Genomic DNA, 115,343 nt, shown 5'->3' on the forward strand with positions numbered 1-115,343 from the left:
ATTAATTGCTTTTTAAGGTTTGCTAAGCCTGCACCATACATTTTTTCATAATCGATATTTTTATCGAGAGGGACATATTTCCCCCAGTGTAATTTGCCTCGCAGTTCATTGATTAAAAAATTGACCATTGTTGTGCGAAATTCTTCAAAGCCAGATGCATTTGGACTGGAGGCAATATCAAAACCACAAACAAATTTTTTATCTCCGGTATGGCAACCCGCTGCGATTGATTTTTCTGCTGCTTCATTATCATTTAATAATAAACGACCATAAGTACCGAAGGTTACAGGCGCTTCACCGTTATCTTTAGCTTTTTGCATTTCTACAGCTGCTTTTTCAAAAGCTAGGGCCATTTCAAGGCAGTTCTCATCAGTAGCAAAGAGGACATCGACATCATTTAATCGTTTAGGATATTCCACTTGATAATGATATTCTTTGGGTGCTGGGCCAACAGAGATGATCTTTTCAAAACCAATAGAAAAGCGGGCAACAATGTGTTGCATATAAGCAGGTACTAATTGGGGAAAACGCGCTAGAATTTCAGAAACGGGTAACTCATCTTCTAATCTTATTTCTATTGCTTGTTCAATACCTCGTGCTTCATACTCAGTATTTAGATTCTTACTATTTAATGGTACAGGTCTTGCTTGAATAACTAAGACATTTTTCAAGTCTCTGTTTTCAAGATCATGGTTGTAAGTCGGGACATAGAACACGCTAAAAAGTGGAAAATCTTTATTGGGAAGTTTTCCTGCCCTTACTTCTTCGAGAAACTCCGGTAAACTCATAGGTATGCGGTGTGTTTCATATTTAGATGCAAGCTCACAATCAAGCTCCATTTCAACTACAGGTCCTAACAGACCCAAGTGCGCAGGATTAAATGCATGAAAAAGTTCTGGATTAGTCGTGGGTGCTATTCTCTTTTTGGTTCCATCTGCAGCAATAACGGTAAACGATTTCACGTTATCTGCATAAGCTTTTCCATCTAAATTAGAGCCATGGCATCCGGCAGCTACCAAACCAAAAGGAGTTGTTCTGTCAATAAGGCTGGGGCGATTTTTTGTTGCTAAGCCGTTTTTATAAAGATAATGATCTAATTCTTTAATTTGGCAACCGGGTTGTATTTTTACGCGGGTTTCCGTGCTTATCTTAAAAACATGTTCAATAGAAGGGATGCCAAATGGTTTAATCGTTTTAGAGAGATCCTTATAAAATTTCATAAGGTTAAAGTGTTTAGGTATCGCGCCTTCTGGAATGTTTATTATTCCCTCACTTAGCTCTGCCACCTTCTTCCCAAGGTAATGATTAATCGAAGCAATTACTACTCTGAAAAATTTCTCCTCATCTTTAATTGCAGCATGAGGTTTAAAATTTAAGCTAATCTTTTTGTGAATGATTTCTGCTGTCGTCTCATCAAGCGGCCCTGTATTTATATGCAAAATAATATCGCTTTCTACTAAAGGGGTAAGTGAAAAGGACTGGCTGTATTTGTGATTGGAGCCACCTGCTGCCACCCGTAAGGTAATACGCTCTTTGGGATTTTTTATCTTTTGGTTAAACTCATAGATCTTTGCAAGCGTTGTTTGAACTGCTTCTTCGTTATGGGCATTTAAAATTAAAACATTAGGAAGATTGACTGTATCGGCAAAGTTTGTGAACTGTGTGTTGGGAGAAATTTCTATATCACATTTTTCAAGGAGCTTTAAGAGTTCATCTTGTTGTGTATCGGTAAATGGCATAATTAATTCCTTTTAATAAAAAAATTAATTATATCCAGTGTTTTTAAAATGTTCAGTAGAAATGAAAAAGAAATTTAACAATAGCCTGAGACCCATCTGAAATCCCAGTAAAAAGGGTCATGTTCACCTTTTAATCCCTATTAATATCAAACTGTAATGGCATAGTCTGTCGTGATCGGGCCAAATCAAAAACGCCATAGCGATTAATATTCTCTCTGAAATATGCTTGGACATAATGAATATTCATTATGCCCAATTTTTGAGGAAAACGGAACAGTTGTGCTTAAGGACAAATACCTGATGCGGGCGTTAGCGCAAGGTACTTTTTCAAGTAATTAACCTTATTACAATCGATTGTAGTCCAATCATCTTTTAATATACCCCCAGTGTTGCCACTATTAGGATTCCAGTCCCAATAGAACCAGCTTGGATTGGGCGTTAATTTATTAAGATAATTTGCTACATTTATTAAGGTTGCAACATCTTGAGTATAATAAGGATCGCTGGTATCAAATTTTCCTCCAAACTCGCCTAAAGCAATAGGAAATACATGGCAAGTGCTGTTTAGGCAAAATCCACTTTGGCTCGTGTTATTAACATTTTGAAAGTTATTTAATAAATAGCCATTTAAACGAGACCATGCCGCAAAAGCTACTGTTGGATTGGAGTGATCAGGACCGCCATTATTCGTGCCATCTGGGCCATAAATATGAGGCGATATAACAATTTGATCGAGGAAGGGTTGCGACATTAAATGGGTAAAGAAATTTTTAGGATTACTAATTCCTTGAGAAACTGTTGCACTGTCAGTAGCAAAACCATCTCCCCAGTTTGAGCCTAAACTTGATTGCCCCGTTCCTTCAATAAATAGCAACTTATTAGGATCAATGTTATAGATTGCTTGTGCAGCACTTAGAATTCCTGTGCCCCAAGGAGTTCCATTAGCACTTCCTTCCCAGGTTAAACTATGAGAGTCAGGCTCATTGTAAATATCATAGCCAACCATAGCGTTGTCTTTAAACATAGTTGCAACCTTTTGCCAGCCACTAATCCACTGGGCTTGATTCGTAGTATAAGTGTTGTCTTCATAATGGTCATCTATTAGTACGTAGATCCCATTATCAGTAAATTTTTTGACTACCCATTGGAACGTGTTTAAAGCACTATCCTGTGGAACATCTGTATTGCAGGGGCTTCCTTTGCAATAATTGGCTATACCATTAGGTTTAATAGTAGTATCCAAGATAAAGTCAAAAGAGATGGGAAGGCGCACGGCATTAAAGCCTAAAGACTTAATTTGAGTTAGCATGGTGTTAAAATCTGATTGCCATAACCCGTTCACCACGTGATTCCCATTATTAAAACCAAACCAAGATACGCCTTTAAATGCCACTATCTTTCCATTGGGATCTATAATGTTTCCATTTTGAGTGGAATATTTACCCGAAGGATTGGTATTTTTTGTATATGTTACAGCAAGAGAAACGTTTCCATTAGCAGTAAGGGTTATTGGATTTGGCGCAATACTAACGCTGTAACCATTGGCGCTACCTGCTACGGTATAGGTATCAATTGGTAATGTTAACGATGTTCCTGATGCTACCGTTTTATTAAACGAATATTTAGTGCCTGAAAACGTTAAGGGCTCTTGGGTTGCTGGAGCTTGATTCAAAGTTACGTTTACAGTTCCACTAGGGACTGCGCTATAGGTAATTGGCACATTTGTAACTTTTTGATCTTGAACAGTAACAGTTATTGGATTCGCGGTGTAAAAATTAGTGCCATTATTTATAGCAGATGAATTAACCGTATATTGACCGGTGGTTAAATTAGGAATTTGCCATGATTTTCCCCAAGCAAGCACTTGTTGGTTTGAGTAGTTTGCTCCTGTGACATTCACAGTGGGCGAGTCAAGATTACTTGCTGGCGCAGCAGGCATAGTTATATTTAAAGAGCCTACTTGGGTAGGAGTAGAACCATCCGCAGTAAATACAAAAGGCCCTGTTGGTTCTGGTACAGTGGGCCCTGCGTTAAATTGGACCGTCATAGGATTAGTGCAATTAGGATCTGGTTGTAATGGAGGCGTATAAGGTGTTCCTCCTTTAAGAACTACCGCTGTGCCTGTTTGGCTTGCTAAAGTCCAGGCTGCCCACGGATTTCCCCAAATATTGGTTGGCATAGGCTGGCTATAATTAAAGTCTAATTCTAAATTTGTGAGGGGAATTGGTGAACTGGATATATTGCAAATAGATATCGTTTCAACCCAATTAGCATTAGAAACGGTAATTTTTACTTGCGCAGGAGCTAAAGAGCTTTTTGTCGGAACACTAGTAGTATAGGTGGAATTCTTAGACCAACCTTGCATACTGCTAAGCGCACATATAATTAAAATAGATTTTTTAAAGTTTCTTTTCATAAATCTCCCTTTATCAATTTAATGAATCTTTAATAATAGCTCCTTAATTTAGTTTTTCAATTCGGGTCTAATTAATTATCTTATCGCGTTCTCAAAGAAGATGCAGTTCTTGTGGAAACATTCCACCATCAAAAATTAATGCCTGTTTTAACAATTATCGCCCTTCATAGTGTTGGAGATAAGTTATCAAAAACATTTAGAAAATGAAGTAATCTCTCTAAAAAGCATTATTGTTGCCGCTTACTTAAGGTTTTTGATGGGTACGACATCCTGAGCATCGCGAAGGATGTCGTACTTGGCTACATAAATTTACTCTACTACAACAGGTGGAAATTTATCCGCATAATTAATAGGCTTTTTGGTCAGCTCGATTGCAGCATACATGGCTGTTTTTATAAATACATCAGTGAGATTATTACGCGGCTGGGTAGCTGTAGGACGACCTTCATCACAATGCTGGCGTATGGAACCATTCAAAGGAAGTTGTCCTAAGAAACTGCATTGATGAGTTGCGCATAAAGCCTCGGCACCACCAGCACCAAAAATGGCCTCTTGATGACCACATTCGCTGCAAATATGAGTGGACATATTTTCAACCACACCCAGTACATCGATTCCCGTTTTAGAAAACATGTTTATTGCTTTTTGTGCATCTAAAGTCGCCACATTTTGTGGTGTGGTAACTACAATTGCAGCAGTCAGTGGGATTTTTTGCACTAAGGTAAGTTGAATATCACCTGTTCCAGGGGGTAAATCGATAAACAGATAATCCAACTCATCCCAAAGAGTAATGTCCATCATTTGGATTAATGATTTAGCAAGCATCGGGCCTCGCCAAATTAACGCTTGTTCATCATTGGTTAAATAACCAATCGACATCGCCTGGACCCCATGAGCCTCAACCGGCAAATAAAAGTCGCCTTTAAGCTGTACAGGCTCGGTTTTTCCCAGCATAAGCGGCATACTTGGTCCGTAAATATCTGCATCAAGAATACCTACACGTGCCCCAGTGCGAGCTAAAGCAGTTGCCAAATTAACGGTTACGGTTGATTTACCAACACCTCCTTTACCGGAGGCGACGGCAATGGTGTTTTTCACGCCGCGTAGTCCTTTACCCACCAATTGAGTCCGGTGTGGCCTAATCCATTGCTCAATAGTAATGGTAATGTCCAGATTAGGAAATTGAGCTTGTACAGTAGAAAGTAATAGCGGTTTGTAATTCGCTTCCAGCAAGAGGGCTGGGAAGCCTGCTAGTAAATTGATAATTAATTTATCGGCTGTAGCCTCGACCTTGCACTGTAAATTCATCTCTTTGCCAGTACGGTCTAAAAAGGGGTCTTTTAATGTATTTAACAGACTTAATACAGTGCTTTCAACAGTCATGGCGAACCTTTTTTGCAAAAGACGAATAATAGCTCAGGGCCTTGTTCATAACAAGAGCACTATTCAAGTGGTGCTGTTGCAACAACTGTACTTACGCTATGTGCGTTAAGGCTACAGGGTATGAGCAGGTTCGTATTGCCATGTGACCCAATGATTTGTGTGCAGATAATAAATTCCACAATAAATGGGTAGAGGCGTGCGCTCGGAGAGATAAGTTCCATATTCATTTAATTGAGCTTGATGTTTTAATAAGGTATTTTTATCTTCCTTACCTGTTTTAAAATCAATAATCCACCGTTTGCCATCCTCCTCAAAGGTGCGGTCAATAATGCGCGTAATAGGTCGGTTTTGTGGAGCTACGAGCAGCTCATATTCGTTTTGTTCTTTGTGATGAGGAGCAATAATCCAGGAACCAATTGGATCTTGGACAAGACGAGTTATTTGTTCTTGAAGAACCTGAAAAGCCTGATTTTGTAGTGTTTCATCGAATCCCAGCTTTTTAAATTCATAGTGCGCTAGATTCCAGGGTACCTCCTCTAATGTATCGGGGTGATTATCACAGATCCATTGTAAGAGTTGATGAGTAACAATCCCAGTTAAACGAGGAATGTTGGATACTAGAGTGGAAGGGGCATTTCGTGAAAGAGACTCCTCGATTTCCAATTGTTGCTTTTGATAATGATGTAGGGGTAGTTGTGCTAATTTGGGTAAAGGACGTTCTAATTCTTCCATGCTGCCCGCAGATTCATCGTCAGCAAAATGTTGATTTTTTAATAAATTACGGAAGGAGCTTTTGGATGATTTTTCGCTATGATCCATTAAGTATAATCGTGATTTTGCTCGGGTGACGGCAACATAAAGTAAGCGCTGTGTTTCATAGCTTCCTTTGATTTCATCCAACTGCCCTAGATAATCGTATACTGGACAGCGCTCCCGATGTGCAGCTTGAATCGGAGACATAAGTAATAAGTTACCTTGTTCCTGAGTAGGTAAATTAAGCCAGCGTAACATTGGTGAATCGCCTCGGCTTGCTTGCGAGCCTAAACCAGGTAAAAAAACCGTGTCAAACTCTAAGCCTTTTGATTTATGGATAGTCATCACCTGCAATGACGATGGGGTTACCTGTTGAGAGTAGAGCTTATTAAATTCTTGCGTAAATTCTTTCATATTCGACAAGCGGCCATCGAGCTCGTATCGATCGAGCAATGCCCAGAATTGCTCTAAATCATTTAGTTGCGCTGGATTTAATATTTTATCCACATGTAAGGCATTAAGCGTATTTATCACCCAGGTAGATAATTTGCTTTCATAGCGATGAGACAATGCCTGATGCATGATGCGAATAAAAAATTGTGCTCTAATCAATCCGTCATCACTTAATCCAGAAATTTTATTGAGTTGTAATAAAGCAGCATAAATGGATTTCTTTTTATTAAATTGAGCAATAGTATGCACGTCTGCTAAAGACATCCCACAATAAGGGCTGCGCAGCAGGGATAGCCAAGAAAGGCGATTGGCCGGCGATAATAAAGCTTGGGTCAGTGACCACACGTCACGTAAATGAGGTAGATTTGCTAATAAGGTAATATCAGTACCTTGGTAGGGAATTTGATATTGCCGTAATAAGCGAATAATTTCCCCTAGTTGGCTACGTGAACGTACTAAAATAGCGATGCTTTGTTGCGGATTTACTTGCAACTCGGTTTGAATCAGTTGCATCATTTTTTCTGCTTCTTGTTCGCGACTTTGGAACTGCCATGCATAAATGGCACTATGTTCATCGTTCTGAATTACGTTAACGCTGGGATGAAAGGATACGGCACCGGATTCAATATCCACTTGCGAGGGGAATATTTGTGCAAACTGCTGATTGACCCAGTTAACAATAGTTTCTGTGGAACGAAAATTACAACTTAGCTCTAAGGATGTAAGTTGTACTGGGCCAATGCCTTGTTCTTTTGCACGAAAAAATAAGCCTACCTCAGCCTGTCGGAAACGATAAATCGATTGCATTGGATCGCCAACCAGAAATAACGTTTTACCATCCCCGGGCTGCCAACCATGAACTAGTTTATTGAGTAATTCAAATTGTGTAATGGAGGTATCTTGAAATTCATCAACCAGCAAATGATGGATGGCATTATCCAAATATAAGGCCAAGTCAGTCGGATTATCAGAGTCACCCAAAGCGATTAATGCCTGTTGTGAAATCGCCATAAAATCCACTTCATTATGCTCGCTAAAGAGGAGATATAAATGGCCAACAAGCAGGGGTAGTAACAGAAATAAGGCCTGCAATACTTCCCATTGTTCCAGATCGTACTCCGGCTTAGGTAAATTACTAACCTGGATTAACGCTTCAAGAAAGTCTGGATAGTCACCCAATTGTGTTAATAGTTCTTTACTGGCATTTTTAAGTTGTTTGTATTCAGCCGCAGGACAGGAGCTACTTAACAGTCCAACATGATGATCAAAGCTTTTACGTAAACTTAAATCGCCAGTTAATAACGCTTTACTTAAAGCTGTTGCAATTTGCTGATTTGTTTGGTGAAAATCATGCCAATCTTTTAATAAATAGCGAGGAGAATCTGGATTGTTTTCAATACGTGCAAGCTCTTGCACTCGCTGCACCAGTTCATATGCTAACGGAAAAGGAAGGCTTTTTTTGAAACGAGTTAGCTCATGCTCTTCGATTAGCGCAAGTGCTTGTTCAAAAGTAGATTTGTCTTGGGTTTTTGCTTGAAACAAGGGATAGAGCCACTGATCCCGCTGAGCCAACAGCTCCTTAAATAAATCCAGTAAACGGTCTTGGCGATTATCTACATGTAATAAGAGGGTTTTAATTGCATGTTGGTATTCCGGATTGGCTAGGGCAAATTGAATACAGGCTCTGCCGGCATTTAAATAATGACTTTCTGCCTTATCGGTAATTTGCGAATAGGCAATTTGTTTCTCCAATAAGGGAATAGCTTGATTAATGCTTTGGCATAATGAGTCAATGGTAACAATTCTTAAACGATTGGGCTGATTGAGTAAATCCCATTGATATTGACTATCGCGTTGCAGTGCGCCTTGAGCAAATTCCAGCGTCATTTGCTGATGAGCGCTTTTAGCTTCGATATTTTGTGCAGCTTGTTGTAAAGCTAAGATAATACGTTCACGCATTTCACTGGCTGCTTTACGAGTAAAGGTGAGCGCAATGATTTGTTCTGGAGCAGTGACCGTACCTAACAAACGCAAATAACGCTGCGTTAAAATTTCGGTTTTTCCAGAGCCCGCAGGAGCTTGTACAATGAACGATTGAGTCGGATCAGTCGCTTGACTTCTTTGATGGCTATCAACAAGCATGATGGGCGTAAAACTCCTTACAGTCAACTAGAACGAGCCGTAACCTGGATGAAGTGTAGCGCAATTCTAGGGATCAAGCTGGCTCAAGCTTTGACCCCGGATTGCTCTGCATTCATCCCGGCTACTTTTCGCGGTAATACTTATGCCAAGACGATTTCCTGGGCTGGTGGGCGTAAATTATAATGCGAACTCATACAACGTCCATAGGCTCCTGCATTGGCGATTAATAAAATATCGCCTTCTTGAGTTACCGGTAATAAACGGTCATAACCTAGGGTATCCCCTGATTCACAAATAGGGCCAACGATGTGAGAAAAACCTGCTTTTTCTTCGTACAAACGGCTTAAATTAACAATTTCATGGTAAGCACCGTATAAAGAAGGTCTGATCAACGAATTCATTCCGGTTTCAATACCGACAAAGCGAACCTTACCTTTTTCTTTACACTGGGTGACTTTAGCCAAAATAACACCACTTTCTGCTACAAAAAAACGTCCTGGTTCGAGCCATAACTCAAGATGCGGATAGCGTGATTTCACAGCCATAAGTAGCGCATCCAGGTTTGCGAAATCCAAGGGTTGTTGTCCTGGTTTTTCAACAATACCTAAGCCACCACCCAAATTAATCGACTTAACCTCTGGGAACTGCTGAGTTAACGAGGCTAACATCAAGGCAGTTTGCTGCCATAATTCTGGTGTAAGAATGCCACTACCTGAGTGTGCGTGTAGACCAATTACATGAATATTGTGCTTCTTGGTTAGTGCCACAACCTGAGCTATATCATTTTGGGTAATACCAAATTTGGATTCATTACCTGCTGTAGATACATGTTTGTGGTGGCCTGCCCCAGTACCTGGATCAATACGAATAATTACATCTTTATTTTTAAATAATGGCGCCCAATTTTCTAATGGATAAAGGCTGTCGATGGTTATATAGCAGCCGACCTTCAAGGCATACTCATATTCAGACTTAGGTGCAAAATTTGGTGTAAATAAAATGCGTTTGCGATCAATTCCAGGGAATAACTCTAAGACTCTATCCAGCTCCTGAATTGATACGCACTCAAAACCAACCCCTTCTTTCTCTAGTGTTTGTAAAATAGAAGGGTAGGGATTTGCTTTAATTGCATAGAATATGGTGTCTATCGAATTTAAGGCTAATAATTGCTTGGCTCGTTCTGCCTGTGTTGGGCTATGATAGACATAGCAAGGAGAATGCTGTATCGCGGTAGTAAGTAGGCGATCGCGTTCTTTTTCCCACCAAGGTGTAAAGCGTACCGAAGGTGCGCCAAATTCTTCGTGCCAGCTTTTGGAGTAGTAGAAAATTTGAGGATTATTTTCTATTAATAAGTGATGTAGCTTTTGGCACAATAAATTTGCTTGAGACTCATCAACCACAAACGTTAAGTTTAAGTCATTAGAGGCTAATGACATCAAGTAGACTTGCTTAGAATCAAAAACTTCTAAAGCAGGGCCTAATTGAGGTAATACAGTTCTAATATGATGCCCTACTAAACTAACCGCGCTACAGGGCTCGATAAGTTTGGCCCGGCCAAATTGGTTTAATTCATCTAACAGGGCATTGATTGCTGCGCGATCATGTATTTTTGAATTAATATCCAACGATAAAGTGACATTAAACTCTGATGAAGACAGTAAGTCTACAGAAAAACCGTGATGTTTAAATGCGGAAAATACATCCGACAAGAAACCCACTTGTTGCCACATATGTAAGGTATCTATAGAAATAAGCAGAATACTGTTTTTGATTTGAATTGATTTAATAAATGGGGCTGACTCATCAATATCTTTGGTGATTAACGTTCCTGAGTGCTCTGGTAATTGAGTGTATTTCACCGACATTGGAATATTAGCTCGGCGTACAGGTGGTATACAGTTAGGGTGCAATACCTTAGCCCCCATCGTTGCAATTTCCTGAGCTTCATCGTAATTTAATTTTTTTAATAAGCGTGCATGCGGTAATTGATGAGGATTAGCTGTGTAAATACCAGGAACATCGGTCCAAATTTCACAGGATGCAGCTTGTAATTTCCCAGCAAGCAGAGCTGCAGAAGTATCTGAACCTCCACGGCCTAATAATACAGTTTCCCCTTCAGGATTGGCAGCAAAGAAACCTTGAGTGATAATTGCCTGTGCACCACTGGATAGGAATTTTTCGACTAATTCTGAATCATATTCACTCTCACAACGAGCTGAAAGGTAATTTGCTGATTGGCCATCAGGGAAAGGGGTGCTCGTTAAAAGCTCCCGCGCATCATACCATTTACAATAAATTCCCTGGCTTTGTAAAAATTGATGTCCTAAACGAGTCATCATTAATTCCCCCATACTGAGTATTTGTGCATGGGTTTTTGCAGGGGCTTGTTTCAGTAAGGCAATACCTGTTAGCCATTGCTCTAATTGATGCAAGTCATCAATGATGATCTCAGGATTAACTTCTAAGGCTTCAGCAAGATTAAGATGGCTATTACGGATATCCAGTAAAATGCTTTGATGCTCATTAATGAGCGCTGCATCAATTGCCTTTTCAAGTTTATTTGAAATTTGAGTTAATGCAGAACAAACGATGACTGGCTGTGCTCCAGTGCTTAAATGTTTCTTAGTAATTAATGCAATATTATTCCAAGTACTACGCGTTGAAACACTAGTTCCACCAAATTTTGTTACGATCTGCTGCATGATCTATATTCCGCACTAAATTAGTACACCTTAGCATGGACTTAAGTAGGGATACAAGATTCTTGAAACAAATTATCATTAAGTTTCGGGGGCGATATATTTCGGTCAAAGGGAAGCAGAAAATTATGTGGTGGATACCCTAGAATTGCTTTTTTTTTAATGAAATTCCTTAATTGACTGCTTATTAATTGTTTACCATGGATTTAATTGATTCACTATGGGCTAATATTCCTTACTTATTGAATGCAAACAGAAAAAAATGTTTTTAAAGATTTGAAAACAGGGTACACTCTTTTTTATCGAACGGATTTTATTCAACTATGTGATGTACTGATTATTAAAGGAGTGTATAGGAGTGATGAATATGCATAAGCCCTTAAGAACGCTGGTTAGTGCAGCTGTTCTTGGTGTTTTAACGACTGGTGCAGCTCATGCATCTGGTTTTGCTTTATATGGTGAAAGCGCTGGTTACACAGCAGGTAACTATGCTGCTGGTGCCGCGGCGGAAGCTGCTGATGCGTCAACTGGTTGGTACAACCCTGCTGGTTTGGCGCTTCTTCATGAAAAAGAAGTAGTGTTCGGTGGCGTAGGGATATTTCCTACTCTCAAAATGAATGGCATGAGTACTTATAGTACAGAAGGATTACATCCGTATATCCAGGAATTCCATGGGGTATCTGGGGATTATAATGGTTTTGTTCCATCCTCTCATTTCGCTTTACCTGTGGGTGAGCGTACTACGCTTGGTTTAAGTGTTACCGCACCTTTTGGTTTGTCTACTGACTGGAAACCTTCTTCTCCTGTTCGTTATTCTGCTACCTATACTGAGCTAATCACTGCGAATATTTCTCCTGAAATTGGTTCTCAAATATCTGAGCATTTTGCCGTTGGTGCGGGTATGGATTTCCAATATTCACGTGTTAAATTCAACCAAATGATTGGTGCTCCCACTTTATTCCAAGCTCTTGATGCGGATCCAGCTATTGTTGACTCATCCAGCAAGAATAAAGGTGCTTCATGGGGCTTAGGGTTCCATGTGGGGGTTATGGGATTGTTTAATGATAACCATACTCGTATTGGATTGAATTACCAATCTAGAGTAAGACATGTATTCTATGGCCATAGCTATTTCAAAGGTCCTTTAGCGAATGATTTTGATTTAGTTGCACCTGAGCTGCCTGCAGATGGCGTTTGGAAAAACTATGATCTTTTCAGTAACTCAATTGTATTCCCAGATGTGGTAACACTTAGTGGTTATCAAGATGTTAATGACAGACTCGCGCTATTAGGTTCTGTTGTTTACACTGCATGGAGCACATTCAAAAATATTCAATTGTATAATGTTCCTGTTCCTAACATCAGTTCTACACCTCCATTTCCTGTAAGCCAGGCGAATATTATTAACTCTGTACCAGAAAACTTTTCTGATGCTTGGCGTGTAGCGATTGGTGCGAACTATCATGTTAATGATCGGTTAATGCTTCGTCTAGGTGGTGGTTATGACCAGACGCCAACCAATAACAGAGATAGAAACATTCGTTTACCAGACGTTGATCGTTGGGCTATCGCTGTAGGTGCTCATTATCAAATGAAGCCAACTCTTGGATTTGATCTTGGATACACTCACTTATTCTCTGGTAGTAATCCAAGTATTCACTCTGCTCAACAACTGTCTGCAACATCTTCTTACAATGTTGATTCTAACAGCGGTAGCTTCGCTGCTGATCTGGTAGGTGGACAAGTAGTTTGGGTTCTTGATAAAGTAGAAACTGCTCCAATGAAATAATTTTCAGATTATTTCAGCTAAAAAGCCACGCTTGCGTGGCTTTTTTATTGGTTTAATTTAATTGATTTCGCCACGAGAGCGCAGCACCACGTCTGCATTGGCACGAAAGTAGCTTAGAATTATTTTGAAGAAATAAATTTAGGCAGAAATTACGTGTCGAGTTTCCCGACACGTAATAGAATCACTTAGTTTTTGCTGATGCTTGCTTCACCGGGACCATTCACGGTGAGTATGTAACCATGTGGTGATACGATTTGTTTTGGATTAATATCACCAGTATTAATATCCATTTCTACCGTACCAACATCTATTGGGTTTGGAGTATTAGTAGCCATTTTAATTACGGCTAGGCATTTACCATTCGTAGTATGGCCATGACATGCCAACTTCACTAAATTCCAATAAACTTTGCGAGTTGACTGAGGAGCTGTCGGATAAATTGAAGGCTTACCCGCTACATATGCATTGGATTCTTCATTTGTATTATTATGTGTAATTAAATAAGCTGGGGCAGCAAAAGAGGTGATTGCGCTTAAACTCAACGCTACTGCTGAAAGACTTTTAGCAATTAAATTCATTATTTCTCCATTGTAATTTATAAGTAATTGGCCCTCTGCCAATTTATATTGTAATTTCATTACTCTATACAACGCGGGGCGATTATATCGTAAAAAGGTTGAGTATTATATATAATTCACCCTTGTCTGTCCAAAAAACGGGCAACATCTTTGGCGAAATAAGTAATAATAAAATCAGCACCAGCACGTCTAATTGCGATTAAGCTTTCAATCATTGCTTGTTCTTCATTAATCAATTGATGCTGGGCAGCAATTTTGATCATCGAATATTCACCACTTACTTGATAGGCGCAAAGAGGGACCTCTGGGAAATGCTGTTTCATTTTAGCAATTACATCAAGGTAATAACCTGCTGGTTTAACCATGATCATATCTGCGCCTTCATCAAGGTCTAGTGCTGTTTCACGGATTGCTTCATTACTATTTGCTGGGTCCATCTGATAGGATTTTCTATCACCAAATTTAGGAGCCCCTTGGGCTGCTTCTCTAAACGGGCCATAGAGGCAAGAGCAGTATTTTGCACTGTAACTTAAAATGGGTATGTTTTGATATCCTGCTGAATCTAGTGCTTCGCGGATAGCACTTACCATACCGTCGGTCATGCCACTAGGAGCTACCCAATCAGCACCTGCCTTGGCGTGGCTAACTGCTTGCTTAGCAAGAAGTTCTAACGTTTTGTCATTATCAATATGGTTTCCAGAAACCACCCCACAATGACCATGATCTGTATATTCACAAAAACATAAATCAGAAATAATTAAGATGTCTTTATTTATGGCGCGTATTTTTCTTATAGCTTGCTGGATAATACCTTCATCATTAAATGATTCACTTCCACATGCATCTTTATGTTTGGGAATACCAAAAAGCAATACGGCTTGAATGCCTAATGCGCTTAGGGCATCAATTTCCTTGGGAAGAGAATCAAGACTGAGCTGATACTGCCCTGGCATCGCGCTGATTTCTTTAGGAGCAGTTAGTTCCTCACTGATAAACAGGGGCATAATCAATTGTTGAGCATGCAGTCGCGTTTCTCTTACCAAGGCGCGCGTTACTGGGTTGCTTCTTAGACGTGTTAAGCGTAGAGGAATGTTGTAATCGGTCATGGGCATTGTCTCTTAATTAAGGGTTGTACGCGATCATTTGGTTCTGCTGTATTTTCTCTTGTGCGAAGTATATAAAAAGTCAATAGCACTACTTGTATCGCTGGTACTGACTTGGATGCTAAAAAACTTATTCAGCATGTATTTTAACGTTAACATATTGGTATCAGTTTGTGACAGGCCGATGTTATAGCTTAAATAAAGCCGTTTGGAAAGAGATTTTCCGACAACGAAGGCAGTTGAATCGCTTACTGTATTTGTTAATTGATTGTAATTTGTATTAGTTTGTACATTGAAATCTAAGCCTGAACTTTGTTTTAATTGCTCTAGTAACTGGGCGCTGTTTGTGCCGCCAACATTCATCGAAGATATAGCGGTTAAAAGCAGCTGAGCTCCTGCTTTATTTGCTTGGCTAGCTGGACGGCCCAGTACTAGCATAGATAAAATATCTGCTTGAGAAAAAATCGCAGGCTCCGAATAAAGTTGGATCTGAGGTTTCATTAATCTTCCGGTTACTTCCACACCCAAAGTAATTGTGTCACCAAAACTAACATTTTGCAGGTTTGAACTATTAAAATCAAAAAGCTGAGATGCATTAGTATAATTTGAGGTATTATTAATTTTTTTTGCCGCACGAAGACTTATACCGGGGTTATCAATAGGGCCACCGGTAAAAATTAGTTGACCTTGTTTAATGGTTAAGTCTTGGCCATAGGCTTTATAAGTGCCATCACGAACAGATAATTCACCATAAGCATTAATTGCACCTTGAGGCTGCTGTTTTAAAGTTAATGCACCATCTAAGTGGCCTTTTAACCCTTTAACATTTAATGCAACATTTTCTCCAAGCTTAATGGCTATATCCATACTGCTATTGGTGATGGGGGAGGTAGACTGTGATTTTTGCTGCTTATAAATCACCTCATCAGGTAAAGAAATACTATTGCTAAAGGATTGAAGATTTATTTGCGCTTTGGGAATAAGCACGGAACCTGAAATCGCACGCGCATTAGGTGTGGCGTGGAATTTAAGCTGAGGAGAAATGGTTATGTCGTATTCATTCGTGTTCATCAATGGAAAATCATTACCTTCAAGACTAAGCTCAGCAACATAAGCTGTATCGATGGAGCCCTTGCCTTTAAGCAGCAAAGTATGGCCTGAGGAGGCAATAGAGCCATTGGCATCCCAACCTTTTTCCTTACCACGCACATCCAGATCAACCGAATCTAAATTCAATTTTAGCTTTGGAATATACAGACTGGCCTTTGTCAAAAGTAACTGACTGTCTATTTTCGGTTTCCCAACGTTACCTGTTGCCTTAAGAGAGGCAACTAATTGTCCCTTTAACTTTTCTACTTCGGGGCTGATATTTTGTAAAAAATCCAGATTGTTAATTTCTAGGCGCAGTTCACTATTTAGTTTTTGCTGGGAAGAGATGCCTTTTTCCAGCGAGAATTTAGGTAATTGAAAGGCTACTTTTAAACTCTTATTGGGATCAATCATAAAACTGCCTAAGCCAGACAATTTTTGTGGCGACAGAATGGCGCGAAGCTTGCCTCCTTTAAATTCCAATGCTGGAATCGCAGAATTATCTGGAACTTGATAGGTGCCAGGAGAAATAGTGAATATTAAATTTCCTTGGTTTTTTGCGGTAGTTGTTCCGTTTAACGATAGTTTGGCGTGTAAGCCAGCATGCTTTGCAGACATTACGGGCATTGGTGCAAGGTTGGCGCTGAAAGTCCATTGCCAGGGCAGGGCTCCCAATAGCCTGGCATTCATCTGCCAATGCTCCTCAGCAGCATAATTTACTTGGGTATTTAATTCTAAGCTTAAATCAGGGAGAGTCGTGGTTGCTGTAAGTTTGCCTTGTGGACTACTGAATGGTAGTTCTGGATTTAGTGCTCCTCGTAGCGAATCCCATTGAACTGCCAATTGATGATTTCTCCATGAGGAACCAGGATGCCATTGCACATGAAGGCGATTTATTTTTATGATGGTGCCCTGATGCTCATATTCAAGCGCTGCCAATGTAAAATCATTGAGCAAACTGCCTGTGACTTTTTGGATCCTAAGGGTTCCCGGAATATAGGCACGGCTCAAATCAATTAACGTTTCTAGCCCTGGCGTGGTTGAAATTAATGAAACGATAATTCCGGTGATTAAAATAAAAAACAACATCAAAAAGTATAAGGTTTTTATCAGGAAGCGAATCATAAATCGGGTCCCATACTAATAACTAACCGCGGACTGTGGCTGGTGCGTCGCCAATGACTATTAATTTCTTGTGCAACACCTACTTTGATTGGACCAATTGGGGATACCCACATTAATCCTCCGCCTGCATCTGATTGGAAGGCAGCTGGACGTGGATTATAGACATCTCCCAGATCATAAAAGGCAATCAGGTACCAATTTTTTTTCGTTTCTTTTTGAATTTCAAAACCTGCATACGTTAAGAGCCTTCCTGGACCAATAGAATTAAAGCTATAGGCTTTTAAGTTATCCATGCCTCCTAATAATAGAGCAAGGGAGAGTGGTTGTCGCGTAATATTATCAATAGCAGTGAACCCCTGTATTGCATGGCCATACAACCGTAAACGCCAAGGCTCAATTCTTAATGCCGCTTTAGCATCTACCGAAAATTGAGCAAAATTAATGGTTGATAAGGTTGGCTTACTCGCGGCTAAGCCATTAATGGTAATATTATAACCTGAGGGAGAAAAGAGAATATTTTGTGTTTTAATAAAGGATAAGGTCGCTTTCGGATAGAGCAAAAATTGCGTGGTATTTTTTTGTGCGTGGTAATGAAATCCTTCATAAAGGCCATTTACTGAAAGTATTCGTTTATAACGTGTTACATGATGCTGCTGTGCTAAGGATAATAACCAGGCATTACTATAACCTGCGCTGTAATTTAAGTTAGAATAATTTCCTGTAATACTGTATTGGTCGGTAACCGGATTAAATCCTGGGATAATATATTGACCCTGCAAGGCGCTTTGTACAAAAGAACCTTGTGCCAAAGCGTTAAATTTATGCCCACTGCGGTTTACGGGAATAACATGCAGTGCTGCACGGCCTCGAACTCCTGTATCAGTCCCATAACCTGCACCAAGGGTATAGGAGTATTTAGGTACGGGTTCAACATGAACCAGCACGGGAACAATGGAGTCGTCAGTAATTTGTGGCTTTACTACTACCGAACTAAAATACCCGCTATTGGATAAATCATTATTCAGCTGCAAAATCTTATCCCCTGAATAAGTTTGCCCTGGACGAAAGGGGACAAATCGATGCAGTAATTTAGGATTAATATAGGTTGGATCAAAATGGGCTTGACCAAAATAATATAAGGGCCCGGTATCAAAAATTAGAGTAATTTCAGCAGTATAATGTTCTTGATCAATCAAAATTTCATTCGTTTTAAAATTAGCATGCATGTAACCTTGGCTTTCTGCTGCATTAATAAGGTTTTGTTTGGTTTGATTGTAGTCTTCCGTAAGTAAGGGAGCTGTTAATCTTAGGGGAGTATTTTTTAGGGCATCTTGTACCGCGGGGTTATGTGCTCCTTCGCCAATTATTTCAATGGTTAATCGGGAAATCAAAATTTGTGGTCCTGCATGTACAAACACAACCAGATTTTTTGCATTGAGCTGATCTATTGATACTTCAGCTTTAAAATAGCCAAAAGGTTGGATCGCTTTGAGAATTTGCTCCCGTAACTCATCTTGAGAAAAAGCAGTTAATGGTTTTAACTGCTGCAATTCTAGTAAGTGTTTCTCGACATTCGTTTGAACTTTACCGCTGATGCCGGTGATTGTAATCGACAGGGCATCATTGCTTTTAGCAAAAGGGGTTGAGCATACAATGAGAAGTATTAGGTAGAGTACAACCAAGCTACCTCGCATCCACCGCCTCCATTTGTTTTAACCGATAAATCAAATCAAGGGCTTCTCTAGCGGTTAATTGATCAGGATCAATACGTTCCAGTTCACGTAGTATTGGTGATGGCGCTGAAACTACAGGGTGAAATTGCTCTACCGCAGGTGCGTTATTTTGCATATGATTTAAATGAGAATGGGCTATTTTAAGTACAGCGACAGGAATGCCTGCCAGCTCTGCGACTTCCAGGCCATAACTGCGATTAGCAGAACCTGGTTCTACACGATACAAAAATATAATGCGTCCAGTATCTAACGAGGCTTGCAGGTGCACATTGCGGATGCAAGGAAATTGTTGCGGTAAGTTCGTTAACTCGAAATAATGAGTCGAAAATAAGGTATAGGCTTTAATGGTTGTGGCAAGATATACGCAACTGGCATAGGCTAAAGCCATACCATCATAAGTACTGGTTCCACGCCCAATTTCATCAATTAAAACCAAACTTTCTGCAGTAGCTTGCCTTAAAATTTGTGCAGTTTCCGTCATTTCAACCATAAAGGTAGAACGACCGGAAGCTAAGTCATCACTCGCACCAATTCGGGTAAAAATACGGTCAATCGGCCCTAGAGTTGCTGTTTTTGCCGGTACAAAACTGCCAATATGAGCTAAAAGTACAATCAGTGCAGTTTGTCGCATGTAAGTGGATTTTCCACCCATATTAGGGCCGGTAATTAATAAAATATTTTGTGAGGGATTTAACTGTAAGTCATTTGCAATAAATCGCTCTTGCAATAAATTTTCAATTACTGGATGGCGGCCTTCTTCAATAGATATTTGCGATTGGGCAACCAGGTTTGGACAGCTCCAATTTAAGCTTTGAGCGCGTTCAGCCAGGGTAACCAGGACATCTAATTGCGCTAATGCGCGGGCCAGTTGGGTGAGTTCATTAATACTACGCTGGATTTCATCCAATAGGTTATCGTACAACCATTTTTCCCGGGCCAAGGCTTTTACTTGAGCGGAAAGCACTTTCTCTTCAAATACTTTAAGTTCTGGAGTGATATAGCGCTCAACATTTTTTAATGTTTGCTTGCGATGATAATGGACCGGTGCTTTTTCAGATTGAGCTTTTGACAGTTCAATATAATAGCCTTGCACATTATTAAAGCCAAACTTCAAGCTAGATAGACCTGTACGTTGTCGCTCATCCTGCTCGAGTTTATCCAAAGTTTCATTGGCACGTGTACTTAACATTCTTAATTCATCAAGCTCTTCGTCAAAGCCTGGTGCGATTACACCACCATCACGAATTAATACTGGGGGATTATCAATAATTGCTGTGGCAAGTAGCTGCTGCAACTCAGGCAAGGGCTTGGTATGTTCTTTGAGCTCTTGAGCCAGTAGGCTTTGAAGCGGCAAAAGGGTTACATGAAGCTCGGGAAGCAGTGTTAAGGTAGTGCCTAAGGCTTGCAAATCCCGAGGACGTGCTGATTTAAGCGCAATACGTGACACAATTCGCTCCACATCACAAACCTGTCGCAGGAGTTGATGTAATTGTGCATCGGTGTGTCGCTGAATTATTTCGCTAATTGTTTGCTGCCGCGCTTTAATTAAATGGTGCTGTTTGAGTGGTCTGCTTAACCAGCGCTTTAATAGACGGCCGCCCATCGCACATGCTGTTCTATCTAATACAGAAATTAGACTGTTTTCCTGACTGCCTTGCACATTTTCAAATAATTCCAAGTGTTTTTGCGTGGAGGAATCCAGCTGTAAATAATCTTGGGAATTTTCCAGGGTAATGGCATTTAAATGAGGAAGGGCTTGCTTCTGAGTTATTTGCAAGTAAGCTAATAAAGCGCCTGCTGCAATTAGTGCCGTGGGGTAGTCGTTTTCGCCAAATGCGGCCAGGTCTGCTACTTTAAATTGTTCTCGTAAACGGTGTTGTGCGCTATCTAGATTAAATTCCCAACCTGGTCTTTGTTTCACGGGAAAGTTAAGGCAGTATTCTTCTAAAGGAGAAGCCTCTTGCAGGAGTAGCTCCGCAGGTTGTAATCGGGTTAATTCCGCACTGAGCTGGCTAATTTCCAGGAGTTCAAGTAAATGAAATCGGCCGCTGCTTAAATCAACCCAGGCCATACCAATTTTTTGCTTTTGCTGATGCAGAGCGAGTAGCAAATTATCTTTTTTAGCATCGAGCAATGCTTCATCAGTGACGGTACCTGGGGTAATAATACGGGTTACTTGCCGTTCTACTGGCCCTTTGCTTGTAGCGGGATCGCCTATCTGCTCGCATATAGCGACGGATTCCCCTTTTTTTATTAGTCTTGCCAGGTAGTTTTCTACCGCATGGTAAGGTACACCAGCCATAGGGATAGGTTTATCGGCCGATTGACCACGGTGGGTTAAAGTCAGATCAAGTAATTGAGCCGCACGTTTTGCATCATCAAAAAATAATTCATAAAAATCGCCCATACGATAAAGTAAAAGCATGTCAGGGTATTCGGATTTGATGCGCAAATATTGTTGCATCATGGGCGTGTGTGCAGCAGTCATAATAATTGGCTAACAATAAAATTGCTTCGATTCTAACAAAAGCACCTCGGGAAGTCAGTATCTCAGGAGGTTGCGTAGAAGGATGGGCCCTATTTTTCCTTTGAATTATCAGTACCTCATGGTTGAATTTAAATTTCTTTGCTAAACTCAAGATGGAATTATATAAAAACTAATAGGGAGAATTAATTATGAATCGTTTGGCTCTAATTGCTGTAACTGGATTTTTGGCTTTAGCTTTAACTGCTTGTGGTGAACACGGTAACAAACAACAACCAACAGCTACTGACAATACTCAACAGCAACAAGGTGCTGCCCCTGCTCCGCAACAACAAGGTGAAGGCCAAAACCACTAAGATTTTTAGCTTATATTTTACACCTCTCCGACGTTCTGCGGCTTATCCGCAGGAGGTCGGTGGAGAGGTTTTTAACGGCTTGAAATCAAGATCCGACAACTTTCTGGTGCTTCATGAATTCCTTAATCCTTGAAATAGCAACCCTTTTGCAAAAAAAGAATTGGCAATTAGTCACAGCTGAGTCTTGCACTGGCGGATTGGTTTCTGGATATCTTACCGAAATTCCTGGAAGTTCAATTTGGTTTGAGCGCGGTTTTGTCACATACAGCAATCAAGCCAAACAAGAAATGCTTGGAGTATCGAACAAATTGCTTCTTGAATATGGCGCAGTTAGTGAGCCCGTTGCCGCCGCGATGGCTATTGGAGCGATACAGAACAGCGCTGGACAAATCGCCCTCTCGGTTACAGGCATTGCAGGCCCTGATGGAGGAAGCATAGAAAAACCAGTGGGCACTGTATGCTTTGGTTGGTTTGCTCAAGGTATGAGTCATGCCCAAACTGTCAGAAGGCAATTTTCGGGTACACGCCAGGAGATTCGTTTGGCTGCCTGTCAAGAGGCTTTAACTGGCGTTTGTTCCCTCCTAAAAAATATTCCCATCGATCCTGCTTAATTCAGTTTGCTGGTTGTTCTTATCTGTGTGATAATTTTGTCCTTGCATTAACATCTACCTGGAAAAAATTATGGAAGAGAACAAACAAAAAGCTTTAGCAGCAGCTCTCTCGCAAATTGAACGCCAATTTGGTAAGGGCTCAGTAATGCGCATGGGAGACAGCAATGTATCTCGTGATATCGAAGCAATCTCAACCGGTTCATTAGGTTTGGATATTGCTTTGGGAATAGGGGGCTTACCTAAAGGTCGTATCGTTGAAATTTATGGTCCTGAATCTTCTGGTAAAACTACGCTTACGCTACAAGTTATTGCAGAGTGTCAAAAAATGGGTGGTACCGCCGCATTCGTTGACGCCGAGCATGCTTTAGATCCAAGCTATGCGCAAAAACTGGGAGTCAATGTAGACGAGTTATTAGTTTCTCAACCAGATACTGGTGAGCAAGCTTTAGAAATTACCGACATGCTTGTGCGTTCTGCTGCTGTTGATGTGATTATCGTTGACTCGGTTGCTGCACTAACTCCGAAAGCAGAAATTGAAGGGGAAATGGGTGACTCTCATGTAGGCTTGCAAGCACGTCTTATGTCTCAGGCATTACGTAAGCTGACGGCAAACATCAAGCGTTCAAATACCCTGGTAATTTTCATTAACCAAATCCGGATGAAAATTGGAGTGATGTTTGGTAGCCCTGAAACAACTACAGGCGGGAATGCGTTAAAATTCTATGCTTCTGTACGTTTAGATATTCGCCGTATTGGTTCGATCAAGAAAGGCGAAGAGATCTTAGGTAGTGAGACTCGTGTTAAAGTAGTTAAGAATAAAGTAGCGCCACCATTTAAGATGACTGAATTTGATATCCTTTATAACGAAGGGATTTCACGTGAAAGCGAAATTATTAATTTGGCAGTTCAATTGAATCTCATTGAAAAAGCAGGGGCTTGGTACAGCTACAAGCAAGAGAAAATTGGTCAAGGAAAAGACAATGTTCGCTTGTATTTGAAGGATAATCCTCAAATTGCTGCTGAACTTGAGAAGCAAATTCGCTCTGAACTATTAGAGAAGAAACAACCTCTGTTGGCATCTGCAACCGAAGATGAGTTTGAGGCTATTGATGACTAAAGCATTTGACTGTGCTGTGCGCCTATTATCTAGGCGTGAGCATAGTGCAATGGAGCTTTATGAGAAAGTAAGGCAAAAGGGATTTAGCTCCGGCGAAGCACAAGAAGCAGTGGATAGATGTCAACAAATGGATTTACAAAATGATCATCGTTTTGTTGAAGTATACACACGTTCTCGCATTCGACAGGGCTATGGCCCTTTAAAAATTCGCCAGGAATTAAATGGTAAAGGGATCGATAAAGGCATAATTCAGGATATTTTGCAGCAAGAAGAAGGCAATTGGTTGGCTTATGCTTTAGAAGTTTGGCAGAAAAAAATCAGAGGCCAGGAAGAAATGTCATTTAATGAGATGCAGAAACAACAGCGATTTTTACTTTATCGTGGATTTAGTATGGATATTATTGCTCAGGTAACAAAGGAGTTGGAACTGTAGCAAAAATTAACAATTTGGGGCTTGATGCGTATGGATTATTTACGTTTACTCTTCTGCTCATTCCCCTCTATTTGGTATTGATTTGAATATGAAAAGTTCTGAAATTAGACAAGCATTCACTGATTTTTTTGCACAACGAGGCCATCAGGCTGTAGAGTCTAGCTCATTGATTCCCGCTAATGATCCTACTTTATTGTTTACCAATGCCGGTATGGTGCAATTTAAGGATTTATTTTTAGGGCTTGAAACGCGTTCTTACCAACGAGCAGTTACTGCACAACGCTGTGTTCGTGCCGGGGGCAAACATAATGACTTAGAAAATGTAGGTTATACTGCACGCCATCATACCTTTTTTGAAATGCTGGGTAATTTCAGCTTTGGTGATTATTTTAAACGTGAAGCCATTAAGTTCGCTTGGGAATTTTTGACTGAAGTTTTGCGCCTGCCTGAAGAGCGTCTATGGGTTACGGTCTATAAAGATGACCAAGAAGCAGAAGATATCTGGCTTAAAGAAATGAACGTTTCTCCAGCGCGTTTTTCACGTTGTGGTGAAAAGGATAATTTCTGGTCTATGGGGGATACTGGTCCTTGCGGTCCATGTACGGAAATTTTCTATGATCATGGCCCTGATATTGCTGGAGGACCTCCAGGCAGCCCAGATGAAGATGGCGATCGCTACATTGAGATTTGGAACTTAGTATTCATGCAGTTTAACCGCGATAAAGACGGTAATTTGCATCCACTACCTAAACCTTCAGTTGATACGGGTATGGGACTAGAGCGTCTTGCTGCAGTGGTGCAAGGTGTGCATAGTAACTATGAAATTGATTCATTCCAATACCTTATTAAATCCATTGCTAAATTGGGTAATATTTCAGATCTAAATCATACCTCGTTAAAAGTTATTGCAGATCATATTCGTTCTTGCGCGTTTTTAATCGCTGACGGCATTATTCCGGGTAATGAGGGACGTGGTTATGTATTAAGAAGAATTATTCGCCGCGCAGTACGCCATGGGAATAAACTGGGTTTACCCACTCCATTCTTCTCAAAACTGGTTCAGCCTTTAATCGATGTTATGGGCGATGCTTATCCTGAGTTAGTCAGTGCCAAAGCGCATGTAGAAAAAATCTTAGCTCAAGAAGAAAATCAGTTTGCCCGTACTTTGGATCAAGGATTACGTTTGCTGCAAGAGCAAATGCATTCTCTAGGTGGCCAGGAAATTACAGGTCAAATCGCATTCAAGCTTTATGACACCTACGGTTTTCCCGTGGATTTAACGGCAGACATTGCTAGAGAGCAAGGTTTATATGTAGATATGGATGGTTTTAACCAGCTAATGCAACAGCAAAGAGAGCAGTCTCAGGCTGCCAGCCAGTTTACCACGGATTATCATGCCGCATCGCAGTTGGATCATCAGTCTGATTTTCATGGTTATGAAAAAGACAGAATGGAAGGGCAAATTATTGCCTTGTTGCAAGATGGGAAAGAGGTCCAATCTTTAAGTGCGGGTATGAAAGGAGCCGTTGTTCTCGATCATACACCTTTTTATGCGGAAAGTGGTGGCCAGGTAGGCGATCGCGGTGTTTTGCTTGCAGACCAATTGCGTTTTCGCGTGGATGATACGCAAAAGAATGGCCAGGCCATTGTGCATTATGGTGAAGTAGTTGAGGGCACAATTTTTGTAGACCAATTGGTTGATGCACAAATTGATGCGCAACGCCGAGAAGCAATTCGTTTAAATCATACCGCAACACACTTAGTACATGCTGCATTAAAAACTATCGTAGGCCCACAAGTACAACAAAAAGGTTCTTTAGTGGATGCAGAACGTGCGCGTTTTGACTTTTCTCATTTCGAGGCCTTAACGGCAACACAAATACAGCAGATTGAAATTCTGGTTAATGCGCAGATTCGGGCAAATAATGAAGTAGTAACTCGAGTTATGGATATTGAATCAGCTAAAAAGAGCGGTGCAGTTGCGCTATTTGGTGAGAAGTATGCTGACGATGTCCGTGTATTGTCTATGGGTGAGTTTTCCAAAGAGCTTTGTGGTGGAACGCACGCACGACGTACAGGTGATATTGGTTTATTTAAAATTGTTGCTGAATATGGTATTGCCAGTGGTGTACGCCGCATTGAGCTGGTTACGGGTAGCCATGCTTTAGCCTGGGTAAACCAGCAGCAAGATCTTTTAGCTGAACTTGCTTCTTTACTCAAAACTAATGTTGCTTCTTTAGCCGAGAAAGTTTCGCAATTAATCCATGATGGCAAAAATTTAGAGAAAGAAGTTGCTAAGTTACAAAGTGAGAAAGTACAGAAATCAGGTGCTGATCTGGCCAGTGAAGTCGAAGACATTAATGGAATACATTTATTGGTGAAGCAATTAGAAGGAGCGGATAGTCAGGCTCTGCGCGCTACTTTAGATCAATTAAAATCACGACTGGATTCAGCAGTTATCGTGCTCTTTGTTATTGATCAGGATAAAATGAATGTGATTGCTGGGGTAAGCAAGAATATTCTCGGAAAAGTACCTGCAGCCGCAGCTTTAGTACGTCATCTTTGTGGTAAAGGAGGCGGACGCGATGATATGGCTCAAGGCGGGGGAGTTGTGCCTGCCGATTTAGATGCGAAAATTAATGAAATTAAGGAAATGGTTCGTAATTCGCAATAAAATCCTATATAGCCCGTATCCGATTGGTCTAATACGGGCTACGCTTTTGTTCTAAATTCAAAAAGCTCACTATAAGGAGATAACATGAGTTTTATAAAGGAGTTTAAAGAATTTGCTGTCAAAGGTAATGTTGTTGATTTAGCAGTTGCAGTGGTAATTGGGGCTGCATTTGGCAAAATAGTTAGCTCCTTGGTAAGCGGCATCATCATGCCCTTGATTGGATTGCTTTTAGGTGGAATTAATATTGCCGGTAAATCAGTCACAGTAGGGGATGCTGTAGTGAAATGGGGTGAATTTACCCAGTCTATTATTGATTTTACGATTATTTCTTTTTCCATTTTTATTGCTGTAAAGGGTATTTCGCTTATACGAAAAGAGGAGAAAAAAGAAACTCCTCCAACCCGAGAAGAAGAATTATTAATGGAAATTCGTGACCTTTTGAAGGGCAAGACGAATATCCAATAAGCCGCTTCCTTTGCTTTTAGAGAAACACGTCATCCTAAACATCGTGAGGGGTTTCCTGAATGAGGATGACGTGCTCTTTTCCCTTTTTTTTAAACAAAAAGAACCTCCCTATTATGCTATAATCACAATACTAGCAAATTAAAAAGGACATTTATGAGCGAGCTACTAAACCTGATTGTGGTAATTATTGTTTTTGGGGTAGCCTTGTGGCTTATCAATGCGTTTATCCCAATGCCTGGTGCAATTAAAAGCCTTTTAAATATTTTAGTATTAATTGTTTTAATAATTTATATTTTGCAATTTTTTGGCTTAATTCATATTCTACCGATGGTTCATCTCTTGAGATGACGAACTAGTCATAAATACGTCTCTTGGTCCCATGATTCCTCATGGGACCAAAACCTTTCATTTACATCACTGGTTAAACGAAGGCTGAGGCGAACGTTTAATTAAATGAAACTCTATAAGTAATTCGATTAAAGTAGGCTCATTAATTGTTGTTATCATCCCCATGTCTGCATTATTCTGTATGAGTTGTGCAACGAATTGCATGCAATTTGCTTCCGTTAACGTTAGGGCAATGGGAAGCGGACAATAGAATTGGTTTTTTTCTTGAAGATGTTGTAAAAAGTTCGCTAAACGCCAACCAAAGTAACGATATTCAGGGGGAAGGTTTTGCGGGATTCGTGCGCAAGCTATATTACATAAGGTCTTTGAATTTCCTGTAAATACAGGTAATACATGAAGCTTTGCGAATGCATCGTTAATTTCCTCAATACTACATTTTAAGAATAATTTTCTTAACACATGGTCCAGCCTAAATATATTCCCCTTGCCCTGCAAATAGACGTTAAGAATATCAAGCCACTGGGGTTGCAGCTCTTTTAAAGCTATATTCATATTTGGAGTAAGCTTATAATCAGGATAGTTAATCATTAATTTTGCTAAGCGAAATAAACGAACAGGATCTTGTTTAAGGCTTTCAACAGGTGTTCCCAACACATCAGAAATCTTTTTATCTGCTCTATTTGCTAAGGCATTGGAAAAACTAAAAATAGAAAATTGGGATTGATCAGTAAACTCCATATAGAGCGCATTAAGATTGAAGTCGCGCGCGTAAAAATCGGCTTCTAATAACTCTTGCTCTGTTTGCGTTGATGCTAAAAACTTCGCAGAAAAATCAATGAAAATTTTGGGAGTTAAAGCACAATACAAGATGGGGTATTTAAAACTTCGCTGTTCTGAAGTAATTTTCTTCTTTGACAGATAATGTTGAATTTCATACAAGGGAATGTTTAAAACTAATAAGTCATAATCATTGGGTTCTTTACCATCCAGCATATTCCCTGGAGCTGCCCCAGTTAAATAAAATTTTCCTTTAGGAAATTCTTTGCGTAGCTCGTCAATGAGTTCCAACAACTCATTCGGTATTTGTGAGCGGTTTAGAAACACAGCCGAATTTTGGAGGGTGGAAGTAGAATGGGCCGTGGGTTGCTTTATTGGCTCTACAGCCTCTATGGGAGTAATTGTACTCTCATCACTAGATATAACCCCCAATTGGGATATATTGGGGGTGCTTGTATCGGTTGCCGGTGTTTGTATTACGGGTTTATGGTTTTTTTTAGGTAAAGCCGTTTCTTTTTTAGGTTTTGCTTGCACCGTTCCAGATTTTATTTTTGAAGGTGTCTGTTTTGCTGGGGTGCTTGTTTTTGCAGAAACATCTACCTTTTCTTGTTTATTTCTTTTCGTACTTGTAGCTGTTTTGGGCTGGGTTGTTTTCAGTGGCGTAGTGACTGCTTTACTACTTTTTGTCGAAATCGGTTTAGGGCTTGAGACAACAGGGGCGTCCTGCACTACATCAGGGACTTTTTCTTGGTCACTCAAGGCCATAACTTCGGAAAGCATAGATGGTTTTTCAAGTACAGTAGGAACAGCATTGGATGCAGGAGGTAAAATACTAATTAGTTCCTGTTGTACTGTGGATGGTTCCTGAATTATTCCAGTCAGTAGTGTTTGCTTATTCTTTTCTTGCTGCGCAGAAGATGGTAGTACCTCGGGTATCTTTTTAACTTTATTTAAAGAGGATTCGAAGAGTTTATTAATCGTTTTTTGTTGGGTTGAAGATAAATATTTTTTAATAAAGCTGTTGTAATGTCCTTTATATTCATCTTGGGCTGTTTTATTGTCGCTTCGCGCAAATTGTTGAACCATTTTTTTTGCCAAGTCAAATAATTGTTCATTAGCGAGGGATCCCATTTTAAAATTAAGCTTTGATTTTTTTAATTTCTCTATATAGGGCTCTTCCATTGAATTAAATTTAAGTGTAGGAGTACTACCAGATAACCATTGCTCCAATCGACAGCACATACAATATAAAGCAATTCTGGCATCGATCATCTCTTTATCTGGATGTGCTACAAACTGGATTACGTCATCATGCAGTAAATAGGCTTCCGTATATTTCCCTAAAGAAAAGAGCTTTTGTACTAACAAACAACTGTTATCATGTATTTTTTTGTAAAATTCCAAGGTTTTCATAGAAAAAAAGCAAATCATTTGGGATAAGCCAATGAGTTGTTCTTCTTGTTCTAGTTGCTTGATATTATTTAATGAATCAATAATAAAATACTCTAGAAACTCTCTATCTTCTGGCTTTTTAAGTGATTTTCGCATGGAGGTATCTTGCTTTTGAAATTCGACGCGAAAAATTTGCTTTAGTTCATTGAGCGAGTCATAAAGAAACGGATGTTTGGTATATTGCGTTGCAAGAATCCCTTGCTTAATGAGTTCTGCTAAAATTTCTAATTTGGTGCTTTGCTCTGTAAACGGGAGTCGAATATGTTTCAGCTCCTTAAATGTACCGCTGGGATTTTTTAGATAATATGTTGCTAAAATCATAAATTGGAGGACATGGGATACGGGCTGGGCGTTTTGTACGGAGTTTAATAATTGTTCGCATGAGGAGGGAGATGCTGAATTAAAGACAAAATCATAAAACCATTCTAGTTGTGCTAAGATTTCAGACGAAAGAGTATTATACTGACGAATTAATTCTAGGGTATTGTCCCAGTCATTTTTATTATTATTTAGTAACAAAGCAAGGATTAAACAATTTAATGCATGCTCGTCAGTGCATAGAAATTTCTTAGTGCTTTCCTGAAGAGCACTAATTTCCTTGAGAAATTTGCTAATCGCGACGCCAGTATTTTCTTTGGAATTAATACCTTTTATATCAGTACCCACTTTAAAATAACGCGCGATTTGCGAAACCCAAATGAAAAGGCGGCGCTCATCATCAAAAGAAGTGGTTTTTTGCAATGAGGCCTCATCAAAATATAGACTGTTGCCCGCATTGAAGGAATAAATGTTGGGATTAACAATAAATTCATTATTTATTTTTGCAAGCGACGTGCTAACAGCTGAAGATTTAAAGACAGATTGGAAAAATTTGAAAAACATAAGCCGAATAATAAGCAATAAAAGTTCGCGCAATATACACTATTTATAAAAAATATTCACTTGAATGAGATAAAGAACTAAGTTTAAAACAGGAAAAATTATGAAAATAATTACAACGCCTAATGTTCCTATAAAAGCCTGGACTGATGGAGTTTTATTTGATGAAGAAGCACAGAAACAGCTTAAAAACTTAGCTACTTTACCCTTTGTTTATAAGCACTTAGCTGTCATGCCTGATGTTCATGTAGGGAAGGGCTCTACTATTGGCACCGTTATGGCTACGCGCAAGGCAATTATTCCTGCGGCAGTTGGTGTGGACTTGGGGTGCGGCATGATGGCGGTTAGGACTAATTTAATGGCTCAGGATTTACCAGATAACCTGGGTTTATTACGAAGTAAAATTGAAGAAGCCATTCCTGTTGGTAGTAGTCCTAGACAAAAAATAGGACAATGGAATTCGATTCCAAATTATGTAATGCAGCAATGGAATCAATCACTAGCTGATGCTTTTGATAAGCTCTGCGAGAAATATCCGCGTTTTGTTAAAACTAATAATATTAATCATTTAGGAACCCTAGGAGGTGGGAATCATTTCATTGAAATTTGTTTGGATGAGCATCAAGCCGTTTGGTTTATGTTGCATAGTGGCTCAAGAGGTATTGGCAATGCGATTGGAACCCATTTTATTGAGTTGGCGAGAAAAGATATGCAACGACATGCGATTCATTTGCCGGATAAAGATTTAGCTTATTTCTCTGAAGGAAGTGCTTATTTTCATGATTATTGTCATGCTGTTGAATGGGCACAGAATTTTGCGGCAGAAAACCGCCGCATTATGATGAGGCTGCTTATTGATACGGTAAGCAAGCAGTTAGGCCGTCCTATTGTTGCTGATGAATATTCAGTGAATTGCCATCATAATTACGTTCAGCGTGAGCAGCATTTTGGACGAGAGGTTTGGGTTACTCGTAAAGGTGCTGTTTCGGCGCAAAAAGGGCAAATGGGAATAATTCCCGGCTCAATGGGAGCTAAGTCCTTCATTGTACGGGGGCTGGGAAACCCTGAAAGCTTTCATAGTTGTAGTCATGGCGCTGGGCGTGTGATGTCACGCACTAAGGCAAAGCAATTAGTTAATTTAGAGGAACATCGACGAGCACTGGATCGCGTTGAGTGTAAAAAGGATGCCAGTACGTTGGATGAGACACCTAAGGCTTATAAGGATATTGATGCTGTTATGGCCGCCCAAAAAGATTTGGTTGAGATTGTTTATACTTTGAAGCAAATTCTATGTGTTAAAGGTTAATATGGCTTTCCTATAGGGCATTATACTGCGCAGAAAAGCCAGGGATACATACATGTTTAGGTAAACTGGTATTTGATCGTAGCTAGCTCTTGGCTTGTAGGTTCAGGTAAATTGTGTATATTGTAATTGATTAGAAAAGCAATGCCATCTTCAACCTCTTTAAGCTGCTGACCTGCAATAAAACGCGCATCAACATAGATGCTATAAGCTGAAATCGCCGTAAGCGTAGCAAATATTCCCGTCATGGCCAAAGAGAAAAGCACAAGACTTGCAGGTCCTGCAGCGATGCTTGCAAATAAAAGCGTAAGGCCTGCTTCTATTCCAGTAATGAATGTATTTAATACCATATTCAAACAACTAAGAAAAATATCTCTATCATTAGAGTCTGCTATTTCTTCTTGCAAGCGAAATAAATCATTATTTAATGTATTAATTTGGGTTCGACGAAGCGTTCTTCCTGCCAGTAGTGCTTCAAAGGCTTGTGTCACATGTTGGTTTAAGAGATAAATTGTTTCCTTTTCTCTTGCTAATGATCCTAACTGATGAATGCTTGCGGAAACCTTTTCGGCGTGCTTTTTTAACTTCCATAAATTTCGATAATACTCTCCTTCCCAGGCTAATGTTGTTGGATGAAGAAGTTTTTGTTTAGCTTGTTCTACATATGAAGCTTTCTTAAAGAAGGACGAAAAATATATGGTCATGAATGCGCCATTTTCTGATCATTAAATGGCCAAATTATACAGGTTTTACATCTTTATTCAAGCGCCATGTCTTTCTTTAAATGGACCCCATCCTCTTATAAACAAAAAAAGGCAGGTTTTTAATGATTGCCATTATCGCTCGCCAGAAGGAAGGATAATAAATGAGTTGTTTCTTTTTGCCTAAAGCGTTCCAGCAAGCTTGAGCACAAGCTGCGGGTGGGCCTGCATAAAAGATTCCTGGACGTCCATAGGTTTGGCGCGTATCGATAAAGCCTAAGCGCGCAATAGTAATTTGTTGATTATTGCTCGCCGCTTGTTGCAAACCTTGCAGATACACTTCAATACATGCTTTTGTTGCCCCATAAAGGCTATTTTTAGCACGCCCACGGCAAGCCGCAACTGAGCTCAAATACAGTAAGTGATGTTGTGTTTGTGTTTTTTGCAGATAGGCATTGATACATAGGGCGGTTGCTTGAATATTTATCTGAATTAATTGCTGTATCGATTGCGGAGTTAAATGGTCGTTTTCTGTAAAATCACTATGAGCAATAAATAAATCCAACTCCTGTTCACTCTCATTTAAAATAAAAAGTAAGTCTTCAGGATTATTCATCATATCCACAATAAAAAACTCACAAGAAACCTGATAACGCAGTTGAATATCTTGGGCTATTAGCTGTAATTGTGCTGCTTGGCGGCCAATTAAACGCAAGCGATGGCCTGCCTGAGCGGCTATGTGGGCAAATTTCTCGGCAATAATCGATGTTGCTCCCAAAATAACCCAGGTTCTTTGTGTCATTTTATTATTCCTAAACGTCGAGCCAGATCCGAGCGTGCATAACAGCCATAATGCTTCAGTACAGAAGAAAATTCATTTTGTTTTTCATACATCGTTTGAAATTGCTCTGAATTAAGCAATTGATCTTTAGCTAGATAGACTCGCCCATCACATTCTGTAATCAATTGGTTCATAGCATTTACTGCCTTAATTGCACAGTCATTATGGATAAAATCAACTGCAAGCGTAAAACCAGGTTGGCAAAACGAAAGCAAGCCATACCCTGATTGAGTGAATAGCTTGAGCACAGCAAGGGTTGGTGTTGCTTTGTAATTTCTAATCAATTGTATTAGTTGCTCAAGTATTTCTGCTGCCCGCTCTTGGGAAAATACTGCTTGAAATTGCATTAAGCCTTTAGATCCATAGAGACGATTCCAATGATTTAATTTATCGAGCGGATTATTAAATTGCAAAAGTTCAAGTTCCTCTTCTGTCTTTTGTTTTTTAAAGAATAGAGAATTAAATAATTGCATATTCCATTGGGTAATGCAGTTAAAAGGAAGCTTAGGTACTGTAAATGTTCTGCTTTTGTTGCTAGCAAGAGGAGAGGGGCAATGATCCGCTACAGAAAGCACAGAGCGGGGCGTTGTATGTAATAAGTCCATCCAGGCAACTTGATAATCATGTTCGCGGCTATAATTGATCATGGCTTCGGTTAAGGCGCTAAGCGAGGTAAATCGTTCACGTTTAATCTGGAGCTGGCGAGTTTTTTTTTGTAGCCTAATGGCGGCACGCATAATAATTCCAGTTAGCCCAAGACCTGCAATTGTGGCGTAAAATAACTCTTGATTTTCCTCGGGGCTACAATGTATTCGTTTTGCTCCTAAGAGCAGGTCCAACCAAACAATATGATGACCAAAGCTACCCGCATGAGGATTATTTTTTCCATGAACATCATGGGCTATACTCCCAGCAACGGTGGCATGGATGGTTCCTGGGATTACTGGTGGAATAAATTCTGGATGAACTAAAAATAAATCCTTAATGGGTAAACCGCCCTGGCAGATGACAATGCCTGTTTTTACATCAAAACTGATTAAATGATTGAAACGTTGCGTATCAACAATAAAGCCATCCGTATTGAAGCAGCTGTCGTTATAGCTTAATCCCGCTCCACGAGGAAGCATTGATTGACCTGAATGCTGGGCATTATATTCAATTAACTCTTGCTCATTTTCCGGACGTAAGCATAAAGATTGGCTGAACATTGCATGGCTAAAGTTAGACAGTAGGGTCTTTTTACTGTGCATGTACCATTGCCTATATGATTAGTGATGAAGTAAAACTATAACGATTTAGATAATAATTGGAAAGAAATTCTTGGCTATATTTGGGTTGTAAATACAAATAGTTCGTTTTCATTACAGTTAGTTCTCTAGTCAAAATCTTATTTTTGTTAACTCATTGACGAAGCCCTCTTTTTTATGTCAAATTGCTGAGTCTAAATGGATCAGCTGTTTGATTTTTAATAATATTTTAAAGTATGCAATTTGCATAGAAAAGAAAAAAAACAGTATTAAATTTTAGTATTTTTAGTATGGACCGCTTATGGCTGAGAAAAATGTTTTATCGCAAGAAGAAATAGATGCTCTTCTAAAGTCAGTTGATGAGTCTTCTGAGGAAGAAACGCAAAATGCTGAGTTTCAAGAAACAGCCAAAAAGAAATCTTCCCGCAAAAAAAGTGCTGCTACTAAGAGCGAACTAGATGAGGTAGCAGAAGAGTCTGCTGAGCCTATTATTACCTTTGAAGAGAGTGAGGTAAAAACACTCAATTTTTCCAACCAAGAACGAATTATAAAAGGTAAATTACCTGTTCTTGAGCGAATTTATGACCGCGCAGTGCGTTCATTTGCCGCGGATATTTATCAGTTAACTGCTAAAGACTTCGAGATAACCCAGGATCAATTGCAGATTGTAAAAAATCGTGATTTTATGGAGAGTCTTCCCAACCCCAGTTTGATGCATGTTTATAAATTCAAGCCCTTACGTGGCAAAGGTATTATCATGTTTGATAGTACCTTTGTTTATGATTTAGTAGATTATTATTTTGGTGGTAGCTCTCAGTTCTTTGCCCAAAAAGATCGTACCGATTTTACTGCAACTGAATTACGGGTGATGGATGCCGTTTCTAAAAAACTAGTTGCTGATTTAATGTCGGCTTGGAAACCAATTATCCAATTAGACATTACCAAATTTAATGATGAAACCAACCCTCAACTTGTAAACATCGCCGAACCTGAAGAAACGTTATTGGTGGTTCGTTTTACTTTAGATTTTGGTAAAGAAACAGGAGATTTTTATTTCGTTCTACCTTATTCAATGGTTGAGCCTATTAAAGAGCAATTAGAGTTAGGTGCTGCTCGTCCAGAGGATGAAATTGATCCCAATTGGGTCAAATCCTTAAAAGAGGAGTTAATGGATGTCGAATTAGTTATTAGCTCGGCGATGGCGCATGCAAAAACCACTTTAGGTGGGGTAATGGCTTGGCAAGTAGGGGATTTTATACCAGTAGAAATGAAAGAAATTGTTACTCTGGATATTGAAGGGACACCAGGTTTTACAGCAACTCAGGGTACTGCAGGTGATAAACGCGCTGTAAAGATAATCAAGCATATTAGTTATTAGGGGATTAAGATGGCCGATTCAGCAATGGACCAACCAAAACAAATAAGTGCAACACCTCATGAGACTGACGAAGAAAAAATGGCCTTAATTTCGGACATACCGGTTTCCGTAACGGTGGAAATTGGTCGTACTAAAATGACCATTCGTAATTTGCTGCAATTAAACCAGGGAGGGATTGTGCCTCTTGACCGTTTAGCAGGAGACCCACTTGATGTATTAGTTAATGGCACCTTGGTGGCGCATGGGGAAGTTGTTGTGGTTAACGATAAATTTGGAGTTCGACTAACAGACATCGTGAGTAAGGCTGAGCGGATAAGACGATTAAGATGATTCAGCATGCAATTACTCAGAGCGAGCTCATGCGCATTGTGCTGGGCTTGTTTTCTGTTCTGTTCGTAATCATGGTTTTATCTTGGGTGGTAAAGCGATTGCAAGGAGCACACTTAGGCTCGTCTAAGGGATTTCAGTCTGTTGCCAGTATGATTCTAGGGCCTAAGGAAAAGATCATGTTGTTGAAAGTTGGTACACGATATTTATTACTGGGTTTTGGTTCCGGTCACATCACACTTCTGTATGATTTTGGCGAAGAGTTACCTCCAGGTTTTGATGCACCAAATAAACCTTCATTTGCGGAGCTGCTTAAATCAGCGGTAGTGAAATCATAAGATGAAAATAAAAAGTTATATATTATTGATTGCCTTATTAAGTGTTTTACCTTTTGTAGCACAAGCAGCAAATTCTTTATCTTTGCCTGCAATGACCGTTCAACCGGGTTCTCATGGCGGTGAATCATATAGCGTTAATTTGCAAATCCTAATCTTTATGGCCCTGCTAACGGTCTTACCTGGATTATTGATGGCAATGACTGCATTTACCCGAATTATTATTGTCTTGTCCATTTTACGCCAGGCAATTGGCTTAGCTCAGGCACCCACAAATCAAGTATTAATCGGTATTGCTTTATTTATGACTTATTTTGTGATGGCACCTACATTTAATAAAATTAATGAAACTGCAATCCAACCCTATTTAGCAGAAACCATGGAGTTTCCTCAGGCCATGGCAAATGCGCAAGTGCCATTGCGCCAATTTATGCTCAATCAAACGCGTAAAAACGATTTAGCTTTATTTGAAAAATTTGCTAATAAAGAACCTGCTTCATTAGATGATTTATCAATGGGGGTCATTATTCCAGCCTTTATTACCAGCGAGTTAAAAACAGCCTTTCAAATTGGATTTATTTTATTTTTACCTTTTTTAATTATTGATTTGGTTGTATCAAGCGTATTGATTGCTATGGGGATGATGATGTTATCGCCTTTGATTATTTCACTACCATTTAAAATTATGTTGTTTGTAATGGTGGATGGGTGGACATTAATCCTTGGTTCTTTGGCATCAAGTTTTGCCGTATAACTGTATTTCGCGGCGCTTAGGATATTTTTATGTATTTTTACAGGGAGAGTAGATGACTCCACAGTCAGTTGTATCGATATTTAGTGAAGGTGTTTACATCATGCTGCTGTTGATTACCGTATTAGTGGTGCCAGGGATGCTCATTGGCTTAATTGTGTCTATGTTTCAAGCTGCCACACAAATTAATGAATCAAGTATCAGCTTTATTCCTAAATTATTTGCCACTTTTTTAGTGATGGTATTTGCTGGGCCATGGCTATTAAAAACTATGGTCAACTACACGAATTCTTTGATCAGTAATATTCCTTATTTGATAGGTTAATGCGGCAATGAATATTGATTACCCAACATTAATACGTTACGTAAGCCAAGTTGTCTGGCCATTTGCGCGTGTTGGCGGGTTATTGCTTGCTGTGCCAGTCTTTTCTTCGATACTCATACCAACTCGAGTGAAGATTATTTTTCTTTTTGTTTTAAGCTGGATTTGTTCTGCCTTAGTGCCGCCGGAGCTTAGCTTTCTTAATTTTAATGCGGCTTATCCTTTTTATATCGCTCAGGAATTGTTATTAGGCATGCTCATGGGCTTTGTGTTGCAACTGTCTTTCCAAGTATTTATTTTAGGTGGGCAAATTATTTCCATGCAAACAGGGATGGGGTTTGCGGTGATGGTTGATCCTGCTAGTAAGGCAAGCGTTCCCTTAGTGGGGCAGCTTTATTTAATGATGATGACCTTAATTTTTTTAGCTTTGAATGGCCATTTACTAATCGTTGAAACACTAATGGATAGTTTTAGAACGATGCCTATAGGCAAGACCTCGGTAAGTTCTACTATGCTATGGAATGTTATTACTTTTTCAGGATGGATGTTTAAAAAAGCGTTGCTAATTTCTATTCCTGCTTTATTGTCTTTACTCATCGTTAGTTTATCATTTGGGGTTATGGCACGCGCCGCGCCTCAGTTGAATATTTTCTCTTTAGGTTTTCCTATTACTTTAGTAATGGGGGTTGTAGTAATTAAAATTGGTTTGCCCAATGTGGCAGCTCAGATGACAGATATTATTGATGATGGAATACGCTTTGTAGTAGGGATGTTACGTTAATGTCAGAACAAGAAAACGACGAAAAGACTGAACAGCCCTCACCCAAACGGCTTAAAGAAGCGCGTGAAAAAGGTCAGGTTGCTCGTTCAAAAGACTTTAATACTACCTTTGCTTTATTGTTTACAGCAGTAGGTTTTCTGGTCTTTGGTAAACAGTTGTCAACGCAATTAGCATTGATGATGCGTCATGCTTTTGAGTTTGATACGGAAGTAATTATCACCTCTATCGTCAGCATGGAGCGCTTATTCTTTTTAACTAAAATGGGTATATGGGCATTATTTCCGCTGTTGACGGTTATTTTCTTTGTTTCTCTAGCCGCACCCCTTTTAATGGGAGGCTGGGTATTTAGTGGCCAAGTTGTTAAGCCAAAGTTTTCACGCTTGAATGTGTTGCAAGGTTTGAAGCGTATGGTATCGCTTAAAAACTTTGTTGAAATGATTAAGTCCTTTTTTAAATTTGTTCTCGTTGCCCTAGTTGCTATTGTGGTACTTAACTTGCAAGTCCCTATGCTGCTTGCCTTGGCGCATACTCCCATTGAAATAGCAATTAATACGGGAGCCCTGATCGTTATCAAATCCTTTCTTTGGGTTTCTGCAAGCCTGCTTTTAATTGCTGCAGTGGATGTACCTTTTCAACTATATCAACATAACAAAAGCTTGAAAATGACGAAACAAGAGCTACGCGAAGAGTATAAAGACACGGAAGGTAAGCCAGAAATTAAAAATGCTATTCGTCGCGCTCAACAAGAAATTGCCAGACGACGGATGATGGCTGAGTTACCCAAAGCCAGTGTGGTATTAACTAACCCAACTCATTATGCCGTGGCGCTGATGTATAAGGAAAAGGGAAGTAAAGCGCCTGTTGTCATTGCTAAAGGAAAAAATTTAGTCGCTTTTCAAATTAATGGAGTTGCCAAAGAGCATGACATTCCAATCATCTCTGTGCCTCCGCTAGCGCGAGCACTTTATTTCTCCACCAAATTGAATGCAGAAATTCCCCGAGGACTTTATGTTGCAGTAGCGCAAGTATTAGCTTACGTATTTCAACTACGCGATAAAAAGCGCTATGACCATAAGCCGGAGATATTACAGAATGTGCCTATTCCACCTGAATTAGCGCGTGAGGAGGATGTTTAATGAGTAATACCAAAAGTGCTTGGCAACACGTTCAGTTTTGGATGCGTCAGGGCTTAGGCACGCCACTTATGTTGGTGGTTATGCTTGGCATGATGATATTGCCCTTGCCGCCATTTTTACTTGATGTATTTTTTACCTTTAATATCGCCTTATCTTTAGTAGTTTTACTGGCAGTAATTTATAGTGAAAGACCTTTGGATTTTGCTGTATTTCCTACGGTTATCTTGCTTGCTACCTTACTTCGTTTAGCGCTAAACGTTGCTTCTACCCGAGTTGTTTTATTGAATGGGCATAATGGGACAGATGCCGCCGGACATGTGATTCAGTCATTTGGTGAAGTGGTTATTGGCGGTAATTATACTGTGGGTTTAGTAGTATTTATGATTTTGCTCGTAATTAACTTTGTGGTGGTCACCAAAGGGGCTGGTCGTGTCTCGGAAGTCAGTGCTCGCTTCACTTTAGACTCTCTGCCAGGAAAGCAAATGGCAATTGATGCTGATTTGAATGCCGGCCTAATTAATCAAGAGCAGGCAATAAAACGTCGACTGGAAGTAGCCCAAGAGGCTGATTTTTATGGTTCGATGGATGGTGCGAGTAAATTCGTGCGCGGAGATGCTGTTGCAGGAATACTAATTCTTGTGGTGAATATTATTGGTGGCTTAATCATTGGTGTATTCCAACACAGTATGAGTATTTCAGATGCTTTGCACAATTATATTTTGTTAACCATTGGTGATGGTTTAGTTGCACAAGTACCTTCATTAGTTTTATCGACAGCAGCCGCAATTATTGTCACGCGTGTTTCCAGTGCACAAAACATGGGGCATGCAGTTATTTCTCAGGTTGTTGCTAACCCGCGTTCTTTAATTATTGCCTCAGCGATTTTGGGGGTGATTGGTATAATCCCTGGAATGCCGCATGTCGCATTTGTACTCTTGTCCGTAGGACTTGCTGGGATGGCTTATTTATTTGCGCAACAGGAAAAAGAAAAACAGAAGAAGAAAGTGGTCAAAGAAAGCGAAGCGCCCACAGCCCAAACTCCAAGTATGTCAACCGAATTATCATGGGATGATGTAAATCCTGTTGATGTGATTAGCCTTGAAGTAGGTTATCGATTGATACCGTTAGTTGATAACTCTCAGGGTGGTGTTTTGCTCGCGCGTATTAAAGGGATACGTAAAAAAATATCGCAAGAATTAGGCTTTTTAATTCCTTCGGTGCATGTGCGCGATAACCTGGATTTAAAACCCAATCAATATCGAATTAGTCTGGCTGGGGTCATCATGGGAGAGGCAATTATCCATCCTGATCGTTCTTTGGCAATTAACTCAGGGCAAGTGTTTGGTGAGTTGGATGGAATTAAAGGTCGTGATCCTGCGTTTGGTATGGAAGCAGTATGGATTACGGAAGGGCAAAAAGAACAGGCTCATACTCTAGGCTATACGGTGGTAGATGTTTCTACTGTAGTGGCCACGCATTTAAGTCAAATTTTGGAACGTAATAGCCAACAGCTGTTGGGCTATGAAGAAACACAGCAATTATTAGATAAGCTTGCAATTTCTTCGCCGAAGTTGGTGAAAGAGCTCGTACCCGATGGATTAACTTTAGGAATGGTCAATAAGGTTCTTCAAGGACTACTTGCAGAACATATACCATTAACTGATATCCGCACGATTGTTGAAACGTTAGCAGAAATGGCGCCAAAGTCCAAAGACAGTGAATTTTTAATTAGCCAAGTACGCATTGCCTTATCGCGATTGATTACGCAAAAAATAAGTGGCATGAATGAAGAGCTACCCATTATTACGTTAAAACCGGAGCTGGAACAACTGCTGCAGAACACAATTCAAAGTGGTAATTCCAACGGAGTAAGTTTTGAGCCTGGCATGGCTGACAAAATACAGCATTCTTTAGCGCAGTTGGCAATGCAACAGCAAGCAAAGCAAGAAAGTTCCGTATTAGTCGTTCAGCCGGGAATTCGCTCTGTACTGGCTCGATTTGTACGTAATATATCCCATGATTTCCATGTTTTGTCTTATCAGGAAATTCCTGATAATAAACAAATAAGAATCATTGGCACCGTGGGGTAAGTAATATAGAATTTTTGTAATTAGATCAGTTTGTAAGTTGGATCAGGGGCCCAACCTGCAATTATAAACATTAATCGCATGAAGTTAGGCCAGGGGGCTGACTTTTTACAATTTTTCAGGTAAATAGTTGTTTTATATAAAAAAACGGAAGTAGTACTTAATTTTTAATATTGACGATTGGGTACGCGTCATAGCAGGGGGAGCTTTATGAAATTAAAACGATTTGTCGCCGCAGATACACGAACAGCAATGCAGCAAATTAAGGCGACATTTGGTTCTGATGCAGTTATTTTATCCAGTAGTGATGTTGATGGTGGCGTTGAAATTGTTGCAGCGATTGATTTTGACGAAACGATTCTTTCTACTGAGGCTGCGGTTGCATGTGCAGAACCACCAAGTCAGGTCGATAAATTCCAAACACAAACACCATTTGATGATTTGCGTATGGAAATCCAAACTCTGCGTGGCATGCTTGAAGCTCAATTAAGAGGCGGAAGTGTCGGAGGAAGTACTGAGCCTCTGCATACTGTATTATTACAAAAACTATTATATCTTGGAGTTAGCCCAACAACGGCGGCGGCATGGACACGCTCGGTGCGTCCCGATTTAAATCAACAACGCGCATGGCAAGCTGTTCTGACCCATATCACTGAGCAACTACCCATTCGCGATACTCGTCGCATCGAAGAGGGTGGCATCTATGCCTTTTTAGGACCTACAGGCGTTGGTAAAACAACAACTCTTGCCAAGATTGGTGCACGCTTCGCTCTACGTTTTGGCGCAGATAAATTAGGTATGGTTACTATGGATACCTACCGTATGGCAGCACAAGAACAATTAATGCTTTATGGAAAAATTTTAGGTGTGCAAGTGTGTCTTGCGAACGACGAAGTGTCTTTATCTCGAGTGTTGCGTCAGTTAAGTGATAAAAAACTTATTCTAATCGATACCGCCGGAATGAATCCTTCAGATGAACGCGTTATCCGTCAAATGCAAATTTTAAGCAACCATATGCAATCCATTTCTAAAGTATTGGTGCTTCCGGCAACAAGTCATTATCAAGTGCTTGTTGATGCCATTCATCGTTATGAAACAAACTGCGTTGATCAATGTATTTTAACTAAACTGGATGAGGCCCAGGCAATTGGAGGTGCTTTAAGTGCTGCAATTGAAACAGGATTACGCATTAGTTATTTAACACATGGGCAACGTGTTCCTGAAGATATTAAATTAGCCACACGCCATCAGCTTGTTGAATTATTTGCTCAGCAAGAACAGCAACTATTTCCAGTAGAAGCGAACTACATGAGTAAAGAGCGGCAGCCTGCTGGGAGAGAATATTATGTTGAGAGTTAATGATATTATTGGCGATCAAGCTTCGGGCCTGAGAAGTTTATCTCGAGTGAAGCCAATGAACATCATTGCAGTTACCGCAGGTAAGGGTGGGGTAGGCAAGAGCAATGTTTCGGTGAATTTAGCTGTTGCTTTGTCCCAGCTTAATCATAAGGTGATGTTACTGGATGCTGATTTAGGCTTAGGTAACATCGATATTATGTTGGGCTTGCATACTAAATATGATTTGTCGCATGTGATCCAGGGTGCTTGTCAATTAAATGATGTGATTTTGCAAGGACCTAATGGCTTAAAAATAATTCCAGCAGCTTCTGGTACTGAGTTTATGGCACAGCTTGGCAGTCGGCAGCATGCCGGAATTATTGATGCATTTAATCAGCTTACAGAAGATCTGGATTATTTGATCATTGATACGGCTGCAGGGATTTCGGATACAGTCTTAAGTTTTACACGTTCGGCGCAGGAATTGCTCGTAGTTGTTTGTGATGAACCAACCTCACTTACCGATGCTTATGCATTAATTAAAGTAATGAGTAAGCGTTATGGGTGGCCAAATTTTCATATTGTGGCCAATATGGTTCGTAATGAGAAAGATGGACGTGATTTATTTAATAAATTATTCCGAGTTTCCGAGCAATTTCTTGAGGTTAAGCTAGACTATTTAGGAGCGATACCGTTTGATGAACATATTCATAAGGCGGTTAAAAATCAAAAACCTGTACTAATGGCTTATCCAGACTCCAACGCTGCGGCCTCTATCAGAGAAATTGCTGCAGGTGTAGCCAATTGGCCATTAAAGTCATTATTAGGTGGCAATACAAGTTTCTTTTTAGAGCGTTTAGTGATGGATGAAGTATAAATTTGATGAGTGGTTTGCGATAAGGAGAGTGTCGTGGATGCTTTGGCTGCTTACAGCAAAGTAAATCAACAAATCCAGGAAACGCTGGTAAAGAATCATGCCTTGTTAGTGAAGCGCATTGCGCATCACTTGTTGGGCCGCTTACCAAGTAGTGTTCAGTTGGATGATTTAATTCAGGCTGGGATGCTTGGGTTGTTAGAGGCGACAAGACATTATGATTCCTCCAAAGGCGCTTCATTTGAAACTTATGCTGGAATTCGCATTAGAGGATACATGCTTGATGAGGTTAGACGAAATGATTGGGTTCCGCGTTCCGTATATCGAAACTCAAGAATGATTTCTGAAGCAGTAAAGCATGTAGAACATCAGCTTGGGCGAGAAGCAAAAGATTTTGAAATTGCTGCCGAGTTGGGTATTTCACTTAATGAATATCATGAAATGCTACAAGATTCAGCCAGTAGTCACTTATATGGTTTTGAAGATTTAGGCGTTACAGACGATGCATTACAAGGAGAGGAAGGACAAACCTCCACCGAACCTCATGCAAACGTGTTTCATAATGATTTAATGAGTCGTTTGTCTGAGGTTATAAAAGGGTTACCCCATAAAGAGCAAATGGTTCTGTCTTTATATTATGAACATGATTTGAATTTGAAAGAAATTGGGGAGGTTCTAGGAGTAAGTGAGTCACGTGTTTCACAAATTCTTAGTCAAGCAACACATCGTGTTAAATCGCGATTACCGGAATAGTAGGGAATAGTAGACGTATGGATGCACTAACACTTATGGGTCTTTTGACCAGTTTTCTCGCCATCATCATTGGACAAATGCTTGAAGGTGGTAATATTAGCTCATTATTAAACCTTTCTGCCTTGCTTATTGTTGTTGGTGGTACGATAGGGGCGGTGCTTGTGCAGTCACCCTTACATACCTTTAAGCGGGCAATAAAAATATTACCTTGGATTTTTAAACCACCTCATCTCGATTTCGAAGCATGCAGAACGCGAATGTTTGAATTAGCGCGGAAGGCTCGCCAGCTAGGGATGCTCTCTTTGGAAGATCATCTAGAAGTTGAAAAAACACCACTGATTAATAAGGGATTAGAGTTATTAGTCATCGGGGTAGATAAGCAGACGATTAGACAAGTTTTAGAGGCGGAAATCGATCGCATTGAGCATAATAATTTACGTGCAGCCCATGTTTATGAAAGTATGGGAGGATATAGCCCAACTTTAGGAATCTTGGGGGCGGTCCTTGGATTAATTCAGGTCATGCGTCACTTAGCTCAGCCAAGCGAATTAGGTGCGGGTATTGCCGTGGCCTTCGTTGCTACAGTGTATGGCGTTGGGTTAGCGAACTTAGTTTTTTTACCCATAGCAAATAAGTTAAGAGCCTGCATTGCACGTCAGGTCCATTACGATGAGATGATTGTTGAAGGAATGGTTTCTATTGCTGCGAGCGAAAGTCCCGGCATTTTATTGTTAAAACTTAATAATTTTGGACAGCAAAAGAAAAATGAGATCAAGAAAATCAAAGACTGAGGAACATGTAGACCACCATCGTTGGGTTATTTCATACGCTGATTTCATTACTTTACTGTTTGCATTTTTTGTGGTGATGTATGCAATTTCATCTGTGAACACCGCAAAGTACAAATCGCTTTCCGAGGGAATGAAATCAGCCTTTAATAAGATGGATAAAGAGCACGAGGAACAGTCTAAAGAAGATCAAAAAAAAGGTCCTCATACTAAGAAAGTCTATGGACAGTACCAAGATGGTTTAGATGAAATAAATCAATCTTTATCGGAATTAGAAGATAAAAACTATAAGATTAATCGACAAAAAGGTTGGATTGAATTAGACATCAAATCGGGTGCTTTATTTGGGTCGGGTGATGTGGATCTCAAGGCTGATGCATTAGTCAAATTGATGCGGCTTGCTGGAAAGCTTAAAAAATCACATGCTATTGTTTCTATAGAAGGGTATACTGACAACATGCCCATAGAAACACCGCAGTACCCATCAAACTGGGAACTTTCAGCAGCTCGAGCAGCCGCAGTAGGGCGCGTTTTAAACTCTTATGGTATTGATACGAGCCGCTTGATGGTAACAGGATATGGAGAGCAGTATCCTATATCTGATAATACTTCAGATGTAGGTAGGGCATTAAATCGCAGGGTAAGCATCATTATTGCTGTGGACAGAAATAATAAACGTCTTCTTAATCCAGCGTTAAATAATAAACAGCTTCATAGTGTCGTTGTAGGGAAATAAGGAAATAAAATGATAAATAGTGTTATTGTGAGTTTAAATGTAGGGCTCTTCGTGCTGTATGCTAATTTTTTATGGGCCCAACGTAAAAAAATGATAGGACTTGAAGAACGTATGGAAAGTCTTGCTAAGTCTGTAGAGCAAATTGCAAAAGATCATCCTGTTTTGATTCATGCGGATTTATTATTCTCCAAACAACTTAAAGAGTTAAACTCACAATTAGCCAGTATGGACGGCCAAATCCAGGCTTTAGAAAATAAACGTGATAATGATGGTGGTTACCAGCATGCAATGAAAATTTTAGAAATGGGTGGTAATCGTGAAGAGATTGTTGATAGTTGTCACCTTTCTCCAGCAGAAGCAGAATTTCTAATGAACTTGCAGGCTTATCGTGCTGCAATGAAAACCGTTTAATCATCAAATCAATGTAGCCCGTATTAGCGTAATACGGGTAACTATTTTAAATTAAATCGATAATATTTGTCTAAGTGCTCTCACTAATAAAGAGTTTTCGCTCCTCCATTTATTTCTTAATAGTTTGCTAACGGTATTTAAGCAGCCATCTTATCTTAAATAAATCTATGTTTTTCGCCCTTTGAGTTTAAATTTAAACCTTTATGCTGCAATTGTGAGCTATATTTTAAGGATACTTATGGAGAGAGACCTAATATGAGCACTGATAAAATAGATATACAGATTCATACGGAAAGTAATAGTAACAATAGTCTTTACTTTCGCTCAGAAACAAGAAGCCCGGACGAAATTTTCAATAATGGAATGTCGGCGCGTAATTTAGAGGACATTCTAGAATATAATAAAGAAACTTGGTGGTATTCTGCTGTTAAAGGAAAGTTATTTAAAAATAATTTAGGTTATAATCTGTCTGCAACCGATGCAGATACACACCAGTGTGTTAGTTTAACTACTAAGTTTGAGAGTTCTGCTGTTTTCCCTTTAAATAGTACCCATAACTTTCCAACTTCTTTAAAAGAAGGAGAAACTTATGTGTATTTTATATCCCTTCCAAAAGCTCTTAAAGTAGACTATGAAACTAAAGAACGTGATATTTATGTTATGTCTTCCTTGCCAGGTGATGTAGAGAAGTATAAGAATTCCTATATATTTATTAAAGGCTCAACTAATATTTGGCATATCACGCGCTCAGGCGTACTTAAAAGAGCAATACCTTCTTCATATGATCCAATATTTTATATGAAGGAATTAGATGATTTATATAAGAAAACTGAGGCAGACTTATACAATTATGATGAAGGAATCTCTTTGCAGTCTCAAGAAATAGCTGTCGACGAATTTTGGGTTTTTTTGGTTCGGACTAGTGATGCTTATGGAAAACAAGGTTTAGAAATAGAAAGTTCAAATTTGCCAGTAGAAAAACAAGTAATCGATTTACACAGTTTGCAAACGGCTCAGACCGGCAATATTACTAAAAATTTAATTAAACAGGGGTTATTTCGCAAATATGCTCATTTGAGTAGTGAAAATATTGGATGGCCCTTATATGCATATGAGGCAGTAGCCTTGACGGTTCCGAAAGAAAATATTATAGGTGCTGTACTAGTTAGTAGAACGTCAGCAAAAATAAAGGAGTTTGAGCCCCTGGTGACAGGAGCTACGCCTAATAAATCTATAACTAGAAGATTTAAAATTGAAGGAGAATTTATTGTAAATCCAAATTTCACAGGAGATGAAGTAATCAAAGAGCGAGCTATAAAAATAGTTAATGACTTTAAGGCAAAAGAGGGATGTGAGCTTGTGAGAATGTCAACTGATCCCACACTACAAAATATAAGCCAAATTAACCGAAATCAATATATTATAACTGAAGAAGGACTTTGGTATTTTGATTGTGCAGAATATAATCTGGAGAAATTAGATTTGGGCGAAAAAACCCCATCCTCTCTACTAGAAGAATTAAAATTGGATTCAAATGTTAGTAGGACTGCAACTAAAGAAGAGCTTGAGCAAATCACATCCTATACAGGTCATAAGGCAGATGAAGGGATAGAAACACCAACCGTTTATTATGGGCTAGGTGGAAAAACGTTTTGATTAGCTGAAGCTTTAAAGTCGTTGTCATTTGAGCGAAGCTGTAATGTTGCACCGCCAGTAACAGAAACAGCAATAAATAATATGACCCATGATAAGAGATACGTTTGGTTCGATCATGGGTCGATGCTGTTTTCACACTAGCCTTGTGTGCTTACAACGAAGGAAGTTCTGGTTGTAAGCAATCAAGGCTACACCTGTAAATCAATCTTACTTGTACTCAAAAAATATTATGTTACCATCACAGGGGTGTAGAGCTATACATTTCGTAATGTTAGTAAGTTCTAGATTATTAAAGAAATAAAATTTAAGGATAAATGATATGCGTTTAGGAATCTCTGTTCTTGGTATAGCCGGGGCTTGCTTCTATTCTTCATTTGCTTTTGCAGGTGAATCAGGTATTAAATCCATAGCTCCCAGTTATCGTTCAGTAGTTTCCCTTATTGGCGGATATGCCAGTGTTAATGCCGATAGCAGAGTCTCTTACTTGGGTGATGATGATAATGTTTATACTTATCGAAGTTCAAAAGATGGGCACAATGACGGTTTTATTGGGGGATTTATAGGCTTAGAACATCCATTACCTTGGTATAATGTATTGTTGCAAGCAGGGATTGAATACAGCTATTTTGGCCCTGTCACAGTGCACGGAGTGAATACAGCGGGTATTGAGCCAGAAACATCTACTTTATATCATTATCAGTATCGCTTTCAAACACAGCAAGTTCTTGCATCCGCTAAGTTTTTAATGACCACTTATGAGCGCTATCACCCGTACGCTTCAGTAGGTTTAGGGGCGGCATTTAACGATTTGGGACGTTTTCGCGCAGTTACTGCAGAAATAGATAACATAAATAGCACGCCATACTTCAGAGATAACAATAAATCACAATTTAGTTATAGCCTTGGTGCTGGTGTTGATGTTGATATCAATCAGAATATTCGCATGGGATTAGGTTATCGATTCAGTGGCTTTGGTAAGGCTGCATTTAAAGGTGGCCACATTGTTGCGGGTGATTATACAGCCTCAGTACCATTTACTTATGGTATTCGTAACCTTTATGCGAACCAATTAGTTGCTCAAATCAGCTACATAATTTAATTTCATTGGAACAGGATTTTCATAGATGAATAAAAAATATAATTTGGCCTTGTCTCTTATTGCCATGTTTATCTCTGCCCAGGCAACAGCGGGTGCTAATTTCACGATAGGCCCCAAAGCTGGAACCACACTGCCAACCACCGTACCTATTGGGAAAAGTGTTCCTGCATATTACACGATAACAAATAACACGAATTCGATGCGTAGTGGTTACACTTTAAAAGGACTTCCAGCAACAGCAATCCCTAACGTCAGCAATGGAAATTGTACCTTTCCTCTTACGCTAGGTCCTAAAGCGAGTTGTGTATTACAGTTAGATATTATTGGGGCTGCTTCAGGTGGCTTTTTCCTATGTAAAGCATCCAGTTGCACTTCAGCCTCAGTACCCTTAAATGTTAGCGTGGTTTCTATAACTCCTTTTGTTGCGGTAGGCGGATATTCCAGTGCAACCACTTCCAATTCTTTAATTGCTACCAGCATTGATAATGGGGCGCAATGGAGCTATACCCTTTCTGGCGTTACTGGTCCAAGGCTTCCCTCTACCTTGGCAAATGAAATGTCAACTTTCAGTGGAGCACCTACATTGAATGCGGTTGACTGTGTGCTGAATAACTGTTCTGCTGTCGGGTCTTATGGTAATCAACCTTATCCACTTATTGCCAGCAGTACTGATAGTGGGCAAACATGGAATTATACCATGAGCGCAAATACTGCAGCGCAGCAGCCCGCTGGGTTGACTAGGGGAAATTTTTTGGGTGTTTCATGCTCAGGGCTTTCTTGTGTTGCGGCGGGTGGTTATTCGGATAATAGTAATGACTACCCTGCGATCGCTTTTAGAACTAATCCTACTGTGAATTGGTCTTATGCATCATTACCAACACCTTTTCGCTTTGGTAACAGTCAAGGGTTTTCAAGCGTAAAATGTACTACAACAGCCTGTGTTGCGGTAGGTAATTATACACTTGCTCTTTTCACGTTAGTATACCCGCTTATTATGACCAGTCAAAATCAGGGAGCTACATGGGCAATTACACTTGATGATAACTCAGACCTACCCGATGATTTTCATGATCAAGCGGCTCTTAATGCGGTTGATGCAACGGGCTCTAATTTCATCGCTGTAGGTTCTTATACCACATTTAGTTATATTTATTATCCTTTAGTGGCATTAAGCACCGATAATGGTTCTACATGGACTTTCCCAATTAATAGCAGCACTTTGGTAAGCGATTTTTACGACAACGCCGTATTTTATAACGCAAGTTGCAGCGGTGAAGTATGTATTGCTGTAGGACGTTATGAAAATAATCAAAATAACTATTATCCTTTAATTGCAACAAGCTCAGACAAAGGTCAGACCTGGACTTATACAATGGATAGTTCTACTCCGCAACTTCCTTCTGATTACCTTTCTATGAATGCTTTTGGTGAGGTGTATGCATCAAGTTGTAGTGGTTCTATTTGTGTTGTTGGAGGAGATTATCAAAATGAAAATGGAGATTATCCCTTGTTAGCGAATAGTACTGATGGTGGAAAAACATGGACTTATAGAATTACTAGTACTTACCCTACTATGACTAATGACACCATGACTGGTGGCTATTTTAATGCGGTGCAATGCAAGGGAACGACTTGTTTTGCCGCGGGTAGTTATTCTAATGGCACTAAAAATTATCCGTTATTAGCAGTCAGCCGTGACGGAGGGAACACATGGAGTTATTCGATCAACGGTATTTACCCCATTTTGCCTTCTGATTACCAAGATAATGGAATGTTTACAGGGTTCGGGGTGCCAGGAGTATCCAAATTGCTTCCCGATTCCTTAAAAATCTTAACCCATTAAAATTCTGTTGTTCTCACCTCAAACTGTGCCAATAAATTGGCACAGTTTTCCATATTTAATCTTCGTTGTTTAAGTTGACTCTAGATAGAAAAGCACTTTCGCGGTAGAATGCGAAGTTAATTTTTTAAATGAGACACTTATGTTAGAAGTAAACCAAATTAACCTTCATCTAGTAGATCTAGATAAGCGAGTGGAAGCGCTTAGGGGGTATCTTTGACTTTGACGCCAAGCGCGAACGTTTAGAGGAAGTTGTTCGTGAGCTGGAGTCGTCTTCAGTATGGGATAATCCTGAAGTTGCTCAGGCTTTAGGTCGCGAGCGAACCCAACTGGAAAATATTGTTTTGACATTAATTGAGTTAGGTCAATCTATTGCTGATTCAACGGAGTTATTTGAGTTAGCCCGAGAAGAGAATGACGAACAATCAATTAATGAAATAGGGCTTGAAGTACAGGCTATTGAAAAAAAAGTGGCTGATTTAGAATTCAGACGGATGTTCTCTGGAAAGATGGATACCTGTAATGCTTATTTAGATATTCAATCAGGTTCTGGGGGCACTGAAGCTCAGGATTGGGCAGAAATGTTACTGCGGATGTATTTGCGCTGGGGCGAGCAGCATGGATTTACTACGGAACTCATTGAGTGTTCACCTGGAGACGTCGCAGGAATAAAAAGTGCGACAATTTATTTTAGTGGTGACTATGCTTTTGGCTGGTTGCGGACGGAGAGTGGTGTACATCGTTTAGTGCGAAAATCACCATTTGACTCAGGAAACCGCCGACATACCTCGTTCGCTGCTGTGTTCGTTTCTCCGGAAATCGATGATGACATTGAGATAGAAATCAATCCTGCGGATTTACGGATTGATACTTATCGTGCCTCAGGGGCCGGTGGCCAGCACGTAAACCGAACTGATTCGGCCGTACGTATAACCCATGCTCCAAGTGGTATTGTAGTGCAATGTCAAAATGATCGCAGCCAGCATCGCAATAAAGATCAAGCAATGAAACAATTGCGGGCTAAGTTGTATGAATTGGAAATGCAAAAGAAAAACGCTGAGCAGCAAGCTTTGGAAGCCAGCAAGTCAGATATAGGTTGGGGATCGCAAATACGTTCTTACGTATTAGATCAATCCCGTATTAAAGATCTACGGACTGGCGTGGAAACAAGCAATACGCAAGCCGTATTGGATGGGTCTTTAGATCAATTTATCGAAGCCAGTTTAAAGGCAGGAGTAGGTGCAGCATGACAGATGAGCAACAAGTAGAACATTTAGATGAGAGTGAAGTCTATATTATCCGTAAGCAAAAATTAGCCGATTTACGCACAGCTGGGTTTAATTTCCCTAATGAGTTTCGTCGTGAACATTTAGCTGCCGATTTACTTAAAGAATATGCTGAATCAGAAAAAGAAATGCTTGTCGAACAGCATGTTAAAGTCGCCGTTGCGGGACGAGTTGTCCTAAGACGTATTATGGGTAAAGCCAGTTTTTTCCATATTCAAGATGTTTCCGGACGTATCCAAATCTACATTAGAGCTAATGATCTTCCTGAAATATACGAGCAGTTCAAGCATTGGGACCTTGGTGATATTGTTGGTGTGCGTGGAGAGCTATTTAAAACGAACACGGGTGAATTGACTGTAAACGCTGAACATGTTGAATTATTAACTAAATCCTTAAGACCATTACCCGATAAGTTCCATGGTTTGGCCGATCAAGAGGTTAAATACCGTAAGCGTTATGTTGATTTAATTGCAAATGAGGATAGCCGTGCTACCTTCTTGACTCGTTCACGTTTGATTCAAGCATTTAGACAGTTTATGGACAAAAATCAGTTTCTGGAAGTAGAAACACCTATGATGCATCCAATCCCTGGTGGAGCCGTTGCGCGTCCATTTATTACACATCATAATAGTCTGGATATGACTATGTATTTACGTATCGCTCCAGAGTTATATTTAAAACGTCTGGTTGTAGGTGGCTTTGAGCGTGTTTACGAAATTAACCGTAATTTCCGTAATGAAGGATTATCCACGCGTCATAACCCTGAATTTACAATGGTTGAGTTTTATCAGGCCTATGCAGATTATAATGACTTAATGGACTTTACTGAGCAATTATTACAGTACTTATGTGATGCGGTAATTGGTTCACGTCAGATTGACTATCAAGGTCAAGTAATTGATTTTAATAAGCCCTTCGCGCGTATGACAGTAAAAGAAGCTATTTTACATTACCATCCAGACATTAGTGCGCAACAATTAGAAAGTGTAGACTTTTGCCGTAAACAACTTGAAGCAAACGGGTTTCCGTACAAACCAACAGATGGTTTAGGTAAGTTGCAAATGATTTTATTTGAAGAGACCGTAGAACATCAACTGTTTCAACCTACATTTATTACTGCATATCCTACCGAAATCTCGCCTTTGGCACGTCGTAATGACCAGGATCCGGATGTTACCGATCGCTTTGAGTTTTTTATTGCTGGCCGCGAAATTGCAAACGGATTTTCGGAGTTAAATGATGCAGAAGATCAAGCCGAGCGTTTCCGTAAGCAAGTAGAGGAAAAGGATGCAGGGGATATGGAAGCTATGCACTATGACAGTGATTATATTGAAGCTCTGGAGTATGGGTTACCGCCAACTGCCGGGGAAGGGATAGGAATTGATCGATTGGTTATGTTGTTTACCAATTCGCAATCAATTCGCGATGTAATTTTATTCCCTCATTTACGTCAATAATTGTCGTTATTGTAGCCTGGTTGCTTGCAACCAGGTTTTCCATCTGGCTATGTCACATAACTTGTTCTGATAAGAGGTAATCAATGTTAGTTAATGAATTGCAAAAAGCAATTACATACATTAGAGAAACTCAAGAAGTCGCATTGTTTTCAACTATGGCTGATACGCGTTGGTACTCCGCTTTTGGTGGTTCCCCTTTATTCTTTATCATGCTTCCTTTTATTGGACTGTTGTTGACTATTAATGCATTAATAAATGCTTATAAGCTTGCAAAGGCCAATAATAAAAATCTGGATCAATGGCTTAATTTGACTGTATCAGCAACATGTGCTGTTTTAGCGAGTATCTCCCTTTATGGTGCAGTGGTATCAGCCTTGCTTGGAGTAAGTTTTGCTGCAGGAGCATGGTTTTTCTTAAGCAGCTTAAGCCTTGCGTTTACCCATCAATTAGTAATGATGGGTATTAATTTTTATAGGGCTTATGAATCATTCCTTGATCGCAGTCAGCGGATGCATCATGTTCAGGCTGCAATCAATAATATATTCGTATTGGGAATACTTTCCGCTGCAGTTGGTTCCGTTCTTTTTGTTATGCTGTTTCCTACGGTGGCACCCGCTTTAGGCATGGCCTGTGCTTTGTCCGCAGCGACTTTAACTCTATTTGATATGATGTGGCATACGCTTCCTCACAATGGCAAAGCATGGATTAAAGGAATGCTTTATTTAGGAAAATCTGAATTATCACAGAATAATATGGTGCATCAGGTAGGGCAGGGTTTAAGACAAGGAGATGAAGAAGTACGAGAAATAAACCCTAATCATTATCGATTGTTTACTCGTGTTGCCTACAGTAATGAAGTGAAGCGCATGGATGTTGAACAGGCCAGCAATTACCTCGCACAGCTCATTCAAGGGAAAATTAATGCTTATGGCCGTGAAGGTTTAATTCCGCATGATGCGAAAACAAAAGACAAAATTACTGTATTAAATAAATTAATGGCTGTGCTTTCTAATAAAGAAAATACTCCATTATCCAAAAAAAGCCTTATAGCACAATCACCTTTAGCATTCCAAAGTTTCTGGGTTGAAAAAGGAGAGGTTGAGCAACTTTGTGATGCAGTAATTGAATTTCAAAAAATATTGAAAAATGCATCGAATGTGACAAAGGACTTGAATGACTCACAGCACAATCCCGATCTAGAATCAGGCCTAATAGCTCAAAAACTTTAGGTAATATGCAAGATCAAAGTACCGAACATCAGGGTTGTTGCCTAGTCATTATGCTCCTCACAATGGTACTGAATAACCGGTACTATTCAAAGCGAACGATGCGCCCCTATGGCTCAATTATCGCTCAAGCGGTTAACTGGTTTTGAGTACGTCATTGCGGATAAAGTAAGTAGTCACCTTTGCCGCAATGACGTTTTTTCTCATATATCCTATATTAAATCTTAATCATGTTTAAATTTCTGTTCTGGATTAAATTTTTCAAGAACATCAGTCCAGGCTTGCTCCTCGGATTCATTTTTATAAATCTCTTTCGCTGTTTTATTGTCTTTGAAATGTCTATAGTGCTCGGGCTTTGCGGGCTTCTCATTAATCTTACTGACCCGATCTACAGCGAAAGGTTGAGGGTTTAGATAGCTTTTCATAGAAGTATCCTCCTTTATAACTATTGGTGGATAATAGATAAAAAATTAATCTTTATTAAGTATAGACAAAATTAAACGAAGAACCTGACAGGATTTACTTAGTAATGATTCAGCGCTAGCTAAAACTTGCAACATGCATCATGTGTGCTGGTAAAAGTAAAAGCTAAATCGACTACCTGCAGAGGTTAAGCTGGCACCTAACGCGAACATTTCATAAGATTATAAACCCAGACTAAAATCATTTAAGTCTGGGTTTCAAGATTGTATTATTCTGGATAACAGTAGATATCACTACCACCAGGTACCCCAGCATGGAAAATTATGGCATTGACTCCTACAATATCTCTTTTTTCTTTAAAGCAGCGATGTCCACTGTAAGAGTAATAAAAATCTCCTTCGGGTACGGGGCCTTCATAACGATAAACCTGTGTGCCAGGATCAACAGTGATGGGGATACTTTTCCAATTACTTGTTTCAGTAACAATAGTATCTGCAAAAGCCATTGAGCTTATTGGAGCTAATAATAATCCTATAAGAAGCTTTTTCATTTCATCCTCTCCTTAGATAAGTATCACTCCTTTACAATTATAGTTCAAAAATCAACCAATGGGTGCATTGCATGATCTTGATGCGAGGATAGACAGTCCGAAGAATTCAAGTGCTTCGCGTATAATAAATTGACCCTGGAGATCCAGGGAGTATAATGTGCCACTCTCTATAGCTTTTTGGTTTTAAAATATGCTAACCCGTGCTATGGCAGCAGCTTGTCCTGTGGTGCTCCAGAGCTTTCTGAAAACGCCAGATGTTATTGATAAACTGGCTTTTCTTAAAATGCCTTCAGAGGTTATTGCTAGCTTAATTGATGAGTTAAGCAATGAATCTCTTTATTGGGCTGTCAAAATTTTGCTTTTTAGAAAGCAAGATGATGATTTGCGTTGGCAAATTCAAAGTTTAAAAAAATTAATTAAAGCTAAAAGATATGGCAATAAGAATTTATTTTTTTGTAAAACGCATAATATTGACCATCTTGATGAATTAATTAGAGAATATATTAAAGACAAGACCGGAGAGGCCCATCTTTATGGCTTAATTTTCTTGCTTTCTGGGTCGAATTTTCTGCTTCCCGATGAGTTAGTACGTCATTTATTAGTAATACATCATGCTAATCACTGGATTCCGCTTTTGACCGAAAATCAGCGAATCGCGTGCTTTAACGAATTGTTAAATAATGCAGATACCCACAAAAAATACATTAATCTAATGCAGTTTTTAAGCATTAACAAAGAACAGGTAAAGGCTGAAGTAAAAAATATTATCGATGATATATGGAAAAAGTACCCGCATTTTTCGAACAGCGCAAAGGGGCAGGCGCTAGATGCCAGCGATAGTCTTACAATACTACAAATTTTACCCGTATTGATTCTTTGCCTTAATGATAAAAGACATCAAGAGTTAATTGATATTATCCTTCCCAAGCTCAACGATGAGGCTTCCTCTACCCGAGAAGCGGTACTAAAAATTATTTCTGTATGCATTCCTTACTTTAATGATAAAGATCGTGAGCGAATGTTTTCTGCTATACGAACGAAATTAAATGATAAAGAACCTAAGGTCCGTTTTGTGGCACAACAAATTGTTAGTGAACATCTTTCTCAGCATGAGAGTCACTTGCAAAGTCTAGATGCTCATTGGGAGTTAGAAAGCAATATAAATAATTACGATAGCACGTTTCCGCTAGTTGCTGTGTATATGGCCTACTTTAATGAGGATAGACACCAGAAAGTAAGCGAATTAATTGTATTAAAGCTGGATGATAAGAGTTGGCTTATTAGTGATGATGCCTTAAAAATTATCTCCACGTGCATACCTTATTTAGATAATGAATGTTGCAATGTGGTCATTCGCGCTCTTTTTTTAAAATTAAGTATGGGTGATTGGAGGATAAGCTTAGCGGTTTTAAAAATTATTTTTGCATGCATGCATTATTTCAATAGAGAACAATGCTCCGACATATTTAATGCAGTTCTCCCTAACTTAGATAGCTCCAATGGGAGAATACGCAAAGCTGTTTTGGAAATTATGGGAGTATGTATTCCTCACTTAAGTGATGCAAAACGTGAAGAGGCATTTAATATCATTTTTGCTAATTTAAGCGATATTAACTGGATAGTTCGCGATGCTATTTTGCAGGCGATGCTTCAATTGATGCCTTATCTAAATACCGAACAGCATCGACAAGTTCTTGAGGTTATCTTGCCTTATCTGGATGAGAGTGATTGGAGTCATCGTTATATGATATTGCAAGCTATGTTGTCGCTTATATCGTTTCTTACCGATGAAAATTACCAAGAAGCGCTTAATGCAATTATCCCCAAGGTAAATGATAACCACTCCATTGTCCGCGGGATGGCTTTGCAAGTGCTGATTCCGTTGATTTCAGGGTTAGATGAGAAAAATCATCAGAGAGTTTTTGAGCTAATTCTACCCATGGTTAATGATAAAAACTCTTTTGTGAGCAATATGGCACGTAAAACGGTTATTAAATTCATGCCTTATCTTGCTGATCATTCACAGCAGTTGGTTCTTGAACAAATGCTTTTAAAGATACATGACAAAAATCCTGGTATTTGTGAAATTGCGCTCCATGATTGTGTTGGTTGTATTCCTTATTTTAATGATGCGCGTCGTAATCAAGTTTTAAACGCTTCTCTAAGATTGCTTGATTATGCTCCTTTAGAAATTAAGCGTGCAGTAATTCAAGTGCTTACGGCCTGCATGCCTTATCTCGATGATATAGAACGTCAGGAGTTAATTCCTACTGTTTTCTTAAAATTGAATGATGAGTGCTGGGAGCTTAGTGAAGAGACAATTAGAATGGTACTCACTTGCAGCTTATATCTCAATGAGGAAAGTAAGGAATTGCTTTCAGGCCAATTGGCTATTTATTTTAATCAATACTCTTTAAGTAAATGGTGGGATGAGCTTGTACTTATGCCATGGGATAAAGAAATTACGGAAGAGGTGTAGGAGCTTAGTAAGCATTCATGAGATATATAAATTTCGCCATGGCTCGCAATGGCAGCAGTTTTTTTATTTAATTTTAATAGAATACATATAGCGCGAACGCTTACGCTTTTATGGGACGCAGAATTATAGCGTCCCATGCAAAACTTCTTCCCCACCTAAATTCTTCAGCGTGACATAGCTCAATCAAGCTACATTCCCGAATAATTAGGACCACCACCGCCTTCAGGGGCATGCCATACAATGTTTTGCCGCGGATCTTTTATATCACAGGTCTTACAATGAATGCAGTTTTGAGCATTAATTTGTAATTGAGGGCCATCTTCATACTCAACAATTTCATAAACCCCGGCAGGGCAATATCTGCTTTCAGGAGAAGCATATTTTTTTAGATTCACATCAATTGCCAATTGAGGTTTTTTTAACTCCAGATGACAGGGTTGATCCTCTTCATGAAAGGTGCCTGATAAAAATACTGAGGATAGGCGATCAAAAGTAAGTACATTATCTGGCTTAGGGTAATCAATTTTCTTAGCATTCTTAGCTAACTTTAAACTTGTGTAATCGGCATGATTTGTCAAAGTCCAAGGTGACTTTCCATTCGTGATATAGGTTTCAAACGCAGCATTAATTAATCCTGGAATTAATCCATATTTAAAACCTGGCCTTATATTACGGACAGAATATAATTCCTGTTCTAACCATGAGCCTTTTACTTTTTCGGTATAGCTGGTCAATTCAACCGGTGCTTCTTGAGCTTCTTTTAATGTGTCAAAACAAGCTTCTGCGGCGAGTATTCCTGACTTCATCGCCATATGGATGCCCTTTATTTTAGGAACATTAAGGAAACCTGCTGCATCGCCTATCAAAGCCCCACCAGGGAAAGTTAATTTTGGTAATGATTGCCATCCGCCCTCATTTAAAGCGCGTGCACCATAACTAATTCGTTCTCCACCGGCTAATAATGCACTTACCATTGGATGGGTTTTAAAGCGCTGGAATTCAGAAAAAGGGCTAAGCCAAGGATTTTTATAATCTAAACCAACAACAAAACCAATTGCAACCCGTTGTTTGGACAAGTGGTAAATAAAGGAGCCACCATAGGTGGATGCATCCATAGGCCATCCTACAGTATGAATCACTTTACCGGGCTCATGCTTCTCTGCACTTACCTGCCAAATTTCTTTGATTCCTAAACCATAAGTTTGTGGGTTTGCTTTATCCCTTAAGTGATATCGTGCCATTAATTTTTGGCTTAATTGGCCACGACATCCCTCAGCTAATAGAGTTTGCTTTGCAAGCAAATGCATTCCTGGTTGAAAGTGCTCGGTTTTTTCATTGTTTTTGTTGATACCAACACTACCCGTTTCCACACCAATAACTTGATTTTTATCGTTATAAAGCGCTTTAACTGCAGCGAAACCAGGATAAATTTCACAACCTAAGGCTTCAGCTTGTTGTGCCAGAAAGACACAGAGCTCGCCTAAGCTAATGATGTAATTTCCCTCATTCAGCATTGGCTTTGGGGTAGGGAGTTTACAGGCGCGTTTTTTCGTTAGGAAATAGAATTGATCTTCACTTACGGGAGTATCCAGTGGTGCATCCTGCCAAGTATCTGGCAAAAGCTCTTGGAGACTTTTGGGTTCCAGAACCGCTCCTGAAAGTATGTGGGAACCCACTTGAGCTCCTTTTTCTAAAATACAAACGGAAAGCTCTTGTTGTGCGGCTAGGGCTAATTGCTTTAATTTTATCGCGGCAGATAATCCCGACGGTCCTGCACCGACGATGAGTACATCAAATTCCATAGTTTCGTATTCCACACGCGCTCCTACGTACAAAAAAGTAAAATAATCGCCTTTATAGGGTTTAATATCAAGAGCATAACGATAGATATTTTTTTATTTTTTTTGTTTCATTTTGAAAAGTTGGTCTTTAACATAAAGCAGTGAGCGCGCATGGCTAAACCCTAACCAGCTAAATAAATTAACAATGGCGGCTCGATGGGTGTTAAGCGCAATATAAAGTTCTGATTTAGGATTGTTAATTAACTCTTCAATGCGGTCCGTAAACTTTAGTCCCTCAACAGCATAGATAATATGCTCCAATTTAGTACCACTATTCATCCAAAAAGGATTCCAACGTCGATCCTGACCTGTTCGAAGTCGATGCATTACATCGATGATGGCATGACCTGCTGGGCCATGTCGGGTAAGAATATTTATGGCAAAATATAAACGGGGTACGGGTTCACTCGAGCGTGCATAGCCTTGAGCAATAGTTTTTAGTGATGCATGATAGTGTTTACGGTAATATTCCACCCGGCTATGATTACCCGCAAGTGCATATCCCATAGCAATAAAATCAGGATTAACGAGATGTCTTAAGCGATATTCTTCAACTTTGGCATGATTCCCTGTGCGCGCATAGCCTATAGCAATTAGTCCAGGATCTGCACGATGCAATAGCCGGTATTCTTCTACCCGAACATGATTATTTGCCAGCGCATAACCCATAGCAATTGAGCTTACATCCGCATCATGTTGTGTACGATATTCTTCAACCTTGGTATCATTACTTGCTTGGGCATACCCCACCGCAATAGCATTCACACTTGCTTCATGCGTGGTCCGGTATTCTTCCACCTTACTGTGGTTACCCGCTAGGGCGTACCCCATCACGATAGTATTTACATCCGCTTTGTGTTTTACTCTATAGTCATTAACTTTTTTGTGTTCCCCGGCAAGGGCATAACCCATGGCGATGGCTTTAACATCGGCTTTATGTTGGGTTTGATATTCTTCCACTTTACTGTGATTACAAGCTTGCGCATAGGCCATTGCAATGGCATTAACATTCGCGCGATGTTGTAGGCGATATTCTTCTACCTTTTCATCATTATGGGCATGGACATAACCCATGGCAATTGTACTTGGATTGGCTTGGCATTTAACTCGATACAATTCGACGTTATCATGATCTCCAGCCAGAGCATATCCCATGGCAATAGAGCTGGGATCAGCTCGATGGTTTAAACGATATTCCTCCACCATTCGATGAGTGCCCGCGAAGGCATACCCCATAGCAATTGGATCGACCAGAGCGCCTATATTACGTAACATTTCTGCGGCTTTATAGTGCCCTCCTGCGGCTAATTTACCCGCAGGTGTAAAATAGGGGGGCGAACTATCAAGTACATCAATATGTGTGTCTGAGAGGCTCTTGTTTAGCTCATAAACATCTTGGGCTTCCAATGCCGCATTATAAATTTTGTCAAACATAAGATCTCTTATGTAAGGGATAACTTCTTTAATATATTATGGCAAAGAAAATTAGCTCTGTTGATAATAATCTATTTTAAGTGAATCAACATAAACGTCAATTATAGAATTCTTTTATTTTACAAAAAGTTGGGCCCTCGTATTAGGTGCTAATACGAGGACTGAACGGATGAGTATTAGAACATTAATGAGTTTTCTGGTTCTACATACAAATTAGCTAAGGGGGGAATCACCATAGATGACATACGAGTAGCTAGAGATACGGTATTATAAGGAATACTAAGCACTGCTAATAATAAGCCCATAGCTGTACCCAGGAGCATGGTGCCTGTATAGGCTAAAGCTTTACCCGTATTTTCCAGTGCGGTATCCACAGCTTCATCACTCATAAAGATAAGGCTTGCCATAGTGATTAATAAATCTCCAGCAAGGGCCACAGCTCCAATAACGGTATTGTATGCAGCGATGACAGAGCCCATTGAAAAAGCAAGAGGGCAGCGTAGAATAGTGAATAGATCATGGAAAAAATCACGGCTATTTTCTATGGGCTTAAAAAAATTCATCCTTCGTGTATATACTTCAAATCCACGTTCTGAAACACCAGAAATGTAGCTGCGATCATTTTCCTCTTCATTTAAATCAAAAATATAATTTAAATCTTGCCAGTCTTGTGCATTAAACATACAACTCTCCGCTGATTGAAGTCGACTTATGGTATTTAATTTGGCCGTTATAGTCAAATAATTATCAAAAATGAATATCCTGCTGCTTGCAACGAGGATTTACTTAAAATAAGCTAAACTGACATTAGATGCATCTAAAGGAGAATAAAATGAGGGTAGTGCTAAGCTGTTTGCTTTTGGGGATATCAATCATGGCTTATGCAGATGATGAAACAATGAAGGTAAATGTCACAGCTCCTGAATTGGTTATTAACTTACCTGCAAATCCTACTACAGGATTTCAATGGTCCCTGGTTAAATACGACCATGATCTTTTAACCTTAAGTTCCAGTGCCTATGAAAAACCTAAAACTAACCTAGTTGGCGCCGGTGGCCAAATGCATTATGTTTTTCAAATAAAAAAAGGGAAAGTTGCTCCTGCAAGTACAGAGCTGAAATTTAAATACGCTCGCAGTTGGGAGCCCAAAACAGCGACATTAAAAACTATAAAAGTTAAATTTATTAAATAGTTAAACGTTTTGTTTGCTATAACCAGGGTTTTTATACTCACGAAAAGTTGTTAGTAATTTATTGCTGAGCCCGAAACTCTGGGTTGCTTCACTTCGTTCGCAATGACGAAGCATATTTATATCACTTATAGCGGATTTAAATAGAGGACGTTTGCTCCCAATATTAACCGTCATTGCGAGCGCAGCGAAGCAACCCAGGGTGCGTGGCACAGAGCTTGCATTGCTACCGCAATGACGACAGTTAACATATCTTGTGAAATTAATCCCGCTTACAAACAGGCAAATTATACTTTCTTAAACGGTAAATATCTTGGCATCCAAAACATATCTTCAATTAATTTCTCTAAATCCGCATCTTGATTCTTTTGAGCATGACCTGAATCGATAGCAGATTGAGCCACCGCAATCGCAATTTCTTTAGCAACGGTTTGTGCATCATCTAAAGATGGCAGTAGCGGTAAGAAGCTATCCTTCTTACTTGGAGCAAAACGACATAAGGCTTCTGCTGAGGCAAGAATCATATCCTCAGTTAGTTTTGATGCATTAACTGCTAATACTCCTAAACCAATACCAGGAAATACTAAGGCATTATTGCATTGCGCGATTTGCACCATGCGATTTTGATATTCAACTGCTGGGAATGCGGTTCCTGTTGCGATTAACGCTTTTCCTTGACTCCACGCTAAAATATCTTCAGGTCTGGCCTCACATTTTTCATCTGGGTTCGATAATGGGAAAATAATAGGGCGCTCACAAGTTTGCGTCATAATCTCGATAATATCTTGTGAAAAGGCACCCGCTTGCGCAGAACAACCAATAAGGATCGTTGGTTTCACATGCCTTACAGTATCTGTAAGGGAAGGATGCTGTTTCTTAGTATTCCATTGAGCAATCTCATTGGGGTCGCGAGCGTATGGTTTTTGTGCTCCAGTAAGTTCGGCATCGTTATTAAGTAATAAGCCTTGTCTGTCAATTAGCCAAAAACGTTTATACGCTTCTTCCTCACTTAAACCTTCGCGTATCATCGCATCGATGATTTGGTCACTAATACCGGTTCCTGCAGAGCCCGCACCAAAAACAACAATGCGTTGATCTTGTAGCTTGGAGCCGGTGACATTACATGCAGACATAAGCGCAGCTAAAGTAACGGCACCCGTTCCTTGGATGTCATCATTAAAAGTACATAACTCATCTTGGAACTGGTCCAGAATACGGCGCGCATTGCCCCGGCCGAAATCTTCCCAATGTAAAAAGGCATTAGGGAAGTGCTTATGAATGGCTTGTACAAAACTTGCAATAAACTCATCATAAGCCGCGCCACTAATTCGTGGATGGCGACAACCTAAGTATAAAGGATCATTCAATAAGTCTTGATTGTTGGTGCCTGCATCCAGAAAGACGGGTAGGGTGCGTACCGGATTAATACCGCCACATAAACAATAAACCATTAATTTAGCCACCGGAATATCCATACCGCCAATTCCTTGATCGCCAATACCTAAAACGCCCTCACCATCAGTGACTACAATGACGTCAATTTCAGGATTGGAACGATTGCCAATGATTTCATCAATGAGATTTTTATCTGAATGCGCAATATACAAACCACGTGGTTGTCTGTATTCATGGCTGAACCGTTTTACCGCAGTGCCTACAATGGGGGTATAAATGGTAGGTAACATTTCACCTAAGTGGCGGTGTAACAATTTATAAAATAAGATTTGGTTCTTATCGTGTAAGTTGTTTAAATAAATATTTTGCTGCAGTCTGGTGGTATAGCTGGAGTATTGTAAGTATGCTCGCTTGACCTGCTCATCTAGAGTTTCCACTCGATGGGGGAGTTTGCCCAATAAACCAAAAGCTCTACGCTCTTCATGAGTAAAGGCTGTTCCTTTATTTAATTGGGGTGTTGTCAGTAACGGCTTTCCGCACAAAGACGTTTCTAAATATTGCTCTCCAGTCTGTTCATCACGTTGTAATTTGAAATCTAACATGTGGAAATTCTCACTAAGATGGAATTAGGGATTATCTGATGATAATATCGACTTTTTGTAGTTTACATCAAGAGGTTGAGTATGAATAAGTACTTGGTGGCAATATTAGTAATGTTGGGATTAACATCTTGTATGAAAAAAGATGAACATTATTACCAAACCCATCCCAATGAATTACAACAGGCAATAAAAAGTTGCCCAGAACAACAGCCACAAGGTATGACCTGTGATCAAATGCAAGAGATTGCCGGAAGAATGAATAGTCTAGCTTATCAATTACAACAAAGTCCGCAAGGTTTTGGTAATAAAATTCTAGCATTACAAGAGACTATTGCAGAACAAGAGAAAAAATTAAAAAACGACGCGTCTAACCAAGAATTGCAAACAAGTATTGCTCAAAACCAGCATGATTTGGAAGAGCATTTAGCTGTTGTTAAATGGTTAGAATCCCCAGCGAGTTAACGATGAGAGTATTAATAAGCAATGATGATGGGGTTCATGCTCCAGGAATTACTATTTTGGCTAGGGAACTCTCCACTTTTGTGGACATCGAGGTAGTTGCCCCTGATAGGAATCGCAGTGGTGCCAGTAATTCCTTAAGCTTGAGCCGACCCTTAAAAGTAAAACAATTAGAGAATGGTTACTATAGTGTAGAAGGTACACCCACTGATTGCGTACATTTGGCAGTTACAGGCTTTTTAAGCCCAGTTTTTGATATGGTTGTTTCTGGAATAAATGACGGAGCAAACTTAGGTGATGATGTTCTTTATTCAGGTACGGTTGCTGCGGCGATGGAGGGACGCTACCTAGGTTTGCCGGCAATTGCCATGTCTATGGTTGGTGACACAATTAAACATTATGAAACGGGAGCCTGTATTGCCAAGCAATTGGTGAGCAAGTTAAGCACTCATAGTTTGCCCTCACAAACCATATTGAATGTGAATGTTCCCGATTTACCCCTTGAGCAAATTAAGGGCTTACAAGTTACTCGTTTAGGCACACGTCATGGGGCGCAGCCTCTAGTGAGAGATCAGGATCCCCGTGGACGCCCTATTTATTGGATTGGATTGCCGGGAGAGGCCGCTGATGCAGGCCCGGGAACAGATTTTTGCGCGGTGAGAGAAGGGTATGTTTCAATTACCCCGTTACATTTGGATATGACCAATTATAAAATGTTTGATCAATTATCCAGTTGGTTAACTGGGGTTAATTTGGTACTTTAAGTACGTTATCCAAAATGAGGTGCGGATACTCCTATTAAGAGTTCAACCCCTCCTCGGCGTTCCGCGGCTTGCCCCGCGGAGCCCAGTGCAGGAATGGGGATAAAACATTCCTTAAGTTTAGAAACATTTGCGGCAGATTTTTTTAATGAAAATATTTGCTTGAGGCAATTCATGATACTAACATTTTGCAAAAGATCGTTATGTCTTTTTCTGGCAATCGCGCTTGTGGGCTGTGGGTCCAATTTAGCCCCTGTAACTGAGTCAAAATGGCGGCCATATTCCAGACATCAAGGAACACATATTGTACAACGTGGAGAAACACTTTTTGCCATCGCCTTTCGTTATGATACTGATTATCGCAGCTTGGCGCGATTAAATCGTATTCCGCCACCTTATTCTTTAAGAGTAGGACAGGTTTTAAATGTGCGAGGAGTGGCTCGTCGAGCGCCTGTACAAAGGCATATAGCACAATTTAAACAATATCGGCCTAGAGCAATTTCTGCCCCCCAAATAGTTCATTCACCTACACGGCGCTATGCTCGATCTGCTTCGGGATGGTTATGGCCAGTAAGTGGACGTGTAGTTACTACTTTTATTCCAAGTCAGGGTAAAAAAGGCATAAATATTGCTTGTAAGTCTGGGGAAAAAGTTATTGCCGCTTCAAGTGGTACAGTAGCTTATGCTGGAAGTGGTTTGTCAGGATATGGAAATTTAATTATTATAAAGCATAACAATGAGTTTTTAACCGCTTATGGCAATAATGCGCGAATTATGGTTTCAGAAGGACAACATGTGAATGCCGGGCAAGTAATTGCCGTTGCCGGAATCATTGATCGTAAGTACACAGGTGTACATTTTGAAATCAGAAAAGCGGGTGTTCCTGTCAACCCATTGAATTATTTACAAAAAGGTTGACATTTAATGAGTGGTTGTAGCAACAATAGAGGTACTATATGGTTGCAGCTCGTCATGTTGTAAGGGATTTCGTGATGGGATGACTACCTGAAAAAGGTGTAAATTCTAGAAACACGGCTAAACATACAGGGTGAAATCATGCAAAATGACGATGAGTCAATTAAAGATACGGAATTTAAGGATGAAGAATTGTCTGAGATAAGTACAGACGATGAGACATTCTTAATGGATGATGATGATTTTGAGGTCCTCACGGAAAAGGATGAGGAAGAATCTGAGTTACCTGATTTTTCGGATGATGCTGCTTTTCCTACTTTTAGTCGCGGCAAAAATGCCATAAAAATGATGGATGCAACTCAATTGTATTTGAGTGAAATAGGATTCTCTCCTTTATTAAGTGCTGAAGAAGAAGTTCATTATGCAACGCTTGCTTTAAAAGGTGATGTGGCAGCGCGTAAAAAGATGATTGAATCAAACTTACGTTTGGTTGTTAAAATTTCTCGGCGTTACCTTAACCGGGGGCTTCCTTTACTTGATTTAATTGAAGAAGGGAATTTGGGTTTAATGAAATCAGTTGAAAAATTTGACCCAAACCGTGGTTTTAGATTCTCAACCTATGCTACGTGGTGGATTCGACAAACGATCGAACGTGCGATTATGAATCAAACCAGAACGATACGCTTGCCTATCCATGTAGTTAAAGAGCTTAATGTATATCTGCGAGCGGCACGCCAGCTTACCCAAAAGCTTGATCATGAGCCTTCTCCGGAAGAAATTGCGGAAATGGTAGATAAGCCTTTGGAAGATGTGCAAAAACTCCTGGGTTTGAATGATAAAGTCGCTTCTGTTGATACGCCTATAGGCTTTGATGAAAACAAATCTTTGCTAGATACTATTGCCGATGAAAATAGTGTGAATCCAGCAGAATTGTTGACTAATGAGAACCTACGCCTTCACATTGAGTCGCTTTTAGATAAATTAACTGAAAACCAACAACAAGTTATTGCTCGACGTTTTGGTTTACGTGGTTTTGAAAAAGCAACTCTTGAGGATGTGGGCAAAGAGATCGACCTTACTCGTGAGCGTGTACGCCAAATTCAAGTGGAAGCATTAAAAACGCTACGTGGTTTGTTAGAAAAAGTAGGGTTAACCCAAGAAGATCTATTTTAAATAAGCCTGGTTGCTTGCAACCAGGTTTTGCTGAAACGTCAACCAAATCAAACTTGATCATAAATTTTCTCAGGGGAATGTGGCTGGGTTAAAAGCCCAACCACCTCGAGTCATCTAAAAACTGCGCGATGTAAGAAAATTATTAAAGCTTAAAAGTCGGCTTTAAACCTTGCCAGCAATCAGCATAATTCCTTTGCCGCTCTGGAGCCTCCATTGCTTGCTCAGAAATTTGCCAGATATCACGGGTTTCAAACATAAAGGCTAAAGTATTTAAATAAGCCTCTGGCTCTAGTTTTTTTGCTGTCGCTGCTTCATAACTTACTTGATCAGGGCCATGCGGAGTCATGCAATTATGAATGCTCACGCCACCAGGCACAAAACCTTCCTTTTTTGCATCATATTCACCACGGATTAGTCCCATCAATTCATTCATGTAGTTGCGGTGGTAGTAAGGTGGTCTAAAGGTATGCTCTGCAACCATCCAGCGGGGAGGAAAAATAACAAAATCGAGGTTAGCAACCCCCGGAGTATCACTCTCTGAGGTAAGCACGGTAAAAATAGAAGGGTCTGGATGATCAAAGCTTACCGTATTAATGGTATTAAATAGGCTCAAATCATAGCAATAGGGTGCATAATTCCCATGCCAGGCCACTACATTAAGTGGCGAATGAGCACAGGTGGCAGCCCACAGTTTGTCCTGATGCTTGCAAATTAAGGTAACTTGCTGGCTTTGTTGCTCATAAGCAGCAGTCGGGTACTTAAAATGACGCGGATTCGCTAAGCCATTAGAGCCGATAAGTCCTAATTGCGGTAGGGTTAAGGGATTACCGGCATTTTCGCATAGATAACCTCTGGTTTCTTTACTGACGAGCTCGACTTTAAACTTAACCCCACGAGGAATTACTGCAATCATCCCTGGACATATATTTAACTTACCAAATTCAGTATGCAGGTTAATTTCTCCTGCGTAGGGTACGAATAATAATTCGCCATCATTATTAGCAAAATAAGTATGCTGCATGGAACGATTGCATTGATAGAGATAGGTTTTTACGAAATGGCTTCCCGCAAGGTGAAATAAGCCCTCAATAAAATCACATTCATTATTTGCATTGGCCATGGGTGACCAGCGTAGCGGATTAGGAGATTGCTCCGGGTGGTAAGGTTTTACAATTTCTTTTTTATAAGGCTCATAATTTCCTTGAACCACAGAAGGTAGAATGCGGTAAAGCCAACTATGCTGATTCAAGTGGCGAGGGCGGGTAAACGAGGTGCCACTTAATTGCTCTGCATAAAGACCTAAGTTACAGTGTTGCGGAGAATTTTGGTTACTTGGTAATGCTCCTGAGACCGCCTCGCTTTGATGGTAATTGCCAAAACCTTGCAGATACACTGTTTATCTCCTTATATAATCTATTAGTGGTTAGTGTGCCATGAAACCCGGAAATTTTATAGCCCGTATTTGAGGAAGTCATAATACGGGAAGTCATGGTAAAAATGGCTGTATTACAAGGCACATTATCTAACTTAAGGATGAAGATTTTTAATAACAGAGAATGTATAATCGAACATATATTTAATTCGAGTTAGAGGTTGGTATGGCAGGTCATAGTAAGTGGGCAAATATTAAATTCCGCAAAGGCGTTCAAGATGCTAAGCGAGGCAAAATATTTACAAAATTGATTCGCGAAATTACTGTAGCAGCACGTATGGGGGGAGCTGATGAGTCTTCTAATCCCAGATTACGTGATGCGGTTAAAAAGGCACTTGCTGCGAATATGAAGCGCGACACAATTGACAATGCAATTAAACGCGGAGTTGGAGGGCTTGATGGCGAGGCAATGGTTGCTATGCGCTACGAAGGTTATGGGCCTGGTGGTGTTGCTGTATTAGTGGATTGTTTATCTGATAATAAAAACCGTACGGTTTCTGAGGTGCGCCATGCATTTACTAAAAATGGGGGGAATTTAGGAACGGATGGTTCGGTAGCTTATTTATTCACCAATCAGGGTGAAATTCTTATGGCCCCCGGTGTATCTGAAGACCAAGTGATGGAAGTTGCGATTGATGCTGGGGCTGATGATGTTTCAGTTGAAGACGGACAAATTGAAGTAATCACCCCAGTTGAAGCTTATCATAGCGTATTAAATGCGCTGAGTGAGGCTAATTTGGCTGTAGAGCAATCTCAGCTAACGATGCGTGCCCAAACTTTAGTACCCATTGATGATGAATCTGCAGAAAGTTTGATGAAAATGATCGACATGCTGGAAGACTTGGATGATGTTCAGGAAGTTTATAGTAATGCTGAATTCTCCGAAAAACTTTTAGAATCAATGAGCTAATGACAGTTATTCTAGGAATTGATCCGGGCTCACGAGTTACTGGTTATGGTTTAATCAGGCATGTAGGCCAGAAGATAGAATACATAGATAGCGGGTGTATACGTACGACTCCTAATGGGGAGTTAAGCGAAAAGCTATTACAAATCTATGATGGCATTTGCCAACTGATGGATCATTACACCCCTGAAGAGGTCGCGATCGAGCAAGTTTTTATGCACCAAAACCCTAATTCAGCTTTGAAGTTAGGTCATGCACGAGGGGTTGCTATGGTTGCAGCCGCCTCACATCGTGTAAAGGTTAGCGAATATTCTGCACGTGAAATTAAACAAACCGTAGTTGGCTATGGTGCTGCTGAGAAAGCTCAAGTAGGGCACATGGTGGTAAGTTTGTTGATGTTAAATAAAGCGCCGCAAACCGATGCCGCTGATGCTTTGGCAATTGCCATATGCCATAGCCGCATGCGGAATTTATCTGCAATTATAGGCAAAACTGGTGTTAGTTTAAGGAGAAGAAGACGATGATTGGATGGCTTGATGGCCAGATAGTTGATAAACATCAACCTGGAAAATTAGTAGTGAATGTCCAGGGGGTCGGCTATGACGTGGAAACTTCATTAAATACCTTTTTCCAGTTGGATAGCCTAAAGGGCTCTGTAGGTCTGCATATTCACACCGTTGTTCGTGAAGATGCACTGCTATTGTATGGTTTTTTAGATAAGCAAGAACGAGCATTGTTTCGTGCGTTAATTAAAGTAAATGGTGTAGGGCCAAAAATGGCGATGGCTATTCTTTCTAGCACTACTCCTAATGAATTTATTCAATGCATTAAGCAAGAAAATGCGGCTTTTCTAACCAAATTACCAGGTATTGGCAAAAAGACTGCTGAGCGTTTGGTTGTGGAAATGCGTGACAGTATTAAGCAATTCACGGATTCACCAGCCGATGCTTTGTCGATGCCAGTAAGTATCATCCGTGGCCAGGATGAAGCAGTTAGTGCATTAGAAGCTTTGGGATACAAACCTCAAGAGGCTTTAAAAGCAGTAAACAAGGTTGATGACGGAGCTAAGAGTTGTGAACAATTGATTCGTGAGGCTCTGCAGATTTTGGCGGCACGTTAGAATTCTTCCGCGGACGAGGGCATCAGCTCTCGTGCACTAGACATGTTTATTATCATCGCCGAGAGGCAAAAATACACGAACAATAAGTCCAGTTCCAGTTTGTGGTGCGTCTAGTTCAACTCGGCCGTTATGTAGTTGACAAATTTGCTGAACAATACCAAGCCCCAAGCCACTTCCCGGACTTTTATTACCTAAGATACGGAAGAATCGCTCAAAAACACGGGCACGTAGTTCCGCGGGAATGCCAGGACCATTATCACAAACTTCCAACATTACTTCATGTTGTTGTTTAGAAAGACGTACAACAATATGTCCTCCCTCATTACAATAGCGAATTGCATTATCTACTAGATTACGAATCAATATGCCTAGAGCGGTTGAATTTCCATGAATAGCAAGGCTCTCAGCATTAGTTTCAAACTCCAAATCAATTTGTTTTTCTACAGCTGATGGGGCAAGCATTGCTAAAGTTTCCCGAGCCAAACGGCTAAGATTTACTTCATCCATTCCATCCATATGTGCGGCTTCAGGCACCAAGCGACTCATGGTGAGTAATTGTTGAACCACATGAGTGCTGCGGTTTACACTGGCAATTAATTTTTGCAAGGCTTGGTTTTTTTCTTCGATGTTATTTGTATGTAAGGCAACTTGGGCTTGAGTTTTCAACGCAGCAAGAGGAGTTCGTAATTCATGAGCTGCATCTGCCGCAAAACGTTTTTCTCGCTCAAATCCTTCTTTTAGCCTAAAAAATAGCTTGTTTAATTCATCGATAACCGGTTTTATTTCTTCAGGAACCTCCTGTAAATCAACAGGCTCCAAATGGCTTGGTGCACGGTTTGCTACTTCCTCAGCAACTTTATCAAGACTATCTAAACCCCGCCCGATAATAATCCAAATTAACAATCCTGAGAGAGGAAACGTGAGTAACATAATGTAAAGATCATCTTGGGCGATACGATGTCCTAATTCATTTCGTGTATCATAACGTTCGGCTAAAACAGTACGTACCCCGGCTTTTGCATTATAAGTAGTAAATACACGCCAATCTTGATCGGCAATTTTTTTATCACTAAACCCATCAATTTCTGAAGCAAGAGGAATTTTAGGCGCCGTGGAGGAATGCAATAATAATTTTCCACCATTGGTCCAAACTTGAAAATTAAATTTATCCATATAATTTTCTGGTGGCTCATCATTTAAAAATCTTTTTTGGTAAAAGTTATCTACCTTTTGGGGAATAGTTTCTAGCGCTTCTTGAATTTTTACGAGAGGGCGTTGGTGGAGGTCATCACCCAACAAAGCTTGATACGATAATGCAGAAACAGCCATTAACGTATCTAAGTGATCTTGAATGTCTTTTTGATCAAGATAATAGTTTCCAATGGCCGTTAAAGTTGTGGTAATCGTTATAGCCAACAGCAAGTTGAATAATAAAAACTTTCGTATAGACGACTTCACGATACCATAATACCATCATTTTTTTCAGCCATATAACCAACACCGCGAATAGTGCGGATAAAATTGGCATTAAGCTTTTTACGTAAGTTATGAATGTGAACTTCAAGTGCGTTACTGTCTACGTCTTCTTCCCAACCGTAAATACTTTGCATGAGCTGTTCACGTGACAAAACTTGTCCGCTGTTTTCTAGTAGTTTTTGCAATAATGCAAATTCTCGGCGAGGCACGTTAACCAGAACGTCATCAACAAAGACTGAATGAGCGGCAGGATCTAAGGTAATATTTTTGTACTGTAATACAGCGTCAGCGCGACCTTGAGAACGTCGTACTAAGGCTCTGATCCGAGCGCTGAGCTCATTTAAGTCAAAGGGTTTAACCAGGTAATCATCTGCACCACTGTCTAAACCTTTTACGCGATCCTCAACTGATTCACGGGCAGTCAGAATGATTACAGGTGTTGGATTACCATCATTACGAATATTTTGTAACAAACCTAAACCTGATAATTTAGGTAAACCCAAATCAAGAATAATTAATTCAAAAGATTCTGATTTTAAAGCGGCGCGTGCTGCTTCCCCATCCTTGAGCCAGTCGACTATATAACCAAACTGGGTTAATCCTGTTTTTACAGCATCTCCTAGTAATTCGTCATCTTCAACTAGCAATAGTCTCATTATGGCTCCTATTGTTTCTCAAGTCCGGTTTCATCCATATGTTTCGTTAGGTAAAACGCTTGGATTAGTACAAAAAGCAGGGTAAATCCTACACCACCAAATAATTTAAAGTTAACCCAGGCATCCGTATCATAATGGTACGCCACATAAATATTGACTGCGCCCATTAAAATAAAGAACAAAGACCAAGCAATATTGAGCCTATGCCAGATCTTGGAAGGGAGTGATACATTAGCTTCCATCATTTTTTGAATTAATGGTTTACTGCCTATAAAACTTGAACTAAAAAATATCAATGCAGAAAGCCAATAAATTCCAGTTGGCTTCCATTTGATAAACCACGGATTATGGAAAAAGAGTGTGGCGCCTCCAAGTACCATGATAATGGCCAAGCTAATTAAATGCATTTTTTCATAATGTTGGAATTTTAAACGGTAGAATGCCACTTGGCTTAATGAGGCAACCATTGCCACTGCAGTGGCTGTATATATGTTAGAAAGTTTATATACGATAAAAAATAAAACTATAGGGAAAAAATCAAATAGTAATTTCATATATTCATTAATACTATAAACAAGTTATTTTCAGTATAACACAAGTTTTGCTTTCACTCTCGCAAGGTTCATGCCGTAAATAAAAAATTTTTGTAACTATTTAGTTAAAAAAATTTGTTGGCCAAGGTATAAAGGTGTATTCCACTTAAGTCCGGGATTCAAAGAAAGAATTTGATTTATGGGAACCTGATGACGTTTTGCGATCCCATCCAGCGTATCTCCTTGGCGAACTACATAGTACTGGGGTTGCTTTACTGTTTTCCAAATAATTAATTGCTGTCCGACACGTAAGCGTTGGTCACTGGATAATTTATTCCAGACCAAAATATCATTGGCGTTAACCCCATATAATTTTTCCAGACGTTGGTAGCTATCAGTAGCTTGTACAATATGAATCATACGTCGCCTTCCTGCAGTAATCATAGGAGCAGGGGGAGGGGCTCTATATTGATCGGATTTACTGTAGTAGGTTGTCTTGACAAGAGGAATTTCTTTTTTAGGAGTAATTGGCGCAAGTGGTGCATTTCGCGTACTAGGAATCAAAATAGATTGATTGGGTTTTATTTGATTTGAGGTTAATTGATTCAATTGTTTAATTAAATTTACTGTCGTATGGTATCTATTCGCAATAGTATCTAGATTGTCTCCTTGTTGCACCTGGTGTTTGGTCCAGCTCACACGTTTCTCTTCAGGGAAATTGGCTAAATTTAAATTAAATTGACGAACTTTTTCTGTGGGAATCAATAACTTAAAGGGTTTATAAGGGGCGGTAGTCCAATGATTGAATCCCGGATTTAACTTGATTAACTCTCGATAACTAATTCCTGCTAATTTTGCTGCATGGTTTAGATCGATTTGGCTGCCAATGTTCACTTCCTGGAAATAGGGCTGATAAGGAATTTCAGGAATGGATAATTTATATTGTTGTGCATTATTGATAATTTCTGCAAATGCGAGTAATCGCGGAACGTAAATTTGAGTTTCTCCAGGAACAGGCAGGTCCCAGAAGCTAGTACTTCGATTTTCTTGTTGAGCTGCTTTGATTGCTCGTGATATGGTCCCTTCACCTGCATCATAAGAGGCAATTGCTAATGTCCAATTACCGTTAAAAAATTTATTTAGATAAACCAGGTAATTAAGTGCGGCATCAGTTGATGGGCCAATACTGCGTCGTCCATCAAACCACCAATCTTGTTTTAATCCCAAATCTTTTCCTGTTCCTGGCATCAGTTGCCATAGACCCGCTGCGCCAACACCCGAATAAGCAAAGGGATCAAAAGCACTTTCAATCATAGGAATTAGGGCTAACTCCCCAGGCAAGTTTCTTTTCTTTATTTCAGTCACAATGTGATAGATATAAGGTTGGGATTGACGAAATACCTTTTGCAAATAACTTGGATGAGCAATTAGCCAACGGATTTGTCCTTGGACTTCAGCACGGGAAATTTCATGGTCTAATTTAAATTCACTGCGAAGCACTTCCCAAACATTGGAAGTGGCATGGGTATTAGCTATACCACAAAAAATGAGAATACCTAATAAAAAACTTTTTATTATTATTATTTTCAATGGTATTTACCTATGAATACTATTGGCCTCCCAGTGTACTAAAGTTTATTCGATGATTAAACCCTTTTTGGTTATCCTTGGCGCATAAAGAATTTAATTGTATCTTGTTGTATTTTATTTGAAATTATTTTTTGCTTCGCGCAATGTGGTAAAAATATCCAATGGTGTACCCGTTAAGGCTCCATGACGATAAGCAAATGCTTGCACTTCCGCGCTGTGTGTCCGTAAAAAAGGATTCATTGCTAACTCAATTTCTATAGTTGATGGTAATGAGCACGAATTCATTTCTGTCTGTAATTTGTGAATATACATTTTGGTAAATTTGTTGTGAGGCTCTACTGTTTCGGCAAAACGTAAATTTTGCATGGTGTATTCATGGGCACAAAATACTTTTGTTTCCAGAGGAAGTGATTTAAACAGCTCCATTGAATGGTACAGTTGCTCTATTGTCCCATCAAATACTCTGCCACAACCTGCCGAAAAAAGCGTATCGCCACAAAATAGCCAACCTTGTTGAGGCTCATAATAGCTGATATGACTGGATGTATGCCCAGGATTAAATAGAATGCGGAAAGAATACTTTCCGACTTGGATGGTTTGATGCTCGCTTACGTAATGATTTATATAGGAAATGCGGGGATCGTTAGGACCATAAACTATACAATTCGGCGTGTGATACAAGAGCTGGTCTACACCACCAATGTGATCGTGGTGGTGATGCGTTAATAAAATAGAGCGCAGCTCCAGATGCTGTTCTTTAGCAAATTGAAGCACAGGTTGTGCCTGGCCAGGATCAACACAATCAAATACCCCTATCTCTTGATCAATAATAGCCCAGATGTAATTATCAGTGAAAGCAGGAATGGGGATAATATTCATGTTAGTAGGTCTCAATTAAGTAAGAGGAAACCCCCGGGTTAAAATAAGTTCTCAGGGTATCTAAGACGGTTTTCATTTCTTGCGCAAAAGTATAGGGTGGATTGATTACCCAAAGTCCTGTTCCTGACATTCCTTCCATCGGGGCCATAGTCAAGTTAAATTCAATACGTAATGCATTGCTGGCTTTAATATCTTTCATGTTTCGCACCAGTCTATCAACCAGTCTTCTATCAACAACTGGATACCAAAGACAGTAAACCCCGGTAGAAAAACGAGCCACCGCTTGCTTTATAGCTGCAGGAATCGTTTTGTACTCATCTTTTATCTCAAAGGAGGGATCAATAAAAATTAAACCTCTTTTTTCAGGTGGCGGCAGTAATGCATTCATTGCAGCAACCCCATCAGTATTGCTGTAATGCACTTTTTTATTGAGGCGCGGTAAGGTGCTTAGCTCATCAAATTCAGTTGGATGAAGTTCGCAAAAATACATTCGATCCTGAGCACGTAGGTTTTTAATTGCCAGGCTAGGAGAACCAGGATAGTGCTTCAACTCATTATTTTTATTGAGCTCTGAAATAGACTGAATGTAATTATGAAACACGGGAGGTAGGACCTTGTGGTCAGGCCAAATTAATTTAATACCCTGCTTGTATTCCCCTGTTTTTTCCGCTTGTTTGTTTTTTAAGTCGTAAATTCCTTTTCCAGAATGAGTTTCAAGATAAAACAAAGGCTTATCTTTGATAGTTAAGTAGTTTAGTAGGCGTGTTAAGGCGATATGTTTCATTACGTCGGCATAATTACCGGCATGATATCCGTGTTGATAGCTCAGCATAAATTATTTTTCTTGAAAGGGTAATGTAATGAATTATATCAGATTAAAAAATTTTTCTACTATACTCTTTGTAGGAAGGGTGAATTTTTACAGTATCTCGCACCCTTTTGATAAGTCTGAGGAGACAGCGATGAGAGATCTGCATGAAGATTATGATGATCAGTCTTTATCTGATTACAGTTACGATGATGATGCTGATGCTACGGACACTGCTCATCGAAAAAATGTTCGGCGAATGTTAGAAGAGCGATTGGAACGCAAACGTTTACGCGAGGAATTTAAAGACGATTTTGATGAACTCAGTGGTGAGTTTGATTGGGATTCGTTTGAAGACAAATAATTTGAATATAGGGTTAAGCCTGGTTGCAATTGCTTGCAGCCAGGCGTATTTTTTATATTTGAATACGAGCAACTTGTGGCGTTATTTCATTAATAGACTCATCTTCTGAGCGGTCATTCCCAAAAAAAGAAATACTTAAATCAGCATAACGCGTATTTTGGAGCATTTTTTTCCCTGTTTTTTTCTGATCTAAATTAAGTAAAGCTAAGGTTAATTCTCGATCGCCATTTTGGGCGGCACGCTGCAATAATGTAGCTCCCTCAAAAGGTTGATGGATATCAATAACACCTTGGTAAGCCTGTACTATTTGAGGTAAATTGCTTCTTAATGCGTAGATGAATAGGCGTATGTTTTCCGGGTAAGTTTGTAAATTCTTAGTTTGAGGCTCATTTTGTGATTTTTGATGGAGGTAACGAATCCTTTCATTAAATTCTTCTCCATAAATCATTTTAGAGATTTGTTGCAATCTTTCGAATTGGTACTCTTCCATATGCGCTTTAGGCATTAACTGATGAAAGGCATGAATATCTTCGTAATATGGAACCCAACGCGCATAACATTCCCAAGCTAGAAGCCCGGCTTTGTTTTTAGCTTGAAGCCCTTGATTTATATCATCGGGTTTTATGAACTTCAAAAGGTTAAGTGTTTCTGGGGCTGCGGTGCTTAACGCATGAAAAAAGTTATTTCCTTGCAGATCAACGGCCAAAACGTTTGCGCCATTTTCTAGAAACACTTGTACTATTTCCAATGCATTAAAAGGACTATAACCGTCAATTACTGTACCTGCTACCAGTGTGTGGAGTAACGGGCTATTATTTACTCCGTCCCATATATCTAAATCAGCCCCATCTTTAATATGAGTAAGAACCTGCTCTGTATCTATTTCTATACCATCACCATTCTCATCAGCTGCAGCAAGTGCAAAGGCATTTTTAATGGTGTTAAGAAGCTTAAAGGTAACGGCAATATTAGCGATTTTCATGGTCAAAATAATTCCTTGATGGTCATATTGCGCAATATTTTACCATTAAAGGCTTAACTATTTATTAACAGGTAACTTAATTGATGCTGCTATTAAAGTATTTTCCAGAAGACTAGCAACCGTCATGGGGCCAACACCACCAGGAACCGGGGTTATCCAGCCTACTTTATGAATTGCTTTTTTGAAATCGACATCACCACGAATGGTCCCGTCAGCGAGTCGATGAATGCCGACATCAATAATAACTTGATTTTTATTGAGCCACTCAACATCAATAACATCCATATGTCCTGTTGCAACAATAACGAAATCAGCAATGCGTACAAAATGCTCGAGATTTTGAGTAAGGCGATGGCAAATGGTAACCGTTGCTCCGGCGGCAAGTAATTCCAAGCTCATGGGACGCCCTACAATATTGGATGCACCAATTACCACCGCATGTTTGCCTTTTACGTTCAGTTGATAATGCTCCAGTAAGCTCATAATACCCATAGGAGTGCATGGGCGAAGGAGGGGATTGCGTTGTGCTAGTCGACCTAAATTATAGGGGTGGAAGCCGTCAACATCTTTTGCAGGTGTAATACGCTCAATGATCTTAGCTTCATTAATGTGTTTCGGAAGTGGCAATTGGATGAGAATGCCATCAATCTCTTGGGCGTTATTTAATTTATCAACAAGCTTAATTAATTCTTCTTGGCTGGTTTCCTCAGGTAAGTCATGAGAGTGAGAAGTGATACCCACTTCAGCACAAGCTTTACGTTTATTATTAACATAAACTGCTGAGGCTGGATCAGTGCCTATAAGTACTACCGCAAGACCTGGAGCACGATGTCCTTGTTGCACGAGCTCATGCACACGTTGTTTTAATTCATCTCGACGGAGCGCTGATAAAAATTTTCCATCAATCAATGATGCTGACATAGTAATCCGGGAAAAAAGCAGGGGATAAATTATGTATTAGAGGTAGTGCTAATGCAAGTGATTTAAAATGGGAGGTGATGGCTTTGTTTTTCATGCGGTGATTTTCTTACATGGGAATCACCGCATTTTAGGTTCACTATTTGATATCCGCCTGCTTACCTGAAAAAAGATAACTTATGGAAACCAATACTTCATTAGAATGGTAGGAGCCAGGATTTAATGATTGACTGGACCAGGTCCCTTTCCCTGGACCAGAACTAATTTGCCCTAGATCTTGATAACTATACGCAACCGAGAGCATCCACTGAGGTGTCAGTTGGAGATCAACGCCGGCACCTACATTATATGTAAATTCACTGGTACTGAAATCAGAAAACTGCGGGCTTACTCGCGGCATAATTCCAGCGGGAGCTATTTCTTTATAATTAGAGGTTCTATTAAATGAACTCCCAATTCCCGCGTGCGCAAAAGGAGAAAATCGTCCATATTGAAAGAGATTAACTTTTGCAGAAGCCAGAAGCATATTCGCTGTTAAATCCCAATTATATTTATAATTAGCGAATTCAGGACCTGAATTGTGCAGAATAGTATTTCCAATATTAGTTCTGAAAAAATATTTCCATACGGCACTAAAGGAATAAGACGGAAACCAGTAACTATCATGTTGCCAACGGCGTCCTAAAGCAACACCGATTACTGGCTCACTTTGATTGCGGGTGGAAAATAAGTTATTACTGCGAGGGGAAGCCGGAGTTGGCGCATTATTAACCTTCATAAGGTTATGCCATTGCGGATATTGGACTCCCGCGCCAAAAGAAATAATCCAGTTACCTGGCATACTCCAAAATGGTTCTAGATTGTTTTCCGTATCTTGAGAAAAAGTAGGACTACTAAAAACAAATGCTAAGGTAGCTATGCTGCGACCAAAAAAATTCCATCTCATAGAATGCGTCTCAAAGTGCTTTTTCAAAATAAAGCCAACGAAATTATCATGGCTATTCAAATGGATCAAGAAAAATAATTGTTACTTGAGGCTTGAGTAGGTAAACTTTGAAAATGAATCGCTTAAGGTATAGACAAAGCAAATCCAGTAATATAAATTGACCCATTTTATTTAGGAATAATGAATGCGTATTGCCTTAGTGCTTGAGTACGATGGTAGCCACTATCATGGCTGGCAAGCACAAACGGGCTTGCATACCGTGCAACAAGCCTTAGAACATGCTTTATCAAAAGTCGCCGATAGTCCAATTTCTGTTGTTTGTGCAGGCAGAACGGACACTGGGGTGCACGCCACCAACCAAGTGGTTCATTTTGATACAGATAAAGAACGCAGTATAAGAGCATGGATTCATGGCGCAAATTCTTTTTTGCCTAAAGATGTTTGTGTCAAGTGGGGCAAAGAACTACCAGAAGAATTTAATGCACGGTACTCAGCAACGGCCAGAAGATACCGTTATATAATTTATAATGGAGCGATTCGACCTGCTTTATTGCGTAGTAATATGACTTGGCAGTACAGACAGTTGGATCACCGCTTAATGAATCAAGCGGCACAGTTTTTAGTTGGAGAAAAGGATTTTACTTCTTTCCGCTCAGTTGAATGTCAATCAAATACGCCGATGCGGAATGTTCATAAAATCCAGGTAACTCGCGCTAATGATTTAGTTATCATCGATATTACTGCGAATGCTTTTTTACATCACATGGTACGCAATATAGCGGGTGTTTTAATTGCTGTGGGCTCAGGAAAGCATCCTGTATCCTGGGTTGAAGAAGTTTTAAAAGCACGCGATAGGCGATTAGGTGCTGAAACGGCGCCTGCTTATGGCTTGTATTTAGTACAAGTGACTTATCCGCAGGAGTTTGGGATTTTACAAAATAGTCCGGGGCCGGCTTTTCTTTGGGAGAAATAATTGAATCCGTCGCGAGTGCGAGTCAAAATGTGTGGAATGACACGTAGTGACGACATTGCTCATGCTGTGCACTTAGGTGTTGATGCGATTGGTTTAATTTTTTATCCCAAAAGCTCGCGCCATGTCACTGTGGAACAAGCGAAGACCTTATTAAAGAATAGTCCACCATTTATTGATGCAGTAGCGGTTTTGGTCGATCCCGACGCAGAATTAGTACAGCAAATTATCGAAGAATTGCCGATTCAGCTCCTTCAATTTCATGGGTCTGAATCAGCGGAATTTTGTCAGCAGTTTAATAAACCATTTATTAAAGCCATTCATTCAAACTCAAGTGCATACATTCAACAGATGACACAAGATTATGGTAATGCGCGTGCTTTGTTATTGGATACGCCCTCAGACACAGTAAGAGGGGGGACCGGGCTCATTTTTGATTGGGGAGTCATTCCCCAACGACTAGAGAAACCATATATATTAGCAGGTGGGTTAGACGAATCGAACGTGGTGGATGCCATTAAAAGTTGCCATCCTTATGCAGTAGATTTATGCAGTGGTATCGAAGCGTCTCCTGGAATAAAAGATCACAAGAAGATGGCGCAGTTTATGAAGCGTATTTCAACGCTTGCCTTAAATTAAATACCATGACTACTAGGTTCTACCCTAGTTTACATAATGAGGTATATACGCAATGAATAAAAAAGAACTTCCTGATGAATATGGGCACTTTGGTCCCTATGGTGGCATTTTTGTTGCCGACACATTGATGCATGCTTTGCACGAGTTAGAACAAGCTTATAATAAATACCGCCATGATCCTGACTTTTTGGCCGAATTAAGTCGCGAATTAAGCTATTTTGTGGGACGTCCAAGCCCGCTTTATCACGCAGAGCGTTTAAGTCAGCTCATTGGAGGAGCACAAATTTATCTTAAGCGTGAAGACTTGAACCACACCGGTGCCCATAAAGTAAATAATACAGTAGGCCAGGCTTTGCTGGCAAAGCGCATGGGTAAAACACGAATTATTGCTGAAACTGGGGCGGGCCAGCATGGCGTTGCTTCAGCAACAGTTGCTGCTAAGTTAGGCTTTGAGTGTGTGGTTTATATGGGGGCGGAAGATATAAAACGCCAAGCAACCAATGTTTATCGGATGAAGTTGTTGGGTGCTGAGGTGGTACCTGTAACCGCTGGTTCCAGAACCTTAAAAGATGCATTGAATGAAGCCATGCGTGATTGGGTTAGTCATATTGATGATACCTTCTATATTATTGGAACAGTAGCAGGTCCTCATCCATACCCTCAGATTGTACGCGATTTTCAGACAGTTATCGGTACGGAAGCTCGCGCGCAATTCTTAGAAGAAAAAGGGCGGTTACCCGATGCTTTAGTGGCATGTATTGGCGGCGGCTCTAATGCAATTGGCTTATTCCACCCGTTCCTAAATGATGACTCCGTAGCTATTTATGGCGTAGAGGCTGGTGGTAAAGGCTTGGAAAGTGGCGAGCATTCTGCCTCATTGATTGCTGGGAAGCCTGGAGTATTACATGGTAATCGCACTTATTTACTTTGCGATGAGCATGGACAAATTCAAGATACACATTCAATTTCTGCGGGCCTTGATTATCCCGGCGTGGGGCCTGAGCATGCTTATTTAAAAGATACTGGGCGAGTGACATATGAAGCCATTAATGATGACGAAGCCTTAGATACATTTCGCACCTTGACTCGCGTTGAGGGAATTATGCCCGCATTAGAGTCGAGCCATGCGGTTGCCTATGCGATGAAATTAGCAAAAACAATGGACAAGAACCAAAACATTATCGTGAATTTATCCGGTCGTGGTGATAAAGACATGCATACTGTTGCAAGTATTGATGGGATTAGCGTATGAACCGAATAGACAAAGTTTTAGCTAAGATACAAGCCAATGGAAAAAAAATGCTGAGCCCTTATATTACGGCTGGTGATCCTTATCCTGAGATAACCGTAAAGTTAATGCATGAATTGGTAAGGGCAGGGGCTGATATTTTAGAAATTGGAATCCCTTTCTCTGACCCTATGGCCGAGGGAGTTGTAATTCAGCAAGCTATGGAACGTGCTTTAGCACATCAAGTGTATACTAAAGATGTATTGCATATGGTTAGCGAGTTTCGCCAACAAGACCAAGAAACGCCAATTGTGATCATGGGTTATTTAAACCCCATTGAACAATATGGCTATGAATTGTTTGCTAAGCACGCAACTGAAGCAGGGGTTGATGGTACGATTTTAGTAGATTTACCACCTGAAGAAAGTGCAGATGTTAATTCTATTTGGAAACAGCATGGCTTATATAGTATTTTTCTTTGCTCACCCACAACAACCGATGAGCGCATGGCGTTAATTCAACAGCATGCTCAAGGATATTTATACTATGTTTCTTTAAAAGGGGTAACCGGTTCGAGTAGTCTTGATACCTCCTCATTAAAGAACCAATACCAGCTACGTAAGGCACAAGTAAATTTACCCTTGATGGTTGGCTTTGGTATAAAAACTCCGGAGATGGCAGCAGAAGTTGCTCGCTTTGCGGATGGTGTTATTGTTGGAGCTGCTTTGATTAATCAGATTTTAGAGGCATATCAGGCAAAACATGATATGCTGCAAGCCGGAGCGAACTTAATTCATTCCATGCGCTGTGCGATGGATGAGCGATAATTATTTCAGGTTGGCTGACGAGGCTACCATGATCATCGAAGAAGGTCATCCTGCCGTTGGTGGGAAGTTATTTCTTGATGTGGAGTACCACATGTTAAGATAGCTTCCGCCTTCGCGGTAATGACAAATCTTTTTGATGATATTGATTGCGCCAACCTATTAAACAACTAGCAATTTTAATATAACGATCAGACGATCATATGGAAACGATGGAAAAACCGATGACAGAATTAACCGAAAAACGAGCACATTTTATCAGACAATTGATTACTGATGAGCTAGCTAGCGGCAAACATAAATCATTAGTGACGCGCTTCCCGCCGGAGCCTAATGGTTACTTGCACGTAGGTCATGCCAAATCCATTTGTCTTAATTTTGGTTTAGCACAAGAGTTTGGTGGTATCTGTTATCTGCGATTTGACGATACGAATCCCATCAAGGAAGAAGATGAATATGTTCATGCCATTATTGATGATGTGCGTTGGTTAGGCTTCGAATGGTGTGATATGACCCATTCGTCTGACTATTATCATGAGCTTTATGAATACGCCGTATTATTAATTAAAAATAATTTAGCTTATGTTGACAGTTTAAGCATGGAAGAAATTCGTGCTTATCGTGGAACCTTGCAAGAGCCAGGACGGGAAAGCCCATACCGTAACCGTCCTATAGAAGAAAGCCTGGATTTGTTTACCCGTATGAAAGCTGGCGAATTTGCTGATGGTACGCATGTATTAAGAGCAAAAATTGATATGCAATCGGGTAACATTAATATGCGCGATCCGGTCCTATATCGTATTCGTCACGCACATCACCAACGTACAGGCGATGAATGGTGCATTTACCCAATGTATGATTATGCACATCCTATTTCAGATGCCTTAGAAAAAATTACTCATTCTTTATGTACTCTGGAGTTTCAGGATCACCGGCCATTGTATGATTGGCTTATTGATAATTTACCTGTGCCTGCAAAGCCAGTACAAACAGAGTTTGCTCGTTTGAATTTATCGCATACGGTGACTTCTAAACGTAAGCTACGCGAGTTGGTAGAAAAAAATGCGGTTTCAGGTTGGGATGACCCCCGTATGCCAACATTACGTGGTATGCGTAAGCGAGGATATCCGCCCGCAGCGATCCGTCAATTTTGTGAAATGATCGGTATTTCACGTAGTGATTCAGTAATTGATATGTCTTTGTTGGAAGAATGTGTTCGCGCTGAGTTAAACCGAACCGCGAAGCGTGCCTTATGCGTTATGGATCCTTTAAAAGTAGTCATTGAAAACTATCCTGAAGGAAAAGTTGAGCAACTTAACGCATCATATAATCCACAAGATCCTGAAGCGGGACGACGCGAACTTCCATTTACAAGGGAAATTTATATTGAGCGCTCTGACTTTATGGAGGATCCTCCTAAGAAATTCTTCCGTTTATCGCCAGGTGCTGAAGTACGCTTACGTCATGCTTATGTGATTAAGTGTCATGAGGTAATTCATAACGAACAGGGCGAAGTAGTTGAGCTACGTTGTACTTATGATGAAAACACTTTAGGAAAAAATCCTGAAGATAGAAAAGTCAAGGGTGTAATTCATTGGGTATCAAGCGAGCATGCTTATCCAGTAACAATCCTGCAATATGATCGCTTGTTTACAGATGCGAATCCTGCCCGTGAAGAGGATTTTTTCCAATTTTTAAATCATGATTCATTACAAACAATGCAAGGTCTTTGCGAACCTTCCTTAGCCAACCAGCCAGTAGGTGAAGTATTCCAATTTGAACGATTGGGTTATTATTGCGTTAATGAAGAAAAAGACGGGCGCGTAAGTGCCTTTCATCGCGTGGTTGATTTGAAAGATACCTGGGGAAAAGTAAGCTAAGGGGCAGCAATGTTACATTTATTTAATTCGCTAACTAGAACAAAAGAGCCGTTTGTCTCCATAAATCCAGGAAAAATTGGGATGTATGTATGTGGCATTACTGTTTATGACCACTGTCATTTAGGCCATGCACGCTCTATGGTGTCTTTTGATGTGATTGTGCGTTATCTGCGTTCTCAAGGCTATGATGTTACCTTTGTACGTAATATTACTGACATTGATGACAAAATTATTGCGCGTGCTAATGAACGAGGTATTCCTATTGATGAATTAACCGCGCATTACATTGCGGCAATGCATGAAGACATGCAGGCTTTAAATATTTTGCCACCTGATTATGAGCCAAGAGCAACAGACCATATTGCTACGATTATTCGTTTAATAGAGCGTTTACTGGCAAAAGGTAATGCTTATGTGAGTGATAATGGTGATGTGTGCTACCAAGTAGATACTTTTGCTGATTACGGTAAATTATCACATAAAGATTTGGATGGTTTGATGTCTGGTGCACGTATTGAGGTAGTAAAAGAAAAACGTTCGCCACTTGATTTTGTATTGTGGAAAAAGGCCAAAGAAGGGGAGCCTAGTTGGCCTTCACCTTGGGGTGAAGGGCGTCCTGGATGGCATATTGAATGTTCGGCTATGGCGATGGAAGAGCTTGGAGAGCAATTTGATATTCATGGTGGTGGTTTAGATTTACAATTTCCGCATCATGAAAATGAAATTGCTCAAAGTGAAGCAGCGACTTGCAAGCCATTTGCTAATTATTGGATGCATGTTGGTATGCTGCAGGTAAATAATGAGAAAATGTCTAAGTCATTAGGTAATTTTTTCACAATTGCTGATGTATTGAATGAGCATCATCCTGAGGTCGTGCGTTATTTTCTGTTAAGTAGCCACTATCGGAGCTCATTAAATTACTCGGAAGAAAATTTAGTCAATGCTAAAAAAGCGTTGACTCGTCTATATCAAACAATGAAAGATGTAACTATTTCTAGTGATAGCGAGTTAGACGAGCATTGGATAGCGGAGTTTAATAAGGCAATGAATGATGATTTTAATACACCCGTTGCTTTATCTGTTTTATTCCAATTAAGTCATGAAGTGAATAAAAACGCTAATCCTGTTTTAGCCGCAACGCTAAAGCATCTTGCTGAGGTAATGGGTTTATTACAATCCAACGCGTCCGACTTCTTGCAAGCAGGTCTTGCGGATGATGACAAGGCCAAAATCGAGCAGTTAATTACCGAACGATTACAAGCAAGAGCAGATCGCAATTGGGAACGCGCTGATCAAATCCGCGCCGAATTACTCGCGCAAGGAATTGAATTGGAAGACGGCCCAAAAGGAACTACGTGGCGTAAGTTGGTTAAATAAAACAGGAAGTTTCATGCCTCAACCCGTATTACGACCTTGTCTAATACGGGCTACGGTTTCGAGTATAGTGGTAATTTGCGTTGAACGTATTAGAAGTTGTAATAAGTTCACATATTGTTAATTCTGAGTGGTCACCCGAAGCACTTCAGCTAAAGAGGTGTCTCCTGCAAGGACCCGCTTAAAACCATCATCACGGATACTCGGCATAGTAGGTCTTAAATATTCTTCCATCAGCTGTAAATTTTCATTCCGATGAATCATGCCTCTTAAGGTATCATCAATGGTAATCAATTCATAAATACTTGTCCGGCCCCTATATCCCAAGTGATTACACAAATCACAACCTTTAGGTTCACACACCTTAGATAAATCCGCATCAGGGGCAAGGTTCATCAGCTCTTTTTCATCGTCTCTTAACTGGTGCGGGGTTTTACAATGAGGGCAAAGCTTACGGACCAGGCGTTGGGCAATCAAGCCAACGATACTTGATGATAAAAGAAAGGATTCTACGCCCATATCACGTAAACGTGTTAACGCACCCAATGCGCTATTCGTATGTAAGGTGGAAAGCACCAAGTGTCCTGTTAAGCTCGCCTGTACCGCAATTTCTGCCGTTTCCAGGTCACGAATTTCTCCAATCATTACCACATCGGGGTCTTGACGTAAAATCGCTCGTAAGCCCTTAGCAAAGGTCATCTGAACTTTAGTATTAACTTGCGTTTGACCTATCCCTTCCAAGTCATACTCAATAGGGTCTTCAATAGTTAAAATATTTCGAGTAACCTCGTTTAGCTCCGTAAGCATCGCATACAAGGAAGTTGTTTTTCCCGAGCCCGTAGGGCCGGTAACTAAAATAATTCCATGAGGTTCGGCAATTAATTGACGAATCGTTACTAAAGCTGGGGCAGGCATACCCAAAAGATTCAAATCCAATTGTGCCGCTTGCTTATCTAAAATCCGCAATACCACCCGTTCACCGTGATTTGAGGGAAGGGTGGATACACGCACGTCAATATTGTGCCCACCAATACGCAGCGAAATACGTCCATCTTGAGGTATACGCTTTTCAGCGATATCAAGCTTTGCCATTACTTTAACGCGAGAAATTACTAAAGGGGCGATGGCACGTTGGATTTCTAATACTTCATGCAATACACCATCAATACGATTGCGAACTAATACGCGATCTTCATAAGTTTCAATATGAATATCTGATGCTTTTTGTTTTATTGCTTGCGTAAATAAAGCATTAAGTAAACGAATGATGGGCGCATCATCCTGATTTTCTAATAAATCTTCACTGACTGGAAGCTGGCTTGCTAATAAAGAAAGATCCATATCTTCTTCCATTCCACCAGCAGCCTCTAAAATAGATGATTTAGATTGATAAGTATTTGCCAGGTGCTGTTGAAAAGCAGATTCATCGACCTGTTTTAATGACAACTCACACTGCAGCAGCCGCTTCACTTCGGCAAGCGATTGCAGAGAGACATTAGGTAAGTGGTAAATAACTGCTTTACCATCAACCAACTCACTCCCTACAACAATCCCATGGTTTTTAGCAAAACTGTAAGGAATTTTAAGGGATCTTTCTTCAGTATCCATAGCTTACTTAGTCACTAATAAGGGTGGACGGCTGAAAGGCCGAGGCAAATCAGCTCGCTTCAATGCAGGCAACACAGTCGAGTTATTACTTTGCAGATAAGCCTCTTCTGAGCGTAACCAATCTAATTGATACTGACGAGTATGGTTGTATCTCTGGTCCGTTGCATTTACCGTATCACGTTCATTACGTAGAATAATGGGCTTAATAAACACCATCAGCACTCGTTTATCACGGGTGTGGATACTGCGTTTAAATAATCTGCCAACACCGGGGATATCGCCGAGAATAGGAATACGATTATTATCGCTGCTTAAGCTATCCTGCGTAAGTCCGCCCAAGACAACCACATTACCACTTTCAACATGCACTGAAGTCACAATACTACTGATCCTAAAAGTTGGTATGGTGGATGTTTCTGCAACTACGGGTGGGTCTAAAGTATCATTTCCTTGGTCAATTTGCATTTGAATGCCATTGCCACGAGTTATTTGAGGCCGTACATAAAGATGTAAGGCAACATTAACCCGATCGAAGGTAGTAAACGGGCTTGATACTGGGGCAGTACCATTGGCATTGTTTGGATAGTTAGATGAAGCAACAGAAACCTGCTTACCTACAAGAATTTTAGCTTGGCGATTATCCAGAACGACAACAGAAGGGGTGGATAGAATATTCGCTTTATGCGCGCGCGCCAGAGCATAAATTTGCGCTTGGAAATCGTCAATACGAGCTTGGCTATTAATAATAGCAAAACCATTTCTAAAGCCGCTAGGTTTGCCCGTTTGCTGGTCCGTACCCCATTCAATACCTAAATCATTCGCATCCTCTTGGTTAATTTCAGCAACCAAGGCCTCAATTAGTAATTGCGCGGGTTTAATATCTAATTGTGAAATCACTCGTTTTAAAACGCGAATAACAGAAGAAGGGGCATTAAGAATAATGGAATTAGTATTTGGCTCTCCAATAATTTGTACTGATGGTTTAGTAGAGCCTTCATTTTGGGTGCTGGCTGAAGATGTATTTGCTGTCGCTGATGATGCAGTTAAGCCAGAAGCCATATTATTGTTATTTGAGCTCATTTGGCTATTTTGATTATTTGCCAAATTTGAAGCAGGATTTGTACTATCTAAGGCAGGTCTGGTAATGGTACCAATTGTTGTACCGACATTCCCACTAAAATTTGCTTGAGCAATACCTGCAAGAATAGGGACTAGATCTTCCGCACGCATATAATTGAGATACACTACTTGAGTATTGCTATTCAAACCGGCTGAACTTTCCCGGTCTAGCTTTAAAATAAGCATTCTCAGACGTATTCTATCTGTTTTGGAGCCGCTGATTAAAAGAGAATTGGAGCGATCATCTGCGGAAATAGAAATTTGTGTCCGGCCTCCGGCCATATTTGGTTGAGCCTTTATCAAATCTTTCAGCGTTGTTGCGATATCCATCGCTAAAGAATGTCTTAATGGAACAATGTCAATCCCGTTGGCAGTTGAGTTATCGACCTGCTTTATGATGTCGGCAAGGCTATTAATATTGTTTGCACGACCCGAAAGTATCAGCATATTAGAAGGGCCATAAGCAGACACGCTACTCCATTGTGGCATTAACGGTCTTAGAACCGGTACTAATTGCTCTGCTGGGACATAATGTACTGGAACTACAGCCACCATCATGTCATCACCACGGGGAGGCGTTCTTATATCAGATGATTGAGTTTTCGCATCAATATTGGGAATAATTTTAATAATTTCGCCACTGGGTATTGCCGCATATCCAGAAACTTGCAGTACAGAAAGGAAAACTTGATACAGTTCATGGGCAGACATTGGGGTAGAAGATACTATGGAGATTTTTCCTTGCACTCTTGGATCAATTACAAAGTTTTTGCCCGTAACACGAGAAACCTCAGCAATCACTGCGCGAATATCGGCATTACGTAAATTCCACAATTGAGTATTTTCAGGCATGGTTTGTGCGGTATCTCCGCTATTCGCTGTAGTGTTTGCAGCAGCTAGGGACGATTGATTTTTGGGTGCCGCCTTATTATTGGTTGCGCTTATTTTTAGGGACAGCGTGCGCTGTAATTCTCTGGCTGTTGGATAATCACTAATTGGGCCAATTTGCACGAGATAGAGGCGTTTATCGGAGAGGTTTTTTATCTCTATGGGGGAATCAACGAATTTGGATAATTGCTTTTTTCGTTGTTGCGCATCTTTTTCTAAATTAAAGGCGCCAGCCTGAAGAAAGAATGTTGTATTTCCATCCTTGGTAGTTGTTGAAATATTAATGTCATTCGCAAAAACAAATGTAGAACATAATATTAAAATTGTAAGTACTATCGAGCGCATTGAAAAACCGCAAAATCCTAGATAGTAACATGATATCTAAATTTAAAAACTTAACAACAGATTTTTTAAGATTTTAGGGGGATATAGTTGATTTATAAAGGAAAATGGTGGCTATGGGTGGACTCGAACCACCGACCTCAGCATTATGAGTGCCGCGCTCTAACCGGCTGAGCTACATAGCCACGAGGACCGAGATTGTGTCCTTTTAGCGGGCATATGTCAATACTTAAATTAATAAAAATAAGGTTTTTTTTAAAATAATTAATAACTTCATTGGTTTTGGTTATTATTTACTCAGAGGAAGGGCATATAGCGCATTGATGTTTGTGCCGCTTTGGGTGGAGAACTTATTGAGGGAGGTAGAGTATAGCCCGTATTAGACGCCAGTCGTAATACGGGCTACAGATTTAGATAATCAACAGATAAAGAGCTCCAGGTCCACGCAATACCTGTACTAGTAACTCATTTTTCTTCTGTTGAGCAACTTGTTGCAATGATTTTACATCTTTAACTGGAGTCTTATTAGCTGAGATAATAATATCACCAGGTCTCAGCCCCGCACGCCAGCCCGCACTACTTTCTACCGCACCGACAACTTGTACTCCTGTTACATTGCCATGAGGTGGCGTTTCTTGATCAAATGCTCTTAATGCCAAACCATAAAGGAATGGGTTACTTGATTGTAGCTTTTGTTCATGGGTTTTAACGTCAGTAACTACCGCATCAAGAGTAATGGGCTTACCATCACGTTGGACCATAATTTTGGCACTAGAACCTACACGTAATAAGCTGACGGTTGTTTTTACCTGGGTTCCTTGGGTAATTTTAGTATTATTAATTTGAGTAATAATATCGCCAGCTTTTAAACCTGCAAACTCTGCTGGAGAACCAGGATTAACCTGTGCAACTAAAGCCCCTTGAAAATCTTCTGGATAGCCCATTGCTTGAGCCAATTCTGGAGTTAAGTGTTGGACAAAAATCCCCATCAATCCACGATGAATTGAACCGTATTTTATAATTTGTTGGGCTACATCCTTTGCCATGTTAATTGGAATAGCAAAACCAATACCTACGTTACCACCATAAGGCGAAAGAATTGCAGTATTAATACCAATTAACTCTCCTTTAGAGTTAACCAAAGCCCCACCTGAGTTACCTGGGTTAATTGCAGCGTCAGTTTGGATGAAGTTTTCTACCCCTTCAATATTTAAATCGCTACGCTTTAAGGCACTAACAATACCGAAGGTTGCAGATTGACTGTTACCAAAACTGTTTAAACCAAAGGGATTACCAATTGCTACTACGAAATCACCGACTTGCAGTTGATCAGAGTCACCGATAGGTAATGATTTTAGGTTTTTGGCATCAATTTTTAATACTGCCAAATCAGTTTCGCTATCACCGCCGATTAGTTTTGCTTTCAAACGTCGACCATCTTGTAAGGTAATGGTAATCAGTGTGGCATTGCGAATCACATGATCATTGGTAATAATTACTCCATTTTTAGGATCGACGATTACCCCTGAACCAATGCTTTCAAACTTGCGTCCTTTTTCAGGCAATTGTCTAGAGCGTCTATTATTTTGTGCTTCTTCTTCAGCAGCAGCTCCGGGAGCACTGATTTCATTGGGTAAGTAACCTTGTACGGCAACATTTACTATGGCAGGCATAATATTTTTTAATACCGGTGCCATGCTTGGTATAGCCACCACTTCATCTGCTGCATGAGCGAGCGGCATAGTTGCCAGAAGCAGGGCACTAAAGAGTAGTTTCATGCTTTTTATCATTTCTAGTCCTGAGGTTGAGGTTGATTATTAAACCAGATTAAGGTGCCTATTCTACCTGTTTGAGAGGTTTTTCGATAGGAAAACAACTCATTTTCTGACTCAAAAGTACATAATTCGGACTGATATACCGCATTTATGCCTTGAGAGATCAGCACCATCTCCGCAATTTTCGGCAAATTAGCCAGCCATTTGGTGTTAGCTGGTTTAAATGCTTCTTTGCTAAAAGGATATTTTGTGGTGAAGGCTTGGTATACCTCATCGCCCACTTCATAACATTTTTGGCAAATTGCGGGTCCTATCCATGCGAGCAGATCAGAGGCCTTGCTGTGCATTTTGGCAAGCGTGTTTTCAACGATGCCATTTACTAAGCCTTTCCAACCTGCATGAATGGCGGCAATTTCATTGCCTTGTACATTGCATAGAGTAATGGGTAAACAATCTGCAGTAAGAATCACCAGCGGATGTTTACTTGAGCGTGTTACTGAGGCATCTGCCTCTCGGTTTGCATCTTCTTCGACTAATACGCAACGAGTACTGTGTGTTTGGCGCAACCATTGAGGTTCACCAGGTAAATGCAGTAACTCCACCAATTGTTGGCGGTTTTGCAAAACATGATGATCGTTATCTCCAATTCCTAATCCCAGGTTATTAGAGTTATATGGGGCCAAGCTATATCCCGATAGGCGTGTTGTGCTTAGAGCGGTAATATTCTTAGGCGCTGGCCAACAGGCTAAATTAGTCTTCATAATGCGCGTCCAGTGTGTTAAGAAGATGTTGAAAATCATCAGGCAAAGGAGCGGTAAATGTCAACTCCTCGTCCGTTTCGGGATGGAAAAAAGAAAGGCTGCAGGCATGCAGTGCTTGTCTTTTAAACTCCTGAATAAGTGTTCTTAGCTCGTCTGATGCTTGAGCTGGAACCTTCATACGGCCACCATAAAGTTGATCACCTACCACGGGATGATTAATATGAGCCAGATGAACGCGAATCTGATGGGTGCGTCCGGTCATTAATTTAACATCCAGCAGCGTAAAGTCCTGATATTGTTTATTTATGGAGTAATGAGTGATGGCTTCACGACCATGCTCAAGTACCGCCATCTTTAGGCGGTTACGAGGATGACGTCCAAATCCTGTCTCAATTGTAGCACCCGAAATGAGATGGCCTTGCACTAAAGTAATATAGTGGCGTTGAATTTCTCGAGCCTGCATTTGTCGTATAAGAGAGGTATGAGCCGTTAAACTTTTGGCTACTACTAATAATCCCGTTGTGTCTTTATCCAAGCGATGAATAATTCCAGCTCTAGGCAAAAGGTGTTGAGAGGGCGCATGGTGTAGTAAGGCGTTAACCAATGTATGTTCTCTATTTCCTGCACCTGGGTGTACTACCATATTCGCAGGTTTATTCAATACCAGTAATTCCTCGTCTTCAAAAACGATATTTAATGGAATTTCTTCCGGGGCACAAGAGTCAAAACTGGGATCACTGACATTAAAATCAACGTTAATTTCAATGAGGTCACCATCTAAAGCTTTATCTTTAGGCTTGCAGGGTTTCTGGTTCATGGTGACTGAGCCACTCTTAATCCAGTTACTGATTTGTGAGCGGGAGTATTCGGGAAGTAAATGCGCGAGCACGCTGTCTATGCGCTGATTATGGTGCTCGCGAGGAACGGTTAATTGTTTTTGAATATGTTCTATCATTAGGATGTGTGAGCCTCAACTTCAACAAGACGTCCACGTAATGAGTTAGGTAATGCCTCATTAATATGAACATTAACAAATTGGCCAATTAAATGGGCCGGTCCATCAAAATTCACCACACGATTGCACTCAGTACGACCAGAAAGTTGTTGGCTATCTCTTTTGGCATGCCCAGTAACTAATATTCTTTGCGTGCTATCAATCATTGATTGGCTATAGCGTGATGACTGCAGCAGTAATCGGTTTTGGAGGATTTGTAGACGTTGTTTTTTGACTTCCATTGGGGTGTCATCAGGTAAGTTAGCCGCAGGTGTTCCTGGTCTTGGGCTATAAATAAAGCTAAACGAGATGTCAAAACCGATTTCGTGTACTAGATCCATTGTTGCTTGGAAGTCTTTATCCGTTTCCCCAGGAAAACCAACAATAATGTCTGTAGACAGGCGAATATCAGGACGTACTTTACGTAGTTTTCTGATTTTTGATTTAAACTCTAAGGCGGTGTAGCCGCGTTTCATAAGACCCAAAATACGGTCAGAGCCACTTTGTATTGGTAAATGTAAGTGATTCGCCAATTCAGGCACTTCTGCATAGGCGTTTATTAAGTTATCTGAAAATGCTAAGGGATGAGAAGTGGTGAAACGAATTCGGCCGATTCCATCAATTGCAGCAATATAATGAATTAATAAAGCTAAATCAGCAATGTCTCCATTTTCCATTTTGCCACGGTAATCATTAACGTTTTGCCCCAGTAGGTTGATTTCACGCACACCTTGGGTCGCTAAATGGTAGCATTCAGCCAATACATCATCAAAAGGACGGCTGATTTCTTCACCGCGAGTATAAGGGACGACACAGAAACTGCAGTATTTGCTACAACCTTCCATTATAGAAACGAAAGCTGTTGGTCCTTCTGCTCTTGGCGCAGGTAAATGGTCAAATTTTTCAATTTCTGGGAAGCTAATATCGACAACCGGCTTTTTCTTTTCGATACGTTCATTTAACATGGCTGGTAGGCGATGTAAGGTTTGTGGGCCAAAAACCAGATCGACAAAAGGGGCTCGTTTCACAATATCAGAGCCTTCTTGGCTTGCCACGCAACCGCCAACACCAATGACTACATGGGGATTTTTGGCTTTATAATCACGCCATTGTCCTAATTGAGAGAAGACCTTCTCTTGTGCTTTTTCGCGAATAGAGCAGGTATTAAGTAATATTACGTCTGCCTCTTCTACGTGATCCGTTTTTTCCAGACCATGAGACTCTCGCAATACTTCTGCCATTTTTGTTGAATCGTATTCATTCATTTGGCAGCCATTTGTTTTGATATACAGTTTTTTAGCCATGTTAAAAATCTACTTTTAAAGATAATGCAGGTTTGTTGCGTGCCGATTAAACCTACATTGAGATCACAATTTGAGTGTATTATACCCAAGAAACTTCAAAATGCCATTTTTGTGAGTAAGTTCATGATTAGTTGGGGAAGGGGTACTCCTCATTTTGAGGAGTTACGGCGAAGTATCTCCTGAATGTGGCATATCCCTACCACATTCGGGATGACGTTGCATGAAGAAGCTTAATTCACGCTTTGACAATAAGTTTCTTTAATCTTAGGTAAAATAAGTAAGGCAATAAACATGCCTAAAGGAAGAATAGCTAATCCCGTATGATAAGCCTCCATGGGATAAACACGAACGTTTCCATTTAACTCACCCGTCCATAATCTATCAAGAATATAGCCGATAAGTGGTTGTGCCAGAGCAATCCCTATCATATTCATCATGTTCATAAAACTTAAGCCAGTAGCAACATATTTTTTATTGCACAATTCTTTTACTACGGTAAACGCAGGTAAAAATCCCGCAGAAAATATACCAAAGAAAAAGAGGAAAAATTGCATTAAAAGAGAGGAACTAATTGGAGCAAAGATAAAGAATGAGGAGCAGAAAAGGGCGCCAACACAACCTATATACATTGGTGGTTTACGTAAGCCTATACGGTTGGAAAATATTCCCCATAAAGGGCTAGCTATTGCCCAGCCAACGAATACTAAGGAAATATAATTAGCGGCAGCTTCTTTACTAATCGCCATTTTTGCCATAAGAAATGACACTCCCCAAAGCCCACAAAATACAGGAGTGGCCATATACATCAACCCACCATAACAGGCGACTAACCAAATTTGCTTATTTTTCATTAAGGCAATTAAGCTAGGAATTAAATGCTCTTCTTCTTCTTCGGGGTGCTGATGTTCGGTCGGATGGTAGTTCTTGGGGGTATCTTTAGCAATTATAAAAATCAAAATGGCAAGAACAAGGCCTATATACCCCATAATCATCATGCTTTTACGCCAGCCGAAAACATCAATAAGCAAGGCTAATGGCGCTTCACCGCCAATGGCGCCAAGCATACCAATGGTTACCATTAAACCTGTTAATAAGGCAAAGCGATGTGCAGGAAACCAGTTTGCTGCCAATTTCATGGTTCCTACTGCTGCAAATGCAGAGCCAAAGCCAATCATTAGTCGGGCAATGCATGCCATAAAAAAGTTATCCGTCATCCCAAAGGCAATGGTACTTACAGCGCAAACTAGGGTTGCTAGTGTTAAAAGGCGATGGGGTCCAAAATAATCCATTAGTACACCACCGGGAAGTTGCATCGCCGCATACGAATAGAAATAGACTCCTGATAAGATACCTAGTGTTTGGCCGGTAACCGCAAAATCCCGCATTAACTCATTACTCATTACACCGGGGGATACTTGGAGAAGGCACTCATAAAAATAGAACAAACAAGCTAATCCCCATACAATCCATGACATAATGGAACCTTTGCCAGAATGTTCTAGCGATTGCGTATTGTAATGTGCCATTATTGTTTCATTCTCCAGATTCGTCCATCAAAAGCCAACCGCCAAAAATAACACATTAATATCAAACACATCAAATAAAATATCAGCTTGCTTAGTTGGAACCCATATTTTATGACCAGTAAGCATCTTATTTATCATTTGCATCATTCGGAGCATCAATAACCACTCTGGTTCCTTGCATACCTCCGCCTGGTAAATCTACAAACTCTTCATTAAGCCATCGCGCATCCTCAGTAAACATACGTACACAACCATGACTTGCTCTATACCCTGGAACATCATCGCTACCATGCAATGCATAGCCACGGAAAAAGTGCATGCAATAAGGCATTAAAGCGCCACCGCTTTCACCATAAGCTCGTTGTGGAAACACCGTAGAGACACAATCTATATCTTGCTTGCGGATAATACGAAAAGAACCAGTGGGTGTTGTACATCCACCACGTACACCAGGACATTTACTGATTCCAGATGAAATAGGCCCCCACCAAAGAAGTTCTCCGTCAACATCATAGGCAGCCCAGGCTAATTTTTTTTGGCTTACGTAAATTGTTTTTTCACCTGTAGATTCTATATAACGAGGGAAAGGGGATACATCATAAATTGTTAAGCGATCAATGTTCTTAGGGACGGCAATGGTCATCCCTGGGCGTAAGGAGATATTCATGCGATTAATACGACGTACCATATCGCGTTCTTCGGCATCAGGAAAGAGCGTATCCCAACTTTCCCCTTTTTTTATTTTGATGCAGAGGTAATCGGGTGAGCTACATAAGCTTTCTCCATATCGTGTGGTGGCAGCGAGTGCAGATGGATAGGGCAGCATAAAATATGCCGCAATCAACATTGATATCATAATTTTCATGGCATGATCTCAATTTGGAGTTTTATATTATCGTTAGCGGCATGTTTCTGAATAACTTTAATAAATTGTATTGTCAGAGAGGGTAATGCTATAGCCCGTATTACGACTCGTCAAATACGGGCTACAGGTTAGTTTGTTGTTACTGCAGGGGTGGGTTTAATTTCTTTCCAGGCTGCATGTATATCACCCAGTAATTCATTTGATTTGACCAATAATTCAGCATCATTATGTAAATTAGCTTTTAAAAGTAATATTTCTATATGCTCATAAATTTGCAGTAAGTTAGCTGCTATTTCGCCGCCTTCTTCCTGATTTAGGCAGGCTTTTAAACCTGCAATAATACTTAATGCTTTACTTATATGTTCGCCTTTTTCTTGAATTTGTTTACGTGCCATACTTCCCTGCGCTGAAGCAATATGGTTACGGGCGCCCTGCAGGAGCATGTTGATTAACTCATGTGGATCTGCTGCTTCTACTCGAGTTTTTAGCTCAATGGTCTTATATTGATCTGCTACTTTTTTATAGGGATTTTTCATGCATTAATACCTCTTAGGTCCATTCTCAATTGACCACCATAGTTAAAGCTGGTCAATTGAGTTTATCTATTTAATCTTTAACCTTTAGCTTAGGTAAATTAGCCAGAACCTGTGTAAGCATTCCGCTGGTGTCTTGCAGTTTGGAGATAAGCAGATCAACAGCATTCCAGCGTTTTAAGTATTTCTGCTCAAGCACCTTACTTCGTTCATCAATTTGTTTTTGTTCTTTATCCAACTGAGTAATGTTTTTATTTAATGTTTCGTTTCGTTCTTCAAACTCACCTTTTTCGCCTATATAGCTATCAAGCATCTTATTCAGGAGAACGGCTACTCCATCATTGACAAGAATCTGACCACGGTTACCCGTACCACCACCAATAACATTAATTGATAGGGTATTGAATTTCCCAGCTCCCGTCAGGGTCACACCGTCGGTTGATATTCCGGGTAGATCTCCAATTCTTCCTGTTAAACTCACTCCAGGAACGAAATCAGTTAAAACAATATCATAACTACCTGCAGCAACTTTCGTATCTATGGAGTTAATTTGAATATTGGGATCCGTAGCGGTGATGGATTTTGCAAATAACGCGCCAATTGCTTCGAAATTTTCATTAAGAGCTGTTTTAAACGTTTCTTGGTTTAATTCCAATATGCCGCCTCTCTTGGTTGTAATCCCTATATCAGCAAGTGATTGGAACGGATTACCTGCAGGACCAGTAAAATTACTTATGACTTGCTGCAAGTCCTGTTTTAAACTTTTTATTTGTACATCACCTTGGAAATAACCACTTGTTTTAGTTTCTTCATCATAGCCAAGAGCGTTGCTTATAAGCGTCATGCATTCATTATATTTTTTAATGAATTCGTTGATGCATGTTGTTAAATGCTCTTGGTTGTTTGTAATCGTTAAGTTAATGTTTGTACTGGTAACTTCTTTTAAATTAAGTGTAACCCCTGCAAACACGTCATTAAGCTGATTAGTACTTTGAGTTATTTTCATACCATTAACAAGCACAATACTATTCTGCGCTGCCAAATTCTGCGTTAAGGACGTATTATTAGTTGTCGGATCGTAATTTAATGCTGCAATATCACTAATAATTTGCATCGCATGATTTTCTCCAGTTTCCGATGAGCTAAGGCTTAACCGGGCTCCTAAGCTATCCTGTACGATGCAAGCACTTACTCCAGAATTGGCGGCATTAATTGCATCACAAACAGCAGCCAAGCTATCGCTGCCTGGCGAAATGGTAACCGTTAGCGGTGTTACCTCAGAGTTTGCTGTAAAAGTACTCAGATCACTATTATAGGTTCCGAAATTAAAGGTAATAGTACCAGTTCCTATAGAGGCTCCACTGTTTGCAAAATAGGCACTGGAAAGACTTTGTGATTGAGCTAAAGATTGTACTTGTACTTGATATGTTCCTGGTTGAGCCTGATTCGTAACTGTCGCATCAAAATATTTAGGATCGCTGATGGAGCTTTTCATTTTGTTGATTTGGCTCATATTGGATAAATTATTCAGCGTCGACTGCAAATTGGATAAAACGCTTTTAACTTGTCCAATAGCAGATATTTCTGCATTTGTAGAGATGAGTTTTTTATCGTGACGAGCTTGGATACGCGCTATGTCCGCCTTCACCATCGCATCTACCATGCCTTTAATATCGAGTCCAGATCCTATTCCAGGTGATGATAAGCCCATAATGTCCCTTATTATTTTTTTTATGTCGGTTATTTATCAGTAAACGGGTAATTTTTTAAACCCGTTTATTAACGGATCCATCAACTATTTCATCAAGTAAACTTAATAAATGCAAGTATTCGTCTGAAGGTATTTTACGTAGTACTTTATCTGAAATTTTTATTGTTACAATGCTTTGTAATAAGCCAGTTACGTTGTCAATTGTTTGCTTTACATCCGTATCCAAATTCTCTGTGGAGGTAGCACTTTTAGTCATTGGCTTAATATTTTTATCATTAAGTTTTACTAAGTCTGATTGTAATGTTTTATTTGTTGGTGGTATGGATTCAATTGTCATTTATTATTCCTATTTCCCATCGCAAACAGATGATAAGCTGTTAGGGCAATAAATAAAAACCGAAGTACAGATAACTGTACTTCGATTTAATACCTACTATTAGCTTAATAGAGAAAGAACAGATTGTGGCATGCTGTTTGCTTGTGCCAACATTGCTGTTCCAGCTTGTTGCAGGATTTGGTTTTTGGTTAATGTTGCCATTTCAGCTGCATAGTCAGTATCCTGGATACGGCTACGAGCAGCTTGAGTGTTATCAGAAATGTTTTCCAGGTTAGCAATAGTTGCTTCAAAACGATTTTCCATAGCACCCATAGCAGCACGGTTAGAAGAAATGCTTGCTAATGCTGAATCGATTCTTTGGATTGCTGTTTGTGCACCAGACTGAGTACTAATATCCAGAGTGTCGATACCGCTGGTATCAGTCATAATTGTACCAGAGGAGAATCCTAAGTTAGCAATAGTACCTCCTAGATAAATTACGTTATTACCAGTCATTGTTAATTGACCAGTTAACGCAGTACCTGATGTAAATGAACCTGAAGCTGTTAATGGAGTATCTCCAGTTTCAGTTACAGTAATATCACGTCCATCAGCAGCAGTTAAGGTAATGATAGTACCAGTTGCGTCTAATGAAGATACCACACCAGTTTGCGATGATTGGCTGTTAATCAAATCGTTAAGTGTAGTTGCTGTTAAGCCAGTATCGTCACCATTGAAGATGGTTATGCCATTGATGTCTAAATCATAAGCACCACCAGCAAAAGTAAGGGCACCAGTAGTACCTTGAGTTTTTGCAGTAACAGATAAACCATTAACATTTGCTGCATTGATTGCTGCGGCTTTAGCGAATGCAGAACCGGCACCTTGACCAGTAATGCTTGTAGCGTAAAGTGCAGAAGAAGCAATTGTTTTACTGCCTGGAGTGCCTGCCATAGCAATAGTAATGTCAGTAGCAGTAGCTGCAGCAACGTTAGTACCGGTAGCAGTTGCCAAGAAACCTACAGCACTAGCAGAAATACTCTCAATTCCAAAAGAAGTAGTTTGGTTTGCGTTAGCGCCAATCTGGAATGTAGCACTTGAGAATGCACCGTTAAGAATGCTTTGACCATTGAATTGAGTAAAGTTTGCAATATCGTTTAACTCGCCGATCAACTGAGTCACTTCATCTTGTAAGGCCAGGCGGTCAGCAGAACTGTTAGTACCGTTTGCTGCCTGAACTGCTAACATACGCATATCTTGCAAAATGTCAGTCGCTGTACCCATGCCGCCCTCAGCAATTTGCGAAAGAGAAATCGCATCGTTTGAGTTTTGAGCCGCTTTATTGACCCCATTAATTTGCGCAGTCATTAAGGTAGAAATTGCCAGACCTGCAGCATCATCTTTTGCACTATTAATTTTTAAACCAGATGAAAGTCTTTGAATTGCTGTAGACATTGCATCGGTGCTTTTCGCTAAATTACGCTGTGCCAATAGCGATGATACGTTGGTGTTAATAACTTGAGCCATATTTATAGTCTCCTCAGACCTGATCCCTGTGTGGGATTTTTTTCCGTTTAGTAATCAGGAGTCTCATTTTTATATGAGCTTCCCGTTCCCAAAATGTTTATCGGCCAAGGTGATAAAAACTTTAGGAGAAAAATGAAAATTTTTAAAAAAAAATAAAAAAAATGCGTAGTAAAATGAATATGTTGCATTTTGGGGCCTGACAAAAATTATTGAGGATGTTTTGTTTACTTTTATAGAGTTTTATGGTAATCCGCCTAAGGTATTCGCAGTATACGATTTAAGAATATTTTTTTATGTGTATAATATTAGCGAAAAAAACAAGAGATTTTTCCTATACTGGAAAAGGCTGCTTTTTTTATGATTAAGATTCTATAAATAAATGGGTTCCAATTTATGAGTTGGTTAAAAAAATTATTACCATCAAGAGTAAATACTGATACCTCGCAGAAAAAAGGGGTACCTGAAGGTTTATGGCTTAAATGTTCTGGCTGTAATGAAGTTCTATACAGTACCGAACTGACTAAGAATTTAATGGTCTGTCCATCATGCAACTTTCATCATAGAATTTCAGCGCGAGTTCGTATTGGACAGTTTCTTGATGAAGCAGGGCAAGAGGAAATCGCTGCATCTTTAGAACCAGTTGATAGATTGAAATTTAGAGATTCGAAAAAATACAAAGACAGAATTTCTCAAGCTCAAAAAGCTACGGGTGAAAAAGAAGCTTTAATTGTCGTTAAAGGTACACTAATGCAGCAACCCGTAGTGATAAGCGCTTTTGAGTTTAACTTTATGGGCGGCTCAATGGGTGCTACTGTTGGTGAAAAATTTGTACGGGCAATTGCCGTAGCTACAGAAGAGCATCGTCCTTATATTTGTTTTACGGCCAGTGGTGGTGCTCGTATGCAGGAAGGTTTATTTTCGTTAATGCAAATGGCTAAAACCTCAGCCGCATTAGCGAAATTCGCTGAAACTGGGCTTCCATTTATTGTTGTGTTGACAGATCCCACTATGGGGGGGGTATCGGCCAGTTTTGCAAGCTTGGGGGATGTCATTATCGCAGAACCTAATGCCTTAATTGGTTTTGCTGGGCCAAGAGTAATTGAGCAGACTGTACGACAAACTTTGCCGGAAGGTTTTCAACGCAGTGAGTTTCTTTTAGAGCATGGCCATATTGATATGATTGTGCAACGGAAAGAACTGCGTCCGGTAGTTTCTGAATTGGTATCGAAGCTAACGCGCAAAAATTAATCTTGTAGATTATGGTTATCCTCGAAAAGAGAGGCTATTAATATAATTTCCGATTGTCACTCCCGCCAGCGCGGGAAGGACAATATTCTTAATTTGCCGCTTGCAGGAGTATTTTTTGTTAAAGCCTTATAACGAATGGAGCTTAGCTGAATGGTTATCTGATTTGGAAGCGCGCAATATCAATGAAATTCAATTAGGTTTATCGCGAATCCAAATGGTTGCGGAACGATTACAATTACTTAAGCCTAATTGTAAAGTGATTACCGTAGCAGGAACTAATGGAAAAGGGTCTACAGTAACGGCTTTAGAGCACATTTATCATACTGCAAATTATAAAGTAGGAACTTATACCTCTCCCCACCTTATTCAGTTTAATGAGCGTATCCGCATTGGCTTAACTTATATAGCTGATGACACCTTATGCCAGGCCTTCACGTTAATTGAATCAGCACGAGATAATACCGTGTTAACCTATTTTGAATTTATAACGCTTGCGGCATTATGGTATTTCCAAAAAGAGCAGGTGGATATTATTATTTTGGAGGTTGGTTTAGGGGGACGTTTGGATGCGACCAACATTATTGATGCAGATCTTTCTATCATTACTACCATTGATTTAGATCATCAAGATTTTCTAGGAGATACCCTAGAGGCGATTGGTTATGAAAAGGCAGGCATTCTTCGTAGTGGGAAACCATTCATTTATGCTGACGAGAACCCACCTTTAAGTATCGTTAAGGTGGCAACAACATTACCAACTATCTCTTATTATTTAGGGAGGGAATTTTCCTTTGAAGAGGGCGCGCAAACCTGGAGTGTGCAATGTGGTGAAACAAAAATAAATGATTTGCCTAAACCTTCCATACAATTGAAATCAGCGGCAGCAGCAATTACTGCCTCGATTTTATTAGCCCCTAGCCTTCCAATATCCTATGAGCATATACAAAAGGCGATGGAGCGTATTTTTATTCCTGGCCGTTTACAATTGCAAAAGGGTACTATAGATATTCTTTATGATGTATCGCATAATCCGCAGTCTGCAAGGTTATTAGCTAAAACTTTGCAACAATATGGTAAAACAGCTAAGGTTCATGCTGTTTTTTCAGCTCTAAAAGATAAAGATATTCTTGGTTTAATCTTGCCATTAAAGGATCTCGTAGATTATTGGTACCCCGCACAATTAGATGTTAAACGTGCTATTAGCGCCAATTTATTGCTTTCTTATTTTAAGGATGCAGAAATTTTCGTGAAAATTTGTTATAATGAACCACTTCTTGCCTTTAAAACGGCATTAGATCAGGCACAACCAGGTGATTTAATCGTTGTTTATGGGTCATTTTTTACTGTGGGTCATATAATGGCTATCCAGCCTAATTAGGAGGTTCCATGAAACTGGTAATGGATGAAAAATTAAAACATCGTTTAGTAGGCATATCCGTGGTTTTATCATTGGGCGCAATTTTTTTGCCTGCTATGATGAAAAAATCAAGCCAACGTTTAGAAAATAGCCTTAGTGTTAATGTTCAATTACCCCCTAAACCCATTGCTCCAAATGTCGCCGTCACTGATGAAGAGCAAATGTTTAAAACGATTAAAATCGCTAAAGTAAACATTAAATCGGCTGTCTCGCAAAAAACCGTTAAAGAGGATTTTATTGCTTCAGCTCCAGTCCATGAAAAACCAAGTATTCCTGTTGCTAAGATAGAACCAGCACCAGCTGTGATCGAGAAGCCAATTGAACTTGCGTTAAACAATGCAGCGCAAGCTTCGGTACATAAAGAAATTAAAGTAGTTCAGGCTAAAATTGAAAAAAATACGGTAAGATCGATTGAGCCAGTAGCTAAGCCCGCTGCACCAATAGCTAAGCCCGTTCAGGTTGCAGCGCAGCAAGTTATTAAGCCTAAACCAGAAGTTGTTAAACCTAAAATACAGACAAAACCGGTTGTGGCTCAAGCTGTTGTGAGAAAGCCCACGGTGAAACGGGATATTTACGCGTTACAATTGGCATCTTTTTCAAAGTTAGGTAATGCTGAAGCTTTGGTACGTAAATTGCAAGGAAAAGGATATAAAGCGAGTTACACCCGTGTAGCAGGAAGGAATGGGACCATTTACAAAGTATATGTTGGGCATTCTCCAATTCGAGATAATGTAGTTAAATTAAAAACTCAATTGGCAAGTGCAATGCAATTAAATGGATTTGTTGTCAATACTGGAGTTAGTTAGTGATGCAATTGCAATGGATAGATTTAGTTCTTATAGTGATGATCGGGTTATCTACAATAACTGGATTATTTCGTGGGGTAATAAAAGAAGTAATTGCTTTGGGTATTTGGATAGTTGCCATATGGACAGGGTATAACTATTCTCAAAGTTTAACTCCATGGTTATCGCAATTTATATTAAACCAAACAGCTCGAACCGCCGCAGCGTTTATGATTATTGTTATTGGGGTGTTGTTTGGTGGGGCGGTAATTAATTTTATTTTAGGTCTTATGCTTCGCCGTTCGGGTTTGAGCGCCATTGATAAAATTTTGGGAGGGTGCTTTGGCTTTGGCAAAGGCGTTTTAGTGGTGTCATTAATATTAGCTGTATTAAAAATGACGTCCTTACCTTATCAGCCTTATACTCAAAATTCAGTAGTTTGTAATCAATTGCAGCCCGTAGTAAACTGGGTTTCTAGTTATATTCCTATCGTGATTAATCGCATGAAGTCAATGGATGCTGTTTCAGGAAATATAGGTAACATTATCGACTCCATCCCTCATCCATAAAAATCTAATAAAGTCTTAGAGTTAAACTTACCTGGTTGCATTGCAACCAGGTTTTCTTTCTTTATAATATTGATTAATTACTAATAATCGAAAAGAATTTGTGAGCGTGTATTTTCAAGATAAAGCACGTTTTAATAGGATAAATCTCAATCTATGGCAGGATTAATTAATTTCTTATCTTTTCTCGCATTACTGGGAATTATTCCCGTTATTACACTATTCCTGCAATTTCTCTTAGTAGGCATACATGGATTAAAAAACCATTATTCAAAATGTAAAAATTATACTCCGCGGGTGGCAATTATTATTCCGGTGTGGAATGAAGAAGATGTAATTGCTTTCAGTATTGATAGTTTAATGAGCTTGAATTATCCCTATGAATGTTTACGGGTCTATGCCATTGATGACGTCAGTACGGATAAAACGCCGCAAATTCTTGCAGCCAAAAGCCTGGAATATCCAAATCATGTATTTAACGTTCGACGCACAGAAAAAATTGATTTTGGTAAAGCTGCCGTAGTTAATCATGGGTTAAAAACCATTTTAAACGACCCCTGGGCTGAAGCTATTATGATTATTGATGCAGATGTGATGTTTGAAAAAAATACATTGCTAAGAATGACACGGCATTTTGCCGATCCTAAAATAAGTGCGGTAACAGCCTACATCAAGGAAGGACAAAATCCAGGCAATATAATAACCCGCAGTATCGGTTTTGAATATATAGTCTCCCAAGCAGCAACACGGCGCGCACAAAATGTTCTTGGTGTTATGGCGTGTTTAGCTGGAGGGGCGCAATTGCATACAAGAGCGAACATTGAGCAGTTAGGTGGTAAAGTTGATACGTCCACTTTAGTTGAAGATACTTATACAACATTTCAAACCCAACTGAATAACAACAAGGTTCTTTTCGATGGAAATGCAATTGCCATTGCGGAGGAGCCTGGTGATATAAGCAGTTTATGGCGGCAACGCTTTCGTTGGGCAGAAGGAAATATACAGATTATTCGAAAGTTTAAAAAAATATGGTTTCACCCCAAGGCTCCGGGAGGATTAGGAGGCATTTTCTTTGGCTTGATCTGGTTTAGCACGGTTTTAATGCCGATAATTATGATTGGCACATCCGTAGCACTCAATATTCTTTATTTTTTAAATAGTTCCTTATCTTGGCAGTTTTTCCGCATTTTTTCTTTAGTGAGCTTTACTTCTTATTTATTTACCACATTTTATAGTTTTTGCATTGATCCAAAAACTGCGAAACGAGTTTGGTTTGAAGGAATCATGTTCCCAGGGTTAATTTCTTTATTTAACATGCTGGTTGCTGTTTTTCCAGACCATATGACTTGGCTTATTCATCAATATGGCTCTTCAGAATTAACTTATCTTTATGATCATTATTTTCTCCTTTGGGCTAATAGTTGGATTTCTTTGTGTATGTTTTTTGCCTGGATTACCTATCGGTTGGATAGGGCAAATGTTTCCCAAAAAATTACTAGTCCATTACTTTTATTAGTGGGTTATGGCCCCTTACTTTGTGTTATTACCTTAGCTGCGTATCTTATGCAATTCTTTCATCGTGAAATGAAATGGAATAAAACTATAAAAACTGGCAAAGTAGAGGCGAAAAAGAAGTCATTAACGCAAACCTATGATTTTAAAAAAATATTAGCGGCTGATCAGAAAGAAGAGCGTCGTTTATTTTATTATGAAGTATTACTACTTCTGATCTTAATTACTTTTTGTGTGTTACATCGATATTATGGATTCTCATGAATATAACCTGGTCTAGAAACAGCTTAATACTCTTTCTGCTCAGTCAGACTTTTTTACTACGAGCAGAAAATGGACCCTCGGTATGTAATGCCAACCAGGGGCTTGCTTTATTAAACCAAGAAAATCCGCCTTTTGCACAAATTAAAAGCATCCTCACTGTTTGTGATAAAAGTAAGCCTAAAGATATTCAGGTTTTGCTTTTGCATGGCTTGCTCGCCAGAAAAGAGGGTATGAAAAATAATCAGTTTGCGGATGCTATTTTTTGGTTGACGCAGGCCAAAGCCGCTGCACCAGATACAAATGCTATTCCTGCACTAGAATTAGCGGTCACCTATGAATGGTCCAACCAACCTGATAATGCGCAGGTTATTTACGAACAAATTTTGACGAAAAATCCCACCTCTCGTCCTGCATTGCTAGGCCTGGCTCGAACAGCAACAGCAAATAATCATTTAGAGAATGCTCTAAAGATTTATAAAAAATTATTAAGCCAAAACCCTAAAGATGCAGATGCCTTAAATGGGATGGGACGTGTTATGATGGCTTATAAAGAATATGATGAGGCTACTTTTTATTTTAATCGGGTCTTAGCCCTGCAACCCAGTAATGCCGACGCGCAAATTGGTATGAAGCAGGTTAAGGTATTGCAAGAGCAAGTGGCGAAAGTAGACTCTGCTATTGCTCCTATTTTTACCTGTGATCCTGCTCAAGGGCTAAAGCTAGTTAATCAATCTCCTCCTCAATTATTGCTGGTACAACAAATTCTCTTAAATTGTACACGTGAAAAAAATACTGATGCACAAGTATTATTATTGCAGGGCTTAAACGAGCGGGTGCAGAAAAGATATCCCCAAGCTATAGAATGGCTAAAGAAGGCTAAGGATGCAGCTCCAAAAGATAACCCAGTACCAGCATTGGAGCTGGCAGTAACCTATGAATGGACCCATTTTTATTTAACAGCAAAAAATATTTATGAAACACTTTTGGCTGTTCATCCAGATCTACGACCTGCTTTGCTTGGTAAAGCGCGAATTGATTTATGGCAAAAAAATAATATAGATGCCCAGCAAATCTATACTCGCTTGTTACAAAAAAATGCGAATGATGTGGATGCTTTAAATGGTTTAGCGCGTATTCATATGATAGAAAAAAATTATACTCAAGCGCGACAATACTTTGATAAAGTCTTGAGCTTGGAACCAGGAAACGCTGATGCCAAGATCGGTTTGGAGCAGCTGAGCTTAAGTAAACCCGTCAGCCAGCCTTTGCCTAAAATTGCCCCAGTCAAACCTTCTCCTTGTAATACGGCTGAAGGGTTAATGTTAGTTAATGCCAAAAATCTTCGCGTGCAAGAGGTGCAACGTATTCTGAATTATTGCGATAAATTAAAGCCGCATGATTCTCAAGTAGCGTTACTGCATGGCTTATTAGCACGTTCACAAAAAAATTATCCAGAGGCTATACGTTGGTTGGCACGTGCCAAAAACGCTGCGCCAGCTAATGATTCAGTGCCAGCGCAGGAATTGGCATTAACCTACGAATGGTCTTTGCAATTGAAAAAAGCGCAAGCAGAATATCAAGAGCTATTGGCTAAAAATCCCAAATCTCGCCCAGCATTACTAGGGTCGGCACGTGTGGAAGCAGCACAATACCATATTCACATTGCAGATTTAATTTATAATCAATTGCTGACCACCAACCCTAAAGATGTGGATGCCCTAAATGGCATGGGGCGTTTGCAGATGACTAATAAAAAATTTAAACAGGCCCGCGCTTATTTTAATCAAGCTTTACAGTTTAGCCCTAAAAATAATGATTCATTAATGGGCTTAGAGCAACTTAATAATTCTACACGTTATATGGCCAGCTTTAATCAAGGACAGTATCGAGTTCTTAACAAACAAGCAAATAGTAGTGTGCTTTATGGTTATAGTGATATTAACGCAACGGACAGAGTTATTGGAATTGCCACCCATAACAGCCAACAATTGAATTTGGATTTGACGGTTGAGCCAACAATTTTGCCGAATAATAGTATTTTTCTTGCATACCAGCGCCAACTGCCAGGTAAATACGGTTGGGGAATTAGCTATGATTTCCGACAACATAACAACTTACCTATTGAATCACGTGTGGGTGGGACGGGTAATGTTTATTTGCTTAACTCCTTACAATGGTTTGGAGGCTTTTGGGCGGGCTTTCCCTCGCCCTGGAATAATCAACTGTACTTTTCAGGCTTAACCTACTATACCTCGCTTCCTTTTAACATCAGTGCAACCGGGTTTTGGGCTAACCAACAGATAGGGGGACAAACAGCAACCTATACTGTTGATTTAAGCAAAGAATTAGCAAATTCAGCATTTTATGATCTCGGTGTTTCCTACAATACAACACAAAAATTTTGGGGGTATCATGGACGGATTATTTGGCCCACTTTTAGACATCAAGCACTTGAGGGAGCTGTAGAGCATTACCAACTTAATAATATAACCATTTTCAGTGTGGGCTGGCGGGTGTATTGGGGTTAATGGGCATCTTAACAAGGAATAAGCTAAACTGAAATTAGCATTGCAATGAGGGAAAAATAATGAAAATTTTGCTTACAGGAGCAGGTGGTGCGGCTGCAATTAGTGTATGGAAAAGCCTTAACCTGGAGCATGAGCTTTTTATGGCCGACATTGATCCTTGTGCGGCGGGATTATATTTAGTTCCACCTGAACGCAGATTGATTATTCCTCGTGGCAATGCCCCGCAATTTCCATCTACCTTACTTCAAGAATGTCACAAACGACACATTGAATTACTTATTCCTACTGTAGATTTTGAACTAACTCATTTGGCATTACAAGAAAAACAATTTACAGAGCACGGTATTAAAATGCCACTTAGCTCCGTAGAAGCATTAGAACGCTGCCGTGACAAATACTCGCTGTTAACTTATTGTCAAAGTACGGGTCATACCCCAGAATTTGTTCTGTACACACCGGAGCTTGATTTAGCCCAATGGCAATTTCCTTGCTTCGCCAAACCACGTTGTGGTGCGGGCTCAAATGGCGCGATGACAATTAATCGTGTAGAAGAGCTCAAGATGTTGCCTGATGATGGCAGTTATTTGCTCCAGGAATTGCTTCCTGGGGATGAGTATTCTGTAGATATCTATATTCATAGCACAGGCCAACCGGTAGCTGCTGTCCCGCGTTTACGTATGAAAATTGATTCAGGTATCGCCGTTGCTGCCCGAACTTGTATTAATCCGCAATTATCCATGATGGCCCTAGACATTGCTCAAAAGGCAGGAATTACTTATGTTGCTAACGTTCAATTTAAAGCTGATGCAAATGGACAATTTAAGTTATTAGAAATTAATCCGCGTTTTCCTGGAACCTTACCCTTAACAGCGGCTGCCGGGATCGATATACCGCAATTATTAATTGACGATATATTAAAAAAACCTATGGCTAAAGATTTATTACCCTTTAAAGAGTTAATGGTTGTGCGTTACTGGGAGGAACAATTTATCAGCCCTGATGAATGGAGAGCATTATGTCCCTAAGGTTATGGTTAATTAGACATGGAGAAAGCCATGTAAATGCTGGAGTCTGGCATGCTAATCCTAATGAAGCAGTTTTAACTGCGCTGGGTGAAGAACAGGCACAACAAGTAGCTGCAGAAATTAATGAAGCCCCAACGTTAATCATTACCTCACCCTTATCCCGCGCCCAACAAAGCGCAGAGTACATTATGCAACGTTGGCCTCAATCACCAACGACTATTTGGCCTATCCAAGAAATAGTTTATTTATCTGCAGAAAAGATGGGACGATTAAGTCCAAAAGAGCGAAAGCAGCGCGTTAATGAGTACTGGCAGAGAAGCGACCCTTTTTATTGTGATGGGGATAACGCTGAATCATTTGCTTCATTTTTACAGCGAGTCATTAGTTTTCATGAGCAAATAGTAAATCATCAGGGGTTACTCGTTGTGGTTGGTCATGGCCAGTTTTTTAAAGCATATCAATTAGGATTAACTCATGGGTTTAAAATCAGTTCAGACTGGATGCGCTTATTCCGGCAACAAGAGACGATGAATCCTATAAAGAACAGTGAATTATTGCGATTAGAGTTTTAGGTACATGAGCAGGACAGCTCTTTTAATAAGTTATTCAAGATAAATTATTTTTTTCTCCTATACTTATCATATAACTGCTTAAAATTTTTGACATTTGAGTACGCTATGGATAGACAACTTTATAAAATTTTACTTATAGAACCTGATCTTAGGGTTGCTCGTAGCATTTTAAATTGGTTACACAATAAAGCGGAAATAACCCATGTATTAGATGCGGATGCCTGCAAAAGAAAAGTGATGCTTACTGATTGGGATCTGGTCATTACTGATATGAACTCCCCTGAAATGGATGATCTAGATATTACCATCATGGTAAAAAAAGCAAATCCAGAAACTTCCTTACTTATTGTTACAGAAGATAAAAAGGTAGATTTTATTATTTCTGCCATGCAAAACCATGCTGATGGTTTATTTTTTAAGCCCTTGCAAGAACATGAGTTCGTCTCTAAAGCCTTAAATCTAGCAGAAGAATCAAGAAACAGACGTTCCAAAGGGAAAAAAATAGTACTCGCTATAGGGGCTCATCCTGATGACGTAGAGTTTGGTTGTGCGGGTACTTTAGCAAAGCATCGTGCCGATGGGGATTCACTCAATATTCTTACTTTAAGTATGGGAGAGGTTGGAGGGGATTCATTAACTCGAAGACAAGAATCCCAGAAAGCGGCTGAGATGCAAAATGCGCAATTATTTATGGGAAATTTTATTGATACAGACATTACTCATTCATCCACTACCATTCAGTTTATTGAGAAAATAGTGGAAGAAGTACAACCTACACATATTTACACACACTCATTTCATGATAGTCATCAGGATCATCGCAGTACCTATCAAGCCACAATCACTGCATGTAGAAAAATCCCTAATTTATATTGTTACTTATCCCCATCAGGTACAGTAGATTTTAAGCCTAATGTATTTATTAATATTGATAAACTTATTGAGGTTAAATTGCTAGTCTTAGGCGCCTTTTCAAGCCAAATGAGTATTCGTCCTTATTTAGAACCAGACTTGATTAAAGCAACTGCACGCTATTGGGGACGTTTTAGTAATTATCACCTGGTTGAACCCATGGAGGTTATTAAAGGACACTCCTAACGTGATATAGGTAAGTATAAGTTGCTTCCTAAGTCTTTAGTGATACAGTCCCTCGTCTTTAATATAGTCATTTACTTCTTTAGGTATTTTGCATTCTACGTCCTTACCCATTTTAATCTTTTCTCGAATCCTCGTTGAAGATATTTCATAATTTCCGGCATCAAACATCACAACAGTACCTGCTTTATGCTTCAAGAGGTCAGTTTTTTTATTACATTGATATTTAACTAAGAATTGGTGCATTAACTTAGGAATTTGATGGTGAACAAATTCATTACGATTGATTACAAGAATGTTCGCCAAAGTAATTAGCTTTTCCCATTGATGCCACTTTGGTAATGAAATAAACGAATCATAACCAATAATTAATGTGATTGAGGCATTGGGAAATTCATCTCTAAAACTCTGTAATGTTTCAACCATATAGGAGGGGGTATTGCGCTCTATTTCCCGTAAATCCAATTTAAAATAAGGATAGGCCTTTATGGCTAACCTAATCATATTGATGCGTTGTTTGTTGCTGGCAACAGCTGTTGGTTTTAAGGTGGGTACTTTACATGGTAAAAAAAAATAGGTGTCAAATTTAAAAAATGATTGGATCGTTAAACTTGTTTGTAAATGCCCATTATGAATTGGGTCAAAGGTACCACCAAAAATTGCTATATGCTGCATGTGTCACCTATTAATTTTCCCAGGCATAGTGAAAGGGCTAGATTCTCCAGTGCATTCCATATTTGGTTACTAAAACTTGATTTAATGCGCTCATCGATTAGATAGCAATACTGGTGCAGTCGTTGGAGTTCCGTGCTAGTTAATCGTTTGCTGGCGGCTTGATAGTGGCTAAAACGTTGAGGCCATATTTTAAGCTGGCTGCAGGCACTTTTAATATCTACCTGTTGGTGCAACAAATGAGACAGTTGAAGCAGGAGTCTTACTTCTTGGGCAAGCATCCACAATACTAACGTCGCCTCTGTTTTATTGTTGGCGGCATGTCTTAAAATGGGAATAGCTTGCGTAGCCTGACCTAGAAGACAGGCTTC

The 115,343-nt window shown here is 39.8% G+C and carries 98 protein-coding genes and 1 tRNA gene (2 of these 99 only partly in view); 54 read left to right on the top strand and 45 right to left on the bottom strand.

What is annotated here, in order from left to right:
* The 5 genes from BN3124_RS10800 to BN3124_RS10820 form a co-directional block, all read right to left on the bottom strand.
* Positions 1–1,739, bottom strand: the 5' portion of a protein-coding gene (locus BN3124_RS10800) for an FAD-binding protein (RefSeq protein WP_058534809.1). Its footprint begins 385 nt before the window's first position; only the first 1,739 of its 2,124 coding nucleotides appear in the window; it begins with the start codon at positions 1,737–1,739; its stop codon lies off the left edge, out of view.
* Positions 1,740–2,022: 283 nt separating this feature from the next.
* Positions 2,023–4,155 carry a cellulase family glycosylhydrolase gene (locus BN3124_RS10805; protein WP_058534810.1) on the bottom strand — a complete coding sequence of 711 codons (2,133 nt, stop codon included), beginning with the start codon at positions 4,153–4,155 and terminating at the stop codon, positions 2,023–2,025.
* Positions 4,156–4,464: 309 nt separating this feature from the next.
* Positions 4,465–5,538, bottom strand: a complete 1,074-nt coding sequence (apbC, locus tag BN3124_RS10810) for an iron-sulfur cluster carrier protein ApbC (protein WP_058534811.1) — start codon at positions 5,536–5,538, stop codon at positions 4,465–4,467.
* A 111-nt stretch (positions 5,539–5,649) separates the two neighbouring features.
* Positions 5,650–8,886, bottom strand: a complete 3,237-nt coding sequence (locus BN3124_RS10815; protein WP_058534812.1) for a UvrD-helicase domain-containing protein — start codon at positions 8,884–8,886, stop codon at positions 5,650–5,652.
* Between the two features lie 140 nt (positions 8,887–9,026).
* Positions 9,027–11,588: a bifunctional aspartate kinase/diaminopimelate decarboxylase gene (locus tag BN3124_RS10820; RefSeq protein WP_058534813.1), complete on the bottom strand. Its 2,562-nt coding sequence runs from the start codon at positions 11,586–11,588 to the stop codon at positions 9,027–9,029.
* Between the two features lie 355 nt (positions 11,589–11,943).
* Between BN3124_RS10820 and BN3124_RS10825 the strand changes: the two genes are divergently transcribed.
* Positions 11,944–13,374 (top strand): OmpP1/FadL family transporter, encoded by a 1,431-nt coding sequence (locus BN3124_RS10825; protein ID WP_149865249.1) that lies wholly within the window; start codon positions 11,944–11,946, stop codon positions 13,372–13,374.
* Between the two features lie 185 nt (positions 13,375–13,559).
* Here BN3124_RS10825 and BN3124_RS10830 read toward each other — a convergent pair whose 3' ends face one another.
* From BN3124_RS10830 to mutS, 5 genes are all read right to left on the bottom strand, one after another.
* Positions 13,560–13,952: a hypothetical protein gene (locus BN3124_RS10830; RefSeq protein WP_058535877.1), complete on the bottom strand. Its 393-nt coding sequence runs from the start codon at positions 13,950–13,952 to the stop codon at positions 13,560–13,562.
* A 116-nt stretch (positions 13,953–14,068) separates the two neighbouring features.
* Positions 14,069–15,058, bottom strand: a complete 990-nt coding sequence (hemB, locus tag BN3124_RS10835) for a porphobilinogen synthase (RefSeq protein ID WP_058534815.1) — start codon at positions 15,056–15,058, stop codon at positions 14,069–14,071.
* 33 nt (positions 15,059–15,091) lie between these two features.
* A complete protein-coding gene (locus BN3124_RS10840) occupies positions 15,092–17,269 on the bottom strand; it encodes a translocation/assembly module TamB domain-containing protein (RefSeq protein ID WP_058534816.1) in 2,178 nt (725 codons plus the stop codon).
* A complete protein-coding gene (locus BN3124_RS10845) occupies positions 17,266–18,963 on the bottom strand; it encodes an autotransporter assembly complex protein TamA (protein WP_058534817.1) in 1,698 nt (565 codons plus the stop codon). The genes BN3124_RS10840 and BN3124_RS10845 overlap by 4 nt, the downstream gene beginning before the upstream one ends.
* Positions 18,953–21,490 carry a DNA mismatch repair protein MutS gene (mutS, locus tag BN3124_RS10850; RefSeq protein ID WP_058534818.1) on the bottom strand — a complete coding sequence of 846 codons (2,538 nt, stop codon included), beginning with the start codon at positions 21,488–21,490 and terminating at the stop codon, positions 18,953–18,955. The genes BN3124_RS10845 and mutS overlap by 11 nt, the downstream gene beginning before the upstream one ends.
* A gap of 188 nt (positions 21,491–21,678) precedes the next feature.
* Between mutS and BN3124_RS17205 the strand changes: the two genes are divergently transcribed.
* From BN3124_RS17205 to BN3124_RS10880, 7 genes are all read left to right on the top strand, one after another.
* Entirely contained in the window at positions 21,679–21,843 is a 165-nt protein-coding gene (locus BN3124_RS17205) for a hypothetical protein (protein ID WP_196398925.1), read from the top strand.
* Between the two features lie 113 nt (positions 21,844–21,956).
* Positions 21,957–22,454, top strand: coding sequence for a CinA family protein (locus tag BN3124_RS10855; RefSeq protein ID WP_058534819.1), 498 nt, complete (start codon positions 21,957–21,959; stop codon positions 22,452–22,454).
* Positions 22,455–22,524: 70 nt separating this feature from the next.
* On the top strand, positions 22,525–23,571 hold the full coding sequence (gene recA, locus BN3124_RS10860; RefSeq protein WP_058534820.1) for a recombinase RecA: 1,047 nt from the start codon (positions 22,525–22,527) through the stop codon (positions 23,569–23,571).
* Positions 23,564–24,004 (top strand): recombination regulator RecX, encoded by a 441-nt coding sequence (recX, locus tag BN3124_RS10865; protein ID WP_058534821.1) that lies wholly within the window; start codon positions 23,564–23,566, stop codon positions 24,002–24,004. Before recA ends, recX begins: the two co-directional genes overlap by 8 nt.
* A gap of 88 nt (positions 24,005–24,092) precedes the next feature.
* On the top strand, positions 24,093–26,678 hold the full coding sequence (gene alaS / locus BN3124_RS10870) for an alanine--tRNA ligase (RefSeq protein WP_058534822.1): 2,586 nt from the start codon (positions 24,093–24,095) through the stop codon (positions 26,676–26,678).
* A gap of 84 nt (positions 26,679–26,762) precedes the next feature.
* Positions 26,763–27,143, top strand: a complete 381-nt coding sequence (gene mscL / locus BN3124_RS10875) for a large-conductance mechanosensitive channel protein MscL (RefSeq protein WP_058534823.1) — start codon at positions 26,763–26,765, stop codon at positions 27,141–27,143.
* 153 nt (positions 27,144–27,296) lie between these two features.
* On the top strand, positions 27,297–27,491 hold the full coding sequence (locus BN3124_RS10880) for a Thivi_2564 family membrane protein (RefSeq protein WP_058534824.1): 195 nt from the start codon (positions 27,297–27,299) through the stop codon (positions 27,489–27,491).
* Positions 27,492–27,557: 66 nt separating this feature from the next.
* Here the strand turns inward: BN3124_RS10880 and BN3124_RS10885 are convergent, their stop codons facing one another.
* Positions 27,558–30,461 (bottom strand): hypothetical protein, encoded by a 2,904-nt coding sequence (locus tag BN3124_RS10885; protein WP_149865250.1) that lies wholly within the window; start codon positions 30,459–30,461, stop codon positions 27,558–27,560.
* Between the two features lie 241 nt (positions 30,462–30,702).
* Here BN3124_RS10885 and BN3124_RS10890 point away from each other — a divergent pair, with 241 nt between their 5' ends.
* Positions 30,703–31,905 carry an RtcB family protein gene (locus BN3124_RS10890; protein ID WP_058534826.1) on the top strand — a complete coding sequence of 401 codons (1,203 nt, stop codon included), beginning with the start codon at positions 30,703–30,705 and terminating at the stop codon, positions 31,903–31,905.
* Positions 31,906–31,961: 56 nt separating this feature from the next.
* Here the strand turns inward: BN3124_RS10890 and BN3124_RS10895 are convergent, their stop codons facing one another.
* The 3 genes from BN3124_RS10895 to BN3124_RS10905 all read right to left on the bottom strand — a co-directional run bounded on the left by BN3124_RS10895 (position 31,962) and on the right by BN3124_RS10905 (position 34,694).
* A complete protein-coding gene (locus BN3124_RS10895; RefSeq protein WP_058534827.1) occupies positions 31,962–32,606 on the bottom strand; it encodes a hypothetical protein in 645 nt (214 codons plus the stop codon).
* 76 nt (positions 32,607–32,682) lie between these two features.
* Positions 32,683–33,405, bottom strand: a complete 723-nt coding sequence (locus BN3124_RS10900) for an SDR family NAD(P)-dependent oxidoreductase (protein ID WP_058534828.1) — start codon at positions 33,403–33,405, stop codon at positions 32,683–32,685.
* Positions 33,402–34,694: an FAD-binding oxidoreductase gene (locus tag BN3124_RS10905; RefSeq protein ID WP_058534829.1), complete on the bottom strand. Its 1,293-nt coding sequence runs from the start codon at positions 34,692–34,694 to the stop codon at positions 33,402–33,404. Before BN3124_RS10905 ends, BN3124_RS10900 begins: the two co-directional genes overlap by 4 nt.
* Before the next feature lie 298 nt (positions 34,695–34,992).
* Here BN3124_RS10905 and fliM point away from each other — a divergent pair, with 298 nt between their 5' ends.
* The 20 genes from fliM (at position 34,993) to BN3124_RS11005 (ending at position 55,275) form a co-directional block, all read left to right on the top strand.
* Positions 34,993–36,069 (top strand): flagellar motor switch protein FliM, encoded by a 1,077-nt coding sequence (gene fliM / locus BN3124_RS10910; RefSeq protein WP_058534830.1) that lies wholly within the window; start codon positions 34,993–34,995, stop codon positions 36,067–36,069.
* A 24-nt stretch (positions 36,070–36,093) separates the two neighbouring features.
* A complete protein-coding gene (gene fliN, locus BN3124_RS10915; RefSeq protein ID WP_230849161.1) occupies positions 36,094–36,399 on the top strand; it encodes a flagellar motor switch protein FliN in 306 nt (101 codons plus the stop codon).
* The gene (gene fliO, locus BN3124_RS10920; RefSeq protein WP_149865251.1) at positions 36,396–36,734 is read left to right on the top strand and encodes a flagellar biosynthetic protein FliO; all 339 of its coding nucleotides are present in this window, start codon (positions 36,396–36,398) and stop codon (positions 36,732–36,734) included. Before fliN ends, fliO begins: the two co-directional genes overlap by 4 nt.
* A 1-nt stretch (position 36,735) precedes the next feature.
* Positions 36,736–37,485, top strand: a complete 750-nt coding sequence (fliP, locus tag BN3124_RS10925; protein WP_058534832.1) for a flagellar type III secretion system pore protein FliP — start codon at positions 36,736–36,738, stop codon at positions 37,483–37,485.
* A 52-nt stretch (positions 37,486–37,537) separates the two neighbouring features.
* A complete protein-coding gene (gene fliQ, locus BN3124_RS10930) occupies positions 37,538–37,807 on the top strand; it encodes a flagellar biosynthesis protein FliQ (RefSeq protein ID WP_058534833.1) in 270 nt (89 codons plus the stop codon).
* Positions 37,808–37,814: 7 nt separating this feature from the next.
* Positions 37,815–38,585: a flagellar biosynthetic protein FliR gene (fliR, locus tag BN3124_RS10935; RefSeq protein WP_058534834.1), complete on the top strand. Its 771-nt coding sequence runs from the start codon at positions 37,815–37,817 to the stop codon at positions 38,583–38,585.
* Positions 38,585–39,721, top strand: a complete 1,137-nt coding sequence (flhB, locus tag BN3124_RS10940; protein ID WP_058534835.1) for a flagellar biosynthesis protein FlhB — start codon at positions 38,585–38,587, stop codon at positions 39,719–39,721. The genes fliR and flhB overlap by 1 nt, the downstream gene beginning before the upstream one ends.
* Positions 39,721–41,811 carry a flagellar biosynthesis protein FlhA gene (flhA, locus tag BN3124_RS10945; RefSeq protein WP_058534836.1) on the top strand — a complete coding sequence of 697 codons (2,091 nt, stop codon included), beginning with the start codon at positions 39,721–39,723 and terminating at the stop codon, positions 41,809–41,811. The genes flhB and flhA overlap by 1 nt, the downstream gene beginning before the upstream one ends.
* A gap of 207 nt (positions 41,812–42,018) precedes the next feature.
* Positions 42,019–43,167 carry a flagellar biosynthesis GTPase FlhF gene (gene flhF / locus BN3124_RS10950; RefSeq protein WP_058534837.1) on the top strand — a complete coding sequence of 383 codons (1,149 nt, stop codon included), beginning with the start codon at positions 42,019–42,021 and terminating at the stop codon, positions 43,165–43,167.
* The gene (locus BN3124_RS10955) at positions 43,154–44,023 is read left to right on the top strand and encodes a MinD/ParA family protein (RefSeq protein ID WP_058534838.1); all 870 of its coding nucleotides are present in this window, start codon (positions 43,154–43,156) and stop codon (positions 44,021–44,023) included. The genes flhF and BN3124_RS10955 overlap by 14 nt, the downstream gene beginning before the upstream one ends.
* A 33-nt stretch (positions 44,024–44,056) precedes the next feature.
* The gene (locus BN3124_RS10960; protein WP_058534839.1) at positions 44,057–44,773 is read left to right on the top strand and encodes an RNA polymerase sigma factor FliA; all 717 of its coding nucleotides are present in this window, start codon (positions 44,057–44,059) and stop codon (positions 44,771–44,773) included.
* Positions 44,774–44,790: 17 nt separating this feature from the next.
* Positions 44,791–45,564 carry a flagellar motor protein gene (locus BN3124_RS10965; RefSeq protein WP_058534840.1) on the top strand — a complete coding sequence of 258 codons (774 nt, stop codon included), beginning with the start codon at positions 44,791–44,793 and terminating at the stop codon, positions 45,562–45,564.
* Positions 45,539–46,297: a flagellar motor protein MotB gene (locus BN3124_RS10970; protein WP_058534841.1), complete on the top strand. Its 759-nt coding sequence runs from the start codon at positions 45,539–45,541 to the stop codon at positions 46,295–46,297. Before BN3124_RS10965 ends, BN3124_RS10970 begins: the two co-directional genes overlap by 26 nt.
* 12 nt (positions 46,298–46,309) lie before the next feature.
* Complete coding sequence (locus tag BN3124_RS10975; protein WP_196398938.1) at positions 46,310–46,708, top strand: DUF2802 domain-containing protein; 399 nt, start codon at positions 46,310–46,312, stop codon at positions 46,706–46,708.
* Positions 46,709–46,963: 255 nt separating this feature from the next.
* Positions 46,964–48,364, top strand: coding sequence for a hypothetical protein (locus tag BN3124_RS10980; protein ID WP_058534843.1), 1,401 nt, complete (start codon positions 46,964–46,966; stop codon positions 48,362–48,364).
* Positions 48,365–48,683: 319 nt separating this feature from the next.
* A complete protein-coding gene (locus BN3124_RS10985; protein ID WP_058534844.1) occupies positions 48,684–49,463 on the top strand; it encodes an outer membrane protein in 780 nt (259 codons plus the stop codon).
* Positions 49,464–49,488: 25 nt separating this feature from the next.
* Positions 49,489–51,306: a sialidase family protein gene (locus BN3124_RS10990; RefSeq protein WP_058534845.1), complete on the top strand. Its 1,818-nt coding sequence runs from the start codon at positions 49,489–49,491 to the stop codon at positions 51,304–51,306.
* A gap of 139 nt (positions 51,307–51,445) precedes the next feature.
* Positions 51,446–52,553 (top strand): peptide chain release factor 2 gene (gene prfB / locus BN3124_RS10995; RefSeq protein ID WP_149865253.1). Its coding sequence is split into 2 segments (ribosomal slippage): positions 51,446–51,520 and positions 51,522–52,553, totalling 1,107 coding nucleotides; the frame shifts between segments, so codons are not numbered across the junction.
* Positions 52,550–54,046 (top strand): lysine--tRNA ligase, encoded by a 1,497-nt coding sequence (lysS, locus tag BN3124_RS11000; RefSeq protein WP_058534847.1) that lies wholly within the window; start codon positions 52,550–52,552, stop codon positions 54,044–54,046. The genes prfB and lysS overlap by 4 nt, the downstream gene beginning before the upstream one ends.
* An 83-nt stretch (positions 54,047–54,129) precedes the next feature.
* Positions 54,130–55,275, top strand: coding sequence for a hypothetical protein (locus BN3124_RS11005; RefSeq protein WP_058534848.1), 1,146 nt, complete (start codon positions 54,130–54,132; stop codon positions 55,273–55,275).
* A 221-nt stretch (positions 55,276–55,496) separates the two neighbouring features.
* Here the strand turns inward: BN3124_RS11005 and BN3124_RS11010 are convergent, their stop codons facing one another.
* Both BN3124_RS11010 and BN3124_RS17210 read right to left on the bottom strand, forming a co-directional pair.
* A complete protein-coding gene (locus BN3124_RS11010) occupies positions 55,497–55,697 on the bottom strand; it encodes a hypothetical protein (RefSeq protein WP_058534849.1) in 201 nt (66 codons plus the stop codon).
* Between the two features lie 266 nt (positions 55,698–55,963).
* Positions 55,964–56,245, bottom strand: coding sequence for a hypothetical protein (locus tag BN3124_RS17210; protein ID WP_058534850.1), 282 nt, complete (start codon positions 56,243–56,245; stop codon positions 55,964–55,966).
* A 190-nt stretch (positions 56,246–56,435) separates the two neighbouring features.
* Here BN3124_RS17210 and BN3124_RS11020 point away from each other — a divergent pair, with 190 nt between their 5' ends.
* Positions 56,436–58,724: a HEAT repeat domain-containing protein gene (locus BN3124_RS11020; protein ID WP_058534851.1), complete on the top strand. Its 2,289-nt coding sequence runs from the start codon at positions 56,436–56,438 to the stop codon at positions 58,722–58,724.
* Between the two features lie 188 nt (positions 58,725–58,912).
* Here BN3124_RS11020 and BN3124_RS11025 read toward each other — a convergent pair whose 3' ends face one another.
* The 3 genes from BN3124_RS11025 to BN3124_RS11035 form a co-directional block, all read right to left on the bottom strand.
* Complete coding sequence (locus tag BN3124_RS11025) at positions 58,913–60,541, bottom strand: electron transfer flavoprotein-ubiquinone oxidoreductase (RefSeq protein ID WP_058534852.1); 1,629 nt, start codon at positions 60,539–60,541, stop codon at positions 58,913–58,915.
* Positions 60,542–60,619: 78 nt separating this feature from the next.
* Complete coding sequence (locus tag BN3124_RS11030) at positions 60,620–61,999, bottom strand: hypothetical protein (RefSeq protein ID WP_058534853.1); 1,380 nt, start codon at positions 61,997–61,999, stop codon at positions 60,620–60,622.
* A 176-nt stretch (positions 62,000–62,175) separates the two neighbouring features.
* Positions 62,176–62,682, bottom strand: a complete 507-nt coding sequence (locus tag BN3124_RS11035) for a hypothetical protein (RefSeq protein ID WP_058534854.1) — start codon at positions 62,680–62,682, stop codon at positions 62,176–62,178.
* Positions 62,683–62,873: 191 nt separating this feature from the next.
* On the opposite strand from BN3124_RS11035, the gene BN3124_RS11040 reads away from it, so the two are divergent.
* Positions 62,874–63,191: a protease inhibitor I42 family protein gene (locus BN3124_RS11040; protein WP_230849133.1), complete on the top strand. Its 318-nt coding sequence runs from the start codon at positions 62,874–62,876 to the stop codon at positions 63,189–63,191.
* Positions 63,192–63,475: 284 nt separating this feature from the next.
* Here the strand turns inward: BN3124_RS11040 and BN3124_RS11045 are convergent, their stop codons facing one another.
* On the bottom strand, positions 63,476–65,185 hold the full coding sequence (locus BN3124_RS11045; protein ID WP_058534856.1) for an NAD-dependent malic enzyme: 1,710 nt from the start codon (positions 65,183–65,185) through the stop codon (positions 63,476–63,478).
* Positions 65,186–65,266: 81 nt separating this feature from the next.
* Between BN3124_RS11045 and BN3124_RS11050 the strand changes: the two genes are divergently transcribed.
* The 4 genes from BN3124_RS11050 (at position 65,267) to rpoS (ending at position 68,493) form a co-directional block, all read left to right on the top strand.
* Complete coding sequence (locus tag BN3124_RS11050; protein WP_058534857.1) at positions 65,267–65,647, top strand: hypothetical protein; 381 nt, start codon at positions 65,267–65,269, stop codon at positions 65,645–65,647.
* Between the two features lie 2 nt (positions 65,648–65,649).
* The gene (gene surE / locus BN3124_RS11055) at positions 65,650–66,408 is read left to right on the top strand and encodes a 5'/3'-nucleotidase SurE (protein ID WP_058534858.1); all 759 of its coding nucleotides are present in this window, start codon (positions 65,650–65,652) and stop codon (positions 66,406–66,408) included.
* Positions 66,409–66,579: 171 nt separating this feature from the next.
* Positions 66,580–67,323, top strand: coding sequence for a peptidoglycan DD-metalloendopeptidase family protein (locus BN3124_RS11060; protein WP_058534859.1), 744 nt, complete (start codon positions 66,580–66,582; stop codon positions 67,321–67,323).
* A 138-nt stretch (positions 67,324–67,461) separates the two neighbouring features.
* Positions 67,462–68,493, top strand: coding sequence for an RNA polymerase sigma factor RpoS (rpoS, locus tag BN3124_RS11065; RefSeq protein ID WP_058534860.1), 1,032 nt, complete (start codon positions 67,462–67,464; stop codon positions 68,491–68,493).
* A gap of 142 nt (positions 68,494–68,635) precedes the next feature.
* On the opposite strand, the gene hmgA is transcribed toward rpoS, so the two are convergent.
* Positions 68,636–69,886, bottom strand: a complete 1,251-nt coding sequence (hmgA, locus tag BN3124_RS11070) for a homogentisate 1,2-dioxygenase (protein WP_058534861.1) — start codon at positions 69,884–69,886, stop codon at positions 68,636–68,638.
* A 205-nt stretch (positions 69,887–70,091) separates the two neighbouring features.
* On the opposite strand from hmgA, the gene BN3124_RS11075 reads away from it, so the two are divergent.
* From BN3124_RS11075 to ruvA, 3 genes are read left to right on the top strand one after another with little or no spacing between them, the layout of a single operon-like run.
* Positions 70,092–70,835, top strand: a complete 744-nt coding sequence (locus tag BN3124_RS11075) for a YebC/PmpR family DNA-binding transcriptional regulator (RefSeq protein WP_058534862.1) — start codon at positions 70,092–70,094, stop codon at positions 70,833–70,835.
* On the top strand, positions 70,835–71,356 hold the full coding sequence (ruvC, locus tag BN3124_RS11080; protein ID WP_058534863.1) for a crossover junction endodeoxyribonuclease RuvC: 522 nt from the start codon (positions 70,835–70,837) through the stop codon (positions 71,354–71,356). Before BN3124_RS11075 ends, ruvC begins: the two co-directional genes overlap by 1 nt.
* Positions 71,353–71,952 (top strand): Holliday junction branch migration protein RuvA, encoded by a 600-nt coding sequence (gene ruvA / locus BN3124_RS11085; RefSeq protein WP_058534864.1) that lies wholly within the window; start codon positions 71,353–71,355, stop codon positions 71,950–71,952. Before ruvC ends, ruvA begins: the two co-directional genes overlap by 4 nt.
* Before the next feature lie 36 nt (positions 71,953–71,988).
* Here the strand turns inward: ruvA and BN3124_RS11090 are convergent, their stop codons facing one another.
* The 6 genes from BN3124_RS11090 to BN3124_RS11115 all read right to left on the bottom strand — a co-directional run bounded on the left by BN3124_RS11090 (position 71,989) and on the right by BN3124_RS11115 (position 77,918).
* On the bottom strand, positions 71,989–73,410 hold the full coding sequence (locus BN3124_RS11090) for an ATP-binding protein (protein WP_058534865.1): 1,422 nt from the start codon (positions 73,408–73,410) through the stop codon (positions 71,989–71,991).
* Complete coding sequence (locus BN3124_RS11095; protein WP_058534866.1) at positions 73,407–74,084, bottom strand: response regulator; 678 nt, start codon at positions 74,082–74,084, stop codon at positions 73,407–73,409. Before BN3124_RS11095 ends, BN3124_RS11090 begins: the two co-directional genes overlap by 4 nt.
* An 8-nt stretch (positions 74,085–74,092) precedes the next feature.
* The gene (locus BN3124_RS11100) at positions 74,093–74,638 is read right to left on the bottom strand and encodes a septation protein A (protein ID WP_058534867.1); all 546 of its coding nucleotides are present in this window, start codon (positions 74,636–74,638) and stop codon (positions 74,093–74,095) included.
* Between the two features lie 96 nt (positions 74,639–74,734).
* The gene (locus BN3124_RS11105) at positions 74,735–76,195 is read right to left on the bottom strand and encodes a lytic transglycosylase (protein ID WP_407927396.1); all 1,461 of its coding nucleotides are present in this window, start codon (positions 76,193–76,195) and stop codon (positions 74,735–74,737) included.
* A gap of 126 nt (positions 76,196–76,321) precedes the next feature.
* Positions 76,322–77,086 (bottom strand): hydroxyacylglutathione hydrolase, encoded by a 765-nt coding sequence (gene gloB / locus BN3124_RS11110; RefSeq protein ID WP_058534868.1) that lies wholly within the window; start codon positions 77,084–77,086, stop codon positions 76,322–76,324.
* A 1-nt stretch (position 77,087) separates the two neighbouring features.
* Positions 77,088–77,918, bottom strand: a complete 831-nt coding sequence (locus BN3124_RS11115; RefSeq protein ID WP_058534869.1) for a 23S rRNA (adenine(2030)-N(6))-methyltransferase RlmJ — start codon at positions 77,916–77,918, stop codon at positions 77,088–77,090.
* Between the two features lie 130 nt (positions 77,919–78,048).
* On the opposite strand from BN3124_RS11115, the gene BN3124_RS11120 reads away from it, so the two are divergent.
* Positions 78,049–78,258, top strand: coding sequence for a PA3496 family putative envelope integrity protein (locus BN3124_RS11120; protein WP_058534870.1), 210 nt, complete (start codon positions 78,049–78,051; stop codon positions 78,256–78,258).
* A 52-nt stretch (positions 78,259–78,310) separates the two neighbouring features.
* On the opposite strand, the gene BN3124_RS11125 is transcribed toward BN3124_RS11120, so the two are convergent.
* The 3 genes from BN3124_RS11125 to BN3124_RS11135 all read right to left on the bottom strand — a co-directional run bounded on the left by BN3124_RS11125 (position 78,311) and on the right by BN3124_RS11135 (position 81,104).
* Positions 78,311–79,240, bottom strand: a complete 930-nt coding sequence (locus BN3124_RS11125) for a hypothetical protein (protein WP_058534871.1) — start codon at positions 79,238–79,240, stop codon at positions 78,311–78,313.
* 57 nt (positions 79,241–79,297) lie between these two features.
* A complete protein-coding gene (gene folD, locus BN3124_RS11130) occupies positions 79,298–80,161 on the bottom strand; it encodes a bifunctional methylenetetrahydrofolate dehydrogenase/methenyltetrahydrofolate cyclohydrolase FolD (RefSeq protein ID WP_058534872.1) in 864 nt (287 codons plus the stop codon).
* 136 nt (positions 80,162–80,297) lie between these two features.
* Positions 80,298–81,104 (bottom strand): outer membrane protein, encoded by an 807-nt coding sequence (locus tag BN3124_RS11135; protein ID WP_058534873.1) that lies wholly within the window; start codon positions 81,102–81,104, stop codon positions 80,298–80,300.
* A 184-nt stretch (positions 81,105–81,288) separates the two neighbouring features.
* On the opposite strand from BN3124_RS11135, the gene truA reads away from it, so the two are divergent.
* The 6 genes from truA to cysS all read left to right on the top strand — a co-directional run bounded on the left by truA (position 81,289) and on the right by cysS (position 88,022).
* A complete protein-coding gene (gene truA / locus BN3124_RS11140; protein ID WP_058534874.1) occupies positions 81,289–82,077 on the top strand; it encodes a tRNA pseudouridine(38-40) synthase TruA in 789 nt (262 codons plus the stop codon).
* Entirely contained in the window at positions 82,078–82,713 is a 636-nt protein-coding gene (locus tag BN3124_RS11145; RefSeq protein ID WP_058534875.1) for a phosphoribosylanthranilate isomerase, read from the top strand.
* A gap of 52 nt (positions 82,714–82,765) precedes the next feature.
* Positions 82,766–83,965 (top strand): tryptophan synthase subunit beta, encoded by a 1,200-nt coding sequence (trpB, locus tag BN3124_RS11150; RefSeq protein WP_058534876.1) that lies wholly within the window; start codon positions 82,766–82,768, stop codon positions 83,963–83,965.
* Positions 83,962–84,768, top strand: a complete 807-nt coding sequence (gene trpA, locus BN3124_RS11155; protein WP_058534877.1) for a tryptophan synthase subunit alpha — start codon at positions 83,962–83,964, stop codon at positions 84,766–84,768. Before trpB ends, trpA begins: the two co-directional genes overlap by 4 nt.
* A gap of 221 nt (positions 84,769–84,989) precedes the next feature.
* Complete coding sequence (locus BN3124_RS11160) at positions 84,990–86,645, top strand: glutamine--tRNA ligase/YqeY domain fusion protein (protein ID WP_058534878.1); 1,656 nt, start codon at positions 84,990–84,992, stop codon at positions 86,643–86,645.
* Positions 86,646–86,654: 9 nt separating this feature from the next.
* Positions 86,655–88,022 (top strand): cysteine--tRNA ligase, encoded by a 1,368-nt coding sequence (cysS, locus tag BN3124_RS11165; RefSeq protein ID WP_058534879.1) that lies wholly within the window; start codon positions 86,655–86,657, stop codon positions 88,020–88,022.
* 117 nt (positions 88,023–88,139) lie between these two features.
* Here the strand turns inward: cysS and lspE are convergent, their stop codons facing one another.
* From lspE to BN3124_RS11230, 13 genes are all read right to left on the bottom strand, one after another.
* Positions 88,140–89,627 (bottom strand): GspE family T2SS ATPase variant LspE, encoded by a 1,488-nt coding sequence (gene lspE, locus BN3124_RS11170; protein WP_058534880.1) that lies wholly within the window; start codon positions 89,625–89,627, stop codon positions 88,140–88,142.
* A 3-nt stretch (positions 89,628–89,630) separates the two neighbouring features.
* The gene (lspD, locus tag BN3124_RS11175) at positions 89,631–91,979 is read right to left on the bottom strand and encodes a GspD family T2SS secretin variant LspD (protein ID WP_058534881.1); all 2,349 of its coding nucleotides are present in this window, start codon (positions 91,977–91,979) and stop codon (positions 89,631–89,633) included.
* A 105-nt stretch (positions 91,980–92,084) separates the two neighbouring features.
* Positions 92,085–92,161: transfer RNA gene (locus BN3124_RS11180), tRNA-Met, on the bottom strand.
* Between the two features lie 225 nt (positions 92,162–92,386).
* Positions 92,387–93,766, bottom strand: a complete 1,380-nt coding sequence (locus tag BN3124_RS11185; RefSeq protein ID WP_058534882.1) for a Do family serine endopeptidase — start codon at positions 93,764–93,766, stop codon at positions 92,387–92,389.
* Positions 93,767–93,768: 2 nt separating this feature from the next.
* Positions 93,769–94,512: a peptidoglycan editing factor PgeF gene (pgeF, locus tag BN3124_RS11190; protein WP_058534883.1), complete on the bottom strand. Its 744-nt coding sequence runs from the start codon at positions 94,510–94,512 to the stop codon at positions 93,769–93,771.
* Positions 94,502–95,467, bottom strand: coding sequence for a 23S rRNA pseudouridine(1911/1915/1917) synthase RluD (gene rluD / locus BN3124_RS11195; protein WP_058534884.1), 966 nt, complete (start codon positions 95,465–95,467; stop codon positions 94,502–94,504). The genes pgeF and rluD overlap by 11 nt, the downstream gene beginning before the upstream one ends.
* Entirely contained in the window at positions 95,467–96,810 is a 1,344-nt protein-coding gene (gene miaB / locus BN3124_RS11200; RefSeq protein ID WP_058534885.1) for a tRNA (N6-isopentenyl adenosine(37)-C2)-methylthiotransferase MiaB, read from the bottom strand. Before miaB ends, rluD begins: the two co-directional genes overlap by 1 nt.
* A gap of 230 nt (positions 96,811–97,040) precedes the next feature.
* Entirely contained in the window at positions 97,041–98,336 is a 1,296-nt protein-coding gene (locus tag BN3124_RS11205; RefSeq protein ID WP_058534886.1) for an MFS transporter, read from the bottom strand.
* Positions 98,337–98,463: 127 nt separating this feature from the next.
* The gene (locus BN3124_RS11210) at positions 98,464–99,192 is read right to left on the bottom strand and encodes a L,D-transpeptidase (protein WP_407927397.1); all 729 of its coding nucleotides are present in this window, start codon (positions 99,190–99,192) and stop codon (positions 98,464–98,466) included.
* A 137-nt stretch (positions 99,193–99,329) separates the two neighbouring features.
* Positions 99,330–99,737: a flagellar export chaperone FliS gene (gene fliS, locus BN3124_RS11215; RefSeq protein ID WP_058534887.1), complete on the bottom strand. Its 408-nt coding sequence runs from the start codon at positions 99,735–99,737 to the stop codon at positions 99,330–99,332.
* Positions 99,738–99,807: 70 nt separating this feature from the next.
* Positions 99,808–101,445: a flagellar filament capping protein FliD gene (fliD, locus tag BN3124_RS11220; protein WP_058534888.1), complete on the bottom strand. Its 1,638-nt coding sequence runs from the start codon at positions 101,443–101,445 to the stop codon at positions 99,808–99,810.
* Positions 101,446–101,500: 55 nt separating this feature from the next.
* Complete coding sequence (locus BN3124_RS11225; protein ID WP_058534889.1) at positions 101,501–101,782, bottom strand: hypothetical protein; 282 nt, start codon at positions 101,780–101,782, stop codon at positions 101,501–101,503.
* Between the two features lie 99 nt (positions 101,783–101,881).
* Positions 101,882–103,288, bottom strand: a complete 1,407-nt coding sequence (locus tag BN3124_RS11230; RefSeq protein WP_058534890.1) for a flagellin N-terminal helical domain-containing protein — start codon at positions 103,286–103,288, stop codon at positions 101,882–101,884.
* Between the two features lie 393 nt (positions 103,289–103,681).
* On the opposite strand from BN3124_RS11230, the gene accD reads away from it, so the two are divergent.
* The 9 genes from accD to BN3124_RS11275 all read left to right on the top strand — a co-directional run bounded on the left by accD (position 103,682) and on the right by BN3124_RS11275 (position 114,303).
* A complete protein-coding gene (accD, locus tag BN3124_RS11235) occupies positions 103,682–104,536 on the top strand; it encodes an acetyl-CoA carboxylase, carboxyltransferase subunit beta (protein WP_058534891.1) in 855 nt (284 codons plus the stop codon).
* Positions 104,537–104,651: 115 nt separating this feature from the next.
* The gene (gene folC, locus BN3124_RS11240) at positions 104,652–105,914 is read left to right on the top strand and encodes a bifunctional tetrahydrofolate synthase/dihydrofolate synthase (RefSeq protein ID WP_149865255.1); all 1,263 of its coding nucleotides are present in this window, start codon (positions 104,652–104,654) and stop codon (positions 105,912–105,914) included.
* A gap of 8 nt (positions 105,915–105,922) precedes the next feature.
* The gene (locus BN3124_RS11245) at positions 105,923–106,759 is read left to right on the top strand and encodes an SPOR domain-containing protein (protein WP_058534892.1); all 837 of its coding nucleotides are present in this window, start codon (positions 105,923–105,925) and stop codon (positions 106,757–106,759) included.
* A gap of 2 nt (positions 106,760–106,761) precedes the next feature.
* Positions 106,762–107,307 (top strand): CvpA family protein, encoded by a 546-nt coding sequence (locus BN3124_RS11250; protein WP_058534893.1) that lies wholly within the window; start codon positions 106,762–106,764, stop codon positions 107,305–107,307.
* Between the two features lie 153 nt (positions 107,308–107,460).
* Positions 107,461–109,080 (top strand): glycosyltransferase family 2 protein, encoded by a 1,620-nt coding sequence (locus BN3124_RS11255; protein WP_058534894.1) that lies wholly within the window; start codon positions 107,461–107,463, stop codon positions 109,078–109,080.
* Positions 109,077–111,608, top strand: coding sequence for a tetratricopeptide repeat protein (locus BN3124_RS11260; RefSeq protein ID WP_058534895.1), 2,532 nt, complete (start codon positions 109,077–109,079; stop codon positions 111,606–111,608). The genes BN3124_RS11255 and BN3124_RS11260 overlap by 4 nt, the downstream gene beginning before the upstream one ends.
* A gap of 59 nt (positions 111,609–111,667) precedes the next feature.
* Positions 111,668–112,633, top strand: coding sequence for an ATP-grasp domain-containing protein (locus BN3124_RS11265; protein WP_058534896.1), 966 nt, complete (start codon positions 111,668–111,670; stop codon positions 112,631–112,633).
* Positions 112,624–113,205 carry a histidine phosphatase family protein gene (locus BN3124_RS11270; RefSeq protein ID WP_058534897.1) on the top strand — a complete coding sequence of 194 codons (582 nt, stop codon included), beginning with the start codon at positions 112,624–112,626 and terminating at the stop codon, positions 113,203–113,205. The genes BN3124_RS11265 and BN3124_RS11270 overlap by 10 nt, the downstream gene beginning before the upstream one ends.
* 105 nt (positions 113,206–113,310) lie before the next feature.
* Positions 113,311–114,303 (top strand): PIG-L family deacetylase, encoded by a 993-nt coding sequence (locus BN3124_RS11275; RefSeq protein ID WP_058534898.1) that lies wholly within the window; start codon positions 113,311–113,313, stop codon positions 114,301–114,303.
* Positions 114,304–114,339: 36 nt separating this feature from the next.
* On the opposite strand, the gene nadD is transcribed toward BN3124_RS11275, so the two are convergent.
* Both nadD and holA read right to left on the bottom strand, forming a co-directional pair.
* Entirely contained in the window at positions 114,340–114,975 is a 636-nt protein-coding gene (gene nadD, locus BN3124_RS11280) for a nicotinate-nucleotide adenylyltransferase (RefSeq protein ID WP_058534899.1), read from the bottom strand.
* Positions 114,963–115,343, bottom strand: the final stretch of a protein-coding gene (gene holA / locus BN3124_RS11285) for a DNA polymerase III subunit delta (protein ID WP_058534900.1). Its footprint extends 645 nt past the window's final position; only the last 381 of its 1,026 coding nucleotides appear in the window; its start codon lies off the right edge, out of view; its stop codon occupies positions 114,963–114,965. Before holA ends, nadD begins: the two co-directional genes overlap by 13 nt.

The sequence above is a fragment of the Legionella saoudiensis genome, from assembly GCF_001465875.1.
GTDB classification, from domain to species: Bacteria; Pseudomonadota; Gammaproteobacteria; order Legionellales; family Legionellaceae; genus Legionella; species Legionella saoudiensis.

Coding starts and splice junctions, on each gene's coding strand:
- BN3124_RS10805 (WP_058534810.1), bottom strand. CDS start 4,155: ATGAAAAGAAACTTTAAAAAATCTATTTTAATTATATGTGCGCTTAGC.
- apbC (WP_058534811.1), bottom strand. CDS start 5,538: ATGACTGTTGAAAGCACTGTATTAAGTCTGTTAAATACATTAAAAGAC.
- BN3124_RS10815 (WP_058534812.1), bottom strand. CDS start 8,886: ATGCTTGTTGATAGCCATCAAAGAAGTCAAGCGACTGATCCGACTCAA.
- BN3124_RS10820 (WP_058534813.1), bottom strand. CDS start 11,588: ATGCAGCAGATCGTAACAAAATTTGGTGGAACTAGTGTTTCAACGCGT.
- BN3124_RS10830 (WP_058535877.1), bottom strand. CDS start 13,952: ATGAATTTAATTGCTAAAAGTCTTTCAGCAGTAGCGTTGAGTTTAAGC.
- hemB (WP_058534815.1), bottom strand. CDS start 15,058: ATGACCGATTACAACATTCCTCTACGCTTAACACGTCTAAGAAGCAAC.
- BN3124_RS10840 (WP_058534816.1), bottom strand. CDS start 17,269: ATGATTCGCTTCCTGATAAAAACCTTATACTTTTTGATGTTGTTTTTT.
- BN3124_RS10845 (WP_058534817.1), bottom strand. CDS start 18,963: ATGCGAGGTAGCTTGGTTGTACTCTACCTAATACTTCTCATTGTATGC.
- mutS (WP_058534818.1), bottom strand. CDS start 21,490: ATGACTGCTGCACACACGCCCATGATGCAACAATATTTGCGCATCAAA.
- BN3124_RS17205 (WP_196398925.1), top strand. CDS start 21,679: ATGAATCGTTTGGCTCTAATTGCTGTAACTGGATTTTTGGCTTTAGCT.
- BN3124_RS10855 (WP_058534819.1), top strand. CDS start 21,957: ATGAATTCCTTAATCCTTGAAATAGCAACCCTTTTGCAAAAAAAGAAT.
- recA (WP_058534820.1), top strand. CDS start 22,525: ATGGAAGAGAACAAACAAAAAGCTTTAGCAGCAGCTCTCTCGCAAATT.
- recX (WP_058534821.1), top strand. CDS start 23,564: ATGACTAAAGCATTTGACTGTGCTGTGCGCCTATTATCTAGGCGTGAG.
- alaS (WP_058534822.1), top strand. CDS start 24,093: ATGAAAAGTTCTGAAATTAGACAAGCATTCACTGATTTTTTTGCACAA.
- mscL (WP_058534823.1), top strand. CDS start 26,763: ATGAGTTTTATAAAGGAGTTTAAAGAATTTGCTGTCAAAGGTAATGTT.
- BN3124_RS10880 (WP_058534824.1), top strand. CDS start 27,297: ATGAGCGAGCTACTAAACCTGATTGTGGTAATTATTGTTTTTGGGGTA.
- BN3124_RS10890 (WP_058534826.1), top strand. CDS start 30,703: ATGAAAATAATTACAACGCCTAATGTTCCTATAAAAGCCTGGACTGAT.
- BN3124_RS10895 (WP_058534827.1), bottom strand. CDS start 32,606: ATGACCATATATTTTTCGTCCTTCTTTAAGAAAGCTTCATATGTAGAA.
- BN3124_RS10900 (WP_058534828.1), bottom strand. CDS start 33,405: ATGACACAAAGAACCTGGGTTATTTTGGGAGCAACATCGATTATTGCC.
- BN3124_RS10905 (WP_058534829.1), bottom strand. CDS start 34,694: ATGCACAGTAAAAAGACCCTACTGTCTAACTTTAGCCATGCAATGTTC.
- fliM (WP_058534830.1), top strand. CDS start 34,993: ATGGCTGAGAAAAATGTTTTATCGCAAGAAGAAATAGATGCTCTTCTA.
- fliN (WP_230849161.1), top strand. CDS start 36,094: ATGGACCAACCAAAACAAATAAGTGCAACACCTCATGAGACTGACGAA.
- fliO (WP_149865251.1), top strand. CDS start 36,396: ATGATTCAGCATGCAATTACTCAGAGCGAGCTCATGCGCATTGTGCTG.
- fliP (WP_058534832.1), top strand. CDS start 36,736: ATGAAAATAAAAAGTTATATATTATTGATTGCCTTATTAAGTGTTTTA.
- fliQ (WP_058534833.1), top strand. CDS start 37,538: ATGACTCCACAGTCAGTTGTATCGATATTTAGTGAAGGTGTTTACATC.
- fliR (WP_058534834.1), top strand. CDS start 37,815: ATGAATATTGATTACCCAACATTAATACGTTACGTAAGCCAAGTTGTC.
- flhB (WP_058534835.1), top strand. CDS start 38,585: ATGTCAGAACAAGAAAACGACGAAAAGACTGAACAGCCCTCACCCAAA.
- flhA (WP_058534836.1), top strand. CDS start 39,721: ATGAGTAATACCAAAAGTGCTTGGCAACACGTTCAGTTTTGGATGCGT.
- flhF (WP_058534837.1), top strand. CDS start 42,019: ATGAAATTAAAACGATTTGTCGCCGCAGATACACGAACAGCAATGCAG.
- BN3124_RS10955 (WP_058534838.1), top strand. CDS start 43,154: ATGTTGAGAGTTAATGATATTATTGGCGATCAAGCTTCGGGCCTGAGA.
- BN3124_RS10965 (WP_058534840.1), top strand. CDS start 44,791: ATGGATGCACTAACACTTATGGGTCTTTTGACCAGTTTTCTCGCCATC.
- BN3124_RS10970 (WP_058534841.1), top strand. CDS start 45,539: ATGAGATCAAGAAAATCAAAGACTGAGGAACATGTAGACCACCATCGT.
- BN3124_RS10980 (WP_058534843.1), top strand. CDS start 46,964: ATGAGCACTGATAAAATAGATATACAGATTCATACGGAAAGTAATAGT.
- BN3124_RS10985 (WP_058534844.1), top strand. CDS start 48,684: ATGCGTTTAGGAATCTCTGTTCTTGGTATAGCCGGGGCTTGCTTCTAT.
- BN3124_RS10990 (WP_058534845.1), top strand. CDS start 49,489: ATGAATAAAAAATATAATTTGGCCTTGTCTCTTATTGCCATGTTTATC.
- lysS (WP_058534847.1), top strand. CDS start 52,550: ATGACAGATGAGCAACAAGTAGAACATTTAGATGAGAGTGAAGTCTAT.
- BN3124_RS11005 (WP_058534848.1), top strand. CDS start 54,130: ATGTTAGTTAATGAATTGCAAAAAGCAATTACATACATTAGAGAAACT.
- BN3124_RS11010 (WP_058534849.1), bottom strand. CDS start 55,697: ATGAAAAGCTATCTAAACCCTCAACCTTTCGCTGTAGATCGGGTCAGT.
- BN3124_RS17210 (WP_058534850.1), bottom strand. CDS start 56,245: ATGAAAAAGCTTCTTATAGGATTATTATTAGCTCCAATAAGCTCAATG.
- BN3124_RS11020 (WP_058534851.1), top strand. CDS start 56,436: ATGCTAACCCGTGCTATGGCAGCAGCTTGTCCTGTGGTGCTCCAGAGC.
- BN3124_RS11030 (WP_058534853.1), bottom strand. CDS start 61,999: ATGTTTGACAAAATTTATAATGCGGCATTGGAAGCCCAAGATGTTTAT.
- BN3124_RS11035 (WP_058534854.1), bottom strand. CDS start 62,682: ATGTTTAATGCACAAGACTGGCAAGATTTAAATTATATTTTTGATTTA.
- BN3124_RS11040 (WP_230849133.1), top strand. CDS start 62,874: ATGGCTTATGCAGATGATGAAACAATGAAGGTAAATGTCACAGCTCCT.
- BN3124_RS11045 (WP_058534856.1), bottom strand. CDS start 65,185: ATGTTAGATTTCAAATTACAACGTGATGAACAGACTGGAGAGCAATAT.
- BN3124_RS11050 (WP_058534857.1), top strand. CDS start 65,267: ATGAATAAGTACTTGGTGGCAATATTAGTAATGTTGGGATTAACATCT.
- surE (WP_058534858.1), top strand. CDS start 65,650: ATGAGAGTATTAATAAGCAATGATGATGGGGTTCATGCTCCAGGAATT.
- BN3124_RS11060 (WP_058534859.1), top strand. CDS start 66,580: ATGATACTAACATTTTGCAAAAGATCGTTATGTCTTTTTCTGGCAATC.
- rpoS (WP_058534860.1), top strand. CDS start 67,462: ATGCAAAATGACGATGAGTCAATTAAAGATACGGAATTTAAGGATGAA.
- BN3124_RS11075 (WP_058534862.1), top strand. CDS start 70,092: ATGGCAGGTCATAGTAAGTGGGCAAATATTAAATTCCGCAAAGGCGTT.
- ruvC (WP_058534863.1), top strand. CDS start 70,835: ATGACAGTTATTCTAGGAATTGATCCGGGCTCACGAGTTACTGGTTAT.
- ruvA (WP_058534864.1), top strand. CDS start 71,353: ATGATTGGATGGCTTGATGGCCAGATAGTTGATAAACATCAACCTGGA.
- BN3124_RS11095 (WP_058534866.1), bottom strand. CDS start 74,084: ATGAGACTATTGCTAGTTGAAGATGACGAATTACTAGGAGATGCTGTA.
- BN3124_RS11100 (WP_058534867.1), bottom strand. CDS start 74,638: ATGAAATTACTATTTGATTTTTTCCCTATAGTTTTATTTTTTATCGTA.
- gloB (WP_058534868.1), bottom strand. CDS start 77,086: ATGAATATTATCCCCATTCCTGCTTTCACTGATAATTACATCTGGGCT.
- BN3124_RS11115 (WP_058534869.1), bottom strand. CDS start 77,918: ATGCTGAGCTATCAACACGGATATCATGCCGGTAATTATGCCGACGTA.
- BN3124_RS11120 (WP_058534870.1), top strand. CDS start 78,049: ATGAGAGATCTGCATGAAGATTATGATGATCAGTCTTTATCTGATTAC.
- BN3124_RS11125 (WP_058534871.1), bottom strand. CDS start 79,240: ATGAAAATCGCTAATATTGCCGTTACCTTTAAGCTTCTTAACACCATT.
- folD (WP_058534872.1), bottom strand. CDS start 80,161: ATGTCAGCATCATTGATTGATGGAAAATTTTTATCAGCGCTCCGTCGA.
- BN3124_RS11135 (WP_058534873.1), bottom strand. CDS start 81,104: ATGAGATGGAATTTTTTTGGTCGCAGCATAGCTACCTTAGCATTTGTT.
- truA (WP_058534874.1), top strand. CDS start 81,289: ATGCGTATTGCCTTAGTGCTTGAGTACGATGGTAGCCACTATCATGGC.
- trpB (WP_058534876.1), top strand. CDS start 82,766: ATGAATAAAAAAGAACTTCCTGATGAATATGGGCACTTTGGTCCCTAT.
- trpA (WP_058534877.1), top strand. CDS start 83,962: ATGAACCGAATAGACAAAGTTTTAGCTAAGATACAAGCCAATGGAAAA.
- BN3124_RS11160 (WP_058534878.1), top strand. CDS start 84,990: ATGACAGAATTAACCGAAAAACGAGCACATTTTATCAGACAATTGATT.
- cysS (WP_058534879.1), top strand. CDS start 86,655: ATGTTACATTTATTTAATTCGCTAACTAGAACAAAAGAGCCGTTTGTC.
- lspE (WP_058534880.1), bottom strand. CDS start 89,627: ATGGATACTGAAGAAAGATCCCTTAAAATTCCTTACAGTTTTGCTAAA.
- lspD (WP_058534881.1), bottom strand. CDS start 91,979: ATGCGCTCGATAGTACTTACAATTTTAATATTATGTTCTACATTTGTT.
- BN3124_RS11185 (WP_058534882.1), bottom strand. CDS start 93,766: ATGATAAAAAGCATGAAACTACTCTTTAGTGCCCTGCTTCTGGCAACT.
- pgeF (WP_058534883.1), bottom strand. CDS start 94,512: ATGAAGACTAATTTAGCCTGTTGGCCAGCGCCTAAGAATATTACCGCT.
- rluD (WP_058534884.1), bottom strand. CDS start 95,467: ATGATAGAACATATTCAAAAACAATTAACCGTTCCTCGCGAGCACCAT.
- miaB (WP_058534885.1), bottom strand. CDS start 96,810: ATGGCTAAAAAACTGTATATCAAAACAAATGGCTGCCAAATGAATGAA.
- BN3124_RS11205 (WP_058534886.1), bottom strand. CDS start 98,336: ATGGCACATTACAATACGCAATCGCTAGAACATTCTGGCAAAGGTTCC.
- BN3124_RS11210 (WP_407927397.1), bottom strand. CDS start 99,192: ATGATATCAATGTTGATTGCGGCATATTTTATGCTGCCCTATCCATCT.
- fliS (WP_058534887.1), bottom strand. CDS start 99,737: ATGAAAAATCCCTATAAAAAAGTAGCAGATCAATATAAGACCATTGAG.
- fliD (WP_058534888.1), bottom strand. CDS start 101,445: ATGGGCTTATCATCACCTGGAATAGGATCTGGACTCGATATTAAAGGC.
- BN3124_RS11225 (WP_058534889.1), bottom strand. CDS start 101,782: ATGACAATTGAATCCATACCACCAACAAATAAAACATTACAATCAGAC.
- BN3124_RS11230 (WP_058534890.1), bottom strand. CDS start 103,288: ATGGCTCAAGTTATTAACACCAACGTATCATCGCTATTGGCACAGCGT.
- accD (WP_058534891.1), top strand. CDS start 103,682: ATGAGTTGGTTAAAAAAATTATTACCATCAAGAGTAAATACTGATACC.
- BN3124_RS11245 (WP_058534892.1), top strand. CDS start 105,923: ATGAAACTGGTAATGGATGAAAAATTAAAACATCGTTTAGTAGGCATA.
- BN3124_RS11250 (WP_058534893.1), top strand. CDS start 106,762: ATGCAATTGCAATGGATAGATTTAGTTCTTATAGTGATGATCGGGTTA.
- BN3124_RS11255 (WP_058534894.1), top strand. CDS start 107,461: ATGGCAGGATTAATTAATTTCTTATCTTTTCTCGCATTACTGGGAATT.
- BN3124_RS11260 (WP_058534895.1), top strand. CDS start 109,077: ATGAATATAACCTGGTCTAGAAACAGCTTAATACTCTTTCTGCTCAGT.
- BN3124_RS11265 (WP_058534896.1), top strand. CDS start 111,668: ATGAAAATTTTGCTTACAGGAGCAGGTGGTGCGGCTGCAATTAGTGTA.
- BN3124_RS11270 (WP_058534897.1), top strand. CDS start 112,624: ATGTCCCTAAGGTTATGGTTAATTAGACATGGAGAAAGCCATGTAAAT.
- BN3124_RS11275 (WP_058534898.1), top strand. CDS start 113,311: ATGGATAGACAACTTTATAAAATTTTACTTATAGAACCTGATCTTAGG.
- nadD (WP_058534899.1), bottom strand. CDS start 114,975: ATGCAGCATATAGCAATTTTTGGTGGTACCTTTGACCCAATTCATAAT.